The organism is Pseudomonas sp. E6002 (genome assembly GCF_013385565.1).
In the GTDB taxonomy this organism is placed as follows: Bacteria; Pseudomonadota; Gammaproteobacteria; order Pseudomonadales; family Pseudomonadaceae; genus Aquipseudomonas.
In genome coordinates this window covers 87576-202918 of sequence record NZ_JACAPT010000036.1, presented here as the reverse complement: position 1 = coordinate 202918, position 115343 = coordinate 87576, and the positions used below count along the sequence as shown (strand labels likewise).

103 protein-coding genes (1 of these 103 only partly in view) are annotated in these 115343 nt (G+C 62.2%); 61 read left to right on the top strand and 42 right to left on the bottom strand.

Translation table 11 applies throughout. From position 1 onward, the window contains the following. Both HX815_RS27165 and HX815_RS27160 read right to left on the bottom strand, forming a co-directional pair. Positions 1-541 carry the 5' end (the start) of a glutamate decarboxylase gene (locus tag HX815_RS27165; protein ID WP_008436222.1) on the bottom strand. The gene continues 890 nt to the left of window position 1, outside the view, so only the first 541 of its 1431 coding nucleotides appear in the window; its start codon is at positions 539-541; the stop codon falls past the left edge of the window. A 189-nt stretch (positions 542-730) separates the two neighbouring features. After that, positions 731-1753, bottom strand: a complete 1023-nt coding sequence (locus tag HX815_RS27160) for an AraC family transcriptional regulator (RefSeq protein ID WP_177029192.1) — start codon at positions 1751-1753, stop codon at positions 731-733. A 168-nt stretch (positions 1754-1921) separates the two neighbouring features. On the opposite strand from HX815_RS27160, the gene efeU reads away from it, so the two are divergent. The 4 genes from efeU to efeO (HX815_RS27140) are packed head-to-tail and all read left to right on the top strand — an operon-like array spanning position 1922 to position 6151. Beyond that, positions 1922-2770, top strand: coding sequence for an iron uptake transporter permease EfeU (gene efeU, locus HX815_RS27155; protein ID WP_003218412.1), 849 nt, complete (start codon positions 1922-1924; stop codon positions 2768-2770). Between the two features lie 10 nt (positions 2771-2780). Continuing rightward, positions 2781-3983 (top strand): iron uptake system protein EfeO, encoded by a 1203-nt coding sequence (gene efeO, locus HX815_RS27150; RefSeq protein WP_003218413.1) that lies wholly within the window; start codon positions 2781-2783, stop codon positions 3981-3983. 14 nt (positions 3984-3997) lie between these two features. Next, positions 3998-5305, top strand: coding sequence for an iron uptake transporter deferrochelatase/peroxidase subunit (efeB, locus tag HX815_RS27145; protein WP_008436218.1), 1308 nt, complete (start codon positions 3998-4000; stop codon positions 5303-5305). Positions 5306-5332: 27 nt separating this feature from the next. Continuing rightward, positions 5333-6151, top strand: coding sequence for an iron uptake system protein EfeO (gene efeO, locus HX815_RS27140; RefSeq protein WP_003218415.1), 819 nt, complete (start codon positions 5333-5335; stop codon positions 6149-6151). 47 nt (positions 6152-6198) lie between these two features. Here the strand turns inward: efeO (HX815_RS27140) and HX815_RS27135 are convergent, their stop codons facing one another. Genes HX815_RS27135 through HX815_RS27095 form a run of 9 tightly spaced genes read right to left on the bottom strand, consistent with a single transcriptional unit; the run spans position 6199 to position 23753 of the window. Continuing rightward, complete coding sequence (locus HX815_RS27135; protein WP_003218416.1) at positions 6199-7608, bottom strand: isochorismate synthase; 1410 nt, start codon at positions 7606-7608, stop codon at positions 6199-6201. After that, positions 7601-7915 carry an isochorismate lyase gene (locus tag HX815_RS27130; protein WP_003218417.1) on the bottom strand — a complete coding sequence of 105 codons (315 nt, stop codon included), beginning with the start codon at positions 7913-7915 and terminating at the stop codon, positions 7601-7603. The genes HX815_RS27135 and HX815_RS27130 overlap by 8 nt, the downstream gene beginning before the upstream one ends. A gap of 12 nt (positions 7916-7927) precedes the next feature. Next, on the bottom strand, positions 7928-8707 hold the full coding sequence (locus tag HX815_RS27125; protein WP_177029191.1) for a thioesterase II family protein: 780 nt from the start codon (positions 8705-8707) through the stop codon (positions 7928-7930). Continuing rightward, positions 8704-9792, bottom strand: coding sequence for a saccharopine dehydrogenase NADP-binding domain-containing protein (locus HX815_RS27120; RefSeq protein WP_023658858.1), 1089 nt, complete (start codon positions 9790-9792; stop codon positions 8704-8706). The genes HX815_RS27125 and HX815_RS27120 overlap by 4 nt, the downstream gene beginning before the upstream one ends. After that, positions 9789-15212 carry a non-ribosomal peptide synthetase gene (locus HX815_RS27115; protein ID WP_177029190.1) on the bottom strand — a complete coding sequence of 1808 codons (5424 nt, stop codon included), beginning with the start codon at positions 15210-15212 and terminating at the stop codon, positions 9789-9791. The genes HX815_RS27120 and HX815_RS27115 overlap by 4 nt, the downstream gene beginning before the upstream one ends. Next, entirely contained in the window at positions 15209-18616 is a 3408-nt protein-coding gene (locus HX815_RS27110) for a non-ribosomal peptide synthetase (protein ID WP_008436209.1), read from the bottom strand. The genes HX815_RS27115 and HX815_RS27110 overlap by 4 nt, the downstream gene beginning before the upstream one ends. Beyond that, complete coding sequence (locus HX815_RS27105; RefSeq protein WP_003218423.1) at positions 18606-20363, bottom strand: ABC transporter ATP-binding protein; 1758 nt, start codon at positions 20361-20363, stop codon at positions 18606-18608. The genes HX815_RS27110 and HX815_RS27105 overlap by 11 nt, the downstream gene beginning before the upstream one ends. Next, a complete protein-coding gene (locus tag HX815_RS27100) occupies positions 20360-22108 on the bottom strand; it encodes an ABC transporter ATP-binding protein (protein WP_003218426.1) in 1749 nt (582 codons plus the stop codon). The genes HX815_RS27105 and HX815_RS27100 overlap by 4 nt, the downstream gene beginning before the upstream one ends. Continuing rightward, positions 22101-23753: a (2,3-dihydroxybenzoyl)adenylate synthase gene (locus HX815_RS27095; protein WP_177029189.1), complete on the bottom strand. Its 1653-nt coding sequence runs from the start codon at positions 23751-23753 to the stop codon at positions 22101-22103. The genes HX815_RS27100 and HX815_RS27095 overlap by 8 nt, the downstream gene beginning before the upstream one ends. Positions 23754-24105: 352 nt before the next feature. On the opposite strand from HX815_RS27095, the gene HX815_RS27090 reads away from it, so the two are divergent. The 8 genes from HX815_RS27090 (at position 24106) to HX815_RS27055 (ending at position 32984) form a co-directional block, all read left to right on the top strand. Then, a complete protein-coding gene (locus tag HX815_RS27090; protein WP_177029188.1) occupies positions 24106-25008 on the top strand; it encodes an AraC family transcriptional regulator in 903 nt (300 codons plus the stop codon). Positions 25009-25141: 133 nt separating this feature from the next. Continuing rightward, entirely contained in the window at positions 25142-27370 is a 2229-nt protein-coding gene (locus HX815_RS27085; RefSeq protein ID WP_003218431.1) for a TonB-dependent siderophore receptor, read from the top strand. Positions 27371-27375: 5 nt separating this feature from the next. Next, positions 27376-28227 carry a PepSY domain-containing protein gene (locus HX815_RS27080; protein ID WP_003218433.1) on the top strand — a complete coding sequence of 284 codons (852 nt, stop codon included), beginning with the start codon at positions 27376-27378 and terminating at the stop codon, positions 28225-28227. Beyond that, complete coding sequence (locus HX815_RS27075) at positions 28224-29339, top strand: ABC transporter substrate-binding protein (protein WP_003218435.1); 1116 nt, start codon at positions 28224-28226, stop codon at positions 29337-29339. The genes HX815_RS27080 and HX815_RS27075 overlap by 4 nt, the downstream gene beginning before the upstream one ends. Next, positions 29336-30403: an iron ABC transporter permease gene (locus HX815_RS27070; RefSeq protein ID WP_023658859.1), complete on the top strand. Its 1068-nt coding sequence runs from the start codon at positions 29336-29338 to the stop codon at positions 30401-30403. The genes HX815_RS27075 and HX815_RS27070 overlap by 4 nt, the downstream gene beginning before the upstream one ends. A 26-nt stretch (positions 30404-30429) precedes the next feature. Next, complete coding sequence (locus HX815_RS27065; protein ID WP_003218440.1) at positions 30430-31209, top strand: ABC transporter ATP-binding protein; 780 nt, start codon at positions 30430-30432, stop codon at positions 31207-31209. A 3-nt stretch (positions 31210-31212) separates the two neighbouring features. Then, the gene (locus HX815_RS27060) at positions 31213-32433 is read left to right on the top strand and encodes an MFS transporter (RefSeq protein WP_003218442.1); all 1221 of its coding nucleotides are present in this window, start codon (positions 31213-31215) and stop codon (positions 32431-32433) included. Between the two features lie 107 nt (positions 32434-32540). Next, positions 32541-32984 carry a hypothetical protein gene (locus HX815_RS27055; RefSeq protein WP_008436193.1) on the top strand — a complete coding sequence of 148 codons (444 nt, stop codon included), beginning with the start codon at positions 32541-32543 and terminating at the stop codon, positions 32982-32984. An 18-nt stretch (positions 32985-33002) separates the two neighbouring features. Here the strand turns inward: HX815_RS27055 and pssA are convergent, their stop codons facing one another. Next, positions 33003-34346, bottom strand: coding sequence for a CDP-diacylglycerol--serine O-phosphatidyltransferase (pssA, locus tag HX815_RS27050; RefSeq protein WP_177029187.1), 1344 nt, complete (start codon positions 34344-34346; stop codon positions 33003-33005). Between the two features lie 125 nt (positions 34347-34471). Between pssA and HX815_RS27045 the strand changes: the two genes are divergently transcribed. Both HX815_RS27045 and HX815_RS27040 read left to right on the top strand, forming a co-directional pair. Then, positions 34472-35023: a TetR/AcrR family transcriptional regulator gene (locus tag HX815_RS27045; RefSeq protein ID WP_177029186.1), complete on the top strand. Its 552-nt coding sequence runs from the start codon at positions 34472-34474 to the stop codon at positions 35021-35023. Between the two features lie 32 nt (positions 35024-35055). Then, on the top strand, positions 35056-35535 hold the full coding sequence (locus HX815_RS27040) for a nuclear transport factor 2 family protein (protein ID WP_008436190.1): 480 nt from the start codon (positions 35056-35058) through the stop codon (positions 35533-35535). 126 nt (positions 35536-35661) lie between these two features. On the opposite strand, the gene HX815_RS27035 is transcribed toward HX815_RS27040, so the two are convergent. Next, positions 35662-36822: a PQQ-dependent sugar dehydrogenase gene (locus HX815_RS27035; RefSeq protein ID WP_177029185.1), complete on the bottom strand. Its 1161-nt coding sequence runs from the start codon at positions 36820-36822 to the stop codon at positions 35662-35664. Between the two features lie 30 nt (positions 36823-36852). Further along, a complete protein-coding gene (locus HX815_RS27030) occupies positions 36853-37173 on the bottom strand; it encodes a hypothetical protein (protein ID WP_177009410.1) in 321 nt (106 codons plus the stop codon). A 196-nt stretch (positions 37174-37369) separates the two neighbouring features. Here HX815_RS27030 and HX815_RS27025 point away from each other — a divergent pair, with 196 nt between their 5' ends. Beyond that, positions 37370-38218 (top strand): Ku protein, encoded by an 849-nt coding sequence (locus HX815_RS27025; RefSeq protein WP_003218456.1) that lies wholly within the window; start codon positions 37370-37372, stop codon positions 38216-38218. 11 nt (positions 38219-38229) lie between these two features. Next, positions 38230-40728: a DNA ligase D gene (gene ligD / locus HX815_RS27020; RefSeq protein ID WP_177029184.1), complete on the top strand. Its 2499-nt coding sequence runs from the start codon at positions 38230-38232 to the stop codon at positions 40726-40728. 18 nt (positions 40729-40746) lie between these two features. Here ligD and lpxO read toward each other — a convergent pair whose 3' ends face one another. Together lpxO and HX815_RS27010 are read right to left on the bottom strand one after the other, a co-directional pair. Continuing rightward, a complete protein-coding gene (gene lpxO, locus HX815_RS27015; protein WP_008436177.1) occupies positions 40747-41646 on the bottom strand; it encodes a lipid A hydroxylase LpxO in 900 nt (299 codons plus the stop codon). A 262-nt stretch (positions 41647-41908) separates the two neighbouring features. Continuing rightward, positions 41909-43249 (bottom strand): LPS O-antigen chain length determinant protein WzzB, encoded by a 1341-nt coding sequence (locus HX815_RS27010; protein ID WP_008436176.1) that lies wholly within the window; start codon positions 43247-43249, stop codon positions 41909-41911. Between the two features lie 400 nt (positions 43250-43649). On the opposite strand from HX815_RS27010, the gene HX815_RS27005 reads away from it, so the two are divergent. The 4 genes from HX815_RS27005 to HX815_RS26990 all read left to right on the top strand — a co-directional run bounded on the left by HX815_RS27005 (position 43650) and on the right by HX815_RS26990 (position 49100). Beyond that, on the top strand, positions 43650-44036 hold the full coding sequence (locus HX815_RS27005; RefSeq protein WP_008436175.1) for a TIGR03067 domain-containing protein: 387 nt from the start codon (positions 43650-43652) through the stop codon (positions 44034-44036). Between the two features lie 541 nt (positions 44037-44577). Beyond that, a complete protein-coding gene (locus HX815_RS27000; RefSeq protein WP_177029183.1) occupies positions 44578-45816 on the top strand; it encodes an MFS transporter in 1239 nt (412 codons plus the stop codon). A gap of 162 nt (positions 45817-45978) precedes the next feature. Then, a complete protein-coding gene (locus HX815_RS26995) occupies positions 45979-47568 on the top strand; it encodes an ABC-F family ATPase (protein WP_008436174.1) in 1590 nt (529 codons plus the stop codon). A gap of 347 nt (positions 47569-47915) precedes the next feature. Next, on the top strand, positions 47916-49100 hold the full coding sequence (locus tag HX815_RS26990) for an MFS transporter (RefSeq protein WP_008436173.1): 1185 nt from the start codon (positions 47916-47918) through the stop codon (positions 49098-49100). Here the strand turns inward: HX815_RS26990 and HX815_RS26985 are convergent. Both HX815_RS26985 and HX815_RS26980 read right to left on the bottom strand, forming a co-directional pair. Then, the gene (locus tag HX815_RS26985) at positions 49094-50131 is read right to left on the bottom strand and encodes a dienelactone hydrolase (RefSeq protein WP_008436172.1); all 1038 of its coding nucleotides are present in this window, start codon (positions 50129-50131) and stop codon (positions 49094-49096) included. The genes HX815_RS26990 and HX815_RS26985 overlap by 7 nt on opposite strands. A 227-nt stretch (positions 50132-50358) precedes the next feature. Next, positions 50359-50970 (bottom strand): FMN-dependent NADH-azoreductase, encoded by a 612-nt coding sequence (locus HX815_RS26980; RefSeq protein ID WP_003215366.1) that lies wholly within the window; start codon positions 50968-50970, stop codon positions 50359-50361. 125 nt (positions 50971-51095) lie between these two features. Here HX815_RS26980 and HX815_RS26975 point away from each other — a divergent pair, with 125 nt between their 5' ends. Beyond that, a complete protein-coding gene (locus HX815_RS26975; protein WP_177029182.1) occupies positions 51096-52004 on the top strand; it encodes a LysR substrate-binding domain-containing protein in 909 nt (302 codons plus the stop codon). Then, positions 52001-52363, top strand: coding sequence for an MmcQ/YjbR family DNA-binding protein (locus HX815_RS26970; RefSeq protein WP_032899493.1), 363 nt, complete (start codon positions 52001-52003; stop codon positions 52361-52363). Before HX815_RS26975 ends, HX815_RS26970 begins: the two co-directional genes overlap by 4 nt. Here HX815_RS26970 and HX815_RS26965 read toward each other — a convergent pair. Together HX815_RS26965 and HX815_RS26960 are read right to left on the bottom strand one after the other, a co-directional pair. Then, entirely contained in the window at positions 52346-52729 is a 384-nt protein-coding gene (locus tag HX815_RS26965) for a DUF1294 domain-containing protein (protein WP_003215359.1), read from the bottom strand. The genes HX815_RS26970 and HX815_RS26965 overlap by 18 nt on opposite strands. After that, the gene (locus HX815_RS26960; protein ID WP_003215357.1) at positions 52726-53556 is read right to left on the bottom strand and encodes an undecaprenyl-diphosphate phosphatase; all 831 of its coding nucleotides are present in this window, start codon (positions 53554-53556) and stop codon (positions 52726-52728) included. The genes HX815_RS26965 and HX815_RS26960 overlap by 4 nt, the downstream gene beginning before the upstream one ends. A gap of 229 nt (positions 53557-53785) precedes the next feature. Here HX815_RS26960 and HX815_RS26955 point away from each other — a divergent pair, with 229 nt between their 5' ends. From HX815_RS26955 to HX815_RS26940, 4 genes are all read left to right on the top strand, one after another. Then, on the top strand, positions 53786-55420 hold the full coding sequence (locus tag HX815_RS26955; protein WP_177009413.1) for a methyl-accepting chemotaxis protein: 1635 nt from the start codon (positions 53786-53788) through the stop codon (positions 55418-55420). Between the two features lie 144 nt (positions 55421-55564). Beyond that, a complete protein-coding gene (gene pnuC / locus HX815_RS26950; RefSeq protein ID WP_003215352.1) occupies positions 55565-56128 on the top strand; it encodes a nicotinamide riboside transporter PnuC in 564 nt (187 codons plus the stop codon). After that, the gene (locus HX815_RS26945; protein WP_177009475.1) at positions 56125-56646 is read left to right on the top strand and encodes an AAA family ATPase; all 522 of its coding nucleotides are present in this window, start codon (positions 56125-56127) and stop codon (positions 56644-56646) included. The genes pnuC and HX815_RS26945 overlap by 4 nt, the downstream gene beginning before the upstream one ends. Before the next feature lie 141 nt (positions 56647-56787). Beyond that, positions 56788-58305 (top strand): FAD-dependent oxidoreductase, encoded by a 1518-nt coding sequence (locus HX815_RS26940; protein WP_177029181.1) that lies wholly within the window; start codon positions 56788-56790, stop codon positions 58303-58305. On the opposite strand, the gene ggt is transcribed toward HX815_RS26940, so the two are convergent. Continuing rightward, on the bottom strand, positions 58302-60026 hold the full coding sequence (gene ggt / locus HX815_RS26935) for a gamma-glutamyltransferase (protein ID WP_177029180.1): 1725 nt from the start codon (positions 60024-60026) through the stop codon (positions 58302-58304). The genes HX815_RS26940 and ggt overlap by 4 nt on opposite strands. Positions 60027-60179: 153 nt before the next feature. Between ggt and HX815_RS26930 the strand changes: the two genes are divergently transcribed. Continuing rightward, positions 60180-60836: a TetR/AcrR family transcriptional regulator gene (locus HX815_RS26930; RefSeq protein WP_003215344.1), complete on the top strand. Its 657-nt coding sequence runs from the start codon at positions 60180-60182 to the stop codon at positions 60834-60836. Between the two features lie 121 nt (positions 60837-60957). Here the strand turns inward: HX815_RS26930 and HX815_RS26925 are convergent, their stop codons facing one another. The 4 genes from HX815_RS26925 to HX815_RS26910 all read right to left on the bottom strand — a co-directional run bounded on the left by HX815_RS26925 (position 60958) and on the right by HX815_RS26910 (position 66920). After that, positions 60958-64494 carry a molybdopterin cofactor-binding domain-containing protein gene (locus HX815_RS26925; RefSeq protein WP_177029179.1) on the bottom strand — a complete coding sequence of 1179 codons (3537 nt, stop codon included), beginning with the start codon at positions 64492-64494 and terminating at the stop codon, positions 60958-60960. Positions 64495-64510: 16 nt separating this feature from the next. Further along, the gene (locus HX815_RS26920; RefSeq protein ID WP_087692683.1) at positions 64511-64987 is read right to left on the bottom strand and encodes a (2Fe-2S)-binding protein; all 477 of its coding nucleotides are present in this window, start codon (positions 64985-64987) and stop codon (positions 64511-64513) included. Positions 64988-65243: 256 nt separating this feature from the next. Continuing rightward, positions 65244-65678, bottom strand: a complete 435-nt coding sequence (locus HX815_RS26915; protein ID WP_003215338.1) for a MarR family winged helix-turn-helix transcriptional regulator — start codon at positions 65676-65678, stop codon at positions 65244-65246. A 189-nt stretch (positions 65679-65867) separates the two neighbouring features. Beyond that, positions 65868-66920, bottom strand: a complete 1053-nt coding sequence (locus tag HX815_RS26910; RefSeq protein ID WP_003215335.1) for a 2,5-dihydroxypyridine 5,6-dioxygenase — start codon at positions 66918-66920, stop codon at positions 65868-65870. Positions 66921-67228: 308 nt separating this feature from the next. On the opposite strand from HX815_RS26910, the gene HX815_RS26905 reads away from it, so the two are divergent. From HX815_RS26905 to HX815_RS26835, 15 genes are all read left to right on the top strand, one after another. Next, positions 67229-68362 carry an FAD-dependent monooxygenase gene (locus HX815_RS26905; protein ID WP_003215332.1) on the top strand — a complete coding sequence of 378 codons (1134 nt, stop codon included), beginning with the start codon at positions 67229-67231 and terminating at the stop codon, positions 68360-68362. Beyond that, the gene (locus HX815_RS26900; protein ID WP_177022551.1) at positions 68359-69168 is read left to right on the top strand and encodes an alpha/beta fold hydrolase; all 810 of its coding nucleotides are present in this window, start codon (positions 68359-68361) and stop codon (positions 69166-69168) included. The genes HX815_RS26905 and HX815_RS26900 overlap by 4 nt, the downstream gene beginning before the upstream one ends. A gap of 11 nt (positions 69169-69179) precedes the next feature. Next, positions 69180-69932, top strand: coding sequence for an Asp/Glu racemase (locus tag HX815_RS26895; RefSeq protein WP_177029178.1), 753 nt, complete (start codon positions 69180-69182; stop codon positions 69930-69932). Positions 69933-70071: 139 nt separating this feature from the next. Continuing rightward, complete coding sequence (locus tag HX815_RS26890; protein ID WP_003215327.1) at positions 70072-70704, top strand: N-carbamoylsarcosine amidohydrolase; 633 nt, start codon at positions 70072-70074, stop codon at positions 70702-70704. A gap of 223 nt (positions 70705-70927) precedes the next feature. Then, a complete protein-coding gene (locus tag HX815_RS26885) occupies positions 70928-72238 on the top strand; it encodes an MFS transporter (protein ID WP_010169608.1) in 1311 nt (436 codons plus the stop codon). A gap of 27 nt (positions 72239-72265) precedes the next feature. After that, on the top strand, positions 72266-73348 hold the full coding sequence (locus tag HX815_RS26880; RefSeq protein WP_008436139.1) for a nucleoside hydrolase: 1083 nt from the start codon (positions 72266-72268) through the stop codon (positions 73346-73348). A 71-nt stretch (positions 73349-73419) separates the two neighbouring features. Further along, a complete protein-coding gene (locus tag HX815_RS26875) occupies positions 73420-74703 on the top strand; it encodes a glycosyltransferase (RefSeq protein ID WP_177029177.1) in 1284 nt (427 codons plus the stop codon). A 71-nt stretch (positions 74704-74774) separates the two neighbouring features. After that, complete coding sequence (locus HX815_RS26870) at positions 74775-75680, top strand: AraC family transcriptional regulator (RefSeq protein WP_003215319.1); 906 nt, start codon at positions 74775-74777, stop codon at positions 75678-75680. A gap of 336 nt (positions 75681-76016) precedes the next feature. Then, positions 76017-77327 (top strand): sugar ABC transporter substrate-binding protein, encoded by a 1311-nt coding sequence (locus tag HX815_RS26865; RefSeq protein ID WP_003215317.1) that lies wholly within the window; start codon positions 76017-76019, stop codon positions 77325-77327. Between the two features lie 178 nt (positions 77328-77505). Beyond that, positions 77506-78432, top strand: a complete 927-nt coding sequence (locus HX815_RS26860; protein WP_003215314.1) for a carbohydrate ABC transporter permease — start codon at positions 77506-77508, stop codon at positions 78430-78432. 10 nt (positions 78433-78442) lie between these two features. Next, positions 78443-79273 carry a carbohydrate ABC transporter permease gene (locus HX815_RS26855; protein WP_003215312.1) on the top strand — a complete coding sequence of 277 codons (831 nt, stop codon included), beginning with the start codon at positions 78443-78445 and terminating at the stop codon, positions 79271-79273. A 147-nt stretch (positions 79274-79420) separates the two neighbouring features. Beyond that, complete coding sequence (locus tag HX815_RS26850) at positions 79421-80524, top strand: ABC transporter ATP-binding protein (RefSeq protein WP_003215310.1); 1104 nt, start codon at positions 79421-79423, stop codon at positions 80522-80524. Positions 80525-80542: 18 nt separating this feature from the next. Next, positions 80543-82024, top strand: a complete 1482-nt coding sequence (locus HX815_RS26845) for a mannitol dehydrogenase family protein (protein WP_177029176.1) — start codon at positions 80543-80545, stop codon at positions 82022-82024. 146 nt (positions 82025-82170) lie between these two features. Further along, positions 82171-83652: a xylulokinase gene (gene xylB / locus HX815_RS26840; protein WP_177029175.1), complete on the top strand. Its 1482-nt coding sequence runs from the start codon at positions 82171-82173 to the stop codon at positions 83650-83652. A gap of 12 nt (positions 83653-83664) precedes the next feature. Then, positions 83665-84603, top strand: coding sequence for a carbohydrate kinase (locus tag HX815_RS26835; RefSeq protein ID WP_177029174.1), 939 nt, complete (start codon positions 83665-83667; stop codon positions 84601-84603). 643 nt (positions 84604-85246) lie between these two features. Here HX815_RS26835 and aqpZ read toward each other — a convergent pair. Together aqpZ and HX815_RS26825 are read right to left on the bottom strand one after the other, a co-directional pair. Continuing rightward, complete coding sequence (gene aqpZ / locus HX815_RS26830) at positions 85247-85939, bottom strand: aquaporin Z (RefSeq protein ID WP_008436121.1); 693 nt, start codon at positions 85937-85939, stop codon at positions 85247-85249. Between the two features lie 112 nt (positions 85940-86051). Next, positions 86052-87293, bottom strand: coding sequence for a hypothetical protein (locus tag HX815_RS26825; protein WP_008436119.1), 1242 nt, complete (start codon positions 87291-87293; stop codon positions 86052-86054). Positions 87294-87623: 330 nt separating this feature from the next. On the opposite strand from HX815_RS26825, the gene HX815_RS26820 reads away from it, so the two are divergent. Next, a complete protein-coding gene (locus HX815_RS26820) occupies positions 87624-87884 on the top strand; it encodes a DUF2790 domain-containing protein (RefSeq protein ID WP_008436118.1) in 261 nt (86 codons plus the stop codon). A gap of 153 nt (positions 87885-88037) precedes the next feature. After that, on the top strand, positions 88038-88436 hold the full coding sequence (locus tag HX815_RS26815) for a hypothetical protein (RefSeq protein ID WP_102369172.1): 399 nt from the start codon (positions 88038-88040) through the stop codon (positions 88434-88436). Positions 88437-88447: 11 nt separating this feature from the next. On the opposite strand, the gene HX815_RS26810 is transcribed toward HX815_RS26815, so the two are convergent. Together HX815_RS26810 and ilvA are read right to left on the bottom strand one after the other, a co-directional pair. Continuing rightward, positions 88448-88723 carry a DUF1652 domain-containing protein gene (locus HX815_RS26810; protein WP_063029815.1) on the bottom strand — a complete coding sequence of 92 codons (276 nt, stop codon included), beginning with the start codon at positions 88721-88723 and terminating at the stop codon, positions 88448-88450. A 512-nt stretch (positions 88724-89235) separates the two neighbouring features. Further along, positions 89236-90255, bottom strand: coding sequence for a threonine ammonia-lyase, biosynthetic (gene ilvA, locus HX815_RS26805; protein ID WP_102606112.1), 1020 nt, complete (start codon positions 90253-90255; stop codon positions 89236-89238). A gap of 258 nt (positions 90256-90513) precedes the next feature. Here ilvA and HX815_RS26800 point away from each other — a divergent pair, with 258 nt between their 5' ends. Beyond that, the gene (locus HX815_RS26800) at positions 90514-90717 is read left to right on the top strand and encodes a ParD-like family protein (RefSeq protein ID WP_017475587.1); all 204 of its coding nucleotides are present in this window, start codon (positions 90514-90516) and stop codon (positions 90715-90717) included. Next, positions 90714-91469, top strand: a complete 756-nt coding sequence (gene map, locus HX815_RS26795; protein WP_102369174.1) for a type I methionyl aminopeptidase — start codon at positions 90714-90716, stop codon at positions 91467-91469. The genes HX815_RS26800 and map overlap by 4 nt, the downstream gene beginning before the upstream one ends. 135 nt (positions 91470-91604) lie before the next feature. On the opposite strand, the gene HX815_RS26790 is transcribed toward map, so the two are convergent. Then, entirely contained in the window at positions 91605-92546 is a 942-nt protein-coding gene (locus HX815_RS26790; RefSeq protein ID WP_008430799.1) for a magnesium transporter CorA family protein, read from the bottom strand. A 6-nt stretch (positions 92547-92552) separates the two neighbouring features. Beyond that, positions 92553-94139 carry a RimK family protein gene (locus HX815_RS26785; protein WP_218169021.1) on the bottom strand — a complete coding sequence of 529 codons (1587 nt, stop codon included), beginning with the start codon at positions 94137-94139 and terminating at the stop codon, positions 92553-92555. 94 nt (positions 94140-94233) lie between these two features. On the opposite strand from HX815_RS26785, the gene HX815_RS26780 reads away from it, so the two are divergent. Then, entirely contained in the window at positions 94234-95334 is a 1101-nt protein-coding gene (locus HX815_RS26780; protein WP_177029173.1) for a GNAT family N-acetyltransferase/peptidase C39 family protein, read from the top strand. Here HX815_RS26780 and sfnG read toward each other — a convergent pair. Beyond that, complete coding sequence (sfnG, locus tag HX815_RS26775; protein WP_087692696.1) at positions 95318-96409, bottom strand: dimethylsulfone monooxygenase SfnG; 1092 nt, start codon at positions 96407-96409, stop codon at positions 95318-95320. The genes HX815_RS26780 and sfnG overlap by 17 nt on opposite strands. A 263-nt stretch (positions 96410-96672) precedes the next feature. Here sfnG and HX815_RS26770 point away from each other — a divergent pair, with 263 nt between their 5' ends. Further along, positions 96673-97908 (top strand): acyl-CoA dehydrogenase family protein, encoded by a 1236-nt coding sequence (locus HX815_RS26770; RefSeq protein WP_177029172.1) that lies wholly within the window; start codon positions 96673-96675, stop codon positions 97906-97908. On the opposite strand, the gene HX815_RS26765 is transcribed toward HX815_RS26770, so the two are convergent. Further along, positions 97905-98690 carry a sulfite exporter TauE/SafE family protein gene (locus HX815_RS26765; protein ID WP_008430805.1) on the bottom strand — a complete coding sequence of 262 codons (786 nt, stop codon included), beginning with the start codon at positions 98688-98690 and terminating at the stop codon, positions 97905-97907. The genes HX815_RS26770 and HX815_RS26765 overlap by 4 nt on opposite strands. Before the next feature lie 82 nt (positions 98691-98772). Beyond that, positions 98773-99552, bottom strand: coding sequence for a class I SAM-dependent methyltransferase (locus HX815_RS26760; RefSeq protein ID WP_003215268.1), 780 nt, complete (start codon positions 99550-99552; stop codon positions 98773-98775). 137 nt (positions 99553-99689) lie between these two features. On the opposite strand from HX815_RS26760, the gene HX815_RS26755 reads away from it, so the two are divergent. The 5 genes from HX815_RS26755 (at position 99690) to HX815_RS26735 (ending at position 103499) form a co-directional block, all read left to right on the top strand. Next, the gene (locus HX815_RS26755) at positions 99690-100211 is read left to right on the top strand and encodes a DUF3455 domain-containing protein (RefSeq protein ID WP_177029171.1); all 522 of its coding nucleotides are present in this window, start codon (positions 99690-99692) and stop codon (positions 100209-100211) included. 70 nt (positions 100212-100281) lie between these two features. Beyond that, positions 100282-100809, top strand: a complete 528-nt coding sequence (locus HX815_RS26750; protein ID WP_008430807.1) for a sigma-70 family RNA polymerase sigma factor — start codon at positions 100282-100284, stop codon at positions 100807-100809. Further along, positions 100806-101489, top strand: coding sequence for an anti-sigma factor domain-containing protein (locus HX815_RS26745; RefSeq protein ID WP_008430808.1), 684 nt, complete (start codon positions 100806-100808; stop codon positions 101487-101489). Before HX815_RS26750 ends, HX815_RS26745 begins: the two co-directional genes overlap by 4 nt. A 114-nt stretch (positions 101490-101603) precedes the next feature. After that, a complete protein-coding gene (locus HX815_RS26740) occupies positions 101604-102857 on the top strand; it encodes a chloride channel protein (protein WP_177029170.1) in 1254 nt (417 codons plus the stop codon). 87 nt (positions 102858-102944) lie between these two features. Next, on the top strand, positions 102945-103499 hold the full coding sequence (locus tag HX815_RS26735; protein WP_134326713.1) for a UPF0149 family protein: 555 nt from the start codon (positions 102945-102947) through the stop codon (positions 103497-103499). 135 nt (positions 103500-103634) lie between these two features. On the opposite strand, the gene HX815_RS26730 is transcribed toward HX815_RS26735, so the two are convergent. Further along, positions 103635-104264, bottom strand: coding sequence for a lytic polysaccharide monooxygenase auxiliary activity family 9 protein (locus HX815_RS26730; protein WP_177029169.1), 630 nt, complete (start codon positions 104262-104264; stop codon positions 103635-103637). A gap of 212 nt (positions 104265-104476) precedes the next feature. Then, positions 104477-104830: a DUF1428 domain-containing protein gene (locus tag HX815_RS26725; RefSeq protein WP_177029168.1), complete on the bottom strand. Its 354-nt coding sequence runs from the start codon at positions 104828-104830 to the stop codon at positions 104477-104479. 174 nt (positions 104831-105004) lie between these two features. Between HX815_RS26725 and HX815_RS26720 the strand changes: the two genes are divergently transcribed. Beyond that, on the top strand, positions 105005-105805 hold the full coding sequence (locus HX815_RS26720; protein WP_177029167.1) for an isocitrate lyase/phosphoenolpyruvate mutase family protein: 801 nt from the start codon (positions 105005-105007) through the stop codon (positions 105803-105805). On the opposite strand, the gene HX815_RS26715 is transcribed toward HX815_RS26720, so the two are convergent. After that, entirely contained in the window at positions 105802-106701 is a 900-nt protein-coding gene (locus HX815_RS26715; protein WP_177029195.1) for a LysR family transcriptional regulator, read from the bottom strand. The two genes, HX815_RS26720 and HX815_RS26715, sit on opposite strands and share 4 nt — an antisense overlap. Before the next feature lie 114 nt (positions 106702-106815). On the opposite strand from HX815_RS26715, the gene HX815_RS26710 reads away from it, so the two are divergent. The 5 genes from HX815_RS26710 to HX815_RS26690 all read left to right on the top strand — a co-directional run bounded on the left by HX815_RS26710 (position 106816) and on the right by HX815_RS26690 (position 110780). Beyond that, complete coding sequence (locus HX815_RS26710; RefSeq protein WP_177029166.1) at positions 106816-107715, top strand: NAD-dependent epimerase/dehydratase family protein; 900 nt, start codon at positions 106816-106818, stop codon at positions 107713-107715. Next, positions 107712-108542 carry an SDR family NAD(P)-dependent oxidoreductase gene (locus HX815_RS26705; protein ID WP_177029165.1) on the top strand — a complete coding sequence of 277 codons (831 nt, stop codon included), beginning with the start codon at positions 107712-107714 and terminating at the stop codon, positions 108540-108542. The genes HX815_RS26710 and HX815_RS26705 overlap by 4 nt, the downstream gene beginning before the upstream one ends. Positions 108543-108558: 16 nt before the next feature. Continuing rightward, positions 108559-109017 (top strand): nuclear transport factor 2 family protein, encoded by a 459-nt coding sequence (locus HX815_RS26700; RefSeq protein ID WP_177029164.1) that lies wholly within the window; start codon positions 108559-108561, stop codon positions 109015-109017. 84 nt (positions 109018-109101) lie between these two features. Continuing rightward, positions 109102-110358 (top strand): 3-phosphoshikimate 1-carboxyvinyltransferase, encoded by a 1257-nt coding sequence (gene aroA / locus HX815_RS26695; RefSeq protein ID WP_177029163.1) that lies wholly within the window; start codon positions 109102-109104, stop codon positions 110356-110358. Positions 110359-110390: 32 nt separating this feature from the next. Then, on the top strand, positions 110391-110780 hold the full coding sequence (locus HX815_RS26690) for a hypothetical protein (RefSeq protein WP_177029162.1): 390 nt from the start codon (positions 110391-110393) through the stop codon (positions 110778-110780). A 528-nt stretch (positions 110781-111308) separates the two neighbouring features. On the opposite strand, the gene HX815_RS26685 is transcribed toward HX815_RS26690, so the two are convergent. The 3 genes from HX815_RS26685 to HX815_RS26675 form a co-directional block, all read right to left on the bottom strand. Then, the gene (locus tag HX815_RS26685; protein ID WP_177029161.1) at positions 111309-111527 is read right to left on the bottom strand and encodes a hypothetical protein; all 219 of its coding nucleotides are present in this window, start codon (positions 111525-111527) and stop codon (positions 111309-111311) included. Between the two features lie 153 nt (positions 111528-111680). After that, positions 111681-112055 carry a tautomerase family protein gene (locus tag HX815_RS26680; RefSeq protein ID WP_008436392.1) on the bottom strand — a complete coding sequence of 125 codons (375 nt, stop codon included), beginning with the start codon at positions 112053-112055 and terminating at the stop codon, positions 111681-111683. Positions 112056-112059: 4 nt separating this feature from the next. Further along, positions 112060-112338: a carboxymuconolactone decarboxylase family protein gene (locus tag HX815_RS26675; protein WP_008436391.1), complete on the bottom strand. Its 279-nt coding sequence runs from the start codon at positions 112336-112338 to the stop codon at positions 112060-112062. Between the two features lie 107 nt (positions 112339-112445). Here HX815_RS26675 and HX815_RS26670 point away from each other — a divergent pair, with 107 nt between their 5' ends. Next, complete coding sequence (locus tag HX815_RS26670; protein WP_177029160.1) at positions 112446-113303, top strand: LysR substrate-binding domain-containing protein; 858 nt, start codon at positions 112446-112448, stop codon at positions 113301-113303. Here the strand turns inward: HX815_RS26670 and HX815_RS26665 are convergent. Beyond that, a complete protein-coding gene (locus HX815_RS26665; protein ID WP_177022574.1) occupies positions 113300-113905 on the bottom strand; it encodes an NAD(P)H-dependent oxidoreductase in 606 nt (201 codons plus the stop codon). The genes HX815_RS26670 and HX815_RS26665 overlap by 4 nt on opposite strands. A gap of 92 nt (positions 113906-113997) precedes the next feature. On the opposite strand from HX815_RS26665, the gene HX815_RS26660 reads away from it, so the two are divergent. Further along, the gene (locus HX815_RS26660; protein ID WP_177029159.1) at positions 113998-114600 is read left to right on the top strand and encodes a TetR/AcrR family transcriptional regulator; all 603 of its coding nucleotides are present in this window, start codon (positions 113998-114000) and stop codon (positions 114598-114600) included. On the opposite strand, the gene HX815_RS26655 is transcribed toward HX815_RS26660, so the two are convergent. After that, complete coding sequence (locus HX815_RS26655) at positions 114597-115271, bottom strand: GNAT family N-acetyltransferase (RefSeq protein WP_177029158.1); 675 nt, start codon at positions 115269-115271, stop codon at positions 114597-114599. The two genes, HX815_RS26660 and HX815_RS26655, sit on opposite strands and share 4 nt — an antisense overlap. Positions 115272-115343 lie beyond the last annotated feature (72 nt).

Sequence of the window (115343 nt, the reverse complement as noted above, 5' to 3'; positions counted from 1 at the left end):
GCAACGGCACTTCGCGAATTTCCACATCGAAATAACGGGCGAATTTCTTCCAGCAGATCTGCACCGGGCCGCACACGAAATTCGGTTTGTCGGTGGGCAGCCCCGCCGCTTCCCGGCGTTTCTTCCAGCTCCACTTCAGTGCCAGGCCGCCAAGCATCGCCGCTTCGCTGGAACCGGTGGTGGAGCAACCCACGGTTTGCCACGATTTCGGCGCGTGCCACAGGTCGGCAATGATGTGCACGCAACGGTTTTCGATCTCGGCCGTCTGCGGGTACTCATCCTTGTCGATCATGTTTTTGTCGAGGGCATCGGCCATCAACTGCTGCACTTCGGGCTCGACCCAGGTGGTGCAGAAAGTCGCCAGGTTTTGCCGGGAATTGCCGTCCAGCAGCAGTTCGTCGCGCACCAGGTTGTAGGCGGCCGACGGCGTGGTCGAGTGGTCCGGGAGGCGGTATTTGGGCAGTTTGTGCTGGGCGGAGCCACTCGAATAGACGTCTTCGATGGCTTGGTCCTGGGTCTCTACGGTTCTGTGAAGTGCCATGAAATCCTGCTCTTGAATGAGGGAAATGGCGTAGACGTTGATCGCGACAAATGCCGATCAGGCTGCGTCAGGAAACGAACGATGGAGCGGTGGCGCCGAATATCACACGCACGGCGGCGCAGGAAAGTGACCCAGATCATTAAAGGCGTGGATAAGCAGGCAGACGTGCCGGGGGTGCCTGGCAGTGACCTACTGGCTCAGTGCTTCGTTCAATATCAGGCTGCGATAGTGCCCGGGGTTGGAGCCCGACCACTTGCGAAACGCCTTGTAGAACGAGCTGGCATCGGCAAACCCCAGGCGGGTGGCGATCTCGGCAAAGCTGATGTCGGAATCGGCCAGCCAGACGATCGCCAACTCCTTGCGCACGCTGTCCTTGAGGCCCTGGTAGGTCTGCCCTTCTTCCGCCAGGCGCCGGCGCAGGGTCGAGGCCGAGATGCACAGGGATGCGGCCAGGCCTTCGGTTTCCGGCCAGGTGTCGGCAGGCATGTGCCGCAGGTCGGTCTTGATGCGGGTGGCAAGGCTGTCCGGGTCGCGGTATTTGACCAGGATGTTGGCGGGCGCATGGGCCAGGAAGCGCTTGAGCTCCTCCGGGCTGCGCTTGATCGGCAGGTCGAGGCAGTCGGCGGAAAAGATCATCCGGGTACGCGGCCGGTCAAAGCGCAAGTTGTCGGAAAACATCACCTGGTAGTCGTCGCAGAAGTCCGGCTGCGGGCAACGCAGTTCAATCGCCAGGATCGGGATCCGGCGCCCAGCCAGCCAGCAGGCGACGCCGTGGACGATCATCCAGTAGGCGAAATAGGTGAAGGCGCGCCTGGGTGCGGGCTCCGGCTCCAACAGGACGATTTCCGCCAGGCTCTGCTGGCGCACCAGTTGCGCCGGCATGCGCTCGAGCATCAGTGACAGGAACCCCAGGCCGGTTTCCAACGCAGTGGCCAGGCTCGGTTGTGCCATGGAGGCCCGGCAGAGGAACTCCAGGCTGCCGGACTTGAGCTTGCGCGGGTCCATGCCAAAGAATTCATCGTCCATTCGCCGTGCCAGCAAGCGCCATAAGCGTGCGTAAGCGGTTGCCGGGACGCGTGCGGTTGGCTGGCCCAGCAGTGCTGGATCAATCCCGACCTTGGTCAACACTTCATCGCTCGCCGCACCCGGCGCACAGCTCTGCAACAGGGCTTCGCGGACCAGTTGGATGGAAATCGTGTCTTTTTCCGACATGGGGAATGGCGCAATCCGGTGGCTGGGACGATGCCGCGCATTCTAGTGTCGGATGCGGTTTGCCACCACCGTTCAGTCAAGGTTCAGTAAAGGTCAATATTCCCTGTTTAGTAATGAGTATCATTATGTTACAACTTAGCATCCTATCTAGTGACGATTCGGTGCCGAATGCTTGTTCCCTTTTTAATCATGCTGCGCGAAGGCATAGAAGCCGCCTTGATCGTTGGCATTATTGCCAGCTATCTCAAGCAAACTGGCCGTGGCCAGTACATGCCCGCAGTGTGGATCGGCGTATTTCTGGCAGCGGCCCTCGCGCTGCTGGTCGGCGGTGGCCTGGAACTGGTGAGTGCCGAATTCCCGCAGAAACAACAGGAACTGTTCGAAGGCATCGTCGGCCTGGTGGCCGTGGGCATTCTCAGCTCCATGGTGTTCTGGATGCGCAAGGTCGCGCGCTCCATCAAGCATTCCCTGCATGAATCCCTCGATCATGCCCTGGCCGGCTCCAAACACCAGGTCACCGCACTGATTGCCATGGTGTTTTTCGCCGTGGCCCGTGAAGGCCTGGAAACCGTGTTCTTCCTGCTGGCCGTGTTCCAGCAAAGCGAAGGTCCGGGCGCGCCGATTGGCGCCCTGCTCGGCCTGATCCTGGCGATCATCGTCGGCTTCCTGATCTACACCGGCAGCATGCGCCTGAACCTCGGTGCGTTCTTCCGCTGGACCGGCCTGTTCATCCTGGTGGTGGCCGCCGGCATCCTCGCCAACTCGGTACAAGCCCTGCACGAAGCCGGGGTATGGAACCACCTGCAAACCGTACTGTTCGATTTCAGCGCGACGCTGCCGATGGATGGCCCGCTGGGCTCGGTGCTGGCCGGCATGTTCGGCTATCAGGACGCCCCGACCATCAGCACCCTCGGTGCCTACCTGATTTACCTGGTGGTGGCCCTGGTGATGTTCTTCCTGCCGGCGCCGCCGAGCAAGCCGGCTACCCGCACAACCTCTTCCGTTTCCAGCCAGTAAGGACCGCCTCTTGTCCAACCAAACCCCTCAACCGGCTCCGCCCTCCCGCGCCTTGCGCTGGGCGGTGGGCGGCTCGGTGGTCGTGATGATCGCCGCCGGTGGCCTGTTCTACTACGCCTCGCAACTGGCCGCCTCCAAACGCCAGGCCAACCACGATGAAATCGCCGTCACCATCCACGCCCACAGCTGCGAACCGAATGCGCTGACGGTACCGGCGGGACGCGCCAGCTTCCGCATCATCAACCGCTCGGACCGTGCCGTGGAGTGGGAAATCCTCGACGGCGTGCTGGTGGTCGAAGAGCGCGAAAACATCGCCCCCGGCCTGAGCCAGGTGATCAACGCCAACCTGCTGCCCGGCGACTACCAGATCACCTGCGGCCTGCTGAGCAACCCGCGTGGCACCTTGAAGGTGACACCGACTGCCGAGTCTGACGCCCAAGCCAAGGCCAAGCCGTCGATGGTCGCGTTTATCGGCCCGCTGTCGGAATTCCGCGTGTACCTGAGCAGCCAGGGTAGCGCCCTGGTCAAGGCCGTTACCGCGCTGGACCAAGCCATCGAAGCCGGCGACCTCGCCCAGGCCCAGGCGCTTTACGTACCGGCCCGCGAGGCTTACCAGCGCCTGGCCCCGGCTTCGCAACGCCTGGCGGAACTGGACAACGCGATCAACGCCCGCGCCGACTACTTTGAAAAGCGCGAGCAGGACCCGGCCTTCAGCGGCTTCCACCGTCTCGAATACGGCCTGTTCCAGCAACGCAATCTCGACGGCCTGGCGCCGATTGCCCAGCGCCTGGTCACCGACGTCACCAGCCTCAAGCAACAGCTGCTGGCCCAGTCGCTGCCGCCGGAGCAACTGGTGAGCATCGTGGTGCGCAACCTCAACAGCCTGGCCGACGTACGTGCCGCCAGCGGTGAGGAAGAACGCTACAGCCATACCGACCTCAACGGCTTCGCCGCCAACCTGGACGCCGCCCGCAAAGTGGTCGACCTGATGCGCCCGCTGCTGACCAAATCTGCCGCGCAATTGCTGCCGGGGATCGACAGCGCGATCAACGCCCTCGATGCCGAACTCAACGGTTTGAAAGTCGATGGCCGCTACGCCTCGTATGACAGCGTTACCGCCGATCAGCGCAAGCAGATCGCCGACAAGGCCAAGGCTCTGGCCGTTGCACTCGATGGAATCGACCCCGCCCTTGGCCTTTCCGGCCTGAAGTGAAGACGACCGTAGACATGAGTGATTCAGAACAATTTTCCGCCCAGCGTCGTCGTGTATTGCTGGGTATGGCCGCCACTGGCGCGGCCATTGCCGGCAGCAGCCTGAGCTGCCCGGCAATGGCTGCCAACGCGGCGGCACAAGTGACCACCGCGCCAAGCAGTGAAAAGACCCAGGACCACCACGATTTCCATGGCAAGCACCAGACCGGCATCGTCACTCCGCGCCCGGCCTGCGGCATGCTGGTGGCATTCGACGTATTGGCCAGCGACCGCGAGGACCTGGAGCGGCTGTTCCGCACCTTGAACGAGCGTATCGCGTTCCTGATGACCGGCGGCACCGTGGTGCAAGTCGACCCGAAACTGCCCCCCACCGACTCCGGCATCCTCGGCCCGGTGGTGACACCGGACAACCTGACCATCACCGTATCGGTGGGCGAGTCGCTGTTCGACGAACGCTTCGGCCTGGCCGCAGCCAAGCCCAAGCGCCTGATCCGCATGGTCGGTTTCCCCAACGATGCACTGGAACCGGCGCAGTGCCACGGCGACCTGAGCCTGCAGTTCAGCTCCAACACCCCGGACACCAACATCCACGCCCTGCGCGACATCGTGAAAAACCTGCCGGACCTGCTGCTGGTGCGCTGGAAGCAGGAAGGCAGCGTGCCGCCCCAGGCCCCTGCCCGCCCCGGCGAGCCAGCACAAAGCGCGCGCAACTTTCTCGGTTTTCGCGACGGTTCGGCCAACCCGAACTCCAACGACAACAAGGCGATGGATCAGATTGTGTGGGTCCAGCCAGGCAGCGACGAACCGGCCTGGGCCGCCAATGGCAGCTACCAGGCGGTGCGGATCATCCGCAACTTCGTCGAACGCTGGGACCGCACCCCGCTGCAAGAGCAAGAAAGCATCATTGGCCGGATCAAGACCAGTGGCGCGCCCATGGATGGCCAGAAAGAAACCCAGGTCCCGGACTACAGCAAGGACCCGGAAGGCAAGTTGACCAAGCTCGATGCCCACATCCGCCTGGCCAACCCGCGTACTGCACAGACCCAGGCCAACCTGATCCTGCGCCGGCCGTTCAACTACTCCAACGGCGTCAACAAAAACGGTCAGCTGGACATGGGGCTGTTGTTCATCTGCTACCAGGCTGACCTGGAGAAAGGCTTTATCAGCGTGCAAACCCGGCTCAACGGCGAGCCTCTGGAGGAATACCTGAAGCCGGTTGGCGGCGGTTACTTCTTCACCTTGCCAGGCGTCACCGGGGCCCAGGATTTCATCGGGCGCACGCTGCTTGATGCGACACATCCACAAACCACTGCCAAAACCTAAAACAAACCCCAGAGCGGAAATCGTCCCATGAAGAAGTCGTCTCTCGCATTGTCGTTGTTAATGAGCCTTTCGCCGCTGGCCGCCTTCGCCGCCACCGCGCCGCTGGACCTGGTAGGGCCGGTGTCGGACTACAAGATCTACGTCACCGAAGAAATCGGCGAGCTGGTCACCCAGACCCAGGCGTTCACCGACGCCGTGAAAAAAGGCGACCTGGCCACCGCCAAGAAGCTGTACGCGCCAACCCGCGTGCACTATGAGTCGATCGAGCCGATCGCCGAACTGTTCAGCGACCTCGACGCCTCCATCGACTCCCGCGTGGACGACCACGAGAAAGGCGTGAAAGCCGAAGACTTCACCGGCTTCCACCGCATCGAGTACAGCCTGTTCTCCGAGAACACCACCAAAGGCCTCGACGCCCTGGCGGACAAGCTCAACAGCGACGTACTGGACCTGAAAACCCGCGTGGACGGCCTGACCTTCCCGCCGGAAAAAGTCGTGGGTGGTGCTGCTGCCCTGCTGGAAGAAGTCGCCGCGACCAAGATCTCCGGTGAAGAAGACCGCTACAGCCACACCGACCTGTATGACTTCCAGGGCAACATCGACGGCGCGAAGAAAATCGTCGACCTGTTCCGTCCGCAGATCGAGAAGCAAGACAAGGCCTTCGTTGCCAAAGTCGACAAGAACTTCGCCACCGTGGACAAGATCCTGGCCAAGTACAAAACCAAAGATGGCGGTTTCGAGACCTACGACAAGGTCAAGGAAGCCGACCGCAAAGCCCTGGTTGGCCCGGTCAATACCCTGGCGGAAGACCTGTCCACACTGCGTGGCAAGCTTGGCTTGAACTGATCCAGACGCTGCATGCTCTCGCCCGGCCTGCCGGGCGAGAGCCTTCCTCAGGCTGACGCCACCTGCACTCCGTCCGAAGGCCGCAAGGCATCGCGGATAGTCCGCAGCTTCAAGCACGTTTCCTCGTACTCACTCCCGGGATCCGACTCGGCGACAATGCCGCAGCCGGCGAACAGGTGCGCCTCACAGCCTCTGATCAACGCCGAGCGCAACGCCACGGCAAATTCACCATCACCCTGCGCATTCATCCAGCCCACTGGCGCTGCGTACCAGCCACGGTCGAGCTGCTCGTGCTCTCGGATATAGGCCATCGCCTCACGTCGCGGCAAGCCACCCACCGCCGGCGTCGGGTGCAGGGCCTGCACCAGTTGCAGCAATTGCACCTGGGGATGCAAGCGGCCCATCACCGGCGTCAACAGGTGCTGCACGTTGGCCAGCCGGTGCAACTGCGGCTGGCTGGCAATGTCGAGCATCGCGCAATAGGGCTGCAATGCTTCGCGCAGGGTTTGAACCACCAGGGTGTGTTCGTGGCGGTCCTTGGGGCTGTCCATCAAGGCCTGGCCAAGTTCGGCATCGTGCTGCTCGTGACGACCACGCGGGCAAGTACCGGCCAACGCCACCGTGTTCAGCGTGCCACGAGTCACCCGCACCAGCCGCTCCGGCGTTGCGCCGAGAAAGCAGCTGTCACCACGGCTGAACGCAAACAGGTACGCCTGGGGATAGGCCGCCTTGAGGTTTTCCAGCAGCGGGCCACAGGGGATCGTCCGTGAGGTGGTCAACCGCACTTCGCGGGCCAGCACCACCTTGCGCAGGTCGCCGGCGTTGATGCGCTGCACGGCCGTCGCCACGGTGTCTTGCCATTGCTGCGCGCTGATGGTGTTTTCGTCGCTCGGTGTGCCGAGGGGAATCTCCTGGCGTGGCGCACTGGCGTAGCGGGACAGAAGCAACGTCCACTGGGTTTCCAGGCTCTGGGCGCAACGCACCGCGTCCGCCCCGGGCTCCAGCCACTGGCTGAAGATCACATGATGTTGCTCGGCTTCCCGCAGCAGCAGGATGCGCGGCAGCACCAGGGAGGTGGCGGCGAATGACTGCCATTTGAGCGAGCGTGGGCCCTTCGGGTCAAACGCAAAGCCGCCACACAGCAACGGCTGGCGCGGCCCCACCTGATGGGCCTGGCTGAGCAACGCCTGCCACGCCAGGGCACTGGCGTTGAAGCGGTCATCGGCCCCGGGGCTGATTTCCTCGGTACAACCAAAGCCGGCCATGGCCAGTGCGCCCCGGTCACTTGACCAGAACAGGCTTTGCCCGAGTACCTGGCGGTTGGCGGCAAATAACCGCAGCGGGTCCAGGCGCTCCGAGGCCAGGCTGAACACCACCAGCACTGCGCCGCCCTTCTCGCGCGCCAGGCGTTCGCCCTCGGTCAGCGCCTGAAGCAATCCCGGCAGACGTTCACTCATGCTCCGCTCCTTGATGCTGCTGGCGCCAGTGGCGCACTTGCTGGTCGATATTCCATTGGATGATCTGCGCAAACAGCGGGACCACGAACATCGGGTCCAACCCTTCGCGCTCGGCCCAGCGGCGGCGATGGGGCAGCATGGCGGCCACCCGCTCGGGGGCGGCGATGCTGGCTTCGTCAGGCTTGAACTGCGCCGCAGCTTTCACATAGGCCAACCGCTGGCCGAGAGCGCGGATGATCTGTTCGTCCAACGTGTCGATACCCAGGCGGACGTCTTCCAGCCCGCTGCACTGCTCAGGTGTTTTCATAGGATTCTCCGGTCATGGGGTCGACGGCCAGCACTGCCACGCCGGTTCGGCGGGGCTGCCCAGCAACAGTTCCAGGTGCTCGATCAGGTCGGCCTGGCTGTCGCGCAGGTAAAAATGCCCGCCGTTGAAGGTTCGAAAGTCGGTGACCTGGCGCGTCACTTCCGACCAGGCATGGGCTTCCTCCCGATCGACTTCGCGGTCGGTGCTGCCCAGGCATACGCTCACGGGCACGTCCAGCAGCTCGCTGATATCGCCGCAGTAGTTTTCGATCAGGCGGTAATCATTGCGCAATGCGGGCAGGTAAAGTGCCTGCATCTCGGGTTCGTCCAGGGGTGATGGCGCACCACCCGACAGGCGCCGCACATCCGCCAGCAGACCGGCATCCGGGCCCTGGTGCAATTGGCTGTGACGTTGCCGGTGAGGGGCCGGATGGGCGGAGACGATCAGCCGTTGCAGGTCCTTGCCCTGGCGGTTCAGGCGCCGCGTCACCTCATAGGCCAGCGCCGCACCCATGCTGTGGCCGAACAGCACCAGCGGCCGGTCGGACAGGTCCCACAGCGCCCGGGTAATAGTGCCCGCCATCCATTCCAGGCTGCCGGGCCAGATTTCACTCAGGCGCTCTTCGCGGCCGGGGTATTGCACGCTGACCAGTTCGATGTCAGCCGGCAACAGTGCCTGCCAACCGCTGAAAAATCCCGCGCTGCCGCCGGCGTGGGGCAGGCAGACCAATCGGCAACGCGGCGTTTGATGCTGCGGGTAACGTCGCAGCCATGGGCTGGGGATTTTCTTCATAACACGCCCTCCTCCAGTTCAGTGGTGACGTGGATCCGGGTCTGCGGCAACCAGCGCAGCACCTGGCGCAAGCAGTCATCGGCGTCCATCACCTGGGCAGCGTAGTGCGTGCCTTCGGGCAGTTTGGCCAGTTGCAGGGCGCAGATTGCCGCCACTGTGCCGGTCAACGCCGAGCCGTCGGCGGCACGCAACCAGGCGGTGGCCTGCTGCGGTTCGCCGTGTTGCAGGCCTGCCATTTCGACTGCGAGCAACTGGTAAGGCGTGCGCCCTGCCAGGTCCAGCGCACTGGCCTGTACCAGGGCGGCAATGTTCTCTGCCGTGTGTCGCAGAGCCGGTGGCGAGCCCTGAATGCGCCCGAGTGCGGCCCGCAGGTGGCCGCCGTCGAACAGGTTGTAGGCCTGGGCTTCGCGCACCCGCAAGTCAGTAAACAAGCGCTGTTGCTCAGTGGTTAGATACGGGTGGGCCGTTACGGGACCGCCCACCAGCCAGGGCCGCTCGAAGTGTTCATCGACGAGTACGGCGGACTTGATTGCACGGCCATCGCACCAGCCCATCGAGGCCTGGCCATAGCCGTTGCCGAGGCTCAATAGAAAGTCCTCGGCCGCCGTTGTCGACAACCGCCCAAGTCCGACGGCATAGCAATGCACGGCATCGACGCGCTCGAACGACGCCGCAAGCACCTTGGGAAACAACCCCGACAGCCCGGGCAACATGCCGGCTGATAACACCACACGACGACCCGGCGGCAACTGAGCGGGCAGCAGCTGATGCAGCGGATCATCGCCGCCGACATCGATGTAATCGGCGCCACTGGCCAAAGCGGCCAGCGCCACCCGGTCGAGCACCTGGTAGCTGGGGCCCGCGCAATTGATCAGCAGGTCGCAGCCGCTGCAAAACGCCGCCAGGCTTTGGGCGTCCCACAGGTCCACTTCACGGATCTCGGCCTGCCCGTTCAACTCGCCGTCGTTAAAACGCTGCCCTTGCCCAGGGTCGCGACCGCCCAGGCGCAAGCGGCAATGACCGACCAGCACCCGCGCAACCTGCCGACCGACATGCCCATAGCCGCCTACAATCCCGACTCTCACGCCGCCACCTGCGCCAGCCGTTCGAACGCGCGGGCCACGGCTTCGACCTGGGGGCTCTGCATGCAGCTGAAGTGGTCGCCCGGCACGTCCACCACCTGCAATTCGCCAAGGCACAGGGCCTGCCAGTATTGGCTCATGTCGCGGTGCATGCCGGGCAGTACCTGGACTTCACCGCATTGGCGGATAAACACCATGTCACCGTCGTAAGGCGTGGCCTGATGCAAGGCGACGGCGGCCAGGCTGTGGCGCAGCACCTGCAGTTGCTCGCGCAGCCAGTCCAGGTCGCTCAGTTGCGAGCCGGCGTGGCGCATCGCGTCTGCAATTGCCTGCAAGCGCTCATCTGCCGACTTGGATGCCAGGGCCCGCAGGCAGGCCAGGGCCGTGGCACAGTCGGGCTCATCCTGCAGCGCCAGCAACGCACCTTGGGGCACGCGGCCCGGAGTTTGGCGCAGCACCTTGGCAATCGCCCGCTCCATCGCCTGTTCATCCACCGGGTAACCCAGGGTGTGCGGGTCGGCCTGCATCACGCGGGCGAACACGTACTCCGCCAGCAGGTCATCCTCGATCATGAACGGCACGCGGTAGCTGCTGATCACTGTCAGTTGCAGCACCTCGATGTCCCTCGCCGCGAGGCATGACGCCAGCTCCGTCGCCAGCAACCCGCCGAGGCAATAACCGACGATGCTCACCTGGCGCCGGCCTTCGGCGTGCAAGGTGTCGGCATAACGCTCGGCCAGTTCACGAATCGCCGTAGCCGGTGCCAGAGCCAGGTAACCCGGTACATCATTGAGCACCAGCCCCTCCAGTGGCGCTTCTTCCCCGAGTGCATCAAACAGCGCGCGATACGGTGCCAGGGTGCCGCTGCCATCATGGACAAAGATCCGCGCCGGGCCTTGCGCCTCCTCACGAATCCGCACCAGCGGCGACAGGCTCTCGCTGCCCTGCCCCCGCAGGTAATCCGCCAGGGCCGCAACGGTGGGCTGGTTGATCAACTGGCGCAGCAAATCCCCCCAGGGCACGTTACGGGCCTGGGGCAGGCTTTCCCGCAGGCGACCAACCACCTGCGCCACCAGCAATGAATCACCGCCCAACTCAAAGAAGCCCTGTTCACGGCCCACACTGGGCACCCGCAACAGGGTTTGCCAGACCTCTGCGATACTGCGCTCCAGCGCATCCAGCGGTGCAGCCCCGCTGTTGGCCTGTTGCGTGGCCTGGGCCATGCCGAGGTTGGCCAACGCCTGGCGGTCGACTTTGCCGTTGACCGTCAGCGGCATTTCATCCAGTACCCGCCACTCGGTGGGTACCATGTAATCCGGCAGGCGCTGGCCCAGATGCGCGCGCAACGCCTCCGGCTCAAGGGTCTGGCGCTCGGTCTTGAAGCGCGTGATGAACAGGTGCTGGCCGATCTGTGACATCGCATCGTCAGCTGCCGGCATGCACAGCGGCGTCTGCGCGCCGGCTTCCTGCAACAGTTGCTGCCACTGCTCGCGGCGGATGAACGTGGTGTCCTGCTCGGCGCGGAAATCCTCGAACGCGGTCAGGCCCTCCTTGAACTCCATGGACGCCATGATCTGGTAGGTGTCGCGGGTGGCTTCGATAAAGATCAGCCAGCCGCCGGGGGCGAGCATTTCCCGCAGCCGGGCGAGTACCTGGCTGGCATGCCGCGAGTTGTGCAGCACGTTGGCACACAGAATCACATCCAGGGAGTTGGCGGCGATGCCTTGGGCCCAGTGGTCGAGGTTCAGGTCAAACAGCCCGTAGCTGACCCACGGAAACTCGACGAAATGCTCCCGCGCTTCGTTGAGGAAAAACTGCGACAGGTCGGTGAACTGGTAGTCCACCGCCAAGCCGTCCAGGGCCGGAATCAGGTCGGCACTGGTGCCGCCCACGCCTGCGCCGATTTCCAGCAACTGCAGACGCCAGCCCGCCGGTTGCAGTGCGGCGATTTCCTGCACCGCCGCACACACCGCCTGGTTCAGGTACTGGCTGATCAGGTTCTTGCGATAGGCGCCTTCGGCGGTGTCGGTACGGCCTTCGGGAAACAGCAAGTGCAACGGGTCGAGCCGGTCGCTCATCAGGGCAGGCAATTGCTCCTGGCTTTCCCGCAGGTAGCGCAGCACTTCACCGCCCCAGCCCACACTCGGTTCCAGCGCCTCGATGCGCTGCCACAGCTGACGGTATTCAGCACCCGAGACCCGCAGTGACGAATAGGCGCCGGTGCCTGGGTTGCGGTCTACCAGTTGTTCGCGATGCAGCGCTTGCAGCCAGCGGCGGATCAGCCGTTCGTTGCGTGGCGCCACTTCGCACAGGCTCATGATCTGGGCCAGGTCGTGCTCGACGCCCGGTTGATCAAACAGCCCCGGGCGTTGCAGGGCCAGGCCCATGGAGAGCAACGCGGCACGCTCGACGCAATCGGACATCTGCGTAATCAGCGCTTCCGTCAGTTGGCCTTTCACGCCGTTGGCCGCCGCCAAGGCGTTGGGTGCCAACCGGGTCGGCCAAGGCAATGGAGTATCACGCAAAGTCCCGCGCACGCAGGCCTGCAAACGCCGCTCGAACGCGCCCTCGCCCGCAGCGACCACCACGGCCGATTCGACATGAGGATGACTGAGCAAGGCACTTTCGACTTCCGCCAACTCGATGCGATGCCCGCGAACCTTGACCTGGAAATCCTCACGGCCAAGGAACTCAATCAACCCGCTTTCAAGGTAGCGCCCCAGGTCGCCGGTGCGGTACAGCCGCTCGCCGCTGTGGGCATGCTCGATAAAACGCTCGGCGGTTTTCTCCGCGTCCCCCAGGTACCCCATCGCCAACCCCGTGCCGGCGATGAACAGCTCACCGGCAACGCCTTGCGGGCGATCGCGGCCTTGTTCGTCGAGCACCATGAAGCGTTGATTGGCCAGCGGCGCGCCGTAGGGAATGCTGCGCCATTGTGCGTCCACCTCGGTGATTGGATAGGCAATCGACCAGATCGCCGCTTCTGTGGCGCCGCCCAGGCTGATCAGTTGGAGCTCAGGCAACAACGCAGCGATTTCGGCGGGCAGGTTCAGCGGGATCCAGTCGCCGGACAGCAAGGCCAGGCGCAGGCTCTGAGGTGCCGCGGCCGGCACGGCTTGCAGGTAATGGGCAAGCATCTGCAACTGCGCGGGCACCGAGTTCCACAGGGTCACACCGTGCTCGCGGGCGCATTCGGCCCAGTGGGACGGGTCGGCGCGGCGTCCGGCGTCGGGCAACACCAGGGCGCCACCTACGGCCAGCAGGCCGAAGATGTCGTACACCGAGAGGTCGAAGCCCAGGCTGGCCAAGGCGAGTACCCGGTCTTCGGCGCCGATGGCGAAGCGCTGATTGATATCCACCACCGTGTTGAGGGCCGCCTGGTGACTGATCATCACACCCTTCGGAATCCCGGTGGAGCCGGAGGTGTAGATCACGTAGGCAAGTTGTTGCGGTGTCACCTGCGGCGCCGGCAGTTCACGTCCGGCACTGGCTGCGGCCTGATCAACGGGTATGCACTGGGTCACCTGGGCGGGCCAGGCCACGTCCTCGCTCAACCACGACTGGCTGAGCACCCGGCTGACCTCGGCGTTCTCAAGAATCAACGCGCGCCGCGCCATCGGCTGATTAGTGTCCAGCGGCAGGTACGCCGCGCCGGCCCGCAAGATCCCGAGTACACCGACCACCTGGTCGATGCCTTTTTCCATGCATACCGCGACCCGCTCGCCGGGCTGGCAACCGCCATCCAGTAACTGCTCGGCAATCGCCTCGGCACGGGCGGCGAGTTGCGCGTAAGTGAGCTGTCGCGCGCCCTGGATCAGGGCGACACGTTGGGGTTGCGCCCGGGCCTGGCGAAAGAACGGTTCATGCAGCAAGCCTGGGGGAATCGGCTGCGCCGTCTGGTTGATCAACTCCCGCACCAGTCGCTGGGGTGCCGGCAGTTCAAGGCAATCGTCCAGGGTCCAGGCCGAAGGCTCCCGCGCCAAGCGCTTGAGCAGACGTTCGAAGGTGTCGAACATCGCTTCCAGCATGGCCTCATTGAACACGCCCTGGCGAATGTCCCAATTGATGAACAGGCCGTTGTCGCGCTCGCTGACCTGGCAATCAATCAACACTTGCGGGGTCTGGCTGATGCCGTGCACCAGTTCTGCGCCGGGCATAAATGCCCCGCCGCCACTTTCGCCACCGGCGCCCAGGGTGCTGGTGAAGGCATAGGGCATCAAGGCCGCATCACGGCCTTTGCGCCGCGCCAGTTCGCGCAGTACTTCAATGCCGGAACACAGGCGGTGGTCCATGTCTTGCCACAGTCGCTCCTGCAACTGCTGGCTGCGTTCACCAAAGCTGCCGCCTTGCAGGGTCTGGACTTCCAGCAATTCCACCGAGCTGAAATCCCCCACCAGCCGATCGACCTGCGGGTGCAGCGACAGGCGATTGAGCAAGGTCAGGCTCAAGCAGAAATGCCCCTTGCGGCTCCAGCGCCCCAGGGTTTCGGCATAGCAGGAAAGAATCGCCGCCGACGCACCCACGCCGGCCGCCGCTGCATTCAGGCGCAGGGCGTTGAAATCCCGGGCCTCCAGGTTCAGGGCGCGGCGCTCGAAACGCGGTCCGCTGGGAGCGCCCTGCATGGGCAATTCCGGAGCACCGGGCAGGCTGTCGACCCGCGCCCACCAGTACTGGCGGTCACGCTGGTAACGCGGCTGTTCCCGCAACCGGCGCTCGCCCAGTACGTAGTCGCGAAAACTGATGGGCGCCGCCGGCGGCAAGGCTTCGCCACGATAGACCTGCTGCAACTCGGCCAACAGCATGCGCACGCTCTGGTAGTCGCACACCAGCAGATCCACTGAGAGATGCAGGCGCGCATGTTCACGGCCCTGGCTGACGCACAACTCGATCAGCGGCCACTGCTGGGGCGACGCCAGGCGAATTTCCATGCGTTCGCGCAGAGCGGCCAGTGCACGGCCGTCGTCTTCGCGCAGGTCATGCCGGGCGATCAGGTAATGCGGCACCTGGGGCAGGATTTGTTGGTAGCCGTCTTCCAGCACCACCGCCCGCAGCATGTCGTGACGCGCAATCAGATGGTTCCATGCCTGCTCCAGGCGCGCCGGGTCCAGTTCCCTGAGTTCAAATTCCAGGTAACCGTGGCACGCCACCCCGCCGTAGCTGAATGCCTGGGTGCGGCCCATCAGGTAAGCGGCCTGCACGTCGGTCAGCGGAAACGGTTCGCTGCGGGCAGCCAGGTCGGCCGAGACGGTGGGCATCACCGGTTCCATCAATTGCTGCAACAACGCGTCCTTGTGTTCGCGCAATTGTTGCAGGCGGCCTTCATCCATCACCCCGGCGGGCGCCCGGTAGCGCAGGCGGCCCTGCTCTTCCCAGAGTTCCACACCCAGTGCTTCGAGGTCCTGTTGCAGTTGCTGCAGTGTCATAGCGCACCCTCCACCATTGCGTTCCGGTTGACGTGGTCCTGTTCTCGTCGGGCGACAAGCCATTGGGCCTGGCGGGCGACGGTGGCCGCGTTGAAAAAGTCCTTCAGCGACAGTTCGACGTCGAACTGTCGGGCGATACGTTCGATCAGACGAGCGGCCAACAGACTGTTGCCGCCGAGGGCGAAAAAGCCCTGATTGCGTCCCACCAGGGGAATGTCGAGCAATTCGCGCCAGAGCCCGGCCAACAGTTGTTCGGCTTCGCCTTGAGGCGCGTCTTCATGCTCGGGTCTGGCGCCCTGGCGTTGCTCCTGCACCAGCCACAGCAGTGCGGCGCGGTCGACCTTGCCGTTGGCGCTCAGGGGCAGTTCGGTGAGGTTCAGCCAGTGGTCCGGCAACATGTGTTCCGGCAACCATTGGCAGAGCCACTGGCGCATGGCTTCGGCATCCGGCAGCGCGTCGCCCATCAGGGTTGCTGCCAACTGCGGGTTGGCCCCGGGCAACACCAGGGTGACGGCACGACTGACGGCCGGATGGCGTTCCAGGGCCACGTCGATCTCACTGAGTTCGATGCGGAAGCCACGGACCTTGACCTGCTGGTCCATACGCCCGAGAAATTCGAGGCTGCCGTCGGGCCAATAACGGCCCTGATCGCCGGTGCGGTACCAGCGTTGCCCGGCGTGCTCGACGAAGCGTTGGGCGCTGAGATGCGGCAGGCCACGATAGCCCTGGGCAACCCCGGCGCCGCCGATCCACAACTCCCCCGCCACCCAGTCCGGGCAATCGCGGCCCTGGCTGTCGACGACTCGAAAGCTTTGGTTATCCAGGGGTTTGCCGTAGGGAATCGAGAGCCAGTGAGCCGGCACTTCGTCGACGTCCTGGACGTTGGACCAGATGGCCGCTTCAGTGGCGCCGCCGAGAGCGGCGAACCGGGCGCTTTCGCCGGCTGCCAATCGCAGGCGGCGTGGCAGGTCCAGCCCGACCCAGTCACCCGAGACCATCGCCAGGCGTAATCCGCTCAGGGCATTCGGCTCGCGGGCCTTGAGGGTCAGCATGTCGAGCAACGCCGGTACCGAGTTCCACAGGGTCACGCGCTGCTGGCGGATCAGCCGCAACCATTCGGACGGCTCCTTGCGCCGCGCATCCGCTGGCAGCACCACGGCGCCACCGACACTCAGCAGGCCAAACAGGTCGTACACCGACAGGTCGAAATCGAGGGCGGAAACCCCGAGCACACGGTCATCCGCGCCCACCTGATAACGCCGGTTGATCGCGGCGACGGTGTTCAGCGCCGCCTGGTGGGAAACCTCGACGCCCTTGGGTTCGCCGGTAGTGCCAGAGGTAAAAATCACATAGGCCAGTGCGTCCGGCGCCACCTCGATCGGTTGTTTCAGGGCCCTGGCCGAACGCGCCTGGGCCAGGTCCACCACTTGCAAGTCCGCCAGCCATACACCGCGATCACGGTGGGCCGTATCGGTGATCACCACCTTGGCTCCGGCGCGTTGATAGATCATGTCGCGACGGGCTGCCGGCTGTTCGATACCCACCGGCACATACACCGCGCCCGCCGCCAATATGCCGAGCACCGCAACGATTTGCGCCTGGCCTTTGGGCAAGGTGATCGCCACCGTATCACCCGGTTCAATCCCCCACTGGCGCAGGGCACCTGCCACTTGCAGGGCCTGGGCCGCCAGCTCGGCGTAACTCAACTCAGCGTCCTCGGTGATCAATGCCACCCGCTGCGGGTGCACCTGCGCCTGTTGGAAAAAGCCATCGTGCAGCAAGCCTTTGTCATAGGCCCAGGGCGTGTGGTTGACCGCTGCACGGACCTCTTGCTGGCCTTGGGGCAACGGCAGCGGCGCGGGTTGGCGCCAGTCACCGGTACACAGCCACGCCAGCAGGTCGCCATAGGCGGTGAACATTTCGTCCAGCAGGCCTTCGGGGAACAGCGCATCTACCCCGTCCCAGTTGAGCAACAGGCCATCGGGCAGCGGATAGCTCTGGTGGTCAAGCCACACTTGGGGCGTTTGCGACAAGGCCCAGCCCGGTTCGCCCAGGTGCTGCCGGCAAGTGGCGTCGACAAACGCTTCGCCAAGGTTGCAGGCAAACACTACGGGGGCGCCGCCTTGCCGGGTGCGGGACAACTCACGCAGCACTTCCACACCAGGCCAGGCGCTGTGGGCGATGTCGCGGTGCAGTTGGCGTTGCAGGGCTTGCGCCTGCTGCGCGAAAGAACCCGCCTGGCGCTGGTCGATCTCCAGCAGCACCAGGTTGGAAAAATCCGCCAGCAGATGCGGGACGCAGGGGTGCAGCTCCTGGCGGTTGAACAGCGGCACGTTCAACAGGAAATGCTGGCTGGCGCTCCAGCGGCCCAGCACTTGGGTATAGGCGCAGCACAGCACGCTGGCCAGGGTCAGGCCGTGTTGGCGGGCCTGGTCTTCCAGGGCTCGCAACTGCGCGCGGCCGAGGCGCATCGCCAGGCGACGAAAACGCGGCGGGCCGAGGGATTGCGGCTCGTGTGCCAAGGGGAGTTGCGGGCCGTCGGGCAGGTCATCCAGACGTTGCAGCCAGTAGTCCCGCGCGCCGGCATCGCTGGTTCGGGTGGCGCCCAGGTAGTGGGCAAAATCCCATTCCAGACGTGGCAGCTGCGCCTCTTGCCCGCTGTAGATCAGCGCCAGATCCCGCAGCAGTACGCTGATACTCAGGACGTCCGCCACCAGCAAATCGATGTTCAGGTGCACCCGGCTGCGGCCGTCGGGCAAGCGGCTGAGTTGCACATCAAACACCTCGCCCTGGCGCACATCCAGGCAGCGGTGGGCCAGGCGCTCACGCAAGGCCAACTCATCCGGCCGTTCATGCACGGTCAACCCAGGCCACGGGCTGGTCGGCAGCACGCGCTGGCAAGTGGCGTTCGGGAAACAGGCGCGCAGCATGGGATGGCGGTGAGTCAGGCGCATCACCGCGCTTTCCAGGCGTTGAGCGTCGACCTGATACCCGTCCAGCTCCTGATACAGGTGACAGCCAACGCCCCCCAGCGGCATGGCCGGGTCGCGACCAAACCAATAAGCCTGCTGCAACGGTGTGAGGGCGAAATCGTTGTCGGCGGCGACGGGCTTGAGGTGCGTCGCCTGCCCGCGACGGCGGTCGATCAGCAACCACCAGGCCTCAAGGGTCGGCTGCTCAATCAGTTCGGCAAAGCTCACCTGCACACCTTCGCGGGCGAGCAAGGCCGGCAGGCGCATCATGCTCACCGAGTCCAGGCCCTGCTCGATCAGCGAGGCATCGGGCTCCAGGTCCTGGGGGGCATAGTCGAGCAACTGCGCGACACCGGCACACAGCGCCTCGGGGCTGTGTGCGAGGCCGCCGGGTGCAGGATGAACGCATGCCAGTGATGGGTTATCGGTCATGGGGGACGGTCCTTTGGGGAACGGTAGGGTCTGGGCGCAAGCGCCAGCGATTGATCGCTTCGCGCTCGTGGAACAACTCGCGGTAACGGCCGGGCGTGGCCATCAACGCGTCATGGCGGCCGACCTGGGCCAACTGGCCGTGGTCGAGCAGCAGAATCTGGTCGGCATGGGGCGCCAAGGTCGGTTTGTGGGTGACCAGCACCACCGTGTGCCGGCGGGCCAGTTGCAACAGGGTCCGATTGACCCGCGCCTCGCTGATGGCATCGAGGGCGGCGGTCGGCTCGTCCAGCAGGATCAGCGACGCGTCCTTGAGCAACACCCGCGACAACGCCAGGCATTGGCGCTCGCCGCCGGACAGGCTGACGCCCTGCTCGCCCAGCACGGTGTGCCAGCCCTGGGGCAGGCGCTCGGCGAGGCGGTCGAGGCCGGTGGCGCGGGCGGCGTGCTGCCATTGCTCTTCGCTGGCGTCGGGGCGGCCCAGCAGCAGGTTGTCCAGCAGGCTGCCCGGCAACAGCGGGCTGTCCTGGAACATCAAGGCGACCTGGGTATCTCGGGCCAGGGCCGACAGTTGCCGCAGGTCGACACCGCCGAGGTGAATCGCGCCACTGCTTACATCGCTGAAGCGCGCCAGCAGGCGCAACAGGCTGGACTTGCCGGAGCCGGACGCCCCCACCACCAGGTTCAGCGAACGCTCCTGCAACGTGAAGTCGATGCCTTGCAAGATCGCCTGGCCCTGGCGGACCAGTCCTACGTCCCGCACTTGCACGTCGTAACCCAGGGCAGGTTGGGGTTCGAGAGGCTCAGGCAACCCCGGCATCTGCAGCAGGTGGCGCAGGCGATTCAAGCCGTGGCGGGTCTGGCGCAACGTGGTACCGAGGTTGACCAGCGCGCCCATTGGCTCCACCAGGCAGGTGGCGAGAATCGCCAGCGCCAGGAACTTCGCCGCATCGAGGGTGCCACCCAACACGGCATACAGGCCGCATAACAGGATGGCGCTGTAGCCGGCCTGCAACACCACCGCCAAACCCAGCGCGGCGGGAAAAGTGCGCCAGTGGGCGTGACGCTGTGCCTGTTGCTGCTGGGCCAGGGCCTCGGTGAGCAGGTCGAAACCTTGCTCGGTGCGCCCGCTGGAGCGCAGCAACGGTTGCTGGCGCAGAAACTCCATCACCCGGGCCGCCGCTTCATTGGCTGCGGCTTCGCTCAGTGCTTCAGCTTGCCCGCCCCAGCGCACGCCCCAGTGGTACACCAGCACCAGCAACGGCAACGCGGCCAGTGCCGCCAACGCCATGGAGCGGTCGTAGAAAAACAGCGCCAGCAGGAGTGCCAAAGGCGTCAACAGCGCATTGGCCATTGGCTGCAAAAGGTGCGCCGGGGTGCTCATGATTTGCAGCACGGTGTGAGTCACCAGGCGATTCAGTTCAGCGCTGCGCCGCTCCACAAACCATTCCAGCGGCAGTTGCACCAGCTTGTCACCAATGCGTCGGTTCAACGCCTGGGCTGCTTCGGCACCGGCGCGATAGCCCGCCAGCTGGGCATACCGGCGCAGCCAGAGGCACAACAAGGCCATGCCGGTGAAACCGATGGCCCAGGCCCAAGGCGTGGTGTTGCCGAACCACTGGGCAAAGGCCATCGGCAACAACGCCAACGCTGCGCCCTGGGCCAACGCACTCAACGCCATCGCCATCAGCGCACGCCGCAACAAGCCGGCTTCACGGGGTTGCAGGCTGCGTAACAGCGCGCGAATCATGCCCGTGCCCTCTTCAGTGCGGCCGCCGAAAACTGCTCAGCGGCCCACAGCCCGGCGTAAGTGCCCTGCTGGTCCAGCAAGCCGTGATGCGTACCGCGCTCGACAATCCGCCCGCCTTGCAGCACGACGATCTGGTCGGCGTCCTGGATGCTGCTCAAGCGGTGGGCGATTACCAGCACCGTGCGGGCACGGGCCAGGCGAGACAGCGCCTGCTGGATCGCGGCTTCGGATTCAGGATCACTGGCGGCGGTGGCTTCATCGAGAATCAGGATCGGCGCTTCACTGAGCATCGCCCGGGCAATGCCCAGGCGTTGCACTTCACCGCCGGACAGTTGCACGCCGGCTCCGAGGACGGTGTGATACCCCTGGGGCAGCGCGAGGATGCGCTGGTGAATCTGCGCGGCCCGGGCGGCGGCTTCCACCTCGATTTGCGTGGCGTCGGGGCGCGCCAGGCGCAGGTTGTCGAGGACGCTGGTGCGCAGCAGGCGCACATCCTGGAACACAAAGGCGACCTGGCGATACAAGGTGGCGCTGTGCATGTCCCGCAGGTCGACGTCGCCGATGCGGATCGCCCCGGCACTCACATCGGCAAAGCGCGCAAGCAAAGTGGCCAGGGTGGATTTGCCGGCGCCCGAGTCGCCCACCAATGCGGTCAGCGTGCCGGGCGGTAGATCCAGGTCAATGTCATGCAGCACCTGCGTGCCGTCGGGGTAGCGAAAGTCCACGCCTTCAAAGCTCACCTGGCGGCCCTTGGGCTCGCGGGATTCGCGAGGTTGCGTCAACGTCGCGCTGTTGAGCACGGTGGCGATACGGCTGGCGGCCATGCGGCCCTGCACCAGTGCATCCGCACCATGCCCGACGGCCGCGACCGGCGCTGCCAGGGCCGGCCCCAGCAGCAGGAACGGCAGCAGTTGCACCGGCATCAGCCAACCGCCAGCCACCAGCGACGCACCGCCCAACAGCACCAGGGCCAGCACCAGCAACGGCGAAAGCAGCACCTCGACACTCGCCCCAAGCCCGGCCCAGCGTTGGGCCCAGCAGGAAAAGAAACTGGCGAAACGTTCCACCGCACCGAAGAACTTTGACTGCACCCGATCGGCCCGGCCGAATGACTTGACCATGGCGATGCTCTGCACAAACTGCTGGGTGGCCAGGGACAGGTTGCCCAGCGCGGCGCCCAGTGCCTTCTGGTCATCCCGATAAGCCTGGGAGCGCAAGGCTCGCAGTCGCCACAGCGCCAGCGCTGGAGGCAGCAGCACCACAACGGTCATCGGCACACTTACCGTCAGCAGGTACAACAGGCACGCCAGGGGCGCCACCAATGCGGCGGCGAGGTTGTTTGGCAAGTGCGCCACCAGTTGATGCAGCGCACCTACGTCGTCGAGCAAAACACGGTCGACTTTTTGCCCACCACGGGCGCTGAACCAAGCCAGCGGAACCCGCGCCAAATGCGCGGCCAGCCGTTGGCGAACCTGGCGTTGCAGGTCGCTGTCGGCCAGGTGGGTCATCTGCAAGGCGGCAGCCAGCCCGAGCATGCGCAACAGCAAAGCGCCCGCACCGGCCAACAACCACCAGAACCCATCGTGCAGATCGAGTTTTCCGTCCAGCAACGACGGCGCCAACTCCGCCACCGCGATCAACGGCAGCAGGCCGATCAGGGTCGCCAGGGCTTGCAGCAGCATGGCGCAGATCAACCGGCCACGTACAGGCGCGAGCAGTTCACGCAGCGAGTCTTGATCAGCCACGGGCGGCGCTTCCCTCAGGTTGTTTTGCCCCGAAATACAGCTGCTGGATAGCCTCCCGCAGGTGCTTGCGGCTGACCTTGCCCACGCCGGTTTGCGGGAAACCGGGGATAAATTCGAAGCGGTCCGGCAGCTTGAAGGCCGCCAACCCTTGCTCACGCAGATGGCGCAGCAGTTCCGGCGGGCGCGGTGCCGTGCCACGGGGAATCACGAAGGCGCAGGTGCGTTCGCCGAGGTAGGCGTCCGGCATCGCCACCAAGGCCACATCGGCGACGGCAGGATGGCTGAGCAGGAGGTTTTCGACTTCTTCGGCGGCGATCTTTTCGCCGCCACGGTTGATCACGTCCTTGTCGCGACCTTCGACCATCAGGTAGCCGTCGTCGGTGAGCATTACCCGGTCGCCGGTGCAGTAGAAACCGTCAGTGGTAAACGCCTGGGCGTTGTGCGCAGGGTGGCGGTAGTAACCGCGAATCGTGTACGGACCACGGGTCAGCAATTGGCCGACCTGGCCCTGTATCACGTCCTGTTCGTTGTCGTCCACCACCCGGATTTCGTCGCCCGGGGACATGGGTTTGCCCTGGGTGTGCAGGACTCGTTGCGGTGGGTCGTTGGGGTCGGTATAGCAAATCAGCCCCTCGGCCATGCCGAACACTTGCTGCAAGCGGCAGCCGAGGGTGGGTTCCACGCGGCGGGCAGCCTCGAAGCTCAGTTTGGCGCCGCCGACTTGCAGCAGTTGCAATCCTGGCAGGCCCTGCCCGCGCGCCTGGGCGGCATCCAGCCAGACCAGCACCAGTGGCGGCACCAGCGCGGTATGGGTCACGCGTTCATGCTCGATCAGGGCGAAGCAGGTTTCGGCGCTTGGCGAGCCGCTCAGCACCACACGGCCGCCCATCAGCAAGGTGCCCATGAACCCCGGGCAGCACATGGGAAAGTTATGGGCCATGGGCAGCGCGGCGAGGTACACCGTGGCGTCGGTCAGGCCGCAACGTTCGGCGCTGGTCCGCACGTTGTAGAGGTATTCATTGTGGCGACGCGGGATCAGTTTCGGCACGCCGGTGGAGCCACCGGACAACTGGAAACACGCGACGGCATCCGCGGGCGGCGCAGAAAAGGTTGGCTGCGGGTCGTCCAGATAAAGGTCTTCGAGCGCGATGAATTCTTCAGCCTCACCGGCCACGATCACCCACGCAAGGTCGCCATGGGCCGCCTTCAAGCCACGGGCCATGCCCCGATAATCAAAACCTGCCGTGACGTCAGCGCAGAGGTATGCCCTGGCCTGGGCAAACTCGCAGAAGCGGCCGATTTCCAGATGACGATGGGCCGGTAACGCAAAGATTGGCCGTACGCCGAGGCGATACAGGGCGAAGCACACTTCGACAAAACCCACGCAGTTCGGCAGTTGCACCACCACGTTGTCCCCTGCCACCAACCCCAGCCGGGAGAACCCGCCGGCCAGTTGATCGACCCGTTGATCCAGTTGGCGATAGCTCACCCGCAGCGTTCCATCGGTGATCGCTTCACGCTCGCCAAAGGTGCGGGCGGCGTTGCGCAGCAGGTCGCCAAAGGTCTCGTCGCGCCAATAGCCTGCGTCGCGATAGCGTTGGGCAAACGCTTCGGGCCAATCGGGGCAGTCGTCAATGATAGTCATGGGGTCTCCAGAGTTTTTTTCGGCAATAAGGGGCCGATGCCGTGAACAAAAGGCCTGCGGGGCAAGGGTGAAAAGGGCTAGGGAGAATGGGTCATTGAGCGGTTCATCCATGAGTCGCCAAGGGCTGCGGAAATGAGAGTGATTATTAATAGGCAAAAGCCGCAGCACGGCAACCGGCAGGACATTCGTTTGCGCGGCTTTTTCTTTTGATTGCGCTACAGCGTGAGTTTCTGCGGCCTGCAGCGATGAGGCGTGGTCCGGGCTTTCGGCTAAAGGATAATCATTCTTAATTACAGGTAAGAAATTTCCTGCTAGCGTATGCCCCTCTTTTCCGGTTCACAGGGAGTCCGCCATGCTCAGCCCACACGCTGCGCCGCTACCGACCCAAAGGGATTTCACCCTCAATTTTCCCAACACTTTGAACACGGGTGCCGCCACCGTCGTGCCGGAAATCACCCTGTCCGCCGGGACTGTGTTGATGGACAGCCAGATGTGGATGCAAGAGCCGCTGTGGCAAGGTTTGAAGATCATCCTGGTGCTCAGCGGCCAGCTCAATTGCCGGGTCGAAGGCCAGCAGGAAGTGGAGATTCGCGGGCCGACCCTGTGCGCCGTGGCCAACCAGGGTGAACATTGTGGCGATCACCTGTTCGCCAGTGGTGTGCCGGTGCGCTACACCACCGTGCAGCTGGATTTCCCGTCGATCCGCAGCGTCGGCCTTGAGCCTGAGCGCCTGCTGGATAAACGCGGCGGCGGGCCGATGATGTTCTGCCAGCCCGCGAGCAAACCGTTGCTCGCCCTTGCCCAACAGATTTTCACCTGCCCGTTGCAGGGCCCTGCCCGCTCCTTCTATCTGGGCGGCAAGGCCCTGGAGCTGACAGCGCTGGGGGTGGAGGGAATTCTCGCGCAAACCGAGTCGCGCCCGGTGCAGGACGCCCATTGCAACTCAGCGGACATCGAACGCATTCATGCCGCCCGCGACCTGTTGCTCGGTTCGTTGCAGGCTTCGCCGTCATTGGCCGAGCTGTCTAGCGCAGTCGGCCTCAACCCGCGCAAATTGACCGCGGGCTTTCGTCAGGTATTCGGCACCAGTGTCTATGTGTACTTGCAGGAACAGCGCCTGGCCGAAGCCTATCGCCTGCTCGCCAGCGGTGAGACCAATGTGTCCAGCGCCGCGTACCGCGTGGGTTACAGCCCGGCGCATTTCTCCACGGCGTTTCGCAAGCGTTTCGGGGTTTCGCCCAAGGCGTTGCGCTGACGGGTTGTGAAAGTTCCGCCCTGCCCCGCAAACGAAAGAAATGATCGCTCGACCCAAAGCAATAGCCCTGCGTCACAACGCCTGGATGAGATAAGTTTGCATTCGCATTGAACACCTCATCATGGAGTGAAGCATGGGCACCCGCGTTCTGTACCGAGACACCCCAGGTTTGCCAATCGATACCGCAGTCCCGCACTTGAAAACCAGTCGCAAGCCCTTGGCAACCCTGATCCATGGCGTTGCCCTGGGCCTGTCGCTGACCCAGATGAACCTTGTGCAGGCCGCCGAGGCGGACACCGATCACGCCCTGGTGCTCGACAGCAGCGTGGTCACCGGGACCCAAGCCGACAGCCCCACCGGACAACAGGCCGGCTACGTGGCCAAGCGTAGCCTCAGCGGGACCAAGACCGACACCGCGCTCAATGAAATCCCCCAGTCGATCTCCGTAGTGACCCGCGACCAGATGGACGCGCAGCAAGTGCAATCGGTGAGCGAAGCGTTGCGCTACACGGCCGGCGTGCAGGCCAACACTACCGCCGCCAGCCAGCGCTTCGACAACCTCTCGATTCGCGGCTTCGACGTGACCAGCACCGGCATGTTGCGCGACGGCTTACGTGGCACCACCACCCAGGCCTGGCCAAAAGCCGAAGCCTATGGCCTAGAACGCATCGACGTGCTCAAGGGCCCGGCCTCGGTGTTGTTCGGCCAGAACGCACCGGGCGGTGTGGTCAACCAGATCAGCAAGCGGCCACTGGACCAGTCGTTCCATGAAGTGCAGCTCCAGGGCGGCAGTTTCGACCGCGCCCAGGGCCAGTTCGACTTCAGCGGGCCACTGGATGACCAGAGGCAATTCCTCTATCGGCTGGTGGGCCTGGAGCGCAGCAGCGGCACCCAGTTCGATCACATCAAGGACGACAAAACCTTCATCGCGCCGTCGTTTACCTGGCGGCCGAACGACGACACCAGCCTGACCGTACTGGCCGATTACTCGGAGGATGAATTCGGCGCGCCCCGGGTGTTCCTGCCGACGGTGGGCACGCTCAAGCCGAACCCGAATGGCAAGGTCAAACACAACGTCTTTCTCGACGAACCCGGCCTGGACAACGGCCGCACGCAATACTCGCTGGGCTACCTGTTGGAGCACCGGATCAACGATGTGTGGAGCCTGAATTCCAGCGCACGTTATGGCCACGTCAACCTGCTGACCAACACCGCCAGCGGCATGTCCCTGGCGCCGGACCTGCGCACCTTGAACCGGTCGGCCTACCGCTTCCGCATCGTCGGCGACGTGTACTCCCTGGACAACAATGCCCAGGCCCGCTGGAACCTTGGCGAGGTGCAGATGGTGTCGCTGCTGGGGGTCGATTACCGGCGCACCCGTGAAGACTATTACCTCAACGGCGGCGCGGCATCGTCGATCGACATCTACAACCCGGTGCACGGGGGTGTGTTCGCGCCGAACACCCCGTTCGCCAGCACCTTGCAGCGCGCCGACCAGACCGGGCTCTACGCCCAGCAGCAGATGACGTTCAACGACCGTTGGGTACTGACCGTCGGCGGTCGCCAGGATCATTCGAGTGCGCGCACCGACAACCGCCTGACCGACACCGGGCAGAAGCAGGACGACAACAAGTTCACCTACCGTGCAGGCCTCGTTTACCTGGCCGACAACGGCCTGTCGCCGTACATCAGCTACGCCACCTCGTTCGACCCGGTGCTCGGCACTGATTTCTACGGCACCAGCTTCAAACCGAGCACCGCCAAGCAGTCGGAAGTCGGCATCAAGTACCAGCCGCCCGGGATCGACAGCTACATCACCCTGTCGCTGTTCGACCTGACCCAGCAGAACGTCAAGACCACCGACCCGAGCAACCCGCTGAACAGCGTGCAGACCGGTGAGGTCAACGTGCGCGGCGTGGAGCTGGAAGGCAAGGCCAGCCTCGCCAAGGGCCTGGACCTGCTGGCAACCCTGACCTACAACGACGCCGAAGTCAGCAAGAGCAACAACCCGCTGGAAAAAGGCAACCGCCCCACCGACACCCCGGAAAAAATGGCGTCGTTGTGGGCTGACTACACCCTGCCCTTTGGCCCGCTCACCGGGCTCGGATTTGGCGTCGGCGTACGCTATATCGGTTCCACCGAGGCCGATGCTGCCAACACTGTGAGCGTGCCCTCCTACACCTTGCTCGACGCGGCGGTGCACTACGATTTCGACAAGCTGATCCCGGCGGCCAAGGGCCTGCGCCTGGCGGTGAATGCCACCAACCTGACCGACAAGCACTATTACGAAGGCTGCTCCCTCTCCAGCTGCAGTGCCGGGTATGACCGCAGTGTCATCGCCAGCCTGCGCTATCGCTGGTAACTGCCATGCGTGGGTGGTGGCTTCGTGTGCATCGATGGCTGGCGCTGAGCGTCGGCCTGCTGCTGGCGCTGATTGGCTTGAGCGGTGCGCTGCTGGAACTCAAGGGGCCGATCCTGCGCTGGGAGGTCGGCAGCCAGGCCTTGGACCTGGCTCCGGTTGAACACGGCGCACTGCTGGATGACGCGCAGTGGATCAGCGCGGCACTGGGTGCCTACCCGCAATTTCAGAAAGTCTTTGGCGCCGCAAAACCGCGCCAGGGTTTCCTGGAATCGGACAACGCGATCGTCTTCGGAGCCCTGGAGGATCGGCCCGGCATCGGCATTGCGATGATCGATCCCTACAGTGCCGAGCCACGGGCATTTTTTGTGTTCGATGACCTGTGGCTGGCGAAGCTGGTGGCGCTGCACCGGGCACTGCTGTTGCCGCCGCCCATTGGCGCCGTCGCCCTGTTTGCCTGTGGCCTGGTGCTGCTGGGCTCGGTGGGCAGCGGCCTGTACCTGTGGTGGCCGGGGCGGCGCAGCTGGTGGAAAGCCGCCAGCTTGCGCCCGGGCAGCCAGGGCCTGCGCCGCCTGCGGGAATGGCACAACGTCGCAGCCGCCTGGCTGTGCCTGCCGTTGGCGGTGATTGCCGGCAGCGGCGCCTGGCTGGCCCGGCCCGACTGGTTCTTCGCCAACCCCGCCGCGATCAAACCGCTGTTCTCCGCCGCCCACGGCCACCTGTTGCTCGGGTTGCCCGGCGCGGCCCTGGCCTTTCTTTGCGGCCTGGCATTGCCGCTGCTCTATCTCACCGGGCTGTTGTTGTGGTGGCGCAAACGCGTCCGCCACGTGCGCCCAACTGTTCAAGGAAATTGTTCATGAAACACCCTCTGTTGTTGCAACGCGGCCTGCTGCTCGGTCTTGGCCTGTTAATGAGCGGCCTGGCCTGCGCCCACACCGTCACCGACCTGGCGGGGCGCAAGGTCGACGTACCGGACAAGGTCTCGCATATCCTGCTGGGTGAAGGCCGGATGATCTACTCGCTGTCGCTCCTTGAAGGCAAGAACCCGTTTACCCGCATCGCCGGCTGGCAAGGGGATTTTCGCGGCCTGGACGTGCAGGGTTACGCCGCGTTCCAGAAGCACTTTCCCGAAGCCGACAACGTACCGTTGGTAGGCGGCACCTCCGCCGAAACCTTCAGTGTGGAAAAGGCCCTGGCGGTACACCCGGACCTGGCGATCATGGCCTTGAGCGGCGGCCATGGCCCGAGCCCCGACAGCGAGGCGGTCAAGCAGCTGGAAGCGGCCGGCGTGGCGGTGATTTTCGTCGACTTCAGCGACCATCCGCTGAGCAACACGGTGCCGAGCATGCGCCTGCTGGGCAAGGCTCTGGACCGTAATCAACAAGCCGAGGACTACATCGCGTTTTACCAGGCCTCGCTGGCCAAGGTCACCGATACCCTGGCCAAGGCCGGGACGGTAAAACGGCCGAAGATCTTCATCGACATGCTCGCCGGCCTGCAGGATTGCTGTGGTTCGCCGGGCACCGGCAACTTCGGGGAAATGATCAAGCTCGCGGGTGGCCGGAACATCGCCGACGGGCGCATTCCCGGCCCGATCGGCACATTGAACGTCGAATACATTCTGTCCAGCGATCCGGATGTGTACGTCGCCACCGGCGTATTCGGCCACGGCCAGGGCGGTGTGACCCTCGGCTATTCGGCCACGCCGCAGCAGGCCAACGACAGCCTCAAGCAAGTGTCCCAGCGCGCGCCGCTGAATGAACTGCGGGCGGTACGTGAAGGCAACGTGCATGGCCTCTGGCATATTTTCTATGACTCGCCGGAACACTTGATCGCAGTGCAGGCCCTGGCCAAGTGGCTGCATCCTGAGTTGTTCGCCGACCTGGATCCGGAACAGACCCGAGCCGAATTGTACCGGCGCTTTATGCCAATTCCGGCCAGCGGCGTATTCACCACGAGCCTTGTGCCGTGACGCAGGTGCAAGCCTGTGCGAGCGCCGATGGCGCAGGTGAGCGCTATCGCCACCGCCATGGACGACGGGTATTGCTGTTGTCGGCGCTGGCGTTGGCATTGGTGGTTTCCCTGGCGGTGGACATCACCACCGGGCCTTCCGGCATGAGCCTGACGCGCCTGTTGCAAGTGCTGTGGGACCCGGCTTCGATGCCGCGGGTGGAGGCGGTGATCGTATGGAATGTGCGCCTGCCTTACGCGTTGATGGCGGTACTGGTGGGCGCGGCACTGGCCCTGGCCGGCGCCGAAATGCAGACGGTGCTGGATAACCCGCTGGCCAGCCCGTTCACCCTCGGCGTTTCCGCCGCCGCCGCCTTCGGTGCAGCCCTGGCCATTGTGCTCGGGATGGGCATTCCTGGCGTGCCGGCGCAGTACCTGATTTCGGCCAACGCCTTTCTGTTCGCACTGGCATCGGTGGCATTGCTGTATCTGTTGGCACGCTGGCGTGGGTTTGGTGTGGAGAGCCTGGTGCTGTTCGGGATTGCCCTGGTGTTTGCGTTCAATGCGCTGGTGGCACTGCTGCAGTTTGTGGCGAGCCAGGACAGCCTTCAGCAACTGGTGTTCTGGACCCTGGGCAGCCTGGCCCGGGCGTCCTGGGAAAAGCTCGCGATCCTCGCTGCGGCGTTGCTGCTGTGCCTGCCGTTTTCCCTGCGTCAGAGTTGGGCGTTGACTGCCCTGACCCTGGGCGAGGAACGCGCCCGCAGTTTCGGGATTGATGTCGGCCGCCTGCGGGTGCTGTCGTTGCTGCGCATCAGCCTGCTGTCGGCGCTGGCGGTTTCGTTTGTCGGCACTATCGGTTTTATCGGGCTGATTGCTCCGCATATCGCGCGGCTGTTGGTGGGTGAAGATCACCGCTTGTTCCTGCCAGCGAGCGTGCTCAGCGGTGGCTTGATCCTGTCGATGGCGTCGATTGCCAGCAAGGCATTGATGCCCGGCGTGTTGATTCCGGTGGGGATTGTCACCGCACTGGTGGGAATTCCGTTTTTCATGGCGATTGTGATGCGTAACCGCCGAGGTGCTCTGTGACCGGATTAAGCACACAAGCATTGAGCATGCACTACGGCAGTCGCAGCGTGCTGCAGGACATTCATCTGCCGGCGTTGCTGCCCGGCACCATCACCGCGCTGATCGGCCCCAACGCTGCCGGCAAGTCGACCTTGTTGCGTGGCATCGCCGGACTGCACAAGGCGCACGGCCAGATCTGGCTGGAGGGTGTCGATCTCAATCGCCTGCCGCAAGTCGAGCGCGCGCAACAAGTGGTGTACCTGCCTCAGAGCCTGCCGGAGCGTACGCGCCTGTGCGCCTTCGAAGCGGTACTGAGTGCGGCCATGGCCGGCCATCGCGGCGCGGGTTTTGCGCCTGGGCGGCCGAGCCCGACGGTGCTCAAGGGCGTGGAAAAAATCCTCGCCGACCTCGACCTGACCGCCCTCGCCGACCGCCCGATCGATGCACTTTCCGGTGGCCAGCGCCAACTGGTGGGCCTGGCCCAGGCCCTGGTGCGCCAGCCTCGGGTGTTGCTGCTGGACGAACCCACCAGCGCCCTGGACCTGTATCACCAGTGCCAGGTGGTGGAAGCCATCACCCAGGCCACCCGCGAACGCAACCTGATCACCCTGGTGGTGGTGCACGACATCAACCTCGCCCTGGGCTTCAGTGATCAGGTGGTGGTGTTGCACAACGGTCAGTTGGCCGCTGCCGGGCCACCGCAAGTGGTGATCAATCAGGCGTTGCTGAAAAACGTCTATGGTGTGAGTGGCCGCCTGGAACAGGTGCATGGCCGCCCGCTGGTGATGGTGGATGCACGACTGCCCTTTTCTCCTGCCCTTGGATAACCGATGAACAGCTCCCAAGACGCTGCACTCGCGACTTTGCACACTGACCGCCCATTCAACCTGAGGCCGCTGCTGTTGGCCAACATGGCCTGCACCATGGCGATGATGGCATTTGTCTCGCTGATTGGCCCGATCGCTCGGGTGCTTGGCCTGGCCACCTGGCAGGCAGGTGCGGCGGTCACCGTGTCCGGGGTGATCTGGATGCTTCTGGCTCGTCCATGGGGCCAGGCCAGTGACCGACTGGGCCGGCGCCGTGTGCTGCTGCTGGGCACCGGTGGTTTCACCCTGGCCTACTGGGCGCTGTGCGTGTTTATCGATGCGTCCCTGCAACTGCTGCCATCGGCCATGTTGGCGTTTATCGGGCTGATTCTGGGTCGTGGCCTGATCGGCGTGTTCTACGCTGCGATACCGGTGGGCGGCTATGCGCTGGTGGCCGACAACATTGAGCCTGAGCACCGCGCCAAGGCCATGGCTTCCCTGGGCGCCGCCAACGCCTGCGGCCTGGTGCTGGGCCCGGCGATTGCTGCGCTGTTGGCGCGTCACAGCCTGAGCCTGCCGTTTTATGCGATGGCGGTGTTACCGCTGTTGGGATTCTTGTTGCTGCTGGCCAAATTGCCGCGCCAGGAGCTGCACCTCAAGCAGCCGCCCAAGCCGGTCAACCTCTCGGACCCACGCCTGCGTCGACCGTTGGTGGTGGCGTTTGTCGCGATGCTGTGTGTGTCGATCGCGCAGATAACCGTGGGTTTTTTCGCGTTGGATCGCTTGAAGATGAACCCGGCCGATGCGGCACAAACTGCCGGTATCGCCCTGACCATGGTCGGGCTGGCGTTGATCTGTTCGCAACTGGTAGTGCGCAAACTGGAGTGGCCGCCGCTGCGGATGATTCGCATCGGTGCGGTGGTGTCAGCCCTGGGATTTGCCGGCAGCATGTTCGCTGATACGGCCTGGATCCTGTGGCTGTGCTTTTTTGTGTCCGCGGCCGGCATGGGCTGGATCTTCCCGTCTTTCGCGGCGCTGGCGGCGAATGCGGTGGATGCGTCGGAGCAAGGCGCCACGGCAGGTTCGGTGGGTGCGGCCCAAGGCCTGGGCGTGGTGGTCGGGCCGTTGGCCGGGACCTTGATCTACGCGATCGAACCTCGCCTGCCCTACTTGGTGGCGGCGGCGCTGCTGCTATTGATCGCGTGCTGGCCGGCGGCACGGCAACCAGGTAACACCCCAGGTTGAGCTACCTGTTATTTCTGACAGTAGACGTCCATCCCTGAAAAGCCTCTGATAAAGCGCGTGGCCACAGCATTAGCTGAGGCCACCTACCTTTTCTGGAGACAAGCACCATGAGCGACGACCTGAATGACTTGACGACATTTACTGACAGAAATTGGAATGGCTGGCACCCTGACCGCCCAGACACCGCAAAGCTTGAGCCACGGACGCCTGGGAACGATCACGAGTTCTACCTCACCAATGCATCCGATGCGGTTCATGAGATGGGTATCTCCAAGTCCTACTCATTCATAAAGGGCACTGAATACACAGTGATCTTTGAATACCGGACCCTATCGGAAACGGACATCATCGTGTTGGCGGGAGGCTTGGAGCAAGCATACGGGCCACATCCACCGTCTCCCGGCTGGACGCGCCTGACTGTCCCTCTTCCGTACGTGAAAGAGGACGGAGGCACTCACCCAATCTCAATCAGACTCTGGTCAAGAAGTGCAGGCAGCGAACCCCATCGCTACGACTTGGACAACATTCTTGTCAGGTCGATTCCGGATTAACCTGCAAGGTCACGGGCCCTACAAAATCCGATACAGCAAACGCTCGATCCGCACCCGGCTGACCCGGCGCAAGAACTTGCCGACGGCCGCCGGGTACTCCACGAGGGTTTCCAGCTGCTGGTAGCGCTCAATACGCGAGGTGTGCTGGAAAATCTCGGCAAGCTCGGTGCGCCGTGGCCCTACCCACTCCCCCTTCGGATCATCGATCAGCAAGGCGTTTTCCAGGTCGAGGCGAAACGCCCGCGGGTTGATGTTATTGCCGGTCAGCAAGGTGTAGCGCTGGTCGACCCACATGCCCTTGAGGTGGTAGGTGTTGTCGCCGTCGCGCCACAGGTGCAGGTTCAGCTGGCCGCTGTCGATCATGCGCTGGTGACGCTTGGCGAAGCGACGCAGGCTGATTTCGTAGAGATACGGTAGCGCGGCGATGACCTTGAACGGTTCGCTCGGCGGGATGTAGAAATCGTTGGCGGTCTTGTCGCCGACAATGATGTCGATCTTCACCCCGCGCGCCAGGGCGCGGTTGATTTCCCGGGTCACTGGCAGCGGCAGGTTGAAGTACGGCGTGCAGATGGTCAGCTGATGCTGGGCGCTGGCAATCAGCTCGCAGATCACCCGGCTCAGGGGGTTGTTCTTGCACACGCCCAACAACGGACTGACCGTCAGGTTGCCGTTGGGCAACTGCCCCGCCGTGGTGTCATACACCGCGTGTTTCAGGCGGCTGCGCAGGTCGCCGATGTCGTTGCGCAGGCTGCGAGTGGTCGGCGGGTTGGGCAGGTCCAGGCGATGCACCGCCTTGGCGGCCACCAGGCCGTGCTCCACCAGGTGCTGCATCGAGTCGGCCAGCGCCTTGTTGTGGATCAGGTGATAACGGTCATAGCGGTACTTATCGAACTTGTGCAGGTACACGTTATTCAGGCTGGCGCCGCTGTACAGCACGCTGTCATCGATCACAAAGCCCTTGAGGTGCAGCACGCCGAACAGTTCGCGGGTTTGCACCGGCACGCCGTACACCGGCACTTCGGTGCTGTGGGACTGGGTCATGGCCTGGTACCAGGCGCTGTTGCCCGGTTGCTTGCCGGCACCGATCAAACCGCGCTGGGCCCGTAGCGAGTCGACCACCACCACGATATCCAGCCCGGGCCGGGCGGCCTTGGCAGCGTGCAACGCGTCGTAGATCTCTTGCCCCGCCTCATCCTGCTGCAGGTACAACGCTACGATGTAGATGCGCTGGGTGGCCTGGGAAATTTTCTCCAGCAGGCAACGGCGGTACTCGGCGGCGCCGGACAGCACCTCGATCGCGTCGGGCGTGAGGGGAAAACCGCGCAGCTTGGGCAACAGGGAGCGTTTGAATAACGACGGCATAGGGCTCGCAATGGGTCGAATCCGAAGGACTCCAGAGCTTACACCATGGGCTGGCTCAGGTCTTCCCGCCCAGGGTTAAAAATAATTAATTGACCAAGGAGAACGATCGTTCTACTGTAATCTCCATGAACGATATCACTCGCGACATTATCCTCGACGTTACCGAAAAGTTGATCTACCGAAATGGCATCGCTGCCACCGGCATGGATCTTCTGGTGAAAACCGCCGGCGTCTCCAGAAAGAGCGTCTACCGCTACTTCGCCAACAAGGACGAACTGGTGATTGCCGCCCTGCAACGCCGCGACGAGCGCTGGATGCAGTGGCTGCGCAGCGAAGTTGAACGCCATGCCACCACGGGCGAGCGCCTGCTGGGTGTGTTCAGTGCGCTGAAAACCTGGTTCGGCTCCGACGACTTTCGCGGCTGCGCCTTCATCAACACCAGCGGCGAGACCGGCGACCCGCAAGACCCGGTCCGCCTGCTGGCCAAGGCCCATAAACAGAAACTGTTCGAGTACGCCCTTGAACTGTGTCAAGCACATGGCACCCCCGACCCGGAACGCCAGGCCGCGCACCTGCTGATCCTGATTGATGGCGCCATTACCGTTGCCCTGGTGATGGGCGACACCACCGCTGCCGATAATGCGCAATCCATGGCGCGAACCCTATTGCAACTTTGACCTGACTTTTAAACCTGTTAAGGAGCCGTCCCATGTCATCCAACGCAGAAATACGCCCGCCGTTGCCGCCGTTTACCCGTGAGTCGGCGATTGAGAAAGTTCGCCTGGCCGAAGACGGCTGGAACTCCCGGGACCCGCAACGGGTATCCCTGGCCTATACCCTGGATACCCAATGGCGCAACCGCGCCGAGTTCGCCCACAACCGCGAAGAGGCCAAGGCCTTCCTGACCCGTAAATGGGCCAAAGAGCTGGATTATCGGTTGATCAAGGAGTTGTGGGCGTTTACCGGCAACCGCATTGCGGTGCGCTATGCCTATGAATGGCATGACGACTCCGGCAACTGGTTCCGCTCCTACGGCAACGAGAACTGGGAGTTTGACGAGAACGGCTTGATGGCGAACCGGTTTGCCTGCATCAACGACATGCCGATCAAGGAAAGCGAGCGCAAGTTCCACTGGCCGCTGGGGCGGCGTCCGGATGAGCATCCGGGGTTGTCGGAGCTTGGGTTGTAGGCTCGACGCTACACAACTGTGGGAGCGGGCTTGCTCGCGAAGGCAATGGCTCAGCCAACATCTCCAGCGACTGACCCATCGCTTTCGCGAGCAAGCCCGCTCCCACATTGGTATTTGCCGTATCCGTCAGTCCTGGTTCAAACCCACCCGATACAACACGCCGTTATCTTCATCCGTGAGCACATACAGGTAACCATCCGGGCCCTGGCGCACATCGCGGATCCGCGCTTTCAGGCCACCCAGCAGTCGCTCTTCGTGGATGACCTTGTCCCCATCGAACTGCAAGCGAATCAACTCCTGGCTGACCAATGCCCCGATAAACACGTTGTGCTGCCAGGCCTTGAACCGGTCAGCGTCGTAGAACGCCATGCCGCTCACACCCGGGGATTTTTCCCAGACGTGGTGCGGTGCAACGGTGCCTTCGACTGTCTTGCCCTTGGCCTCGGGAATCGGCGTCAGGGAATAGTTGATGCCATGGGTTGCCAGGGGCCAGCCGTAGTTTTTGCCCCGCTCGATGATGTTGATTTCATCCCCGCCGCGCGGGCCATGTTCGTTTTCCCAGAGTGTGCCGCTCCACGGGTTGAGTGCCGCACCCTGGGGGTTACGCTGGCCGTAGGACCAGATTTCCGGCCTCACGCCTTCCTGGCCGACGAAGGGGTTGTCTTCAGGTATACGACCGTCCGGGAAGATCCGCACCACTTTGCCTTGCAGCTTGTCGAGGTCCTGGGCGGTGGGGCGGTCGTTGTTTTCCCCGAGGGTCACGAACAGGTAACCATCGCGGTCAAACACCAGCCGCGAGCCGAAGTGGTTGCCCGTGGACAGCTTGGGCTCCTGACGCAGGATCACCTTGAAGTCTTGCAGGCCGCTCAGGTCATCGCTCAAGCGCCCACGCCCGACTGCGGTGCCTGCAGTGCCATTCGTGCCGCCGCCCTCGGCGTAGGACAGGTACACCAGGCGGTCCTCCTTGAAGTCCGGCGACAGCACCACGTCCAGCAGGCCGCCCTGCCCTTTGGCAAACACCTTCGGCACGCCACTCAGGGGCGCGGACAGTTTGCCTTCCGGGCTGACAAACCGCAGGTTGCCGGGACGTTCGGTGACCAGGAAGCCTTGCTTGTCCGGCAGGAACGCCACCGCCCACGGGTGATCGAGGCCCTTGGCAATCGGGGTGACGGTGATACTCCCTTGCTCGCTGGGAAACTGTTGGGTGGCGGCCGCCGAGACAGGCAGCGCCAGGGGCAGCAAGGCAGCGGCGCAGAAGGTCGCTAGAAGGGTTTTGCGTAACAGCATACGGTGGGTTTCCTTGTCGTCTTTACACACTCAATCGCCGCGATTGCCATTGGCGTCACGGGTGGGAGTCTTGGGCTGGATAGCCGGCGGGGTCTGCGCGCCGTCACGGCGCTGGACGCTGTTGCCGATACCGCCGTTTTGCAGGGTCGGCGGCCGCTGTGCCGGCGGAATATAGGTGCCTCGCGCTGCCGGCGCGTTGGGCTGGGTGCCCTGCATGCTGTTGGGATTGGCCTGGTGGATGGGGCCGTTGTAGGGGTTGTTGCTGCTGCCGGGCAGGTTTTGCGCCTGTGCCAAAGAACTCAAGGCCAGGCCCAACGCCAATACGGCAAGGTTGCGCAAACGGGTGTTCATGACAAAGCCTCTCTGGGCGCAAGTAATACGTGCTTTCGATAACACGCTACGCCTTGGGTTCGGCTTTGGTAACTAAATAGTTTCTCATCAGGTGTAACACGATCTGTCTGAAACCCTGGTGCCAGCCGGCTGGCCAGGGAAACTTTTGCCGAATCCGCCCTGTCACCTGAAGACCACACACTTCAGGAATAACGACATGCCACGGGCTATCTGGAAAGGCGCAATCAGTTTTGGCTTGGTGCACATCCCCGTGTCACTGGTCTCGGCCACGTCCTCCCAGGGCGTCGACTTCGACTGGCTGGACAAACGCAGCATGGACCCGGTGGGTTACAAGCGCATCAACAAGACCACCGGCAAGGAAGTCACCAAGGAAAATATCGTCAAGGGCGTGGCCTACGAGAAAGGTCGCTACGTGATCCTCAGCGAAGACGAAATCCGCTCGGCCCACCCCAAGTCCACCCAGACCATCGAAATCATCGCGTTTGTGGCCAGCGACCAGATCCCGTTGCAGAACATCGACACGCCCTACTTCCTGGCCCCCGACAAGCGCGGTGGCAAGGTGTATGCCCTGCTGCGCGAAACCCTGAAGAAAACCCGCAAGGTCGCCCTGGCCAACGTGGTGCTGCACACCAAGCAGCACCTGGCGGCACTGATGCCGCTGGAGTCGGCGCTGGTGCTGGTGATGCTGCGCTGGCCTGCCGAAGTGCGTGGCCTGGACGAGTTGGAATTGGGCAGCGACGTGACCAAACCGACATTGGCCAAGGGCGAACTCGACATGGCCAAGCGCCTGGTGGAAGACATGAGTGCCGACTGGCAGCCGGACGAATACCGCGACAGCTTCCAGGAAAAGATCATGGCGCTGGTGGCGAAGAAGGCCAAGGCCGGCAAGATCGAAGACGTGGAATCCAGCGAAGGTGTCGACGAGCGCAAATCTGCGGACGTGATCGACCTGACGGAGTTGCTCAAGCGCAGCCTGGCCGGCAAGCCCGCGACCAAGGCTGCAGCCAAGAAACCTGCCGCGAAAAAGACCAGCAAGGCTTCATGAGGTAGACCGCCATGGCCAAGCCCCTGAGTGAATACAACGCCAAGCGCGACTTCGATGTGACCGCCGAACCCGCCGGCAGTGCGCCTCGCGCCAGGAACCGGGCGCATGCCCTGTCGTTCGTGATTCAAAAGCACGATGCGCGCAACCTGCATTATGACTTTCGCCTGGAGCTCGACGGCGTCCTCAAAAGCTGGGCGGTGCCCAAGGGCCCAAGCCTCGACCCGAGCCAGAAGCGCCTCGCGGTGCATGTGGAAGATCATCCATTGGGCTACGGCAGTTTCGAGGGCAGCATTCCGGCAGGCCAATACGGCGCTGGCGATGTGATCGTGTGGGATCGCGGCGTGTGGCAGCCCCACGATGACCCGCACAAGGCCTACGCGGCCGGCAAGCTGAAGTTCAGCCTGATCGGCGAAAAACTGGCAGGCGACTGGACGCTGGTGCGCACCCGACTCAAGGGCAGCGGCGACAAGGAGCAGTGGTTGTTGATCAAGGAGAACGATCAGCAGGCACGCCCGGTGGCTGACTACGATGTGGTCCAGGCTGAACCGAAAAGCGTGCTGAGCGACGCAACGGTGGGGGCTGCGAAAAAGCCCGCAGCGCCGAAGAAAGCCAGGCGCAAGCCCTCAACCGACCTGCCCGATCAACTCGCGCCACAGCTGGCGACACTGGTGGACCGTGCACCGGAAGGCGATTGGGTGTACGAGATCAAATTCGACGGCTATCGCATCCTCGCACGGATTCGCGATGGCGAAGTTCGGCTGTTCACCCGCAATGGCCATGACTGGACCGATCGCCTGCCACGCCAGGCCAAGGCCCTGGAAGCCCTGAAGCTCAAGGACAGTTGGCTCGACGGTGAGGTGGTCAGCCTGAACGCCGACGGGCTGCCGGATTTCCAGGCGCTGCAAAACGCCTTTGATATCGGCCGCAGCCTGGACATTGTCTATTACCTGTTCGATGCGCCGTTCCTGGACGGCCGCGACCAGCGCGAAGCCGCTGTCGAAGAGCGCCGCACCGCACTGAAGGACGCGGTTAGCCGCAGCAAGAGCAAGCTGCTGCGCTTCTCCGAGTCCTTTGCTGCCAACCAGCGGGATATCTTCGAAAGTGCCTGCGACCTGGCGCTGGAGGGCGTGATCGGCAAACGTGCCGGCAGCCCCTACGTTTCCAGGCGCAGCCCGGACTGGATCAAGCTCAAGTGCCGGCTGCGCCAGGAATTCGTGATCGTAGGGTTCACCCGCCCGCAAGGTTCGCGCAGCGGGTTTGGCGCGCTGTTGCTGGCGGTCAATGATGACAGCGACCTGGTGTATGCCGGGCGCGTAGGTACCGGATTCGATCAGGCCGCGCTGAAAAAGATCAGTGCACAGTTGAAGGCGCTGGAACGCCAGACTTCACCGCTGGCCAAGCCCCTGACCAGTGCCCAGGCACGCGGCGTGCACTGGGTCGAGCCGCAGCTGGTGGGCGAAGTGCAATTTGCCGAATGGACCCGCGAAGGTGTGGTGCGCCAGGCGGCGTTTGTCGGGCTGCGCACCGACAAGCCGGCGGAGCAGATTGTGCATGAGCAGCCGCGGACGGCCAAATCGCTGAAGGAAAAACCCCGCAAAAAGACGGCGGGCACCGGCGCCGTGGCTGGGGTCAGGATTACCCATCCGGACCGAGTCATCGATGCCCAGAGCGCTACACAGAAACTGCAACTGGCACAGTTCTATGAGGGCATCAGCGAATGGCTCCTGCCCTTTCTGCGCAACCGGCCGGTGTCCTTGCTCAGGGCACCGGAAGGCATTGCCGGCGAACAGTTTTTCCAGAAGCACTCCGAGCGCCTGGCGATCCCGAATATCAAGCAACTCGACCAGGCCCTGGATCCGGGCCATGCGCGGCTGATGGAAATCGACAGCCCGGCCGCGCTCATCGGTGCCGTGCAGATGGGTACCGTCGAGTTGCATACCTGGGGCGCTACCGCTGACAAGATTGAAACCCCGGACCTGTTTGTGCTCGACCTCGACCCGGACCCGGCACTGCCGTGGAAAAGCATGCTTGAAGCGGCGCAACTGACCTTGTCGGTACTCGATGAACTGGGGCTTGAAGCGTTCGTCAAGACCAGCGGCGGCAAAGGCCTGCACCTGGTGGTGCCGCTGGCGCGCCGCGACGGCTGGGACTCGGTAAAAGCCTTCGCCAAGGCCATCGCCCAGTTCATGACGCTGCAGTTGCCTGAACGCTTTACCGCGACTTCGGGCCCGAAGAATCGCGTGGGCAAGATCTTCATCGACTACCTGCGCAACGCCCGGGGCGCCAGCACGGTAGCCGCCTACTCGGTGCGGGCGCGGCCCGGCCTGCCGGTATCGATACCGGTGAGTCGTGATGAGTTGAAGAGTTTGCACAGCGCCCAACAATGGACGGTGGCTAACCTGCACGAGCGTTTGCAGGGTTTGAAGAAGGACCCGTGGGCGGGTTATGCCAATCGGCAGAAGATCAGCAAGAAGATGTGGGAGAAGCTGGGGGCGCATCCGCCAGGCTGATGCGCTCCGCTGCCCGGTTCAGATGAGGATGAAGATCGCGGCCAGGCCGGCAAAGATCGCCCACTTTTCCAGGTAGTAACGGGTGCGGTTGCGTTTCTTCAACTCCTTGCCCCGCAGGCGAATCTTGTACAGGCGGGTAAACGCACGGTTCAGGCCGCCGGTCTTGTCACCGGCATCGTTGGGCGAACCGGCCGCAGCCATCACATTGCGGCTGAACCAACGGTTGAACGCGGCCGCCCAGCGGTACTTCATCGGCCGTTCGATATCGCAGAATAGAATGATCCGGTTCTGCTCGGTGGTGTTTTCGGCGTAGTGGATGAAGGTCTCGTCAAACATCACCGGTTCACCGTCGCGCCAGTAGTAGTTTTCACCGTCCACGTTGATGTAGCAGCCCGGGGAGTTGGGCGTGTCCAGGCCTAGGTGGTAACGGTAGGAACCGGCATACGGGTCACGATGGCGTACCAGCTTTGAGCCCGGTGGCAGCTCGGCAAACATCGCGGCCTTGATCGAGCCGATGCTTTGCACCAGCTCGGTGGTGCGCGGGCACAGCTTCATCGCCGAAGGATGGCTGTCGCCGTACCACTTCAAATAGAAACGCTTCCAGCCCGACTTGAAGAACGAATTGAAACCCACGTCATTGTACTGGTCGGAGCGCTTGATCTCGCCTGCGCGCAGCAGGTTCTGGCCTTCCTCGCGGATCTCTTGCCAATGCTCCTGAAGCGGGCTCAGGTCGGGAAAGTCGCTGGGGGACAGGTACGGTCGGCTGGGCAGTTTGGAAAAGAGGTAGAGAAAGCAGTTCACCGGAGCCAGGAAGGTCGAGTGATCGCTGAGCTGGCGCCCCAGCTTGTGGCGCACCCGGCCACGCAGGTGGACATACGCAATAGAGGCAACGTAGAGAGCAACAATGATGAGTTTCAAGGTATTCGTCACAAGTCAGAAGAGAACAGGCTGCTCCCGCGTGCCCACAACGGCCGAGGATTGAAGATGCAGCACCTGAAATCACAATTCACAAAACCGGCAACACGAACGGCTGGGTGACAATCCGGTCGTGGCCATTGGCAGCTATTTTAGCCACACTTTGTAACCAAAGGTTAATCAAGATTTGTGAAAAGGTGTCCAGTGAGTGTGCCAGGAACAGCAGCAGCGGGCTTGCCGGGCGGCCTGCCCGCTGCTGAAGGCGTCAGCTTTTCGGTTCGTCATCCTTGCGTGTACGCAGAGAAAGCCGATATTCATCCAACTCCGAGTAGGGTACGGCTTCGCGTCGTGCCAGCAGATGGCGGCCCAGCGCAATCAGCACACCCACGGTCAACCCTGCCAGCAGGCTCAGTATCATAACCAGGGCTTTCTTGGGCTTGATCGGGCTCAGCGGCTCTTGGGCACGACGGTCAATGGTTACCAGCTTGAGGCCACTCATGTCGATATTCAGGCCTCGCAAACGCGCGACTTCCGCTCGTAACGGTTCAACATCCTGCAAGAAAATGTCTTCATTCCCGCGATTTCTCAGCACCTCCACTTCACGGTTGACCTCCAGCATCTGCAACTCTTTGCCAATCTGTGCAATGCGGCTGTTGGTAAAGTCGTCGCTGGTACGCGCCTGCAACGCGGCACGTTCCGCCTCAAGCGCCTCTGTACCGAGGAAGTACAGCGGGATTTTCTGGTTGTTGACCTCGGTGCGCATTACTTGATTCGAGCCGCTACGCGAGGCATCTGCCATGGAAGAAGGAGTGGTCGGGGTCTTGATGCCCATCGACTTGGCGATGGAAATGGCCTCCGCCAGCTCTGCCAGCCGGTCCGTGCGCTCCATTTTCATCTGTAAGCGCAGGGCACCCAGTTCGTCCTCCAGCTTGGCCCGTTTGAGCCTGTCGGCTTCAAGCAGCTTGGCAATCTTCGATTCCTTGTCGGTTTCGTAATTGGAGCGCGCCGCGTCGATTTTGCCCTTGAGTTCGTTCAAGCGGTTATTGACGATCACTTTAAGGTCAGCACCGACCTGGGCACGTTCCGAATCAATTGCGTAGTCTACAAAGCCGTTGAGAATCGCTACCCCGTCGATGTCTGCCGGGTATTCCAGCTCAAGCTTGATATAGCTGCTCAGGGAGTCGGACTTCTTGGGATCGGGCAGGCTCAGGTTGATGGAGTTTCGATTGAATTCTTCAAAACTCTGCTCGAGGCTTTGCCCGGTTTTCTGGAACGCCTTGAACAGGTCCTCATGGGACTTGAAAAACCCCAGGCGCGCTTCGTATGAGTCCAGTTGCGCCCCCACTTTGTTCAGGGCGTCGGCCGGCGGCAACTTATAGACTTCGGAGCGGTTCAGAGCATCCAGCTCATTGATGGCAGCCGGGCGCAGCACACTGCTGACCTGATACTCCCGCGGGGCCAGAAAAGCGTAGCCCGCCCCCAGCACCCCCGCCAGAATCGTACACCCCAGCACCAACTTCTTTTGCCGCCAGATACCATGACACAGTTCAAACAGATCAATTTCGTCCGATGCCGCATGAGCGTGGAGCCGAGGAGTTTTATTCAAAACTGATGCACCTTAAAAAGTCGACAGTCAGCGGTCACACATATTCATCAAATACTGAATGGCCGCTTGAAAATCAGGGACAACGCCCTGTACACAAGACACGAACGGTCTACCGATGGTCATCGGACCACCTCGATCATGGAAAAATCCCACATCACCGTAGATTGTTTTCGTTCAGATTACGCAGGAGCCCCTACCCTGGTGCTGAGCGTAGACGAACTTGTAAAGAACCGTTTCCGAATCAACGCACAAAATGGCGCTAAATACCCGTGAATACTGGGAAAATTCGTACGCAACAAAGAGAAACCAGACAATTCTCACAAAATCGATTCAGCTTATCCGTCAGGCATCTACGCACCAAGGTATTGACTGCTCGTTTTTTAACCAAAAAGGAATTTGTATGACACGTGCTTCAAATGCGGATTTCCAGGCGCTCCAGGGGGCATGGGAACAAACGGCGCTGGAAGACAATGGTGTGCTCAATCCCACGGATGAACACAGCGCGCCAGGCGCGATCACGACAATCTCGGGCGATCAATTCCAGGTGGTGACGGTCGACGGCGAGGTTTTACTGGCAGGCAGCTTCACGCTCGATGCCAGCACGGCACCCAAAAGCATTACCTGGGTTGACTCGATGGGAGAGGATGCCGGCAAACAGTTACCCGCGAGTTACCGGCTGGAAGGTGATCACTTCGTGTTTATTGCGGCAGATGAAGGCATGCCCCGCCCTACCCGCTTCAGTACCGGCCCAGGGCAAACCATGCGCACGTTCGTGCGCAAACCCTGACACGGAGATACATCCGTTCCTGCGACATGGTTTTCACATGGCCTTCACGTGTTGACCTATAGGGTGAAGGCTACCTACTCCAGTGAACACCTTGGCCCGTCTACCCCACGGGCCTTTTTTTGCCTGCACGGCAGCCATTCAGCACGGGCGCTTGATGGCGGTGAGGGTGTAGCACGGGGCAGTTGAGCGGGCTGGTTTTGATACCTGGGCTGACAGCATGTCCATTGCGTCTCCAATATGTTCCGGTCATTGCGACAAAAGAAGTCCGCCCTACACCGAAAGCCTCGCCATCCTTGAACCGGTAAAGAGCCTTCACTGTAGGGCGAACGGACGGAAAATAAGCCAGGCTTATTGGATGTTCAACTGTTAACAATAAAAAGCCCTGAAAAAGCCTCGATCAGCGCTATTTTTCGATGCAAATGGCTCCACTTTGTAAATGTTTTTGCTTGTATTGCCATACGAGTGCAACGCCGCCTTCAGAAACTATACCTTCACGCCATGGGTCACTACTGCTACCGACCTCTTGCCTGAAGACCGTGCCATGGCCACTCGCTCTGACCTGCGCAACCCCCTGTCCCTGGACAGCCTGAACTTCTTCCTGGCGGACGTGCGTGACGGACTGGGGCCGTACCTGGCGATTTATCTGCTGGCCGTGCACCACTGGGACCCCGCCAGCATCGGCGTCGTCATGACCCTGGCCGGCATCGCGGCCCTGCTCACCCAGACCCCGGCCGGCGCATTGATTGACCGAACCCGCAGCAAACGGGCAGTGATCGTGATCGCCGCGCTGCTGGTGACTGGCAGTTGCCTGCTCCTGCCCTTCGTCAGCTCCTTCAGCCTGGTGGCGCTGACCCAGGCGGCCAGTGCAGCGGCGGCCTCGGTGTTTGCGCCGGCCATCTCGGCGATTTCCCTCGGGATCACCGGGCCGCGCGCTTTTACCCGGCGCACCGGCCGCAATGAAACCTTCAACCACGCCGGCAACGCGGTGGCGGCCCTGCTCGCTGGTGGGTTCGCCTACCTGTTCGGCCCGGTGGCGGTGTTCTATCTGATGGCAGTCATGGCTGCGGCGAGTGTCATCGCGGTCAGCTGCGTGTCAGCCCAGGCAATCGACCACGAAGTCGCACGGGGTTTCGACCCTGCGCATGGCACCGGCCATGAACAACCGTCGGGGCTGGCCGTGCTTCTGGCGAACAGGCCCTTGATGCTGTTTGCCATCTGCTGCGCGCTGTTTCACCTGGCCAATGCGGCCATGCTGCCGCTGGTCAGCCAGAAGCTGTCGCAGATCAACCTGCAGATGGCCACGCCGCTGACCTCGGCCTGCATCGTCGCGGCCCAGTTGGTGATGGTGCCGGTGGCCTGGCTGGTGGGCGTGAAGGCCGACGTGTGGGGGCGCAAGCCGTTGCTGCTCGCCGGTTTCATGATCCTGCCGCTGCGGGGCGTGTTGTATACGCTGTCCAGTGATCCTTATTGGCTGGTGGCAGTGCAGATGCTTGACGGGGTCGGCGCCGGGGTGTTCGGCGCGCTGTTTCCGGTGATAGTCAAAGACCTCACCCAGGGCACCGGACGCTTCAATGTCAGCCTGGGCGCGCTGTCCACGGCATTCGGCCTCGGCGCGGCCTTGAGCAGCAGCCTGGCAGGTTTTGTCGTGCAGTGGGCGGGTTACAACGCCGCGTTCCTGACCCTGGCCGGCGTGGCGGCCGTCGCATTGGGGCTGGTGTGGGTGGCAATGCCGGAGACTCGGGCGAATCCATCCGTGCAGCGCCATACAACTCCCGCCTGACATATGCGACAATGCGCGCCAAATTCCAACATGCACCCATTTTTCTGCTCAGCGACTGGGCCCCAAGCCTTGATGTCGCTGCCGACGTATGCCCGTTGGCCTGGGCCACAAAATGGGCCCGGCTCAAATTAGCGCACTCCAAGCTATTGATAGGTAAAGTAATTGATCTCCACAGCTAACATCACCATGCAGTTCGGCGCCAAGCCGCTATTTGAGAACGTTTCGGTCAAGTTCGGCGCAGGCAACCGTTATGGCCTGATCGGTGCCAACGGTTGCGGCAAGTCGACTTTCATGAAAATCCTCGGTGGCGACCTCGACCCGTCGGGCGGCCAGGTCATGCTGGAGCCGAACGTGCGCCTGGGTAAACTGCGCCAGGACCAGTTCGCCTACGAAGAATTCACCGTACTCGACACCGTGATCATGGGTCACGAAGAGCTGTGGAAGGTCAAGGCCGAGCGCGACCGCATCTACTCGCTGCCGGAAATGACCGAAGACGACGGCATGGCCGTGGCCGAGCTGGAAACCGACTTCGCCGAGATGGACGGCTACACCGCCGAATCCCGCGCCGGTGAGTTGCTGCTGGGCCTGGGTATCGGCATCGAGCAGCACAACGGCCCGATGAGCGAAGTGTCACCAGGCTGGAAGCTGCGTGTATTGCTGGCCCAGGCGCTGTTTTCCGATCCGGAAGTGTTGCTGCTCGACGAGCCAACCAACCACCTGGACATCAACACCATCCGCTGGCTGGAAAACATCCTGACCCAGCGTAACAGCCTGATGATCATCATCTCTCACGACCGTCACTTCCTGAACAGCGTCTGCACCCACATGGCCGACCTGGACTACGGCGAGCTGCGCCTGTTCCCGGGCAACTACGACGAATACATGACCGTGGCGACCCAGTCCCGCGAGCAGTTGCTGTCGGACAACGCCAAGAAGAAAGCGCAGATCTCCGAGCTGCAATCCTTCGTCAGCCGCTTCTCGGCCAACGCCTCGAAAGCCAAGCAGGCCACTTCCCGTGCCAAGGCGATCGACAAGATCCAGCTGGCCGAAGTCAAGCCATCGAGCCGCGTCAGCCCGTTCATCCGCTTCGACCAGACCAAGAAGCTCCACCGCCAGGCGGTCATCGTCGATCGCATGGCCAAGGGCTTTGACGGCAAGACGCTGTTCAAGGACTTCAGCTTCCAGGTTGAAGCCGGCGAGCGCGTGGCGATCATTGGCCCGAACGGTATCGGCAAGACCACCCTGCTGCGTACCCTGGTCAACGAACTGACCCCGGATGCCGGTACGGTCAAGTGGACCGACGCGGCTGAACTGGGCTATTACGCCCAGGACCATGCTTCGGACTTCGAAGACGAGTCCAACCTGTTCGACTGGATGGGCCGCTGGACCAAGGAAGGCGAGCAAGTGGTTCGCGGCACCCTGGGCCGCATGCTGTTCTCCAACGACGAGATCCTGAAGTCGGTGAAGGTGATTTCCGGTGGCGAGCAAGGTCGCATGCTGTTCGGCAAGCTGATCCTGCAAAAGCCGAACGTGCTGATCATGGATGAGCCGACCAACCACTTGGACATGGAGTCCATCGAGGCGCTGAACCTGGCGTTGGAGAACTACCCGGGTACGCTGATCTTTGTCAGCCATGACCGGGAGTTTGTGTCGTCCCTGGCCACCCGCATCATCGAGCTGAGCCCGAGTGGGGTGATCGACTTCAGCGGGACTTATGACGATTACCTGCGTAGTCAGGGTGTGGTTTTCTAAGAGCCGCCGGTAGTTTGAAATGCGAAAGCCCCGTCCAGTGTGATGGGGCTTTTTTTTGGGATATGGCTCTGCTTTTCTGTGGGAGCCGTCGAGCTTTAGCGAGGCCGCGATAGCGGTGTGCCAGGCAACATCTTTATTGACCATGCCGCCGCCTTCGCAGCCTTGCTACAGCTCGACAGCTCCCACACTTTACCGCGTCCGCTTTAGTCGTCCCGGGCCAGGGAGGCCCCATGGATCCAAAGCCGGATAGGCACGGGCCGCAATATCATCAAATATAGTTAGCCTGCTTCCTTTTACCCCAAGCCCTTGCCATGATGCCCTCACCGCCCGCCCGCGAACGAGTCCCCATGCCTGCCACACAGCCCGCCACCCCCAGTTCCTTGTCGATCACCCTGCAGATCGTCTCCATCGTTTTCTACACGTTTATCGCGTTTATCTGTATCGGCCTGCCGATTGCCGTCATCCCCGGCTATGTCCACGGTGAGCTGGGTTTCAGCGCGGTGGTCGCCGGGATAACCATCGGCTCGCAATACCTGGCCACGCTGCTCAGCCGCCCCATGGCGGGGCGCATGTCGGACAACGTGGGCACCAAGCGCGCTATCGTGCTGGGCCTGAGCGGGATTCTGCTGAGCGGGGTGCTGACGTTCATCGCCACGCTGGTGCAAAGCCTGCCGTTGCTGAGCCTCGGCATATTGATTGTCGGCCGGCTGTTACTCGGCGTCGCGCAGGGCCTGATCGGCGTCGGCACCATCAGTTGGTGCATGGGCGCGGTCGGTGCCGAACATACGGCACGATCGATCTCGTGGAACGGCATCGCCTCCTACGGTGCGATTGCCATTGGTGCACCGCTTGGGGTGGTGATGGTTGCCGACTACGGCTACACCAGCCTCGGAATCGCCCTTACGGCACTTTCCGCCCTGGGCCTGCTGCTGATTCGCAACAAACCTTCGGTGCCCGTGGTGCGCGGCGAGCGGCTGCCCTTCTGGGCGGTATTCGGGCGTATCGCGCCGTTCGGCGCCAGCCTGTGTCTGGCATCGATTGGCTACGGCACCCTCACCACGTTTATCACCCTCTACTACTTGAGCCGTGGCTGGACGGGCGCCGCCTGGTGCCTGACGGTATTTGGCGTGTGTTTCATCCTGTCACGGCTGGTGTTTATCTCTGCCATCAACCGCTTCGGCGGCTTCACCGCGGCGATTGCCTGCATGACCATCGAAACCCTGGGCCTGACGCTGCTGTGGCTGGCACCGTCCACCGGCGTGGCCTTGATCGGCGCCGGGCTGACCGGCTTTGGTTTGTCGCTGGTGTACCCGGCGCTGGGCGTGGAGGCGATCAAGCAGGTGCCCAACAGCAGCCGGGGCGCCGGGTTGAGTGCATATGCGGTGTTTTTTGACCTGGCGCTGGCCATTGCCGGGCCGGTGATGGGTGCGGTGGCGCTGAACCTGGGCTACTCGTGGATCTTCTTCTGCGCCGCCCTGCTCTCGGTCACCGGCCTGGGCCTGACGTTGCTGCTCAAGCGCCGCGCTTACTGATCAGCCGTCTGCAAGCCCGCCCGGGTGGATTGCCCGAGGGTGTGATTAAAGAACCGCCCGGCCTCGGAAATCAGGTCGCGGTGTATGCTTTCACGGTCAACCCCGTCGGCATCGGTGCACATGGCGGGCATCGCGGCCAGTTGGCTCTCGTCGCAAGGCGCCATGAACACAAAGTGCCCTGCCCCGGCCAGCAGCTTGAAGTCCGGCGGCTCCGGCAGTTTGCGCGCCAGGGCCTCGGCGTTCTTGTCCACGGCCACCAGCTTGTCGCCGTCGCCGCTGTAGAGCAGCACCGGTACATGCACGTCCGCCAGGGTGTGGCGGCCAAACATCAGGCTCAACGGCGCCATCAACATCAAGGCATGGATACGCGGGTCGGCCTGCGGTTGCAGGTCGTCGCGGTCGACGATCAACTCGCCCTTGGTGGTGCAGGCGTCGCGATCTTCCGGGCGTTGCTGGCAGTAGCGGCGCAGGCGGTCGAGGTCCGGCTTGGCGCCGGCGAGGATCAGCGCGGTTTCGCCACCGGCCGAATAACCGATGACGCCTACCTGGTCGACGTTGACGAATGGCGACAGCATCGGGTCGCCGAGGGTGGCGGTGATCGCTTCGGAAATCTGGATCGGGCGCCCGTACAGGTTGCTCAAGGTGCCCAGCCGGCTGTGATCCTTATAGTTGTCGCCAGGGTGCAGCACCGCCACCACCACAAACCCCTTGCGCGCCAGGGAGGTGGCGAGGTCGTGCAGGGCCAGGGGCGTGCCGGTATTGCCGTGGGACAGCATCAGCATCGGAAAGCGACCGATGGCGATTTTCGAGTCTTCAGTGGCGGCGATGTGATAAGCGCCCACCTGAGTGGTGTGTTCCAGGCCGGTGGACGGGTAGAACGCGACGGCTTTCATCGGCTGCAGATCCAGCGGGTCGAGAAAGGTCATGCGGTGGAAGCCCACACTCCAATGGGGGTGCGGCGCGGGCGCGGCTTGCACTGAAATCAGGCCGCCGAGCAGGGAGAGAACCAAGACTGCACAAAGACGCATCATGGGGATGTCCACCTTTGTTGCGTAAGCCCGCGTAGCTGTTGAAGTATCCATGGTTCAGGCGCTCGGACTGGCAGGGTTTACCCATGCGTGCATAACCTGGGCCAAAGTAGTGACAGCGGGTAAACGAAAAAACTCCGTACTCCGATCGCTTTTCAGGCGAGCAGAATACAGAGTTTAGGCGCCTCGAATCAGATTGATATCGAGGAACAGCAAAATTTACACAAGTCTTACGCTGCGGCGAACAATTGTTCGTTGATCACTGCGTTGGCGTCGCTGATCGCCTTGCTGCGCACTTCATCGCCATAGCCCAGGCCGTGGGCGCGGACGATTTCGATGTCGGTAATGCCGAGGAAGCCCAGCAGTACTTTCAGGTAGTCTTCGTGAGCCACACCGGTAGGCTGGCCAACGTGCAGGCCGCCGGAGGTCGACACGATGATGACTTTCTTGCCACCGGCCAGGCCTTCAGGACCGTTTTCGGTGTAGCGGAATGTCTGGCCGGCGACGGCGATACGGTCGATCCAGGCCTTGAGTTGGGTCGGGATGGTGAAGTTGTACATCGGCGCAGCCAGGACGATGGCGTCGGCCGCGAGGAATTCGGCGAGGGTGTTGGCGCTCAGCTCGGCTTCATGTTTCTGTACGGCATCACGCAGCTCGGCAGCGGTGCCCAGTGCACCCAGGGTCACGCCGGAAAAGTGGTTGATGCCTTCGCTGGCCAGGTCACGGTAGGTCACTTCAACGCCTGGCTCGGCCGCCTGCCAGGTCTTGACGACACCTGCGCTCAACTGACGGGAGACCGAGTTGTCGCCGAGGATGCTGGAATCGATATGCAACAGTTTCATGGTTAATCTCCAAGTAAGCATCGCCAAGGGCGACGGAATGGAAATAAGCCTACAGATGAAACCAATCAGCGATTAGTCAGGCAATATGCGATTATTCGTCCCACTGACAGGACAATAGGCCGACCATGCAAGATCTGAATGACCTCTACTACTTCGCCAAGGTGGTGGAAGCCGGCGGTTTCGCCGCTGCCGGGCGACTGCTGGGGATTCCCAAGTCGCGGCTGTCGCGGCGCATTGCCGAGCTGGAAGAACGCCTCGGCGCCCGCTTGCTGCAACGTACCACCCGCCAACTGACCCTCACCGCCGTGGGTGAACGCTACCTGCGCCACTGCCAGGCAATGCTGCTGGAGGCGGAAATGGCCGACGAGGCAGTGGCCAGCATGTCCAGCGAACCCCGCGGTCGGCTGCGGGTCAGCAGCCCCGTGGGCCTGGCTCACCAATTCCTGCAGACCGTGGTGGCGGAGTTTCTCACCGCCAACCCGCTGGTGCAGTTGGAGATGAACCTGGTCAACCGCCGCGTCGACCTGGTGGCCGAAGGCATTGATGTGGCCTTGCGCGTGCGCGAGCTTGGGGATGAAGACCCGCTGCTGGTGACCAAGCGCCTGCGCCAGGCCCAGACCGCGATTGTCGCCAGCCCCGACTTTGTGCGTGAGCGGCAGATCGACACCCTGGAAGACCTCAAGCAACTGCCGGTGCTGGGCGCCCTGGAAGCAGACCGCATGGTGCACTTCCGCATGCTCAGCCCGGAGGGCAGCAGCCACGACCTGGTGATGGAAGCGCGGCTGGGGATCGATGATTTCCTGGTACGCAAGGCCTGCGCCCTCGTCGGCCTGGGGTTTACCGTGCTGCCGATGATGTATTGCGAGGAGGAATTGGCCAACGGCCAGTTGGTGCAGCTCTTGCCGCAATGGTCATTGCCGGGCGGCTGGTTGCAGGCGGTGTACCCACATCGGCGCGGCGTGTTGCCAGCCGTGCGGGCCTGGATCGACCACCTGGATAACGCCTTCAAAGGTTGCGGAGACCGTTTGCTATGAGAATGACCGAAGAACAAGTCGCCACGTTTTGCCTGGGCTTGCCCGGCGCGCGGGAAGATTACAAATGGGGTGGCGTGCGGGTGTTTTCGATTGCCGGCAACAAGATGTTTGCCTTGCAGAACCTGCGGGGCGACTCGCTGGCCTTCAAGGTCGACAAGGAGCTGTTCCTGGGCCATGTGGATCGCCCCGGCATCCACCCGGCGCCGTACCTGGCGCGGGCGCAGTGGATCATCATGGAAACGCCCTACCCGCTGGGCGCCGAGGAACTGCGTGGCCTGTTGCAGCGCTCCCACCAGTTGGTGGTGAGCAAGCTGCCCAAGCGCACGCAGGTCGGCTTGTTGCTAGAAGATCGAGAGTAGCGTGCCACCCAGGAACAGCTGATCAATCCAGAACACCTGGTGCAGCAACACGATCAGCCAGAACACCACCTGATAAGACACCTTGCGCGTCTTGTGGCGGAACACCTGCTGGGCAATCAACGCCCCCGGCCAACCGCCTGCCAGCTCCACCGCGTGCAGGACGTTTTCCGGGGTGCGCCAGCTGTCTTCGCGAGCCTTGCGCTTGTCGCTCCAGTACAGCAGGAACGCCACCACGCTGACCACGCCATAGGCCACCAGCGGGATCAGCGAAACCCCGCGGTACCCCAGCAGCGCCGCACCAAACAGCGGCGCGGCGCACAACAGTGCAAACACCAACGCCTTGAAGCGCGGATGCTGGATGATCATGGCTTGACGGCCGACCAGTCGATCCAGCCGAACTGCCAGGTGGCCAGGATCACCAGGCCGAAGGCGATCCGGTACCAGGCGAACGCCGCGTAGCTGTGGCTGGCGATGAACTTGAGCAGCGCCTTGACCGCGATCATCGCGAAGATGAACGAGGTGACAAAGCCGATGGCAAACACCGGCAGGTCATCCGGCTGGAACAGGTGACGGTACTTGTAGCCCGAATACACCGCTGCGCCGACCATGGTCGGCATCGCCAGGAAGAACGAGAACTCGGTGGCGGTCTTGCGTGACAGGCCGAACAACAGGCCGCCAATGATGGTAGCGCCCGAGCGCGAGGTGCCCGGGATCATGGCCAGGCACTGGGCGAAGCCGACTTTGATCGCGTCCTTCCAGGTGATGTCGTCGACGGTTTCGGCGTGCACTTCATGCTGGCGGCGCTCGGCCCACAACATGATGACGCCGCCCACCACCAACGCCGCCGCAACGGTGATCGGGTTGAACAGGTAGTGTTTGATCAGGTCGGCGAAAATCACCCCCAGCACCACCGCCGGCAATACGGCAATGATCAGGTTGACGGTGAAACGCTGGGCATTGCGCTGGGTCGGCAAGCCAATGACCACGTCGAGGATCTTGCGTCGAAACTCCCACACCACCGCCAGGATCGCGCCCAGCTGGATGATGATATTGAACGCTTCAAAGCGTTCGCCACCGAAGTTGATCAAGTCGGCCACGATAATCTGGTGCCCGGTACTGGAGATCGGCAAAAACTCCGTCAGCCCCTCTACAACGCCGAGTATCAGTGCCTGTACGGCGGTCCAAAGATCCATCGATTCCCCCAAAGGTCATGCCCACGGCATGCCTCGTTGATATTTTTTAGACGTTCACTAACGAAGAGTGCGCTGCAAGCACAGCGCAAATAATCAAGGCCGAACTGCGAAAATTCCGTGAAAAATCAGGCAGGACTCAGGTTTTTTGATTCTGGGCCGAAAGCCTATCAGACAAGCCGGAAATGTCGATGCAGCACCCAAAATTATAAGAACACGGAGTGACAGGACCATGAACAGTTTGCGCAATATGTCTATCAGCCGGCGCCTCTGGCTGATCCTGATCGTCGCCGTGCTGATGCTGCTAACCCTCGGCCTGCTTATGCTCAAGCAGATTCATGGCGACCTGTACCAGGCCAAGAGTGAGCAGACCCAGCGCGTGGTGCAAACCGCCAGCGGGATCCTGACTTATTATCACAGCCTCGAAACCAGTGGCGTCCTGAGCCGTGAAGCGGCGCAGAAGCAAGCCTTGAGCGCGGTACGTGGCTTGCGCTACGGAAAGGACGACTACTTCTGGATCAACGATCTCACGCCCGTGATGATCATGCACGCGGCCAACCCCAAGCTCGACGGCCAGAACCTTTCGGCCATCCGTGACCCGGACGGCTTTGCGGTGTTCAACGAGTTCGTGATCCTGGCCAAGGCCAAGGGCGCCGGGATGGTGAATTACCGCTGGCCCAAGCCCGGCGCCGATGCGCCGGTGGCCAAGACCTCCTATATACAGCTGTTCGAACCCTGGGGCTGGATCATCGGTTCCGGCGTGTATGTCGATGACGTGCAAGGCGAGTTCCGCGGCCAGGTGTGGAAAGCCTCGGTGGTTGGCCTGGTGATCGCGCTGATCATGGCCCTGCTGGTGGTGCTGATCGCCCGCAGCATCGTGCGCCCGTTGCAGCAGGCAGTGAATGCGATGGCCAATATCGCCAGTGGCGAAAGCGACCTGACCCGCACCCTCGACACCCATGGCCAGGATGAAGTCACTCAATTGTCGCGGCACTTCAACAGCTTTACCGCCAAGCTGCGGCAGGTGGTAGGCCAGTTGCAGACCTGCGCCAACGCCTTGGGCCAGTCGTCCACCGAGCTGGGCAGCAACGCCAGCGATGCCCATGACCGCAGCCAACAGCAATCGCAGCAGATGGAACTGGTGGCGACGGCGATCAATGAAGTCACCTATGGCGTACAGGACGTGGCCAAAAATGCCGAGCATGCCGCCAGCGAAATGCGCGATGCCCAGGTGCAGGCCGAACAGGGCCAGCTCAATATCGATGGCAGCCTGCAACGGATCGACCAGCTCTCCGGCACCATCAGCCAGGCCGTGGAGGTGATCCGGACGCTGTCGACTGAAAGCACGCAGATTGGCGGCGTGCTGGAAGTGATCCGCTCGATTGCCGACCAGACCAACTTGCTGGCCCTCAACGCCGCCATCGAAGCGGCCCGCGCCGGGGAGCAAGGCCGTGGTTTTGCGGTGGTGGCCGACGAAGTACGGCTGCTGGCCCAGCGCACGCAAAAATCCACGGCAGAGATCCAGGCGATGATCGAGCGCCTGCAAGGCCATTCGGAGGCAGCGGTCAAGGTCATCAGCGACAGCCACCAGGCCTCGCAACTGACCATCGAACAAGCAGGCCAGGCGGGAGCGAGCCTGACTGCCATCGGCCAGGCGCTGCGTAATCTCAACGGGCTGAACGCCTCGATTGCCAGTGCCACGTTGCAGCAGGCGCATGTGGTGGAAGACATCAACCAGAACGTCACCCAGGCAGCCGGCTTGTCCCACAGCACCGCGCTGGCGGCGCAGCAGTCCAGCGTCGCGAGTGCGCACTTGAAAGGCCTGAGCGAACAACTCGACAGCCTTCTGCGCCAATTCAAGGTCTGACGCCGCTCAAATGTGGGAGCGGGCTTGCTCGCGAATGCGGTGTATCTGTGCCAAATTTGTTGGCTGACTCACCGCATTCGCGAGCAAGCCCGCTCCCACATTGGTTACAATCAGCGCCCTCTTCGACTCCCCCAAGGAACCGCCATGTCCGGGCTTGAACTGTTTGCCGCCGCCCTGGGGGTGATCGCTGTCTGGTTGACGGTTAAACAGAACCCGTGGTGCTGGCCCATCGGCCTGGTGATGGTGCTGCTGTACACCTGGATCTTCTTCGATGTGAAGCTCTACTCCGACATGCTCCTGCAAGTGATCTACGCCGCCCTGCAACTCTACGGCTGGTGGCAGTGGACCCGCGCCGGTGAGGTCAAGCAGGGCCGGCAAGTCACCAGCCTGGGCCTGCAACCGATCCTGCAAGGCCTGGCTGTGGGTGCTGTGGGCAGCCTGTTGCTGGGCGCAGCCATGGCCCACTGGACCGACGCCGCCCAACCCTGGCTGGACGCGGCCCTGACCGGCTTCAGCCTGGTGGCGCAGATGTGGATGGCGCAAAAACGCGTGCAGTGCTGGCCGTTGTGGATCACCGTGGATGTGATCTTCGTCGGGCTGTTTCTCTACAAAGGCCTGTACCTCACCGCCGCGCTCTACGCCTTGTTCACCGTGATCGCGGTGCAGGGCTGGCGTGAATGGCGCGCCGACCCGGCGTTGCACGCATGAAGGTGGTGGTACTGGCCGGTCCGGAATCCAGCGGTAAAAGCTGGCTGGCCGCCCAGTTGCAGGCACATTTTGGCGGGGTGATGGTGGGCGAATACGTGCGTTATTTCATCGACCACCACCAGCGCGATACCACCCTGGCGGATATCCCGGAGATCGCCCGGGGCCAGTTGGCCTGGGAAGATGCCGCCCGCGCCGCGCAGCCGGCGTTGCTGATCCTCGACACCAACCTGCTGACCAACAAGCTGTGGAGCCAGACCCTGTTTGGCGACTACCCGGCGTGGCTCGACAGCGAACTGCTCGCCCGCCACTACGACCTGCACCTGCTGCTGTCGCCGGAAGACGTGGAGTGGACCGCCGATGGCCAGCGCTGCCAGCCGGAGTTTGCCGATCGCCTGGCGTTTTTCCAGGCCAGTCGTGACTGGCTGGAGCAACATCATCTACCGCTACGGGTCATCCGTGGGGATTGGCAAGCACGCCAGGACCAGGCCTTTTCAGCTGTGGAACAACTGCTGGATTGACCGGCGGGGACGATTTTCATGCACCGCTCGTTAGGCATGGCCCACTTTCAACGCTCTGGCACGCAGGGCTGAAGACCGGTTATCGGGTCAACGCAGTCCTCTACCTGGGGCACAGGTCAATCCTTAAAAGGAGATTGGCCTATGAACATGCGCATCGTTGCCCGCTTGATCAACTTGCCCGAAGACCGTGGCGTTCGTGTTGAAACCGCCGCCCATCACATCCTGCTGGTGCGTTCGGGTAGCGAGGTTCGTGCCTATCAGGCGGATTGCCCCCACGCCGGGGCGCCCCTGGAGCAAGGCGTGGTCTGTGACGGGAGGATCATTTGCCCGTGGCACAAGGCGGCCTTCCGGGTGGATGACGGCCAGGTCTGCGAGCCGCCCGCGCTGGTGCAGCTCAAGCAGTACCCGGTGGAGATTCACGACGGCGTGGTCAGTGTGGGCGACGAGGCACTGCCCTCGCCCGTTGCCCCGCACACCAACGATTCGCGCTGCTTTATCGTGATTGGCGCCGGTGCAGCCGGTTCGGCAGCCGTGGCCACGCTGCGCCGCAAGGGTTTCAGCGGCCGGTTGTTGTGGATCGACCAGGAACAGGACCCCGCCTACGACCGCACCGCCCTGAGCAAATTCGTCATCTGCGGCGAGATGCCGCCGCAGGAAACACCGCCCTTGCTGGACGAGGCCACCTGCCACGCGTCGCGAATCCACGGCGAAGTGCGCCATCTCGACCCTCAAGCCAAGCGCCTCGAGCTTGCGGACGGTCGCCATTTCGACTACGACGCCGCACTGCTGGCCACCGGCGGCAAAGCCAGGCCGCTGGATATTCCGGGCACCGTACTCAACAACGTGTTCGTGTTGCGCTCCCGGGACGATGCGGCGCGTATCGTCAAGGCGGCTCAACCGGGCTCGTGCGCAGTGATCATCGGCGACAGTTTTATCGGCCTGGAAGCCGCGTCCGCCTTACGCAAGCGCGGGTTGACGGTGCAGGTGGTGGGCCGTCACGAGATTCCGCTGGCGGCCCAACTGGGCAAGCGCATCGGTGCCTCACTGCGCCAATTGCATGAAGCCAACGGCGTGATATTCCACACCGCCAGCGAGCCTGCACGCCTGGAAGGCCACATGGACGTGACGACGGTGGTGCTGAAAAACGGCCACAGATTGGCCGCAGACCTGGTACTGATAGGCGTCGGCGTCACGCCTGCCACGGGGTTTGTCGAGGGGCTGGAAAAAGCCGAGGACCAGTCGCTGAAAGCCGATGCCGGTTTGTCTGTCGCGCCCGGACTATGGGCGGCGGGCGATATGGTGACCTTTCCATGGAACGGCCAACCCGTGCGCATCGAACACTGGCGTGTGGCGCAGCAACTCGGGGTGCTGGCGGCGCGCAATATGCTGGGCGCACAACAGGTGTTTGCCGATGTGCCGTTCTTCTGGACGTATCACTTCGGCAAGACCTTTGAACTGCTGGGCCACCCCCGCCACTGGAATCAGCTCCACGTGGAAGGCGACCTGCAGCGCCACGACTTCATCGCCCTGCTCTGCCAGGGCGACGAAGTGGAAGCGGTAGTTGCCTGTGAACATCAGCGGGCCATGGCGCTGCTCTCGCAACGCCTGAAGCACCCGCTGAAGAAGGCCGAGGTGCTGGAGCTGATCCGCGGGCTTTAGTAGCCCAGCGACAACCCGGTATTGCGCCGAGGGTCGTTGGCCCCATAGAAACGGTTATTGCCCACCGGCTTGCCGTCCAGGGACGGCGCGCCTACCAGGATCGCCGCCAGGTGGTTGGCGTCCTGCGGGCCGGCAAACTTGTGGCCCCAGCCTTCGAGGATTTTCTGGGTGTCGGGGCTCAGGGCAAAGCGTTCGATATTGGTCGCCTCAGGCAGCCATTGCTGGTGGAAGCGCGGGGCGTCCACGGCTTCCTGGATGTTCATCTTGTAGTCGATCACGTTGAGGATGGTCAGCAACGTGGCCGTGATGATACGGCTGCCACCCGGCGTACCCACCACCATCACCGCCTTGCCATCCTTGGTGACGATGGTCGGGCTCATGGACGACAGCGGCGTCTTGCCCGGAGCAATGGCGTTGGCTTCGCCCTGCACCAGGCCGTACATGTTCGGCACGCCGATCTTGGAGGTGAAGTCGTCCATTTCGTCGTTGAGGATCACCCCGGTCTTGCTCGCCATCACGCCCGCGCCGAACCAGTCGTTGAGGGTGTAGGTCACCGAGACCGCGTTGCCCCACTTGTCGACGATGGAGTAGTGGGTGGTGTTATTGCCTTCGTGGGGCGAAACGCCCGGCTTGATGTCCTGGGAGATCCCGGCCTTCTGCGGGTCGATGGCAGCGCGCAGTTTGGCGGCGTAATCCTTGTCCAGCAGGTGCTCGACCGGGTTCTGCACGAAGTCCGGGTCGCCGAGGTAGCTGTTGCGGTCGACGTACGCGTGGCGCATGGCTTCGATCTGGTAGTGCAGGCCCTGGGCCGAGTGATAGCCGAGGTCGGCCATCGGGTAGCCTTCGAGGATGTTCATGATTTCGCAAATGACCACCCCGCCCGAGCTCGGTGGTGGTGCGGACACCACGTGGTAGCCACGGTAGTCACACTCGATGGGCGCCAGTTCGCGGGTCTTGTATTTGTCCAGGTCGGCCTGGGTGATGATGCCTTTGCCTGATTGGCTGGAATCCACAATCGCCTTGGCTACCCAGCCTTTGTAGAAGCCATCGGTGCCCTTGGCGGAGATTTCCCGCAGGGTTTTCGCCAGGTCTTTCTGCACCAGCTTCTGGCCCACCAGCATCGGCTCGCCTCCGTGCAGGAAGATGCCGCGCAGGTCTTTGTCTTTCTTGAATTCGTCAGTAGCGGTGTGCAGCAGGTCGACATCGCCCTGCTCCAGGGCAAAACCGTCTTCGGCCAGCTTGATCGCCGGGGCGATGACCTGGGCGCGCTTGAGGGTGCCGTATTTGCTCAGCGCCAGTTCCATGCCCGACACAGTGCCGGGAACGCCGACCGCCAGGTGGCCCTTGGAGCTGAGGTCCGGGACCACGTTGCCGTCCTTGTCCAGGTACATGTCGGCGGTCGCGGCCAGCGGGGCTTTTTCGCGGAAATCGAGGAAGGTCTTGCGGCCGTCGGCCAGTTGCACGGTCATGAACCCACCGCCGCCCAGGTTGCCGGCCGCCGGGTACACCACGGCCAGGGCGTAGCCCACCGCCACCGCCGCATCCACGGCATTGCCACCGGCCTTGAGCACATCCACGCCCACATGGGTCGCCAGATGCTGGGCGGTGACCACCATGCCATTTTCGCCAGCCACCGGGGCCTGGGAAGCCGCCTGCACGCCGCTGACAGTCAGCACCAGCGCGGAGACAATCAAAGTTCGGGTAAACGGTTGGTATTTCATCCCTGGCTACTCTGTTTATTAGAAGAACTCGAAAGTAATACGTTTCCGATCCAAGCCCCAGCGTTATGCCGCGTTTGTGACAGAGCCTGTCGGTAACGGAATAATACCCATGCTATATTCCGGGCCTTTACGCCGCGCAGCAGAGGCTTTTCGATGGTGATCAAGAAGACCGGTATCCGCGCCCAGCAAGCCGACCAGACCCGCGCGCGGATTCTCCAGGCGGCGGTCAAGGTCTTCACCCGCGACGGCTATTCCGGCGGGCGTGTGGAAAGCATTTCCCGCGAGGCCGACTCCAACGACCGCATGTTGTATTACTACTTCGGCAGCAAGGAGCACCTGTTTGTGTGTGTGCTGGAGCACACCTATGAACAGTTCAACAAGGCCGAAAGCAAGCTCAAGCTCGACCTGACTGCACCGGTGCAAGCGTTGCAGGCGCTGGTGGGGTTTATCTGGAATTACTACGTCAAGCATCCCGAGTTTGTGGCGATCCTGAGCATCGAGAACCTGCACCAGGGCAAGCATGCGAAGCAGTCGGGTGAACTGCGGCGGTTGTCCGGGGAGGCGGTTGGGGTGTTGCGGCCGATCATTGAGGCGGGCCAGGCCCAAGGGCTGTTTCGTGAAGATGTGGACATCAAGCATGTGTACTTGATGATTGCTTCGTTGTGCTACTTCTATAACTCCAACCAGCACACGCTGAGTTCGTTTTTGGGGGAGGATTTGGCGGATAAGACCCAGCAGCGGGATTGGCTGGGGTTTATCAGTGATCTGGTGTTGCGCGGGGTATGCGTGACACCGCCCATCCAACGGTAGAACCTGGATCTAAATGTGGGAGCGGGCTTGCTCGCGAATGCGGTGTATCAGTCAATATATTTGGCGACTGACGAACCGCTTTCGCGAGCAAGCCCGCTCCCACATTTTTTGACCGTGTGAATCAATGGGTACCGGGATTGGCTCGCAGGTGTGCCACGGTTTGCTCCAGGCCTTCCCACTGCGGTGCATGGGGTGCGAAGCGCCCGCGCAGGTAGGCGGCCAACTCCGCCACTTGGGTGTTCGACAAACTGTCCTTGAACGCCGGCATGTAACCCAGATCCTTGGTCGCCGGAGTGCTGATCCCTTGCAAAATCACCTTGATCAGGTTGTCCGGTTGATCGCTGTGCACATTGGTATTGGTCGCCAGTGACGGGCTGACGCCGAACAGCTTCGGGCCCTGTCCGTCGGCATGGCAGGCCTTGCATGAACCTTCGAATACCCGTCGCCCATTGGCATTGGGCACCGTCGCAGCTGCCACCACCTGCGCTTCGGCGGCGCCGCTGTCGTTCAGCGAAGCCAGGTATACCGCCATCGCGCGGATGTCGGTCTTGGGCAGTTTCGCCAGTTCAGTCACGACCGGTCCCATCGGCCCCGTTGCCACGCCATGGGCATCGGAATAACCAGTGCTCAGGTAGCTGAACAATTGGTCTTCGGTCCACGGCGTCGGCGCCTTGGACAAGCCATTCAAGGCCGGCGCTTCCCAACCGTCCACCCTGCCGCCCGCGAGGAACGCATTGCCGCCCTTCTCCGCCCCCATCAGGTTGCGCGGCGAATGGCACGCCGCGCAGTGCCCCAAACCGTTGACCAGGTAAGCGCCACGATTCCATTGCTCGCTGCGCCGGGGCTGCACGCTGATTTCCCCACGGCGCAGGAACAGCGCATTCCAGCCGGCCATCAACGGCCGGATATTGAACGGAAACTTCATCGCGTTCGGCACCGGTGCCTGGCTCACCGGCGCCTGGGACATCAGGTAGGCATACAGCGCCTGCATGTCGGCATCGTTGATATTGCGAAACGCCGTATAGGGAAACGCCGGGTACAGGTTGCGCCCGTCGCGGCCAATGCCGTCGCGCATCGCCCGCTCGAACGCCGGGTAGGACCAGTTGCCAATCCCGGTTTTCTCATCCGGGGTGATGTTGCTGCTGTAAAGGGTGCCGAACGGCGTATGCATCGCCAGCCCGCCGGCATTGGTGGCACCGCCCGGTGCCGTGTGGCACACCGCGCAATCCCCCACGGCGGCCAGCAAGCGCCCACGCTCCAGGGTGGCCTTGGACCAGGTGCCTGCACTGGGCGGTGCAATCGGGGCAATTTCGCTGTGAAACGGCCACGCGGTAGCAGCCATGCCCAGCACCGCGCCAAAGGCGGCGAACAATGAGCCGAACAACCATTTGCGGCGCTTTTCCGGGGACTTCGCCGGCTCGCCCAGGGTGCCTGCATTCAGCGCCGCCAATACCCGCTCGGGAGTAATCGGCAGCTCGCGAAAACGGATGCCGGTGGCGTCATAGATCGCATTGGCAATCGCCGCCGCGCTGGGCACCGAGGCCGACTCACCGGCGCCCATCGGGGGCTGGTCCTGGCGCGGCATCATCAGTACGTCGATCTGCGGCACTTCCGGGAAGGTCAGGATCGGATAACCGCCCCACTCCTTGCTCGCCACGGTCGACTCTTCAAAGGTCACGCGTTCCTTGAGCACACGGCTGGTGGACTGGATCACATTGCCGTGGATCTGATGCTGCACCCCTGCGGGGTTGATCATCATCCCCGAGTCATGCCCGATCACCACCCGCGTCACCGAGACATCGCCGGTCTGCTTGTCGATGGCCACGTCCGCGACCCACGCCGCCCACGCCGCGCCGAAGCCGGGAAACTTGCTGTGGATGTAGCGCGCGTAGGCAAAGCCCCGACCACGCAGCAGGTGGTCCTCATTCGCGGTTTGCATCGGCGCGGTGCGCGGTGCCCAGTTGGCGCGTTCGGCGGTGGATTTCACCAGGTCGATGGCGCGCTCGTCCTTCAGGTAACGCAGGCGGTACTCCACCGGATCAACCCCGGCGGCAAACGCCAGTTCGTCGATATAGGATTCATGGGCGAAGGTGTTGGGCAACGCCGACACACCGCGCATCCACGAGGCGCGAACGATCGGCGCCATGTCGTTGATGGTGACGCGCATGTTCGCGATGTCGTAGGGCGGGATCGAGGTGCGGTCGCCCATCTCGAACATCGCCGCCACCGGCTCGACCCGGCCGGTCAACAGCAGCGCCAGGGTGGGCGCGCCGTTGGACGGGTAGCTGGTTTCAAAGTCATAGGCGGCGATGCTGCCGTCGGCGTTCAGGCCGCCGTCGACATCCATCAATTGCGCGGTGCCCTTGGGCTCCCACAGGTGCTCCTGTTCGCGGGTCAGTTGCACCCGCACCGGCTTGCCCACCGCACGCGACAGCAGCAAGGCGTCGGCGCATACATCATCGGCGCAGTTGCGGCCGTAGCAGCCGGCGGCCTCCATGCGAATCACGTCGATGGACTCTTCCGGGCATTCCAGCAACCAGGCCAGGTCGGCCCGCAGCAGGTGCGGGTTCTGGCTGCCCGACCAGATGCGGCTGCCACCGGGCTGATAATCCGCCACGCCACAGGACGGGCCGATGGAGCCGTGCATCTGGTATGGCCACAGGTAGGTGCGCGGCATGCGCTGGCTGGCGGCGGCCAGGGCTGCGTCGACGTTGCCCTGGTCGAGCACGGTGCGGCGTACCCGCGGGTTGTCGCGGATTGCCTGCTCCACATCGCTCATGTCCGGCAGTGGGTGGTTCCAGGGTTTCCAGTGCACCTGCAGTTCCTGGGCGGCCTTGATTGCCTGCTCTTCGCGCAAGGCCACCACGCCGACAAAATCACGGATCACCACCACCGCAACAATGCCCGGGATATGGGCGATGGAAGACTCGTCGACCTTCAGCAGGCTGTTGCCGACAAAGTCACCGCAATCCAGGCCCGCATACGGTGGGCGGATCACCCGACCGTGGAGCATGTCCGGCACGCGCATGTCGTGCACGTACGTCAGTTCGCCGGTGGCCTTGCCCGGGATATCCACCCGGGCTGCGCCCTTGCCCACCAGGCGGTAATCAGCGGTGGCCTTGAGCGGTGCATCGCCGCTGATGCGCAGTTGGTCATGCTCGCCCGTCACCAGTTCGCCATAAGTGATGGTGCGCCCGTCTTCGCCGCGGATAACGCCTGCGTCGACCTTGAGACTTTGAGCATTTACGGACCAGCGTTGCGCCGCCCGCGCCAGCAGGAAACGCCGGGCTTCGGCGGCGGCATTGCGCAGCGGAATCGCGGAGATCTGCAAGGTTGCGCTGGCAATGGTCGCGCCCTGGTTCGGCGCACGCTCGGTGTCGCCCAGCACCATGCGCACCTGGTCCATGGTCAGGTCCAGTTCTTCAGCGACGATCTGCGCCAGGGAGGTGCGAATGCCGGTGCCCAGGTCCACATGCCCGTTGAAGGCGTACACCAGCCCGTCATCGTTCACTGCGATAAACAGCCCCAGTTCCTTGGGCTTGACCGTCGGTGTGCCGCCTTTGGCTACCGGCCCCGAAGGTGGCAGCACATCGTCGACGATCAGCAGGACGCCGGCCTTGGCCAGCCATTGGTCACGGGAAGGGATTGCGTCAGTCATGGTCATCGATCCACGTTCAAGGCATTTGGCGGGCGGCACGCAGCACCGCGCGGAGGATTTCGATATGGGTGCCACAGCGGCAGAGGTTGCCAGACAGTTCGCTGCGCACCTCGGCTTCGCTGGGGTTGGGATTGCGGTCGAGCAAGGCCTTGGCGGTCATGATCATGCCGTTGAGGCAGTAGCCGCACTGGGCGGCCTGTTCATCGATGAAGGCCTGCTGCACCGGGTGCGGGGTCTGGCGGGTGCCGAGGCCTTCGAGGGTGACGATGTTGCGGCCCACGGCACCCGACAGGGGGAAGACGCAGGAGCGTGCAGCCACGCCGTCGATGATCACCGTGCAGGCGCCGCACTCCCCCAGGCCGCAGCCGTATTTGGGGCCGTTGAGTTGCAGGTCATTGCGCAGGATCAGCAACAGCGGGGTGTCGGCCATTGCGCTGACTTCGCTGGTGTGGCCGTTGACCTCAAGCGTTACCGTGATGTTCTGGCTGGTCATTCGCTTCGCCCGTTGGATTTGGTGAAGTGTCCACTACATCAAACAGTCAAAAAAAAGCGTCGCGTACCTGGGGTCTCGCGACACACTTGACGGGTGAAGTGGTTACTACATCAACGTAGAGCAAAAACGGTGCCAGAAGATGGATGAATAGCTGTGGCGAGGGAGCTTGCTCCCGCTGGGTTGCGAAGCGACCCCAAAAGATGGGCCTGCTGCGCAGTCCAGCGGGAGCAAGCTCCCTCACCACAGGGGATCGGGGTCAGGTTTGGGGGTCTTCGATCATTTTACGTAGCAGGAAGAGTACGGCGACGCGTTCGGCGGGGTTTAGGTTGCTCAGGGTCAGTTCGGTGATGGTGGCGGCGCAGGGCACGGTTTGCTGCACCAGGGCGGCGCCGGAGTCGGATAGGTTGACCACGACTTTGCGTTTGTCCTGCGGGTCGGGTTCGAGGGTGATCAGTTCGCGGGCCTTGAGGCGTTCGACGATGCCACGGATGGTCGCCTGGTCGACGGCGGTGGCCTTGACCAGTTCGGTGAGCGAACTTGCACCGTGATCGCGCAGGGCGCACAGAGTGACGAACTGCACGGCGGTGAGCTGGGAGTCGCCGACGTTCTGCTGGAAGATCGCCAGGTGACGCTGGTAGGCCTTGCGCAGCAGGTGGCCGACTTGTTCGGAGAAAACGTAGGAATCAGGCACGGCGGGCTCGGGAAGGCGGTGGTCGATGGGGTGGCATGATGGCGGGGTTGTGGAAATGACTCAAGGATCTCATTGCCGGAACGCGGTTGAAATGTGGGAGCGGGCTTGCTCGCGAATGCGGTGTGTCAGGTGGCGCATGTGTGACTGACGTACCGCATTCGCGAGCAAGCCCGCTCCCACATTGGATGTTTAGTGGGCCAGGGAGGCCTTGGGGGCTACGACGTCGCCGGCGATGACTACGGCCTCATCATCGAGGTAGACGTCGCAATTGCGCAGCGGGATGTCCATGTGGCACGGCGTCTTGCGGGTGCCGCCGACTTCGGTGTTCGGGCCGGTGGAGAACAGGAAGTTGCCGTAGAACGCGCGGGCGTCCATGCACATGCCGTCGTTCTTGTCGTGCAGGCCCATGGCCGTCCATTGCGCCCGTGGCTGCAGGCCCCAGCCGATGTGGGAGATGCCATATACCTCGGGGTCGTTGAAGTATTTCATGTAGTCGCGCAGGTATTCGGCCTCGAAACCACCGTGGATTCTGGTGATGAAGCCCTTCTCGATCTCCAGGGTGATTTTCTCCCGGGTGTAGGTCTTGAACGGCAGCAGGATGTCGCCGATATCCAGCACCAGCACGCCCTCTGCAGTTTCCTCATTGGGCCAGGAGAACAGGAAGCCGCTCGGCCAGTGGTCCCAGCGTCCCGGTTCGTCGGCAAAGCCGTATTCGGTGACGGACGGGTATTGCCCCAGCGCCGCCCGGAAATCACTGCCGGCGCGGGATTTGACGTGGATCGAGCGGGCTTTTTTCAGCAGTTCTTCAGCGGCCAGCACGCGCACTTTGTCCTCTTCGGTCGGCAGCATGCGCGCCAGCACTTCCGGGGGTTCAACCGCCAGCAGGATGCGCGTGCCGGTCTTGAGGATCTGTTCCTGCTCCGGCGAGTGCAACAGCATCATGGTGTCGACGATCAGGTCTGCCGCTTCCAGCGCCCGCTGCGCCGCGATATTGCCGGTCAGGGCAGTGTCGCCACAGTAGGCGGTCATGTCATTGCCCATCGCCCGGGGATGGTTGAACGACGGCAACTCCACCGCATACACCTTGGCCCCCAGGCGCTGCGCAGCGTCCATCGCGGCGCGCACGGTGCGCGGGTCGGAGTAATGGCTCTTGAGCACGGCGACGCTCTGGGTCGGGTCGACCTTCGAGAGCTTCAACACATGCTCAAACATCTGGGTCAGTTCGCAATCACTTACCGGCATTTCCTGTCTCCTCAGCTGCTGCACCAAGATCTTGCAGGGCGCTTCACTCTAGTGCGTTTTTATAGCGTATACGCCAATTAATCACGATAAGAACTGATTTCATCATGGACTGCAAGCGCCACGCCAAAACGTTACGAATCCACACAAGCCCAGTTATATATGGAGACAACCGGTTACAGGGGATCGATATGGCCAAAAAAACAATTTTTCAGGCGTGGGCTTTTCATTTGAAAAATTGAGCGTATACACTTTAAAAACCTTGCGGACAGACGCCGCCGGCCATTATTCGAAAAAGAGGACCACGCCCCATGGGAAGCACACAAAAAATCGCAATCGTCGGCGCCGGCCTTGGCGGTGCCGCCGCTGCCACCCTGCTGCAACAGGCAGGGTTCGACGTGGACATCTACGAGCAGGCGCCGGAGTTTTCCCGCCTGGGTGCCGGGATCCACATGGGCCCCAACATCATGAAAATCTTCCGCCGCATGGGCATCGAAAAACAGCTGGACCTGATGGGTTCGCACCCCGAGCACTGGTTCAGCCGCGATGGTGAAACCGGCGACTACCTGTCACGCATTCCCCTGACTGGCTACGGCGCGTCCTACATCACCGTGCATCGCGGCGATCTGCACGCGCTGCAGATGTCCACCCTCAAGCCCGGCACCCTGCACTTCAACAAGCGCCTGGAAACCCTTGAAGAAACCGATACCCAGGTGCGCCTGACTTTCGCCGACGGCGAGGTAACCTACGCCGACATCGTGATCGGTGCCGACGGCATCAACTCGCGCATTCGTGAAGAGCTGCTGGGTGCCGAAAAACCGCTGTACAGCGGCTGGGTCGCGCACCGTGCGCTGATCCGTGGCGACCAGTTGGCCAAGTACGACCTGAAGTTCGAAGACTGCATCAAGTGGTGGACCGAGGACCGGCACATGATGGTCTACTACACCACCGGCAAGCGCGACGAGTACTACTACGTCACCGGCGTGCCGCACCCGGAATGGGACTTCCAGGGCGCCTTCGTCGACAGCAGCCGGGAGGAGATGTTCGACGCCTTCAAGGGCTACCACCCGACCGTCCAGGCCCTGATCGAATCCACCGAAAGCGTGACCAAATGGCCGTTGCGCAACCGCAACCCGCTGCCGTTGTGGAGCCGTGGTCGCCTGGTATTGCTGGGCGATGCCTGCCACCCGATGAAACCCCATATGGCTCAGGGCGCCGGCATGGCCATCGAAGACGCCGCGATGCTGACGCGCTGCCTGCAGGAAACAGGGATCGGCGACTACCGCACCGCGTTCGAGCTGTATGAAGCCAACCGCAAGGAACGCGCGTCCCGGGTGCAGGCCGTGTCCAACGCCAACACCTGGCTGCGCACCCAGGAAGATCCGGACTGGGTCTACGGCTATGACCTCTACGCCCAGCAACTGAAATCGGGGGTGGCGGCGTGAGCAGCTTTCTCTATGGCGGCAACGTCCAGGCCAATGGTATCCGCCAGCATTACCTACGTTACGGCGGCAAGGGCCCGGCACTGATCCTGATTCCCGGTATCACCAGCCCGGCGATTACCTGGGGTTTTGTCGCCGAACGCCTGGGTTTGCACTTCGACACCTACGTGCTGGACGTGCGCGGTCGCGGCCTGTCGTCCACCGGACCGGAACTGGACTACAGCGCCGACACCTGCGCCGATGACATTGGCGCGTTTGCCGACGCCCTGAAGCTCGACAGCTATCACCTGGTCGGCCACTCCATGGGCGCGCGGTTTGCCGTACGCAGTGCGGTGCGCCATCCACAAGGTGTCAACCGCATGGTGTTGATCGACCCGCCGATGTCCGGCCCGGGTCGCCGCGAATACCCAAGCAAACTGCCGTGGTACGTCGATTCGATTCGTCAATCCCAGGTCGGCATGGATGCGGAGGCGATGCGCGCCTTCTGCGCCACCTGGACCGACGAACAACTGCAACTGCGCGCCGAATGGCTGCACACCTGCTACGAGCCGGCGATCGTGCGTGCGTTCAATGACTTCCATACCGTCGATTTCCATCAGGACCTGCCTCACCTGGAGGCTCCTGCCCTGCTGATTGTTGCCGGACGCGGCGGTGTAATTCAGGCCGAAGATGTCGCGGAAGTCCGACAGTTACAGCCGACCCTACAGGTCGCCCATGTGCCAAATGCAGGACACATGATCCCCTGGGACGACCTTGAAGGCTTTTTCGCTGCCTTCGGCGACTTCCTCGGCCAGCCCCTGACTGCATAACGGAGACCACCATGCTCAAGCCTTACCGCATCGGCCAGATCGTGCCGAGCTCCAACACCACCATGGAAACCGAGATCCCGGCGATGCTTAACGCGCGCCAGGCGATCCGCCCGGAACGTTTCACCTTTCACTCCAGCCGCATGCGCATGAAGCAAGTGCGCAAGGAAGAACTGGCGGCCATGGACGGTGAGTCCGACCGTTGCGCCATCGAACTGTCCGACGCCAAGGTCGACGTGCTGGGCTACGCCTGCCTGGTAGCGATCATGGCCATGGGGCTGGGTTACCACCGCAAGTCCGAGCAACGCCTGCGCACGGCCACCGCCGACAACGACGCCAACGCCCCGGTGATCACCAGCGCCGGCGCCCTGATCGAAGGCCTTAAAGTCATGGGCGCCAAACGCATCGCCATTGTTGCGCCGTACATGAAACCGCTGACCGAACTGGTGGTGAACTACATCCGCGAAGAAGGCTTTGAAGTGGTGGACTGGCGCGCCCTGGAAATCCCCGACAACCTCGAAGTGGCCCGCCACGACCCGGCCAACCTGCCGGCGATTGTTGCCGGGATGAACCTGGAAGGTGTCGACGTAATCGTACTGTCGGCCTGCGTACAAATGCAGTCGCTGCCCGTGGTCGCGAAGGTCGAAGCCCAGACCGGCCTGCCGGTACTCACCGCCGCCATCGCCACCACCTACGCCATGCTCAAGGCCCTGGAGCTGGAACCCATCGTCCCCGGCGCCGGCGCCCTGCTCTCCGGCGCCTACTAAAAACGCTTTTGTGGCGAGGGAGCTTGCTCCCGCTGGGGTGCGAAGCGCCCCCAAAAAAACAGGCCTGCTACGCAGCCCAACGGGAGCAAGCTCCCTCGCCACAAGGTTATGTGCACTGTCCATTACCGAGGACTGAAAGATGAGCGAACAATCCGCCGACGCCAACTACCAGGGCGTCTGGGGTAACCGAATCGGCTTCGGCAAAAAATCCGCCCTGCTGATGATCGACTTCATGCAAGGCTATACCACCGAAGGCGCGCCACTGTTTGCCCCCGAAGTGCGCATCGCCGTGGCCGAAAGCGTCGAGCTGCTGGCCTGCGCCAGGCGTCACGGAATCAGCGTGGTGCACACCAATATCCGCTACCATCCGGGCCATTTCGCCGACGGCGGTATCTGGGTAAAAAAGGCCCCGGTGATGAAAGACATGGTCGAGGGTAACCCCCTCGCCGCCTTCTGCACCGAAGTGCTGCCCCTGGCCAATGAAGTGGTCATCACCAAACAATACGCCAGCGCGTTTTTCGGCAGCAGCCTGGCCCCGATGCTGCACGCCCAGGGCATCGACACCGTGGTGCTCGCCGGCTGTTCCACCAGCGGCTGCATCCGGGCCACCGCAGTGGATGCGGTGCAACACGGGTTTCGTACCATCGTCGTGCGCGAATGCGTCGGCGACCGCCACCCGGCGCCCCATGAAGCCAACTTGTTCGATATCGACAGCAAGTACGGCGACGTGGTGAGCAAGCAGGAGGCGATGAGCAAGTTCAAGGAGCAGTAACGCGTCAACAGGAACCACGACAAAGAGCGTGGTCCGGAAAAAACTGAGCGCCCACGCTGGAATGCAGTCGAATGTGGGAGCAAGCCCGCTCCCACACTTGATCACCTCCAACAGGGCCACCTCAGTCTTCTGTCACTGCCTTTGGAAGTCGCTTTCACAGCACTCCGAAGTGCTGAAAAAGCGGCCGTATAAAAACCATAAGTCACCGCCAGGAGACACCCCAATGCCCATTGCGAATGCAGCGCCCGCGACTACGGTCGCCGATCCGGTCCACACGCTCTACCACAAGATCACCTGGAAGCTGATTCCGTTCCTGTGTTTCTGCTACCTCGCGGCCTACCTGGACCGCATCAATATCGGCTTCGCCAAACTGCAGATGCTCGACCAGCTGCACTTCAGCGAAACCGCGTTCGGCCTCGGTGCCGGGCTGTTCTTTGTCGGCTATATCATCTTCGAAGTCCCCAGTAACCTGATCCTGGAAAAGGTCGGGGCGAAGATCTGGATCGCCCGCATCATGATCACCTGGGGCCTGCTGTCGGCCTGCACCATGCTGGTCACCTCCACCACCCAGTTCTACATCCTGCGGTTCCTGCTGGGTGCGGCCGAAGCCGGGTTTCTGCCGGGCGTGCTGTATTACCTGACCACCTGGTTTCCCACCCATCGCCGGGGGCGGATCATCGCCCTGTTCATGATCGGCCTGCCGCTGTCCAGCGTGATCGGCGGCCCGTTGTCGGGCTGGATCATGGGCCACTTCGACAACATGGCCGGCCTGCGCGGCTGGCAGTGGCTGTTCCTGATCGAAGCGGTGCCCAGCGTGCTGCTCGGTGTGTGGACCTTCTGGGCGCTGCCCAATACCTATCAGCAAGCCAAGTGGCTGTCGCCCGAAGAAAAAACCCTGCTGGAAAGCGAACTGCGCAAGGACGACGCCGACGGTGCCGGCAGCAAACACAGCTTCCGCGACGGCTTCTTCAACCTCAAGGTGTGGATGCTCGGCGGTATCGACTTCTCGATCCTGCTCAGTGCCTATGCCATGGGGTTCTGGATGCCCACATTCATCCGCAACGCCGGGATTACCGACACCTTCCACATCGGCATCCTCACGGCCCTGCCCAGCGTAGCGGCACTCTTGGGCATGCTGCTGATCGGCGCCAGCTCCGACAAACATCGCGAACGCCGCTGGCACATCATCGTGCCGTTCTTCATCGGCGCGGCGGCGATGGCTACCAGTACGTTCTTCACCCATAACGTGGTCGCCACCGTGGCGCTGTTTGCGATTGCCTCGGCGGCGATCATCGGTGCGGTGCCGGTGTTTTTCAGCCTGCCGGCGACCTTCCTGAAAGGCACCGCAGCGGCCACCGGCTTTGCCCTGGCCTGCTCGCTGGCGAACATCGCAGGCCTGGTGAGCAACTCGTTGATGGGCGTGGCGATTGACGTCACCGGCAGCAGCGCAGGGGCCTTGTGGTTTTTTGCCGGCTGCCTGATTCTCAGCAGCTTCCTGGTGATCGCCTTGCCGGCGAAGCTGGTAAACCGCTAACAACAACAATTTTTCGGGTGAGTCTCCATGCAAGGTTTCATCAAGCGCTGTGCCCTGCTTGTCGCTGTGGGCCTGTGTGCCGGTACGGCGCAGGCCGCAGAAAAGGTCATCTTCGACACCGACTTCAACGTGCTCAACGATGACGGCCAGGCCTTTATCATGCTCGCCCAGCTGCACGGGCAAAAACGCATCGACCTGCTGGGCATGACCCTGGTCAGCGGCAACGCCTGGGTCGACCAGGAACAGGTCGACGCCCTCAAGGCGGTGGAACGCATGGGTGTGGAGAAGGAAGTCGGCGTGTATTCCGGCGCCGCCTACCCGCTGCTGCATGACTACGCCACCTATGAGGCGGAAAAAGCCCTGTTCGGTTCCGGCTGGCCGGGTGCGTTCAAGAACCCGCGGCCAACCAGTGCCTCACAACTGGTCGCGCCACCGGACGGCCTGGCGACCCACACCAGGCTGCGCAAGGAAACCGCCGCCCAGTTCATCGTCGACAGCGTACGGGCCAACCCTCACGAGGTAACGATCCTGGCGGTCGGCCCACTGACCAACATTGCCCTGGCGATTCGCTCGGCCCCGGACATCGTGCCGCTGATCAAGCGCATCGTGTACATGGGCGGCGCGCTGGAGATTCCGGGCAACACCACGCCGGCGGCGGAGTTCAACTGGTGGTTCGACCCGGAGGCGGCGAAGATCGTGTTGCGCTCGCCCATCGAACACGTGATTTTTCCCAACGATGTCTGTGAGAAAGTCACCTTCGACAAGTCGGTGTATGAGCGGGTGATCGCACACAAAGGCCCGATTGCCGACCTGTACAAGCACGAGTTCGGGCCACTGTTCGCCAAGGACCCGGCTTACCACAGCTTCACCTGGGACAGCCTGCCGGCACTGTTTCTCGTGAACCCCGGGATCGTCACCGAATCCCGCGAGCTGTGGGTGGACGTGGATGCCACCTTCGGCGCCGACTACGGCCGGGCACTGGGCTACAAGAAAGGCGCGCCGGTCGGCACGCAAAAGGCCAAGGTGGTCTTCGCGGTGGACCAGAAGCAGTTCTGGGACGGTTATGTAGGGTTGGTGACGCTGCCGACGCCGGTCAACATCTTCCGCTGAGTGCGCCGGAACTTGAGGGGCTGTGGTTTAATTGCGCGCCTTTGCCCAGCCCTTCAAGGAATCCGTTGTCGATGAATCAGCCCGCCACCAAAGTCCTGGTCATTGGCTACGTCTGGCCAGAGCCTCGCTCCTCGGCGGCCAGCGGGCACATGATGCAGATTCTGGAGAGTTTCCTGGCCCAAGGCTGGGACATCACCTTCAGCAGCCCGGCGGTCACCGGCGAACACAAGGCCGACCTGCCCGCCCTGGGCATTCGCGAATGCGCGATCGAGTTGAATAACAGCAGTTTCGACGCGTTCATCCAGCAATTGGCTCCGGATATCGTGCTGTTCGACCGTTTCATGATGGAAGAACAGTTCGGCTGGCGCGTGGAAAAATCCTGCCCGAATGCTCTTCGGGTGCTGGAAGCATCCGACCTGCAAAGCCTGCGGGACGCCCGCCACCAGCGCCTCAAGGATTTCCTGAAGGCGCACCCCGAAGCTGATGACTTCGACGCGCTATTCAGCCGGGACCTGGCCGCCGAATTCGATGACATGGCCGACACCGACCTGGCCAAGCGCGAGATCGCCGCGATCTACCGCTGCGACATCAGCCTGATGATCTCCGATGTGGAAATCCAGTTGCTGACCGAACACTTCAAGGTGCCCGCTGCCCTGCTCCATTGGTGCCCGCTGATGCTGGTGCCGCCCACCGAAGCCTTTGCCCCCTTTGAGGACCGTGCCCACTTCCTGAGCATCGGCAATTTCCGCCATGCGCCGAACTGGGATGCGGTGTTGTGGATGAAGAACAGTGTGTGGCCGCTGATCCGCCAGCAACTGCCCGGCGCTCAACTCCACGTGTACGGCGCCTATACGCCACCCAAGGCCACCGCGCTGCACAACCCGGCCCAGGGCTTCCACGTGATGAATTGGGCCGAGGATGCATTGCAGGTCATGAGCGCTGCGCGTATCTGCCTGGCGCCACTGCGCTTTGGTGCCGGGATCAAGGGCAAGCTGGCCGACGCGATGCTCTGCGGCACACCCAGCGTTACCACACCGATTGGCGCCGAAGCCATGGGCGAACCGTGGCCCGGCGTGGTCGAACACAGCGCCAATGCACTGGCGGCTGCGGCGGTTGCGTTGTATCAAGACCAGCCACGCTGGACCCAGGCCCAGGAAGATGGCCGGCAGTTACTGGCCCGCCGTTACGCCCACGACCTCCACGGCCCGGCCCTGGTGGAGCGCCTGGAGCAGTGCCGCCGCCAGTTGGCCGAGCACCGTCGGAACAATTTCACCGGCAGCATGCTGCGCCACCACCTGCACAAAAGTACCCAGTACATGGCGCAGTGGATCGAGGCGAAAAACCGTACGCTGTAGACACAGACGCTGGCGAGGTGGCGCGCAAGGGGGCATTATCCTTTTCGCAACCACAATAAAGCGACTGCAGCATGACCCGAGCAGCGAGAATCACCGATCCTTCCTACGAGCTGATGGACGATCACAACGGTCTGTCCATCATCTATCGCCAACACGGCTTCCCGTGCCCGTTGGTGCGCTGGCATTTCCACAAGGAATACGAGCTGCACCTGATCGTTGCCAGCTCCGGCAAGGTGTTTATCGGCGACTACATCGGCAACTTCTACCCGGAAAGCCTGTTCCTCACCGGCCCCAACCTGCCCCACAACTGGATCAGCCAGGTGGCCGAGGACGAAGTGGTGCCCAAGCGCGACATGCTGGTGAACTTCACCGACGAGCTGTTCGACGGCGGCAGCCATGTCTTTGCCGAGCTCAAGACCCTGGCGCCACTGCTGGAACGGGCGCAATACGGCATCGAATTTCGCTGCAAGAAAACCATCGCCCAGGCCATGACCCTGATGCAGCGCATCGAGGACGCCCAGGGCATGGCGCGCCTGGGGCACTTCTTTATCCTGATGGAAGTGCTGAGTGCCTGCGAGGACTACCAACTGCTCTCCGGCGTGACCACGCCGCAACTGGCGGATGAACACAGCATCGACCGCACCAACCGCGCGGTGGACTACATTTTTGCCCACTACGCGCGGGAGCTGTCCCTGGAAGAGGTGGCCGAATACCTCGGCATGAAACCCACCTATTTCTCCCGCGTATTCAAACAAGCCACCGGCCGCACCTTCATCGAATTCGTCAACCGCCTGCGTATCAGCAAGTCCTGCGAGCTGCTGGCCGATGGTGACAAGGCCGTGACCGATGTGTGCTTCGAGTCAGGCTTCAACAACATCTCCAACTTCAACCGCCGCTTCCAGCAGCTCAAGGGCATGACCCCCTCGCACTACCGGCGCCTGGCGGTGCAGCGGTTAACCGAGCAGAACCTCGCCTGAAAACGCGCGTTCCTGTGGGAACCCGCTTGTGTGGGAGCGGGCTTGCTCGCGAATGCAGTGTGTCAGGCAGCGCAAATGTCGGCTGATTCACCGCCTTCGCGAGCAAGCCCGCTCCCACATTTGCATCGCGCTCACGCAGGAAGCCGATCGCTCCCAGCGAATCGTTTCAGCAATTTTCCGCTGCAGTGCAAAAAAGTATCAGTAAAAGTGCTCCCAAGGATTTGTCAGCACGTCAATTGAAGGCTGTAATCAACGCACACTCTTCCAGCTGTCCTGGAAGACACAACAACAATAACTGTCCTTCTGCAGCCCCTGGGCGCAGAAATGGAGTGCGCGATGAAGTTCACAGCCAAAGCTCTGCTTGCCTGCACCTGCATGACCCTCAGCGCCGTCAGTCTTGGCGCGCAAACCCTGACCATTGCCACCGTCAACAACAGCGACATGATCCGCATGCAAAAGCTCTCGAAAACCTTCGAGACCGAGCATCCGGAGATCAAGCTGAACTGGGTGGTACTCGAAGAAAACGTCCTGCGCCAACGCCTCACCACCGACATCGCCACCCAGGGCGGACAGTTCGACGTGTTGACCATCGGCATGTACGAAGCTGCACTCTGGGGCGCCAAAGGCTGGCTGGAACCGATGAAGGACCTGCCTGCTTCCTACGACCTGGACGACGTTTTCCCTTCCGTGCGTGACGGCCTTTCCGTCAAGGGCTCGCTGTACGCCCTGCCGTTCTACGCCGAAAGCTCCATCACCTACTATCGCACCGACCTGTTCAAGGACGCCGGGCTGACCATGCCCGAGCACCCGACCTGGACCCAGATTGGCGAATTCGCCGCCAAACTCACCAACAAGGACAAGGAACAGTACGGCCTGTGCCTGCGCGGCAAAGCCGGTTGGGGCGAGAACATGGCGCTGATCACCACCCTGGCCAACGGCTACGGTGCACGCTGGTTCGATGAGAAGTGGCAGCCGGAATTCAACGGGCCAGAGTGGAAAGACGCACTGAACTTCTACGTCGACAACATGAAGAAATCCGGCCCGCCGGGCGCTTCCAGCAACGGTTTCAACGAAAACCTGGCGCTGTTCAACAGCGGCAAGTGTGCGATCTGGGTCGACGCCAGCGTCGCCGGCTCGTTCGTCACCGACAAGACCCAAAGCAAGGTGGCTGACCACGTCGGCTTTACCTTTGCCCCCCACGAGAAGACCGACAAAGGTACTTCGTGGCTGTACTCCTGGTCCCTGGGGATTCCAACCAGTTCCAAAGCCAAGGACGCTGCCAAGGTGTTCACCACCTGGGCCACTTCCAAGGAATACAGCCAGTTGGTCGCCAAGACCGACGGGATTGCCAACGTACCGCCAGGTACCCGCAAATCGACCTACAGCGACGAATACATGAAGGCCGCGCCGTTTGCCAAGGTGACGCTGGAATCGCTGAAAGTCGCCGACCCGAAAGACCCGTCGGCCAAGCCGGTGCCGTATGTGGGCATCCAGCTGGTGACCATTCCTGAATTCCAGGCGATTGGTACCCAGGTCGGCAAGTTCTTCTCCAGCGCACTGACTGGTGGCTCCACTGCCGAAAAAGCCCTGGCGGATGCACAGACCTTCACCGAACGCGAAATGAAGCGGGCCGGTTATCCCAAGTAAAGCGGTCTCACCACACTGAATGTGGGAACCCGCTTTATGTAGGAGCCGGGCTTGCCCGCGATGCAGACAACTCGGTCTGTCAGTTTCACCGAGGCGCTCTCATCGCAGGCAAGCCAGCTCCCACATTTGACCGCACTCCGACCCGCATTCCGCATGTACCTGACTGGTCCTGATCACCATGAATACCACCACCGCCCAAGTGCAAACCGCTACGCCGGACAAGCCGCGTAAAAGCCGCCTGATCAACCCCGGCTGGTTCCTCGTCAGCCCCTCGGTGGCCTTGTTGCTGCTGTGGATGATCGTGCCGCTGGGCATGACCCTGTACTTCTCGCTGATTCGCTACAACCTGCTCTACCCCGGCGAAAACCAATTCGTGGGCCTGGAGAACTTCACCTACTTCATCACCGACTCGGGCTTCCTGCCCGGCGCCACCAACACCCTGTTGCTGGTGGGCAGCGTGTTGCTGATCAGCGTGGTGTTTGGCGTATTGATCAGCGCCCTGCTGGAAGCCAGCGAGTTCTTTGGTCGCGGCCTGGTGCGGGTGTTGCTGATTTCACCGTTCTTCATCATGCCCACCGTCGGTGCGCTGATCTGGAAGAACCTGATTTTCCATCCGGTGTCGGGGATCCTCGCCTACGTGTGGAAGCTGTTCGGCGCCCAGCCGGTGGACTGGCTGGCCCATTACCCGTTGCTGTCGATCATTATCATCGTGTCCTGGCAGTGGCTGCCCTTCGCGATCCTGCTGCTGATGACCGCCATGCAGTCCCTCGACCAGGAACAGAAGGAAGCCGCCCGCCTCGACGGTGCCGGCGCCATCGCGATCTTCTGGCACCTGACCCTGCCGCACCTGGCACGTCCGATTGCCGTGGTGGTGATGATCGAAACGATCTTCCTGCTCTCGGTGTTCGCCGAAATCTTCACCACCACCAACGGTGGCCCCGGCTACGCCTCGACCAACCTCGCCTACCTGATCTACAACCAGGCGCTGGTGCAGTTCGACGTGGGCATGGCCTCGGCCGGCGGCTTGATTGCCGTGGTCATCGCCAATATCGCGGCGATCATCCTGGTGCGGATGATCGGCAAAAACCTGACTGACAAGCCTTGAGGGCCGCGCCATGACGCTTCAACAATCCCGCCGCCTGCAAAGCGTGCTCCTCGGCACCCTGGCCTGGGCCATCGCGATCCTGATTTTCTTCCCGATCTTCTGGATGGTGCTGACCAGCTTCAAGACCGAAATCGACGCGTTCGCCACGCCGCCGCAGTTCATCTTCACGCCGACGCTGGAGAACTACCTGCACATCAACGAGCGCAGCAACTACTTCAGCTACGCCTGGAACTCGGTACTGATTTCCTTCAGCGCCACCGCCCTGTGCCTGCTGATCTCGGTACCGGCCGCCTACTCCATGGCGTTCTACGAGACCAAGCGCACCAAGGGCACACTGCTGTGGATGCTCTCCACCAAGATGCTGCCGCCGGTGGGCGTACTGATGCCGATCTACCTGCTGGCCAAGAGCTTCGGCCTGCTGGATACACGCATTGCGCTGATCATCATCTACACCCTGATCAACCTGCCGATCGTGGTCTGGATGGTTTACACCTACTTCAAGGACATCCCCAAGGACATCCTCGAGGCCGCCCGCCTGGACGGCGCCACCCTGTGGCAGGAAATGGTCCGGGTGCTGCTGCCGATCGCCAAGGGCGGCCTGGCCTCCACGGTGCTGCTGTCGCTGATCCTGTGCTGGAACGAGGCGTTCTGGTCGCTGAACCTGACCTCGTCCAACGCCGCGCCGCTCACTGCATTGATCGCCTCCTACTCCAGCCCCGAAGGCTTGTTCTGGGCCAAATTGTCTGCCGTGTCGACCCTGGCCTGTGCGCCGATCCTGATCTTTGGCTGGATCAGCCAGAAACAGCTGGTCCGCGGTCTGTCCTTCGGCGCCGTGAAATAACGGCCAAACCACACCTCTGTAGGAGCCGGCTTGCCGGCGATGGCGATCTCAAGGTCGCCGCAAGGCTCAAGGGCCTCATCGCCGGCAAGCCGGCTCCTACAGCTGACGTGTTTGGCTCTAGCGAATAACAACAAGCGGAGGTCCATCATGGCCAACCTGAAAATCAAGAATCTGCAAAAAGGCTTCGAAGGCTTCTCCATCATCAAGGGCATCGACCTTGAGGTGAACGACAAGGAATTCGTGGTGTTCGTCGGCCCGTCGGGCTGCGGCAAATCCACCCTGCTGCGCTTGATTGCGGGCCTTGAAGAAGTCACCGAAGGCACCATCGAGCTGGATGGCCGCGACATCACCGAGGTCACCCCGGCCAAGCGCGACCTGGCAATGGTGTTCCAGACCTACGCCCTGTACCCACACATGAGCGTGCGCAAGAACATGTCGTTTGCCCTGGACCTGGCCGGCGTCGACAAGAAGATTGTTGAGAGCAAAGTCAACGAAGCAGCACGTATCCTGGAGCTGGGCCCTTTGCTTGAGCGCAAGCCAAAGCAGTTGTCCGGCGGCCAGCGCCAGCGTGTCGCCATTGGCCGTGCGATTGTGCGTAACCCGAAGATCTTCCTGTTCGACGAACCCCTGTCCAACCTCGATGCCGCCCTGCGGGTGCAGATGCGCCTGGAGCTGTCGCGCCTGCATAAAGAGCTGCAAGCCACGATGATCTACGTGACCCACGACCAGGTTGAAGCCATGACCCTGGCCGACAAGGTTGTCGTACTCAACAGCGGCCGCGTGGAACAGGTGGGCTCGCCGCTGGAGCTGTATCACCAGCCGGCCAACCTGTTTGTGGCAGGCTTTTTGGGCACGCCGAAAATGGGTTTCCTCAAGGGCAAGGTCACTCGCGTTGACCCACAGAGCTGCGAAGTCGAACTGGACGCCGGCGGCCGCATCAGCCTGCCCCTGAGCAGCGCGACCTTGAGCGTCGGCAGCGCCGTGACCCTGGGCATTCGCCCGGAGCACCTGGAAATCGCCGCGCCGGGGCAAGCCACCCTGACCGTCACCGCCGACGTCGGCGAGCGCCTCGGCAGCGACACCTTCTGCCATGTGATTACCGCCAGCAAGGAGCCGTTGACCCTGCGGATCCGTGGCGACATGGCCAGCCAGTATGGCGAGACCCTGCAGCTGTACCTGGACCCGACCCAATGCCATCTGTTCGACGCTGAGGGTGTTGCCGTGGCCCGCCCACTGCGCGCCGCCGCCTGATTTCGCGAGAATTTCCCGATGAAACTGAACAAGCAAAACCTCACGCAACTGGCGCCCGAAGTGCAACTGCCGGCCTATGCGATTGCCAATACCAGCCAGGGCATCGCGCACATCGGCGTTGGCGGGTTTCACCGCGCCCACCAGGCGTATTACACCGATGCCTTGATGAATACCGGCGTGGGCCTGGACTGGAGCATTTGCGGCGTGGGCCTGCGGGCTGAAGACCGCAAGGCCCGGGACGACCTGGCCGGCCAGGACTACCTGTTCACCCTGTATGAACTGGGCGACACCGACGATACCGAAGTGCGCGTGATCGGCTCCATCAGCGACATGCTGCTGGCCGAAGACGGCGCCCAGGCGTTGATCGACAAACTGGCCAGCCCGCAGATTCGCATCGTCTCGCTGACCATCACCGAAGGCGGCTACTGCATCGACGACAGCAACGGCGAGTTCATGGCCCACCTGCCGCAGATCCAGCATGACCTGGCCAACCCGGGCTCGCCGAAAACCGTGTTCGGGTTTATCTGCGCGGCGTTGACCCAGCGCCGGGCCGCCGGGGTGCCGGCATTTACCGTGATGTCCTGCGATAACCTGCCCCACAACGGCGCCGTGACTCGCAAGGCGTTGCTGGCCTTCGCCGCGCTGCATGACGCTGGCCTGCACGAGTGGATCAAGGCCAACGTGAGCTTCCCGAATGCGATGGTCGACCGCATCACGCCAATGACCAGTACCGCGCACCGCCTGCAATTGCATGACGATCACGGCATCGACGACGCCTGGCCGGTGGTCTGCGAGCCGTTTGTGCAATGGGTGCTGGAAGACAAGTTCGTCAACGGCCGCCCCGCGTGGGAGACGGTGGGCGTGCAGTTCACCGATGACGTGACACCGTATGAAGAGATGAAGATCGGCCTGCTCAACGGCAGCCACCTGGCATTGACGTACCTGGGCTTCCTGAAGGGCTATCGCTTCGTCCACGAGACCATGAACGACCCGTTGTTCGTGGCCTACATGCGCGCCTACATGGACCTGGACGTCACGCCCAACCTGGCGCCGGTACCGGGTATCGACCTGACCGAATACAAGCAGACCCTGGTGGACCGCTTTTCCAACCAGGCGATTGCCGACCAGCTGGAGCGCGTGTGTTCCGATGGTTCGTCGAAGTTTCCCAAGTTCACCGTACCCACCATCAACCGCCTGATTGCCGATGGTCGCGAGACCGAGCGTGCTGCGCTGGTGGTGGCGGCCTGGGCGTTGTACTTGAAAGGCGTGGATGAGAATGGGGTGATCTACCGCATTCCAGACCCTCGCGCCGAGTTTTGCCAGGGGCTGGTGACGGAAGATGCGTTGATCAGCAAGCGGCTGCTGGGGGTGGAAGAGATTTTTGGTACGGCTATTCCCAACTCGCCCGAGTTTGTGGCAGCGTTTGAGCGGTGTTTCGAGAGCCTGCAGGATGTGGGTGTGAGCAAAACGCTGGAGCGGCTGCTCGGCAATCTCAACTGACGGAACCGAATCAAAGTGTGGGAGCGGGCTTGCTCGCGAAAGCGGTGGATCAGTCAGTATTTGCATTAACTGACACACCCTATTCGCGAGCAAGCCCGCTCCCACATTGACCGAGTTCTCCATAACAATGTGCTGAGCGACCTACCATGACCCAGCAAAACCTCTACCTCGGCATCGACTGCGGCACCCAGGGCACCAAGGCCATCGTGCTGGACGCCAGCAGCGGCAAAGTCCTGGGCCTGGGCGCCGCCAGCCACACGCTGATCAGCGGTGCCAACGGCCGCCGCGAACAGCACACCCAGGAGTGGCTGGACGCGTTTACCGAAGCCACTCACCGCGCCTTGCAACAGGCCGGGGTGGACGGCCAGGACATCCTCGCCATCGGCGTTTCCGGCCAGCAACACGGCCTGGTGTTGCTGGATGACCAAGGCCAGGTGCTGCGCCCCGCCAAGCTGTGGTGTGACACCGAAACCGCGCCCGAAAATGATCGCCTGCTGCAACACCTGGGCGGTGAAAGCGGCTCCCTGGAACGCCTCGGCGTGGCCATCGCGCCGGGCTACACCGTGTCCAAGCTGCTGTGGACCCGCGAACAGCACCCGGAGGTGTTCGCACGGATCGCGCATATCCTGCTGCCCCACGACTACCTCAACTACTGGCTCACCGGCCGCGCCTGCGCCGAATACGGCGATGCCTCCGGCACCGGTTATTTCAACGTGCGCACCCGTGAATGGGACCTGGCACTGTTGCGCCACATCGATCCCGACGGGCGCCTGGAAGCTGCGCTGCCCGAGTTGATCAAGGCCAACCAGCCAGTGGGCACCATCCTGCCAGCCATCGCCGAGCGCCTGGGCATCAACCCGAATGCGCGGGTGTCCAGCGGCGGCGGCGACAACATGATGGGCGCCATCGGCACCGGCAATATCGCCCCCGGCGTGATCACCATGAGCCTGGGTTCATCCGGTACCGTGTATGCCTTTGCCGATCAGGCCAACGTCAGCCCGCAGGCGTCGGTGGCGACTTTCTGTTCATCCAGCGGCGGCTGGCTGCCGTTGATCTGCACCATGAACCTGACCAACGCCACCGGGGTCATCCGCGAGCTGTTCGACCTGGATCTGGCGGCGTTCAACGGGTTGGTGGCCCAGGCACCGATCGGCGCCGACGGCGTGAGCATGCTGCCGTTCCTCAATGGCGAGCGGGTGCCCGCCCTGCCCCACGCCACCGGCAGCCTGCACGGCCTGACCATGACCAATCTGACCCGCGCCAACCTGTGCCGCGCCGTGGTCGAAGGCACCACCTTCGGCTTGCGCTATGGCCTGGACCTGCTGCGCCAGACCGGCCTGCAGAGCCAGAGCATCCGCCTGATCGGCGGCGGCTCGAAAAGCCCGGTGTGGCGGCAGATGGTCGCGGATATCATGAACACCGAAGTGGTCTGCACCGAACAAAGCGAAGCCGCAGCCCTGGGTGCGGCAATCCAGGCCGCGTGGTGCCAGTCCGGTGAAAGCCTGGCGCAGTTGTGCCAGCGCTGCGTGAGCGTCGTCGCAGCCAGCCGCACACTGCCGGATGCCGGCAGCGTCAGCGCCTACCAGCAGGCTTATGAGCGTTATCAACAGCACGTGGCATCCCTTTAAGAGCGAACGAATATGTATTTGGTATGTGGCGAAGCGCTGTTTGATTTTTTCAGCGAGGACGATGCCAGCGGCAAGGCATCCAGGGTCAATTACAAGGCGATTGCCGGCGGCTCGCCGTTCAACGTCGCGGTAGGCTTGCGTCGACTGGGAATCGACGCGGGCTTTTTCGCCGGGATCTCCGACGACTACCTGGGCCGACGCCTGTTGCAGGTGCTCAAGGACGAAGGCGTGGGCGAGGATTACCTCGTGGAATTCTCAGCGCCCACCACCCTGGCAATGGTCGCAGTGGGTGCCAATGGCTCACCGCAATACAGCTTTCGCGGTGAAGGTTGCGCCGACCGCCAGTTGCAACTTGAGCATCTACCGGCGTTGGGCGACGAAGTGCGTGGCGTACACATCGGCTCGTTCTCACTGGTGGTGCAGCCGATTGCCGACACCCTGCTGGCCCTGGTACGCCGGGAAAGCGGCAAACGCCTGATCAGCCTCGACCCCAACGTACGCCTGAACCCCGAGCCGAACATCGAGCTATGGCGCGCCCGCGTGGCCGAGTTGGTCAAGCATGCCGACCTGATCAAGGTCAGCGACGAAGACCTGCACCTGCTCTACCCCGGCCAGGCTCCGGAAAGCATTCTGCAAGGCTGGTTGCAACACCGTTGCCAACTGGTGTTCCTGACCCGTGGCGGCGACGGCGCGACGGTGTTCAGCCGCCAGCACGGCAGTTGGTCGGCGCCGGCGGCCAAGGTCGTCATGGCGGACACGGTAGGGGCTGGCGATACGTTCCAAGCCGCGTTGATTGCCTGGCTGACCGAGCAGCAACTGGACTCGGTAGAGGGCCTGCAACGGCTGACCCGCGAGCAGATCAGCAGCATGCTCACCTTCGCCATCCGCGCTGCCGCACTCACCTGCAGCAAGACCGGGCCGGACCTGCCCTACCGCCAGCAATTGAACTAGCCCAGCCTGCCCCCGCGCGCTGCGGGGGCAACTCATTTACTCCTTTCTCCTTTCCTCCACAACCTGTCAACTTTGACAGTTGTCAGTCGTGGTTTTCGGGTCAAGACTCCGGTTACGCCTCAATCTCAAGGAAGTGGCGCCAACATCATTGTGTTGCCGGGATGTTTTATGAAAAACATCAAGATTGGCTTGTTCGTAGGGATAGTGTTGGCCACGTCGGTTGCTCGCGCAACGCCACTGGATACCACGACAGACCTGAAGTCTATTGCATGGGAATATGTGTCCATTGAGTCTGTAGCACCCTATGCCCCATTGAAAACTTTGAGCCCAGAAAAGAGCGCCACTCAACCCGGATTCCCTGCGGGTTTCTGTAACGGCACCTCTGCAAATGGAATCAGTTGCCGCACGGGAGCGAGAAAAGCTGTCGGACATACACGCATAGGGGTGAATTTGCACTATTGAAGTGGCCAGCATGAGCCGGATACTTGGTTTGCGCAGCACGGGATCGTGTTGGCCACGTTGGTTCCAGGCGCAACGCCCGTCGATACAAAGGCAATTCTGGAAGATGTGAGGAGACCCAGTTGGACAGCTATACGCTGGAGGGTTTCAGCGGTAATGCGCAGGTACGCATGAGCTGGTAGGCTCACGCTTCCCTAGCGCGGGTAACCGCCCGGGCAACGATGGCGCCCACCACCGCCCCCACTATCGGTGCCGCCCAGAATAGCCACAACTGCATCAGGTATTCCCCGCCGGCAAACAATGCTGGCCCGGTGCTGCGCGCCGGGTTGACCGAGGTGTTGGTGACGGGGATGGCCACCAGGTGAATCAGCGTCAGGGTCAGGCCAATGGCAATCGGCGCAAACCCGACAGCCGAACCCGGGCCGGTGACACGCATGATGATGAACACAAAAAAAAACGTCCCCACCGCCTCGACCACCAACGCGGCCAGCAGGCTGTAATGCCCGGGGCTCAATTGGCCATAGCCGTTGGCGGCGAAAGCGCCCACTTCAAACCCCGGACGACCACTGGCGATCAGCGCCAACACGGCGGCGGCGACAATCGCACCGGCGACTTGGGCAATGATGTACGGCACCACGTCAACGCCCGGCATCCGGCGCCCCACCCATAGGCCGATGGTCACCGCCGGGTTGAAGTGTGCACCAGAAATACTGCCCACCGCGTAGGCCATCGTCAGCACCGTCAAGCCAAAGGCCAGGGCGACACCGGCGAAGCCGATCCCGAGTTCCGGAAACGCCGCGGCCAGTATCGCGCTGCCGCACCCGCAGAAGGTCAACCAGAACGTCCCAAGAAACTCTGCTGCGATTTTCTTTTGCAAACCAACTCCACCCAATGCCAACGCCATCCGATTGATGGGCCTGGCGGCGACGGTAGCAAAAGCGATTAACTTGGCTGTATCAGACTTGTCCGGTAAACCGGTGAGCCTTTTTCTATGGCAGCGTTGCAACGACTGCATCGTCGGTGCCCGTGCTGTCTTCAGCACCGCCTGCCACATAAGTGCCGTTTGGGGATATCGCCGTCAGACCGCTTTCCTGACCGCCGCCGAACTGTGGAATGGCCACGGTTCCCGTCGCAGAAGTCCAGGTGGCGGCCTGGTGATGCTCGCCGGCATTTTCGCTGGTCAGTGCCACGACGTCGTTATCACTCAAATCCACGAAGCCTATATGTGTGCCGCCTGCCAACGGCGGAATCAACTGAGTGCTGCCCGACGAAGGCGTCCAGAAGGCCAACAGATGATGGCCATTGCTGTCCTGGTACGACACAACGGCATGCCCGTTATTGTTCAACCGCAAACCGGTGATTCGAGATGCCCCCGATACACCGCTGATGCTGCTCAACTGAACCGGCGTGGCGCTTGGATTGGGCCAGTAGACGGCTTGGGGCACATCCGGCGCCGAGAAGTGGCAAGTGCCCAGCAACTGCACTGCATTGTTTACGCTGCTTACGCTGCAGCCCGTGCTACCGGCAGGTGTGGTCAAGGGCGTCGTGACCAAGGTGCCCAGTAGCCCGGTTTTCTGCACGACTTTGGCGACGGTGTTGCCAGACGCAGGATTCGGGCAGTCGAGCGCAACGGTGGGCACACCGTTTATAGGCGTGTTGTTGATGTCGGCGGGAAAGCAGTTGTCGTGCAGGGCGGACACTTGAAGCGGGGCTGTACTCCCGGAAAACCACAACACTGCCGTTGCGTCACCGGTACCGCTTAAGCTCGCCCCGGCCAATACATCGCTCTGGTTGAAGGCACTAATGACAGTGCGCGCCTCAGGCAGTAATCCAGTGCCCAATACCGAGACGGCTTGCAACGCCACCGGCGCAGCGCCCGGCGTAGCGCTGTTCCAGATGACGGCGGTGGCTCGATTGTCTGCCATTTTGCATGAGCCCGCTATTTGTCCGTTATTGTCTATAGCCACGGCGGTGCAGCCTTGGCCACTCACCAATGGCGGTAGCGGAACTTCAGTGCCTGCCGTGGACGCGACCCACGCCACGGATGGCCCCGAAGTAGTGCCCGGGGTACAGGTACCCACCACAACGCCCGAGTTGTTGACCGCCAAGGAAACACATTGCTTCCCGGCAGCCGTGCCTTCACCGACGAATGTTGCTGCGCTGACAGCGCCTGTATAGGCAGTTGCACCCGCCATCGCGAGAACCAGCGTGCGGTTGATCAAATTGTTCATGGCTATTCTTTCCTTGGAGGCCAGTTTGATGGCCGGCGGGTGAGACGTTTCAAGCGCCGGGGCAACCTAGTTATGGCACAGTTCCCAGGACAGACAACTGTCAGAGTTGACAGGTTGTGAGGTGATAAAAAAAGGCGTAATAGATGCTTCCCTCACGCAGCCCACGCCCCCATGAAGATGAAGCTTTTGTCAGTAAAGCCTCACTTAATCGATGGTTAATCCCCCGGGAAGACAGTTGATTCGACCGCACTCGCACGGCTCCAACCGTTGCCCAGGGCGGCCGCGGCTCATCACGTTGTTGAGCCTGCGAACGACTTGCGGAGAAACACCATGAAACTGCGTACGTTAATGCTCGGTGCTGCACTGGCCCTGACGGCTGTAACGGGGATGGCGCAGGCTGACACCGCACCCGTCGTCACGCCTTATCACTACGGCGAGAAGATGGATGTGCAGAAGGTGCTTGCCATGCATGAAACCGATACCAATGAATGCAAGGTGATCAAGGCCGATATCAAGTTCGTGGACAGTCAAGGGAAAGTCCAGGACGTGGGCTATCGCAAACTGTCGGAAGCCTGTGATTTCCAGAATTGAACCGATCGGCTTTTTTGTAGGAGCGAGCTTGCTCGCGAAAGACTCCAGCGAAACGCGGGCATCCTGAATGTACGCGGGCCTTGCGTTCTTCGCGAGCAAGCTCGCTCCTACAGGGGTATCCCTGAGCGCTCGTTACGGCTGAAAGGATTCGCCATGCAAGTGCACTTCCGTCCCCTCGCTACCTTCACTGCCCTGCTGTGCTTTGCCCTCGCGCTGATCTGGGGTTTGCGCCCGGACCTGCTCCTGTGGGTGTGGAGTGTTGAATACTCCAGTGCCACCGGCCTGGTCGCCCGACGCAACGCCGCGCTGTTCCTGGCCATTGGCATCATGTTTTACCGCGCCCGCCATTCCCCACCTGATGCGACACGGCATGCCATGACCTCCGGCTTTGCGATCGGCTGTTTTGTGCTGGCGATGTTGGGGATCAGCGAATGGATCAGCGGCCATGCGGGCCCGGGGATTTTGCTGGCGGTGATCACGGAAACGGCGTTGGGCCTGGCGTTTCTCCAGGCCCGCAAGTCTTCACTGATTGAAGCTCAACCGTCCGTTTAATAGACGTCCGTTTAATAGAAAGGACGCGCACCGGCTCGTTTGAGGGCCGGGGCATGGGTGTGGGTGTGCTTGAGGTCTTCACGCAACTCGGTAATCAAATTGCAGATCGCCCGACTGCTGTCGAGCTTGTTCGCGCAAATGCCGGTGACCACCAAGTCGACCCGGTCATGGTCGATCTCGTGATAAACCTTCACCGTCAGCGAGGCGTCTGGCGCCTTGGTGACTTCACAGCGCTTAGGCAGAAAACTTCCTTCAATAATGCCGCGTAATTCCAGATCCGAAAGCATGGCCGACCTCTCCTTTTATGAGATTGCCAATCGATTGTTATCAATATTATTTATTCGTACGGCTGGCGAACGCGGTGACACGCTCGCCGTTTGCGCCTGACCAGCCCTGGCAGACGGCTTTGCTTACCCAGCGTACTAGGCTCGCTCGAAATGCGTTGGATCCTTTCCTCATAAGCGACGACATTACTTATATAAGTTACGTGGCAGACCGCCATCAACCCTCCCGTTTGAGGTATGAACCGTCGTGCTTGTAGCTCATTCAGAGTTGTAACAGGATCTTATAAAGCATTAAACGTGCCGCCATACGCACTGCCCTGCGCCCCAGACAAATCGGGGCTTTCGGACAAAATTACGTGCCGTCGATTCATGCGTCTTGCAATGAGCCTCCCTTGGCATCATGCAAATTGAAAGACCGCTCGCTATAAGTGCCCGCAACAAACTTTTTGACGCCTTCATAACCACTATCCAAACGGATGAATGTAACTAAATTAAACAGTCTTTAGGTTAAACGTTTAACCTGTCTGAGCAGCCACTCGTTCAGCAACATGCCGCAAACTATCGAAGTTGATATTGGCCCCGGAGTTGATCGCCACCCATGTTTGCCCCTGGAGGCCAGTCTTCCCGACATACTTGCGGATACCGGCGACAGCCAGGGCACCTGAAGGCTCAGTGATCGAGCGCGTATCGTCGTAGATCAGCTTGATGGCACTGCACAGTTCGTCATTGCTGACGGTGATCACTTCATCCACATGGTGCCGGCAGATTTCAAAACCATAGGCGCCGATCTGGGCCACGGCCGTGCCATCGGCAAAGCTGTCGACACTCGGCAACACCACCCGGCTCCCAGCGCGCAAGGCTGCCAGCAGGCAACTGGAGCCTTCGGGCTCGACGCCGATGATGCGCACTTCGGGCCGCAGGTATTTCACGTAGGCCGCGATACCGGCGATCAACCCGCCGCCGCCCACCGGGACGAAGATCGCGTCCAGCGGGCCCTGCTGCTGACGCAGCACTTCCATCCCCACTGTGCCCTGCCCGGCAATCACGTCCGGGTCGTCGAACGGCGAAACAAACGTACTGCCGGTGGCCTCGGCCAATTGCAACGCATGGGCCAAGGCGAACGGAAAGCTGGCCCCATGCAACACCGCCTCGCCGCCTCGGGAGCGTACGCCCAACACTTTCAGCTCCGGGGTGCTGCACGGCATGACAATCGTCGCCTTGATCCCCAACTCCCGCGCCGCCAATGCCACGCCCTGGGCATGGTTGCCCGCCGACGCGGTGATGACGCCCCGGGCCTTTTGCTCGGCGCTGAGTTGCACCAACTTGTTGTAGGCGCCACGGATCTTGAAGGAAAAGGTCGGTTGCAAGTCTTCGCGCTTGAGCAGGATCTGATTACCCAGCAGCGCCGAAAGCGCCGGCGCTGCCTGCAATGGCGTGCGCACCGCCAGGTCGTAGACCGGGGCGGCCAGGATCTTCTTCACGTAGTGCTCAAGCAATCCCGAATCTTGGGGCTGGCTCGCCGGGCGGGTACTCATGGATGTCTCCTGGGTGTTTACAAGGCCCTGGAGACGGAAAAACAAAACCCGCCTCTAGGGCGGGTTTGGGTGCAGCCGTGTGCTATCCCGCCAAATGAGGAATGGCGGTAATAATGCTTGGCTGGCAACGAAAGGTTTGAAATGTCATGAATCAAAATTAACCGGCGCCATCCGGCAAGTCAATGGCGAAACGCCAGGCTTTACGCGAAGCATACGAAACGTATACGCTTTGTATATCAACCCTGCACAGTGAAGCTTATGGGCATCGTCAAGATCACCGACCAATTGCACGAACAACTCCGTCTGGCCAGCGCCACCATGGACCGTTCCATCAACGCCCAGGCCGAGTTCTGGATCAAGATCGGCCTGCTCGCCGAGCTCAATCCGCACCTGGCCTATAACGACCTGATCAACAAGCTGTTGCTGGACAAACCCGACCTGATCCGGGGGCGCGCGCAATGATCAAGACGGCGGAACAACTCGCGGTGATGCGCGAATCCGGTCGCCTGTTGGCCCAGGTGTTTACCATGCTTGACGGCTTTGTCGCCGCCGGCCAGTCGACCCTGGAGATCGACAGCGCCGTCGAAGCTTTCATCCGCAACGACCTGCAATCGCGGCCGGCGAGCCTGGGCCAGTACGACTACCCCTTCTGCATCAACACCTCGATCAACGAGGTGGTGTGCCATGGCATGCCGAGCGCCAAAGCCGTGCTCAAGGATGGCGACATCGTCAATATCGACATCACCCTGGAAAAAGGCGGTTTCATTGCCGACTCCAGCAAGATGTACATGATCGGCAACGTCGCGCCCAAGGCCCGGCGCCTGGTGGAAATGACGTTTGAGGCCATGTGGGCCGGGATCCGCCAGGTCAAACCCGGCGCGCGCCTGGGGGATATCGGCTACGCCATCCAGAGCCATGCCCAGAACAACGGCTACAGCGTGGTGCGTGAATATTGCGGGCATGGCATTGGCCGCGAGATGCACGAGGACCCGCAGGTCCTGCACTTCGGCCGCCCCGGTACCGGGCTCGAACTGCGTGAAGGCATGGTGTTTACCATTGAGCCGATGCTCAACCAGGGCAGCGCCAAGGTGCGCAGCTTGAAGGATGGCTGGACGGTGGTGACGCGGGACAACAGCTTGTCGGCGCAGTGGGAACATACGGTGGCGGTGACGCGGGATGGGTTTGAGGTGCTGACGTTGCAGCCGGACGTCTGAATGGCGCACATCCCCTGTGGGAGCGGGCTTGCTCGCGAAAGCGGTGTGACAGTCGCCATCTACAGTGACTGATCCACCGCTTTCGCGAGCAAGCCCGCTCCCACATTTAGACCTCAGTGATATTCAGGATTTTAGTCATACTGCCTTGTCACCACTCCCCGCAATCCGCTTCAACCCCAGCACCATCAACCCCGCCCCGAGTCCCATCGCGGCCATGAACAACGGGTACGAAATCCACCACGGCGTGCCCGCCGTCATCATGCTGAATTCCGACATCCCGCCCACGCTGGCGATCAGGTTCAACGGCAGGAACACCACGTTGATCAGCGTCAGCTTGCGCAGCAGGTTGTTCATGCTGTTGTTCATCAGGTTGCCCCGGGCGTCGATCAGCCCGGAGAACACGTTGGAGTAAATCTCCGCCTGCTTGTAGCACTGGTTGTTCTCGATAATCAGGTCATCGATCAGGCCCAGTGTTTCAGCGCTGAAATGTTCCTTTTCCCCATGGTTGCGCAGGCGCGTCAGCACCGCGCCGTTGCTGTGCAGGGCGTTGATGTAATAGATCAGGCTTTCGCTGAGGTTGAACATCTGCATCAGGTGGCGATTGCTCATCGATGCATTGAACTGCTGCTGCAGTTCCCGGGCGACCATCTTGATCACCTTGAGGTGGCCCAGGTAGTGATGGATGTTGTTGAGCAGCAAGTCCAGCAACACATCCAGCGGCGTGCGCAATGGCCGGCGCGCACCCAGCCCGGAGAGCTGGCTGTCGTCGGTGGCGATCACCAGGAGTTGGTCCCCGGAAAACAACAGGCCGCAGGACGACACTTCAAACACCAGGTTGCCGCCGCCGGAATAGTTCTCCGGGCGCTTCCAGATCAGGAACAGGTTATCGGGGTGGAACTCGATGCGCGACACTTCGTCCGGGTCCAGCGCCGAAGCCAGGGCGTGTTCATCGAGCTTGTAGCAGTCGCGCAGGTACTTGCGCTCGTGGGGGTCAGGATTGCTGAACAGCAAGACATCCCCGCCGTCCCCCAGGCTGTTGTACAACTTGCCATCGGTTAATTCAAAGCGCTGGATCATCGCGCGTCACCACACCTGGCCTTGACGCTTCAACTCCAGGCGTCGCACGAACTCTTCCAGTACCAGGGAATACAAGTCGTCTTGCAGGTAGGCATCTTCGATGCCGGCGTCCATGTTGGGGTTATCGTTGACCTCGATCACCACCACCTTGTCGCCGGACTGCTTGAGGTCGACGCCGTACAGGCCGTCGCCGATCAGGTTGGCGGTTTTTACCGCCAGTTCCACCACCGCCTTGGGGGCTTCGTGAACCGCCAGGGTGCGGCACTCGCCGTTGATGTCCTGGCCGATGGCCTTGTGGTTGTAGATCTGCCAATGCCCCTTGGACATGAAGTACTGGCAGGCAAAGATCGGTTTGCGGTTGAGGACGCCGATGCGCCAGTCGTACTCGGTGTAGAAAAATTCCTGGGCCAGCAGCAACACGGAATGCTCGAACAGTTCGGCGGTGGCGGTCAGCAGCGCTTGCTGGCTTTCGACCTTGATCACGCCGCGGGAGAAACACCCGTCGGGGATCTTCAGCACCAGCGGGAAGCCGAGGCGCTCACCCACCCTTTCGAAATCTTCGGGTCGCTCCTTGTAGAGAATTTCGGTGGCGGGCATGCCCAGTTGATGGCTTTTCAGCAGGTCCGTGAGGTAGACCTTGTTGGTACAGCGCAGGATCGAGGCCGGGTCGTCCATCACCACCAACCCTTCGCTTTCGGCCTTTTTCGCGAAGCGGTAGGTGTGGTTGTCGACGCTGGTGGTCTCGCGGATCAGCAGGGCGTCGTATTCGGCCAGGCGGGCGTAGTCCTTGCGTTCGATCAGTTCCACGTCGATGCCGAGCCCCTTGCCGACCCGGACGAAATTTTCCAGGGCGCGGGCGTTGGACGGCGGCAGTTGTTCCTGCGGGTCGTGCAGGATCGCCAGGTCATAGCGGGCCAGACGGCGGGAGCGCGGTTGACGCCAGATCTTGCGGCTGAAGTTGTCCAGGGCATTCGCGAATTGGTCTTCCTGGTCATCACGCAACTTGTGCAATACGCCAGACTTGATGCCTTCGATGTGCCAGCCGTTATTCTTGCGAAACTCAACTAACAGGATCGGACAGGGAAACGCTTCAAACAATTGGCGGGCCAGATCCTGCAAGGGTTCAATATTGGTCCGGCCAAAGTAAAGTGTCAGGGTAAAGCCTTCGGTGTTGCTGTAGAGATGATGACTCAAGGCTTTATCGAGGGTTTTATCGAGGTCATCCAGGGCCAGGCCGTACAGGGACTTTTTCGTCAGTTCGCTGATGGTGCGCACCGACGGAATCACCTTGTGCCCCCGCGCCTCGGCCAGCAGCGAGCAGTAATAGCCGTGCCCCAGGTACTTGTAGCTGCGGCACAGGTTGATCACCTGCACGCGCTTGCCCGTCTCGTTTTCCCGGGTTTGCTCAAGGTATTCCTGGGCGGTGACGATGTCTTCGCTGGGGAAGTACGACGCCCAGTCTTCCTTGCGCTCGACAATGATCACGACTTGACTTGCACTCTTGGGAGGCCTGGAAAAATAACCGTTGGAAGTTATTGTCGCCGCCACTGTTTGCTCGGATACTTCACGCCAATGACCTTGTACCGCTGACATATTGATTGATCCGCTTTAGAGAACTAGACCTTTTCTATTAAGCACGATCTTTTAGAGAAGTCCCGTTTCGTTACGCAACTTTTACGGCGGTCACATGGCTCTTTCCTTTCGCGTTGCAACACCCGATGACGTGCCTGCATTGGTGGCATTGGAACAGCACTGTTTCACCACGGACCGGCTCTCCACCCGCAGTTTCCAGTGGATGGTCAGTCGCGCCCACGGGCAACTGCTGGTGGCAGAAAAACACGGCGAATTGCTGGGCTACGCCCTGGTGTTGTTCCACCGTGGCACCTCGCTGGCGCGCCTGTACTCCATCGCCATCGCCGAGTCTTCCCGGGGCATGGGCCTGGGCAAACAACTGCTGACGCGCATCGAAGCCTGTGCGGTGGAGCATGACTGCGCCTACCTGCGCCTGGAAGTGCGTACCGACAACCCCGGCGCCATCGCCCTGTATGAGCGCAACGGCTACCGGCGCTTTGCCCTGGTCAACGACTACTACGAAGACCACGCCCCGGCCCTGCGCCTGGAGAAACGCATCCTCCAGCACCAGGACGCGCGCGCCTTGAGCGTGCCCTATTACCAGCAAACCACCGACTTCACCTGCGGCGCCGCCAGCCTGCTGATGGCCATGGGTGCCCTGGAACCTGCGCGGGTGGCCCAGCGCCGGGAAGAACTGCAAATCTGGCGCGAGGCAACCACCGTGTTCATGACCGCCGGCCATGGCGGCTGCAGCCCCCAGGGTTTGGCGCTGGCCGCCTGGCGCCGGGGCTTTCGGGTGCGCATGCAGGTCAATGTCAGCGGGCCGTTGTTTCTCGACGGGGTGCGTGATCAGCATAAAAAAGACGTCATGCGTTTGGTGCATGACGCCTTCGAGGAAGAGTTGGCCTTGAGCGACGTTGAGCAAGTGCTCGGCGGCCCGCTGGATTTACCCCAGGTGCTGCGCGACGGCGGCCAGCCGCTGGTGTTGATCAGCAGCTACCGCCTGACCCGCTCCAAGTCGCCCCACTGGGTAATCGTCACCGACTGCGACGAAGACTTCGTGTACCTGCACGACCCGGACGTGGATCACAGCCAGCACCGCCAGCCCATGGACTGCCAGCATCTGCCGGTCAGCCATGGGGAGTTCGAGCGAATGTGCCGGTTCGGCAATAACAAATTGCGGGCAGCGGTGGTGGTGTTCAGGCGACTTGCTTGATCCCGGCCTTGGCTTCCAGTTCGCGCACCAGCGGTAATACACGCTTGCCGAAGTATTCCACTTCTTCCTGAAAGTGCAGGAAGCCGGCCAGTACCAGGTCCACGCCGACCGCCTTCAAGGCGACGATGCGCTCGGCAATCTGCTGCGGGGTGCCGATCAGGTTGGTCTTGAAGCCGTCGTTGTATTGCACCAGATCCTCGAAGGTCGACTTGGCCCAGTTGCCCTCACCTTCCGGTGACGCCTTGCCCGCCTGTTTCGCCGCATCGCCAAACGCGTTGACGGCTTCCGGGTCGGCCTGCTCGATGATTTGCGCGAGCACGGCGCGGGCTTCTTCCTCGGTGTCGCGAGCGATCACAAACGCATTCACACCGACTTTCACCGAATGGTTATTGGCCGCCGCCTTGGCGCGAATGTCATCGACCTGGGCCTTGATGCCTTCCGGGGTATTGCCGTTGGTGAAGTACCAGTCCGACACCCGTGCCGCCATGTCCCGCGCGGCCCGCGAACTGCCACCCTGGAAGATTTCCGGGTGGGGCTCGCCCAGTGGCTTGGGCTTGAGGCTGTAGTTGTCGAAGCGGTAGAAATCACCCCGGAAGGTGAAGTTGTCCTGGGTCCAGATGCCTTTCAGGGCGCGGATGAATTCCTCGGAGCGGCGATAACGCTCGTCGTGCTCCAGCCAGTGTTCGCCGATGGCCTGGAATTCACCCTTGAACCAGCCGCTGACGATATTGACGGCAACGCGGCCGTTGGTGAGTTGGTCGATGGTTGCCAGTTGCTTGGCCGCCAGCGCAGGTTGCCAGGGGCCCGGCAGGATTGCCGCGATCACCTTGAGCTTGGTGGTGGCCGCCAGCAACGCGTGGCTGAACGCGACCGACTCATGCTGGTATTCGGCGCCATAACCGGCGGTGAAACGAATCTGTGTCAGGGCGTATTCAAAGCCGGCTTCTTCAGCCAACTGCGCCAGCTTGCGGTTGTAGTCGATGCCCCAGTGGGTGCGCTGTTCGATCTTGCTGACCACCAGCCCCCCGCTGACGTTGGGCACCCAGTAGGCAAATTTGACGGCTTGCTGACTCATTGGACTGTACCTCGCGGATTGGCATGTACGAGGTGTGGAGCAGCAACTGTGCCAGTGGGCGTGAGAGGCCCGCACTACCGGCCTTCGAGCGCGGAAACAGGCGAAAAGCAGCCTGTTCCGAGCTGTCGTGGATTGCAGCGGTTTGTCGTTTTGCTGTTGCAGGAACAACAGTTGAATCGGCACCCGTCCCGTAAATACGTGCCTTTGCGCCCGGCATGGACCGTGCAATAGCTCACCTATCTCACTGCCCAGGAACCGTCCCCATGACCGAACATCACGTGATCAATCCACTGTCCACCGGCGTCGATTATCACGCCCTGGCCGAACGCTTCCGGCCGATTTTCCAGCGCATCGCCGAGGGTGCCGTAGAGCGCGAACAAACCCGCGCCCTGCCCTACGAGCCGATCCAATGGCTCAAGCAAGCCGGCTTTGGCGCCGTGCGCGTCCCGGTGGAATACGGCGGTGGCGGCGCCTCCCTGCCCCAGCTATTCGAACTGCTGATCGAACTGGCCGAAGCCGACTCCAACGTGCCCCAGGCCCTGCGCGGGCACTTCGCGTTTGCCGAAGACCGCCTGAATGCCGCCCCCGGCGCGGCGCGAGACCTCTGGTTCAAACGCTTTGTCGACGGTGACATCGTGGGCTGCGCCTGGACCGAAATCGGCAGCGTGGCCATCGGCAATGTCGTCACTAAAGTCAGCCCCGACGGCGACAAATGGAAACTCAACGGTGAAAAGTTCTACAGCACCGGCAGCCTGTTTTCCGACTGGATCGACGTCTACGCCCAACGCAGCGACACCGGCGGCGATGTGATTGCCGCCACCCGCACCCGCCAGCCCGGCGTGGTGCAAAGCGATGACTGGGACGGCTTTGGCCAGCGCACCACCGGCAGCGGCACCTCGCGTTTTACCGATGCGGTGGTGGAGGCGGAAAACGTCATCGACTTTGCCACGCGCTTCAAATATCAGACTGCGTTCTATCAGTTGGTGCTGCTCGCCACCCTCGCCGGCATCGGCCGCGCGGCCCTCAAGGATGTGGCGCATCAGGTGCGCAGCCGCAAACGGATCTACAGCCATGGCAATGCCGCCCATGTGAGCCAGGACTCGCAGATTCAGCAGGTGGTGGGTGAAGTTGCAGCGCTGGTATACGCCGCCGAAGCCAGCGCATTGAAAGCCGCAGTTCCAGCGCAGCGGGCTTATGTGGCGCGGTTCAGTGGGGACGATGCCGTGGAGCACGAAGCCAATGTGGCCGCCGAAATCGAATCAGCCACGGCGCAGGTGGTGGTCTCGGAACTGATCCAGCGCGCCACCACTGAACTGTTCAACGCACTGGGGGCTTCGGATGTGCGCCAGGGCAAAGCCCTCGACCGGCACTGGCGCAACGCCCGCACCGTGTCGTCCCACAACCCGGTGATCTACAAGGCGCGGATTGTCGGCGACTGGGTGATCAACCGCACCGAGCCGCCGTTTGTGTGGCAGATCGGCAATGGGCCGGCGCGTTAAAACGCCAGCTTGAAGCCGATCATCACCAGCATGAACGCCAGGCAAGGACGCAATATCCCGTCCGGGACCTTGCCGGCCATGTGGCTGCCGACATAAATCCCCGGCAGCGAGCCCAGCAACAGGAAGCCCAGCAGGGTCCAGTCCATGTTGCCCATGCTGGCGTGGCCGAGGCCGGCGACCAGGGTCAGCGGCACGGCGTGGGCGATTTCGGTACCCACCAGGCGCTTGGTGGCCAGGAACGGGTACAGGATAAACAGCGCCACCGTGCCCAGGGCACCGGCGCCGATGGAGGTCAGGGCCACCATGGTACCGAGGACAGCGCCGGTGATGATGGTCAGCGCATTAAGGTTGCGCGGCGCCATCTTGTAGTCGTCGCCGGCATGCCGCTGGGCAAAGGCCAACAGCTTGTTCTTGAACAGGATCGCCGTGGCCGTCAGCAGCAAGACCACGCCCAGGGACTGCTTGATCACCGCGTTCAAGGCGGCGGGGTCGGTGTCCAGGCTCTTGAGAAACCACAAGGTCAGCAACACGGCGGGCACGCTGCCCAGGGTCAGCCAGCCGGTGATGGTCCAGTCGATGTTGCGATTCTTGCTGTGAACCAGCACCCCGCCGGACTTGGTGATGGCGGCGTACAACAGGTCGGTGCCCACGGCGGTGGCCGGGTTGATGCCGAACCAGAGCAGGATCGGCGTCATCAACGAGCCCCCGCCTACACCGGTCATTCCCACGATAAATCCAACAATCAGGCCAGCAATCGAGAAACCAAAATTACCTACATCCATTACCACTACCTGCGGCCTTATAAAATTCTGGCCGCAGCATAGCGATTTTTCTTATAACTACTTATATCAAAACGATCTGACTTTATGCCTTTCTGATCAGCCGCTGGCTGCGATAAGCCTGGGTCTGGTACGGAAACGCAACCGTCTCACGGCCGCGCAAGGCCGGATGCGTGTTGATCAGCGACTGCAACTGCTCAGTCACCTGCGCCTTTTCTGCCGGTGGCAATGCGGCGATAAAGCTCACGGAAAGGAAGCGGTCCATGATCACTTCCTGGGGGCTGCCGACATGGCTGTAGGGGAAGCAAGTCATTTCGGGGGCGGAAAAATACTCGCCGGTAAAGGCCTCGCGCCAACGTCCGGTATGAAAGCGCGGTGTGTCGCCCTCGTAGGGCGTGATGATTTCGGTGATGGCCGCGACCCAGTCCACCGACTCATCCCGCACATTCCAGATCAACCCAAGGCGACCGTCCGGCTTGAGCACCCGGTGAATTTCCGCCAGGGCCGCTTCCGTGGAAAACCAATGGAACGCCTGGGCACACACCAGGGCATCAGCGGTGGCCGCCTCCAGGGGGATGGCTTCAGCGGTGCCCGACAGCAGGCGCACCTGGGGCAGCAGTTTGTGCAACTGCGCGCCCATTGCCTCCACCGGCTCCACTGCGATCAACGTCGGCGCCACGGTGCTGAGCAAGCGGGTGAACTTGCCGGTGCCGGCGCCCAGGTCGATGACCGTGGAGTGGGGATTGATCTGCAGGGCGTCGGTGAGCCAACCCGTGAGTTGCCGTGGATAGTCCGGCCGGCCTTGGGCGTACGTGACGGCCTGAGTAGAGAAACCCTGTTGAGCAGACTTGTGAACACCGGTCATCGTCAATCTCTCCTCTGGTAGTGCGGGGGCCCACAGTGTGCGCCCTTGAAGATTTATTTTCTAATCGCTGCATCCGTTTGCGCGTGCCGTGGGTAGTACAGGTAGCAGCGCCTTGCTGCCCTTATGGAGAGACACCGATGAACGCCAAAGCCCTGTTCTGCGTGACCTGCCTGTTCGCCGCTGCACCGACTGCCTTTGCCCAGACCGGTTTACCCGACAGCATCAAGGTGCCGGACGGCCACAAGGTGACCATGGAAACCACCGGAGTCGGCGAAATCACCTACGAATGCCGGGACAAGGCCAATGCTGCCGGCCAGACCGAATGGTTTTTCGTCGGTCCCAAGGCGGTGCTCAATGACCGCAGCGGCCAGCAGGTCGGTAGCTACTTCGGCCCGCCGGCCACCTGGCAGGCCAAGGATGGTTCGAAAGTCACCGGCACCCAGTTGGCCGTGGCGCCGTCCAGCCCTGGCAACCTGCCTTATCAACTGGTCAAGGCCAACCCCGTCGAAGGCAAGGGCGCGATGAGTGGCGTCGCGTATATCCAGCGGGTGGCCCTCAAGGGCGGCGTGGCGCCAGGCACGGAATGCACGGCGGCCAACAAGGGCAAGCAGGAAGTGGTCAAGTACCAGGCCGACTACATCTTCTGGGCGGCCAACTGACCAGATTCGTCTACGCTGCTGCGAAAGCGCCCCGGGCTCACCGCCGGGGCCTCCACCTGGAAACCTGTCTTTGCCTGAAGCCGATTTTGACTATCAAGCCTGCCTGCTGGCCTGCGCCCGTGGCGAACAACCGGCCTTGCGCCGGCTGTATCAACAGGAAAGCAGCCGGCTGCTGGGGGTCGCGTTGCGCATCGTGCGTGACAAGGCGGTGGCCGAAGATATCGTGCATGACGCCTTCATCAAGATCTGGAACGGCGCGGCCAGTTTTGACCCGCACAGAGGCTCGGCCCGCGGCTGGGTATACAGCGTGACCCGGCACCTGGCGCTAAATGCCGTGCGCAGCAATGGACGCGAGGTGCCCCTCAGCGAAGAGCATGAAAGCGCAGAGCGCGCTGACACCTTCGACTATCAGGCGCACTCGGGGCGGATCTACAGCTGCCTCGAACAACTCGACCCGGCCCGCCGCAACTGCATCCTGCATGCGTATGTAGACGGTTATTCCCACAGCGAAATCGCGCACAAACTCGGCACCCCGCTGGGTACCGTGAAAGCGTGGATCAAACGCAGCCTCGCGGCATTGCGTGAGTGCATGGCATGAACAGCATCGACGAACTGGCCAGCGAATATGTGCTGGGCACCTTGCCCACCGAGCAACGCACCGAGGTGGAACAGCGCCTGGCCACCGATGCCGACTTGCGTGCGGCAGTGGACGCCTGGGAACAGCGCCTGCTGCCACTGACTGGACAGGCAGCCCCGGCAACGCCTTCGGTGTATTTATGGCGACGCATCGAGCGCAGCCTGGGGCATTCAGCCACCCGGGACTCGCCGGTCTCATGGTGGAACAGGCTGGCGTTGTGGCGCGGACTGGCCGGCGCCGGCATCGCGGCGAGCCTGGTATTGGCGACACTGCTGTTGACCCGTACGGCCGCCATCAACCCGACCGCTTATGTAGTGGTGCTGGTAGCCCCGCAAAACCAGGCGCCGGGCTGGGTAATCCAGGCGAGCAATACCCAGGAAATCCAGCTGATTCCCCTGGGCATCATGGAAGTACCGGCAGACAAGACGCTGCAGTTCTGGACCAAGGGCGAAGACTGGCAAGGCCCGGTGTCGCTGGGCTTGGTCAAGCCTGGGCAGACGTTATCTGTGCCCCTGGACAAACTCCCGCCACTGGCGCCGAACCAGCTGTTTGAGCTGACCCTGGAAAATCCCGGCGGGTCGAAAACCGGCAAGCCGACAGGTCCGATTCAGGCAATTGGCCGGGCCGTTAAAGTAATCTGAACGTAATGCAATGTTGTGGAAGGCCAGTTCGCGCATGTGCATTACATCTCGGGGCTATGGCGTCACCATTGCGCTATAGAATCGGGCTCGGAAACCCGGCTCCCTGGACCCTTCATGCCCTCAAAAACCCGTTCGCTGCTGATTCTCGCACTCGTCGTCATCTTCACCGGCATCGGCGCCGGCCTGGGCGGCATGCTCCTCGCCTTGCTGCTGCACGGCATCCAGCATCTGGCCTACGGCTACAGCCTCGACAGCCTGATCAGCCATGAAACCTTTTTGCTCGGCGTCACCGCCGCCGCGCCCGAACGCCGGGTGCTGGTGCTGATCACCTGTGGCCTGGTGGCCGGTGTGGGTTGGTGGTTCATCTACCGCTATGGCCGGCCACTGGTGAGCATCAAGCAAGCGGTCTCCGCCCATGCACCGATCATGCCGCCCAAGACCACCCTCGCCCACGCCGTGCTGCAAATCATCACTGTGGCCCTCGGCTCGCCATTGGGCCGTGAAGTGGCGCCACGGGAAGTCGGCGCGCTGGCCGCCACCTGGTTGTCACAACGGGCGCGACTGGCGCCGGACATGCACCGGCTGATCGTCGCCTGCGGTGCAGGCGCCGGGCTGGCGGCGGTGTACAACGTGCCGTTGGGCGGCGCGGTGTTTGTGCTCGAAGTGTTGGTGGGTGTGTTCAGTTGGCCGGCGGCAGTGATTGCGTTGGCCACCTCGGCCATCGGCGCGTCGGTGGCCTGGATTGGCTTGGGCGCAGAGGCGCAATACGTGGTGCCGCACTTTGTGCTCAGCCCTGGCTTGATCGCCTGGGCGCTGGCCTGCGGGCCGGTGTTTGGCCTGGCCGCCTACGGATTCAACCGGCTGACCGGCGCGGCCCGCAGCAACGCCGCCCGTGGCTGGCGGTTGCCGGTACTGTCGTTGATCAACTTCACGATCATCGGGGGCCTGGCGATTTTCCTGCCGCAGATCCTCGGCAACGGCAAGGGCCCGGCGCAACTGGGCTTTGACAATGAGCTGACCATCGGCCTTGCCGCGGTGCTGCTGGTGGTCAAGGTACTGATCACTGCGAGCAGCCTGCGCGCCGGTGCCGAAGGCGGTTTGCTGACCCCGGCGCTGGCCAACGGCGCCCTGCTCGCCATCATCCTCGGCGGCGCCTGGAGCCTGCTGTGGCCCGGCGTGCCGCTGGGGGCGTTCGCGATCATCGGTGCGGCGGCGTTCCTGGCATCGAGCATGAGCATGCCGTTGACGGCAATCGTGCTGGTGGCGGAATTCACCCGCATCGACCATGACTTCCTGGTGCCGATCATTCTCGCGGTGGCAGGTTCGATGTGCATGAGCAAGCTGTGCGTCCTGTGGGAAAAGCGTTGAAGAAGCTGGATTAAAACCCCGACACGCGCCATCCTCCGCGCTTTAAGCCGCCCCATCAGCGGCGTTCCACGCACAAAGGATATGCCCATGCACGACCACCCCCTCGCCCCCGCCGATTTCGAGTTCATCGACGACACCCTGCTCAAGTACGGCGACGACCACTCGGTGCTGAACCTGGCCGAGCTCGACGGTTACTTCACCGCCCTGGTTTCAAGCCCCGCGCAGGTGGAGGTTGCCGAATGGTTTCCCGGTATCTTTGGTGGGCAGAACCCGGATTGGGAAAGCCCGGAAGAAGCTGGCCAGTTCCTTGAATTGTGCGTGCGCCATATGAACGCCATTGCCACGCAACTGGCGACCGACGCCCAGGGTTTCAAGGCACGTTTCGAGGAAACCGAGCATCAGGACCAGCCACTGACCCTGGCGGAAGAATGGTGCTTTGGTTATATCCGTGGCGCCGCTATCGGCAACTGGCCAGAGCTGCCTGCCGAACAGGCCGGGCAACTGGAGAAGATTTCCTGGTGCGCCGAGCAGGACAACTTTGAACTGCCGGCAGACCTGGATGTAAATGCCCATCAGCAACGGGTAGCCGCTATCGAACCGGCCGCCCGTGCGTTGCACGACTACTGGTTGGCCCAGCGCTGAACGCAACACCTGTGGCGAGGGAGCTTGCTCCCGCTGGGGTGCGAAGCGCCCCCGATTTTTAGGGCTGCTCCGCAGCCCAGCGGGAGCAAGCTCCCTCGCCACATTTTTTTGTTTTGCCTCCGGGTTCAGTTGCCGCTAGTTGAAATCGACGTCAAACGCCTGATAGAACGCATTGCCGGTGTTGGCCACGATCCACATCAACACCAGCACATGCCGGCCCTTCTTGCCCTTGGGCAACGTCACCTGATGTTCAACCTTGGCCTTCAGTTCGGCCGAGTGCTGGTAATACGGCACCTGGGTATAGAAGTCCTCGAAGAAAGGCTTGGCCTCCAGTTGCGCGCGACTGATGCGCTGCCTGGGATCCCAACCGTCCCGGGTGATCAACCAGCGATAGCCACGGGTCACGTGCGCGGCGGTGTAAGCCCACTGCACCTTGAATACCTGGCCGGCTTCAACATTCAACAACGGCCAGCTAAACGGGGTGTTGAGCTTCTTACCCATTTCTTCGTCGGTGAAGTTCACGCAGTCACGGGCATCGGTCTTGCCGCCGCTGAGGATGTGCCCGTCGGCGGGCGGCGTGACGCTTTGATCGTCGGTTTCGTAAGGCGCCGGAAACGGCCCGGCGTTGAGGGCGGGGAAGTTCTTGCCGCCTTCCATTTCGTTGACTTGCCAGTTTTCCAGCAGGCCACGCTCTACCGCCACCGAGCCACGGCTGGCGGGTGTCACGACGCGACCATGCCTGAGTTGAGTCTGGGGTTTGTTCATTTCAGTCACTCCTTGATTGAAGACTTCCCCTCATGGGAAGCGCCTTGAACTTATCCCACCTCGCCGGGTTGTCTACCCGACGGTTCTGTCAGACAAATCGCGTCATGTCCTTGTTTTGCAGAGTTTTCGCACTGGTCTTGCACCAGAGTTATCGTCGGACCTACCCTGCGACAGGCGATCGGACTACAGCCGCCGTCCATGAACGTCTGGCCTCAGGTGTTGAGGATCATCTCAAATCCGCCATAGATCATCCGTTGCCCATCAAACGGCATCGGATTGACGTCTGCCTTCAGGCGCGGGTCTTCCATCACCTTGCTCATCCCGGCGTCACGCACCTGCCGCGACGGCCAGACGATCCAGGAAAACACCACGGTTTCATCCTCCTTGAGCTTGACCGCCATGGGAAACGAGGTCACCTGCCCCTGGGGCACGTCATCGCCCCAGCACTCGATGATATTCAGCGCACCCTGTTCCTTGAACACCACGGCGGCGGCCTTGGCGTGCTGGATGAATTGTTCGCGTTTTGCGGTGGGCACCGCGATCACACAGCCATCTACGTAAGACATGATCACTCTCCTGATTCGACGGGTTGTTCTGCCTGTAGTCGATCCATCAGGCGCTCAATCGACATCAACGTGGGAAATGTCGACCAGTGGTGTGTTATCGATTGCGATGCCGGACCGATTCTTGATATGACAGGCGCCTTCAACAACAAAGCCCACTCAAAGGACTGACCCGCCATGACCGCCCACGCCACCGCCTTCCACGCCCTGCACCATGCTCAACTGTTGATCCTGCCCAACGTCGCCGATGCCGGCGGCGCGCGCCTGGTGGCGCAACTGGGCAGCCAGGCCGTCGCCACCAGCAGCGCGGCCGTTGCCTGGACCCACGGCTACAAGGACGGCAATCAGCTGCCGCTGCCGCTGCTGGTCAGCACCGTGCAATCCATCGCCCGGGTGATTGACGTGCCGCTGAGCGTGGACATCGAGGCCGGTTATTCCGACGACCCGGAGCACGTGGGCCGGGTGATCAAGGAGGTAATCGACGCCGGTGCCGTCGGGATTAACATCGAGGACGGTGCCGACACGCCTGATCTGCTGGCCCGCAAGATCGAAGTCGCCCGTCGTGTGGCGGACAACTGTGGCGTGAAGCTGTTTATCAATGCCCGCAGCGACGTGTATTTGAAAGGATTGGCCCCGGAGCCACAGCGCCTTGAAGAACTCCTCAAGCGCGCCGCGTTGTACCAGGGCGCAGGCGCCGACGGGCTGTTTGCCGCCGGCATCCACCTGGAGCACGAAATCCAGCAGCTCTGCCAGGCGACCAACTTGCCAGTCAACGTGCTGGCCTGGGCCGGCCTGCCCGCGCCCGAGACGCTGCAAGCCTTGGGCGTACGCCGCCTCACGGCCGGCTCGAGCATCGCCGAATTTCTGTATGGCGCCATGCACAGCCTGGCCGAAGGTTTCCTGCGAACCGGGAAGCTCGATACCCATGAGCTGAAGTCGTTCACCTACGGCGACTTGAATGGCCGCATGCCGGGTTAAGACGTCCCACGTACCAACGGCATATTGGCGACAATAAATTCGATAAACACCCGCAGCTTGGGCGGCACCTGCCGCCCCGACGGCCACAGCAGGTTGAACTGGCCACCCTCCCAGGTGTAATCCCCAAGCACCTCCACCAGATGCCCGGCCGCCAGCGCCTCGCGCACCACGAAGTCGGCCGCATAAGTCAGGCCTTGGCCTTGCACCGCCAGCTCCATGCGCCCTTCCACCGAATTGCAGGTCATCGAGCGCGGCAGCTCAAGCTCCAGCGCTCGCTCGTCGCGGCGCATCTGCCAGGCCTGGAGTTTGCCGGAGGCGGGAAAGCGGAAATGGATGCAGCGATGTGCGTGCAGGTCTTCCGGGCAACGCGGCGTTCCGTTCCGCGCCAGATAATTCGGGGAGCCAACGACCAACATTCGATAAGTGCCCAGCGGACGCGCCGACAGCCCGGAATCCTTCGGCGCACCGCTGCGGATCACTGCATCGAAACCTTCGGCGATCACGTCAGCCAGACGGTCGTTGAAATCCAGGTCCAGCTGGATCTGCGGGTACAACGCCTGGAACTCGCCGAGCATCGCCAGGAACGGCCGGGCAATCATCGGCAGGCCAACCCGCAGCGGTCCCTGTGGCGCGGCAAGGGTTTGCGACAGCTCTTCACCCGCCACTTCCAGCTCCGCCAACACCCGCCGGCAGCGCTCGACAAACTGCGTGCCCTGGGCCGTGAGGGTGATGCTGCGGGTGCTGCGATGGAACAGCCGCACACCAAACTTTGCCTCCAGCCGGGCAATGCTTTTGCTCACCGCCGACGCCGAAATGCCCAGCGCCCTGCCCGCGCCGACAAAGCTGCGGGCTTCAGCCGCCGCAACAAATACGCCGATGGCATTCAGGCTTTCCATACGCTCACCCATTAAGGACTCTGGAGTCCATTCTAAACAGAACTAAGGCCTGTTTTTCCGCTAATTGTTCACGCCTATGGTGGTGGCTCGTTCCCCAGCCACAGGCTTTTTCCCATGAAGATTTTCCTTACCGGTGCCAATGGTTTCGTCGGCGGCAGCGTTGCCCATCACTTGATCGCCCAAGGGCACAGCGTGCGCGGCCTGCTGCGCGACCCGCAGAAAGCCGGACGCTTGCAGGCCCAGGGCATCACCCCGGTGATCGGCAGCCTGGATGACCGCCAATTACTGATCGACGAAGCACGCCAGGCCGACGCTGTGATTGATGCCGCCAACAGCGACCACGCCGGTGCCGTCGACGCGTTCATCGAGGCGCTGCGTGGCTCGGGCAAACTGCTGATCCACACCAGCGGCTCCAGCATCATCGGCGATGACGCGTTGGGCAATACCTTGTCCGAACACATCTTTGACGAAGACACCCCCTTCATCATCGAGGCCCCCAAGCAAGCCCGCTACGACATTGACCTGCGCATGATGGCTGCCGCCGACCAAGGTATTCGCAGCGTGGTGATCTGCCCGAGCAACATCTATGGCGTGGGCCATGGATTGACCGATCACAGCTTCCAACTGCCGTTCCTGATGGCCCGTGCCCGGGAAACCGGGGTGATGCGTATCGTCGGGGCTGGGGTCAATCGCTGGTCCAACGTGCACATTGATGACGTCGCGCAACTGTTCCTGCTGGCCGTGGAAAAAGCCCCGGCCGGCGCGTTTTACTTTCTGGAAAACGGTGAGGCGTCGTTTATCGATATGGCCGCCGCACTGGCCAAGCGCATGAACCTGGGCGCGGTGCAGTCATGGCCGGCCGACGAAGCCGAACGACACTGGGACCCGATGCATGTGCACTACACCTTCGGCACCAATAGCCGGGTCAAGGCCAAGCGTGCTCGCGCCGAGCTGGGTTGGGCGCCGCGGCACGCTTCGATCCTCGACTGGATCGGCAGCGAGATGCCGCTATGAGCCGAGTCTGGATGATTACCGGCAGCGCCGGCGGCCTGGGTGCCGGCATCGCCCGCGCGGCGCTGGTTAACGGCGACCAGGTGGTAGCCACCGACCTTGACCTGGCCCGTCTGGACCAGACCTACAGCAGCGACCAGGTGATGACCGCCGCGCTGGACATCCGCGATGAGCAACAGGCCGAAACGGTGGTGGCCGCCGCCATCGCACGATTCGGACGCATCGATGTGCTGGTCAATAACGCCGGCTACGGACAGTTCGGGCCATTCGAGGAAGTCGAGCCCGAGGCCATCGAGCGCCAGTTCGCCACCAACGTGTTCGGCACCTTCAACGTCACCCGCGCGGTGCTGCCGGTGATGCGCCGCCAGCGCAGCGGGCACCTGATGATGATGTCGTCCAATGGCGGCTTCAAGGGCGTGCGTGGGGCCTCGATGTATTCGGCGTCGAAGTTTGCGATTGAAGGGTTTTCCGAAGCCCTGGCCGAGGAAGTCGCCGAGTTCGGCATCCGCCTGACGCTGTTGGAGCCCGGGGCGTTTCGTACTGACTTTCTCGACAGCCGCATGCTCAAGCTCGGCACCCGGGCACTTGAGGATTACGCCGAATTTCGCGCCCGCACGCTGGCGGTCTTCGAGGCTCGTAATCACCGGCAAATCGGCGACCCGTACCGACTCGGCCTGGCGGTTGTGCAATTGGCGGTTCTGGCAGCACCGCCCTTGCGCTTCGTCGCTGGCAGCGATGCGGTCAGCGCCGTCGAGTTAAAGCTGTGCCAGGTCCACGCCGATCTCGAACGCTGGAGCTCGCTGTCCCTCTCCACCGATTTCCCTCAATAAAGGAAAGGCACCGATCATGACCGACCTAATTACCCGCGTGGAACACCTGGAAACCCGCTTCGCCCTCGAGCGCCTGATCAGTGAGTACGCCCACGCCTTCGACTCCCGGGACGAAACGCTGCTGCGCAGCATCTGGCACGACGACGCACGGCTGGACCTCGGTGCCGCGTTCGGCTGCCATGACGGCGTCGCCGCGATCATTGCTTCCGCCCACCTCAACTGGGCAGCCATGCCGCATATGCATCACTGGATGGCCAACCCGCTGATCGACATCAGCGGAGATACCGCCAGCGCGAGGGTTGCGGTGGATTGCCTGTGCACCCATAACGAACTGGGGCAGGTGCAGATCAGCGGTCTTTATCACGATCGGTTCGAACGCCGGCAAGGGCAATGGGCGTTCAGCGAGCGGCGCTTTGAGCTGCATTTCCTGACACCACTGGCCGCCTGGAAGCCGGTGGCAGGGCTGGAGGCGTAGATCCATGCTCGACAAGGGTGGCGTGTTTGGCCGATTATTCGTGTCCGCCAAACGCCACCCGCCTTGAAGCAGGAGCCTTGTACCTTGAGTTCGCAGAAAACCGTGACCGTTACACCGCCCAACTTTCCTCTGAACGGCAAGGTAGCGCCCCCCGGCTCCAAATCCATTACCAACCGTGCCTTGCTGCTGGCGGCCCTGGCCAAGGGCACCAGTCGCTTGAGCGGCGCGCTGAAAAGCGATGACACTCGCCACATGTCGGTGGCCCTGCGGCAGATGGGCGTGGTGATCGATGAACCGGACGACACCACGTTCGTCGTCACCAGCCTGGGCAAGCTGCAATTGCCGGCGCAGCCGTTGTTTCTCGGCAACGCCGGCACCGCGATGCGCTTTCTCACCGCCGCCGTGGCCACCGTACAAGGCACCGTGGTGCTGGATGGCGACGCCTACATGCAAAAACGCCCGATCGGCCCGCTGCTGGCGACCCTCGGCCAGAATGGCATCCAGGTCGACAGCCCTACCGGTTGCCCCCCCGTGACCGTCCATGGCACTGGCCGCGTGCAAGCCAAGCGTTTCGAGATCGACGGCGGCCTGTCGAGCCAGTACGTGTCGGCGCTGTTGATGCTGGCGGCGTGCGGCGAAGCGCCGATTGAAGTAGCGCTGACCGGCAAGGACATCGGCGCCCGTGGCTATGTCGACCTGACCCTGGACTGCATGCGCGCCTTCGGTGCCCAGGTGGACATCGTCGATGAAAGCACCTGGCGCGTGGCCCCGACCGGCTACACCGCCCACGACTACCTGATCGAGCCTGATGCTTCCGCCGCCACCTATTTGTGGGCTGCCGAAGTGTTGACCGGCGGCCGCATCGACCTCGGTGTCGCCCCGCAGGATTTCACCCAGCCCGATGCCAAGGCCCAGGAAGTGATCGCGCAGTTCCCGCACATGCAACCGGTGGTTGTCGGTTCGCAGATGCAGGACGCAATCCCCACCCTCGCCGTGCTCGCCGCGTTCAACAACACGCCGGTACGTTTCACGGAACTGGCCAACCTGCGGGTCAAGGAATGTGACCGGGTGCAGGCCCTGCATGACGGCCTGAATGAAATCCGTCCGGGCCTGGCGACCATTGAAGGTGATGATTTGCTGGTGGCCAGCGATCCGGCCCTGGCGGGCACCACGTGCAACGCGCTGATCGACACCCACGCCGACCACCGCATCGCGATGTGCTTTGCCTTGGCGGGCTTGAAGGTCTCGGGGATCAGGATTCAGGACCCGGACTGCGTCGGCAAGACCTATCCCGAGTACTGGAAAGAGCTGGAAAGCCTTGGGGTTCATCTGACCTGGTAAGCCAACGGCGCCGGTAACGGGAGGGAGACTGCATGACGATTCGCCAACCCTGCCCACCCGGCGCCTGCGACTGCAATCGCGAGCAACTGCTCGACCTTCCCGGCGCCGATGCACGCATCCTGCACCTGACGCGCCAGGAAGAAAAACGCCTGCTCGAACGCCTCGAAAACCTGCAAAGCCTGCCCGATCTTGAGCGCATGCAACAGCTGATGTATCAGCAACTGGGCATTCGCGTGCATATCGCGCCGGGCCATACGGAAGTGAAGACGATGCGCGGGATTCAGATCGTTATCGATGACTTGCCGGGGTTGTGTCGCAAGACCCGGCAGTCGATTCCGGCGGCGATTCGCAAGGGCATGGAGAAGCGGCCGGAGATTGCGTATCGATTGCTGGATGCTCATGACTTGTTTCGCGAGGGTTGAGGGCCGCCTTCCATTTGCGGCGATTTTCTCGCTTGAGTCTGCGGGCCTGTTGGTATTCGAGGCGAGCCTGGGCCATCTCCTGAGTACGCGGGGGCCGAAAACCGGCTTTGTAACGCTTGCGTTCGTGACGAAGTAGAACGAGTTCTGCGCGCATTTGGCGGTGGCGTTTAGTGTTCAGGAGGTAGAGGCCTAGAAGCGAGAACAAAAGCCCTGTCGAGAAAGTAAAAAGATCTGGTGTGTAGCTGATAGTGAACATCACCGCAGAAAAGCTCAGCACACAACAGCCAACCATTATCCAGACTCCCCACGCTCGCCCTCGCACAACAAGAGCATTTCCCACCGACAAGATCACTGACATTACGCCCATATCAAGACCCGAGTAATTGCGGTAACCAGAAATCCGATGTAGATAGGTGCTGCCCAAAAGCGCGCTCGCCATAACAAGCGCAAGAAGCGCGCAAAAAAAAGCACCAATAAAAACCGGGCCATAACGAGCCAGAAAGGCCTGACGTGAATGCCTCAATTCCATCATTCAAACTCTTCGTATAGGCCGATGGCCAATGTCCCGATATTCCCGGAGACGCCGCTGCCTATGACACTCATGGTTGCACTCACTCCTGCCCCCGCAATCGCCGGGTCAGCATCGATCGCGGCAAACAACCGGCCGAGGTCGATACTGCCTTCGATCCGTTCGCGGGTGGTGCGATAGGCAGCTGGAAAACCGTCCTTCAAGACGCTGGAAGTCATTCCTTTACTCCTGGATTCCACGAGAACGCAAAGAGTAAGACTGAGCCGCCTGAAAGGTTGTCAGAAAGGTCCTCCTTTCCAGACTGACATTTCCCGATCACCTCTCCATACCTTGTGGGCAATCATTCCAATTGGAAAAGTACGCCCGTGCTACTAATTCCCTCTTCCCCCCGCAAACGACCACTCATCCGCCGCCGTCGTCGTAATCACTACCATCACATCCTCAGGGCTCAGCCCAATCGCAGCCTCCAGCCGCTCCACCAACACCTGGTAAAACCGCCGTTTGGTCTCGGTATCACGAGGTTTACCGCCCGTGATCGCGATAAGTACATAGTCGTGGCTGCGCGGGCCGCCCAAATAGTTGGGGTCGATGATCATCTCGCCAATTTCGTGCTGGTGGATCACGTGGAAGCGATCCGCGTCAGGAATCTTGAAGCTCTCAACCAGGGCATCATGCAATCCCTGTGAAAGCGCTTGCAGATATTCAGGGGATTTCCCGCGGTGCAGGGAGATTCGAGCGTAAGGCATGGGGTTACTCCGCAGGATGGATGGCTGCCAACAGGTTCAGCGCCGACGCCGCTGTCGGCCAGCCGGAGTAAAACGCCAGGTGAGTGATGACTTCACCCAGTTCCTCGACGCTCAAGCCATTGCCAACCGCCCGCTGCAAGTGAAACGGTAGTTGCTCCAGACGGTACATCGCCACCAGTGCCGCCACGGTGATCAGGCTGCGCTCCCTGGGCGACAGGCCCTCGCGCTCCCAGATATCGGCGAACAGCACGTCGCGGGTCAGCTCGGTAAATTTGTTGCTCATGGACGCTCGCTCCGACAATTCAGTTGACGGGCAAAAACTAGCAAGCCAGGATCATTCCGAATATCAGATTTAATAGCATCCACCATCCCGTTTTAATGGACCATTCAATGCGCCGCCCCACCTTCGACCTTGATGTACTGCGCACCTTCGTCACCGGCGTCGAGCTGAACAGCTTTGCCAAGGCGGCGGATCGCCTGGGCCGTTCGACCTCAGCCGTCAGCGCGCAATTAAAGAAACTCGAAGAACAGGTCGGCGCGCCGGTGCTGAGCAAATCCGGGCGCGGGCTGGTGCTGACACCGGTGGGTGAAGCGCTGCTCGGCCACGCCAGGCGGTTGCTGGACCTCAATGACACTGTCTTCAGCAGCCTTAACGAAACCCAAACCGCAGGCACTTTGCGCCTCGGTTTGCAGGAGGATTTCGGCGAGCATGTGCTCAGTGACATCCTGCGGCGCTTCGCCAGGCTTTATCCGATGATCAGCCTTGAAGTGCGGATAGGCCGCAATGCCGAGCTGTTGACCCTGATCGACAGCGCGAGCCTGGACCTGGCGCTGACCTGGGAAACCGGTCAGACATCGTCCTGCCGCACCCGCCTGGGGCAAACACCCATGCACTGGATCGGGCCCCGGGACAAACCCCAACTACCGCGCGCCGAGGACGCGCCGCTGCCGCTGGTGATGTTCGAGGCACCCTGCGTATTGCGCAGCGCCGCCACCGAAGCCCTGGACCGCGCCGGCATTGCCTGGCGCATTGCCTTGACCAGCCCCAGCGTGGGTGGGATCTGGGCGGCGGTCGATGCCGGGTTGGGTGTGACCTTGCGCACCCGTATCGGTTTGCCTGCGCACCTGCGTGTACTCGACGGTCTGCCGCCGGTGTCGTCCCTTGGCTATGAATTGCATTGCAGCCTTCCAGCGCCAGGCGCTGCGGTCGAACAGCTGGCAGCGCTCATACAGAGCAGCCTGGTTTAGGCGGTTTCGCAGGGTTGCAGAGTGACGAACAGTTGTCGCCCCAACTTCGCCGCCGTCTCCAGATGCTGTTCGGCAGCGCCGCTTTCCGAGTCCAGCAGCAGCTCGGATGTCAGCACTTTCGCACCGCAGTAATCAAAGATCCCATGGTCGATTTGCGTGCGCATGGCGTCGGCATAGCCGTGGCGTTCAAACACCCCTTCGTCCGCCCCGCCAACGCCCAGTAAGTGCACCTGCAAGTGGCCGAGTTTTTTCACCACCTTCGTCTCAAGGCTGTAGTCGATCGCCCAACCGTTGACGAATACCCGGTCGATCCAGCCCTTGAGCAAGGCCGGCATCGACCACCAGAAGATCGGGAACACCAGCACCAAGGCGTCGGCGCGGTCGAGTCGGGCCTGTTCGGCCAGTACGTCGGCCGGCGGCGTGGCGCGGGTGCGATGCACTTTATGGTCGGCGGCGTTGTAACGCGGGTCGAAACCTTCAGCGGCGAGGTCGGCGATCTCGAAGGTGTGCCCTGCGGCAGTGATGCCGGCAGCAGCCTGTTTGGCGAGGCTGTGGGTGAGGGATTGTGGGTCGTGATGGGCAACGACGATCAGCGCGTGCATGGCAATGACTCCTTCGGGGGGTGGCGATGAGCAGGCAAATTGAGTAGGCTTGAGCTAAGTTACCGTTGGTAAGTTACTTTTGGTATATAAGCATGTCAAGCGATCAATCCCCTGCCCCTCGCCGTCGCCTGTCCCGGGATGACCGGCTACGCCAGTTGCTCGACGTGGCCTGGCAACTGGTGCGCGAAGAAGGCACCGACGCGCTGACCCTCGGGCATCTGGCCGAATTGGCCGGCGTTACAAAGCCGGTGGTGTATGACCATTTCGGCGATCGCGCGGGGCTGCTGGCCGCGCTGTATGAAGATTTCGACGCGCGGCAGAACCAGGTGTTTGCCGCTGCAATCGAGGCCAGCGAACCCACCCTGGACGATCGCGCCCGGGTGATTGCCTCATGTTATGTGGACTGTGTGTTGTTGCAGGGGCGGGAAATTCCGGGAGTGGTTGCGGCCCTGGCCGGCAGCCCGGAACTGGAAACCATCAAGCGCGAGTACGACGTGATTTTCCTCGGCAAGTGTCGCGATGCCCTCGCCCCCTTTGCCGTGGACGGTGTGATTGGCCAGCCCGGTTTACGCGCAATGCTGGGCGCAGCGGACGCCTTGTCCCATGCTGCGGCCAGCGGGGAGATCAGCCCGCTGGAGGCGCAAGAGGAGCTGTTTGCGAGCATCAAGTCGATGGTGAGTCGAGGAGCGCGTTAGCCCAGCCTTGCGTGCACGAACATCCGAGCCTTGTGGGTCATCTGGTCGAAGTGACGATCACGCTGTTTTTCGGCATCGACCATCGCCCGCTTGCCGTGCTTTTGCAGGAGGTAGGTGTGGATCTGCCGCACCTCCAGCGAGCTGTAGATCGACGCCACATCCAGCACCCCCATCAAGCCGTCAGTGCTGTAATTGCGGGTGTTCATCAACACCTGGGTACCGCGCACACCGCGCAGTTGAAAGCCCATGGACTCGAACGCCGGGACCTTCTCCACTGCGCAGGTCAGTTCGGCATGGGGGTAGCGAGCGAGCATGTCCTGCATCATCGCCCGCGCCACGCCTTTGCGCCGATGGCTGGCGTGCACCGCCATGTAAGCCACGCCGCACGCCTCGGGATCGTCCTTCACCGGCAGGTACAGCAGGAAGCCGATCACCTGCTCCTGCGCGTCCAGCGCGACGATCAATTCCACCGCAATGCCCTTGGACCCGCCCAGCGCTTCCAGGTACAGGTGCACCTCGTAGCCGATGGCGTACTGGTAGACGTTGTACAGCAGGTTGCTTGGCGGGATGGCGACCATGCTGATGTCCGTCAGGTAGTCGACCACCATCTGCAGGATCTGCGCGTTGATCGGCTCGGGGCATGGGGTTTCGTAATGGGTAAGGCTGAACATTTGAATTCCTGGTGTTTCATTTTAAGGCCCGGCGGATTGTACCTGCTGAAGGGCCGCCGTGGACCCGCAAGC

Excerpts from the sequence above, each read along its gene's own strand:
- HX815_RS26655 (WP_177029158.1), bottom strand. The coding sequence starts at position 115,271 with ATGTTCAGCCTTACCCATTACGAAACCCCATGCCCCGAGCCGATCAAC.
- HX815_RS27095 (WP_177029189.1), bottom strand. The coding sequence starts at position 23,753 with ATGACTATCATTGACGACTGCCCCGATTGGCCCGAAGCGTTTGCCCAA.
- HX815_RS26785 (WP_218169021.1), bottom strand. The coding sequence starts at position 94,139 with ATGTCAGCGGTACAAGGTCATTGGCGTGAAGTATCCGAGCAAACAGTG.
- HX815_RS26710 (WP_177029166.1), top strand. The coding sequence starts at position 106,816 with ATGAAGATTTTCCTTACCGGTGCCAATGGTTTCGTCGGCGGCAGCGTT.
- HX815_RS26720 (WP_177029167.1), top strand. The coding sequence starts at position 105,005 with ATGACCGCCCACGCCACCGCCTTCCACGCCCTGCACCATGCTCAACTG.
- HX815_RS26690 (WP_177029162.1), top strand. The coding sequence starts at position 110,391 with ATGACGATTCGCCAACCCTGCCCACCCGGCGCCTGCGACTGCAATCGC.
- HX815_RS26735 (WP_134326713.1), top strand. The coding sequence starts at position 102,945 with ATGCACGACCACCCCCTCGCCCCCGCCGATTTCGAGTTCATCGACGAC.
- HX815_RS26870 (WP_003215319.1), top strand. The coding sequence starts at position 74,775 with ATGACCCGAGCAGCGAGAATCACCGATCCTTCCTACGAGCTGATGGAC.
- efeU (WP_003218412.1), top strand. The coding sequence starts at position 1,922 with ATGCTTGTTCCCTTTTTAATCATGCTGCGCGAAGGCATAGAAGCCGCC.
- HX815_RS27065 (WP_003218440.1), top strand. The coding sequence starts at position 30,430 with ATGCACTACGGCAGTCGCAGCGTGCTGCAGGACATTCATCTGCCGGCG.
- HX815_RS27035 (WP_177029185.1), bottom strand. The coding sequence starts at position 36,822 with ATGCTGTTACGCAAAACCCTTCTAGCGACCTTCTGCGCCGCTGCCTTG.
- HX815_RS26960 (WP_003215357.1), bottom strand. The coding sequence starts at position 53,556 with ATGGATCTTTGGACCGCCGTACAGGCACTGATACTCGGCGTTGTAGAG.
- HX815_RS27130 (WP_003218417.1), bottom strand. The coding sequence starts at position 7,915 with ATGAAAACACCTGAGCAGTGCAGCGGGCTGGAAGACGTCCGCCTGGGT.
- HX815_RS26665 (WP_177022574.1), bottom strand. The coding sequence starts at position 113,905 with ATGCACGCGCTGATCGTCGTTGCCCATCACGACCCACAATCCCTCACC.
- HX815_RS27075 (WP_003218435.1), top strand. The coding sequence starts at position 28,224 with ATGAAACACCCTCTGTTGTTGCAACGCGGCCTGCTGCTCGGTCTTGGC.
- HX815_RS26895 (WP_177029178.1), top strand. The coding sequence starts at position 69,180 with ATGCTCAAGCCTTACCGCATCGGCCAGATCGTGCCGAGCTCCAACACC.
- efeB (WP_008436218.1), top strand. The coding sequence starts at position 3,998 with ATGAGTGATTCAGAACAATTTTCCGCCCAGCGTCGTCGTGTATTGCTG.
- ilvA (WP_102606112.1), bottom strand. The coding sequence starts at position 90,255 with ATGAGTACCCGCCCGGCGAGCCAGCCCCAAGATTCGGGATTGCTTGAG.
- HX815_RS26725 (WP_177029168.1), bottom strand. The coding sequence starts at position 104,830 with ATGTCTTACGTAGATGGCTGTGTGATCGCGGTGCCCACCGCAAAACGC.
- HX815_RS27030 (WP_177009410.1), bottom strand. The coding sequence starts at position 37,173 with ATGAACACCCGTTTGCGCAACCTTGCCGTATTGGCGTTGGGCCTGGCC.
- HX815_RS26990 (WP_008436173.1), top strand. The coding sequence starts at position 47,916 with ATGCCTGCCACACAGCCCGCCACCCCCAGTTCCTTGTCGATCACCCTG.
- HX815_RS26965 (WP_003215359.1), bottom strand. The coding sequence starts at position 52,729 with ATGATCATCCAGCATCCGCGCTTCAAGGCGTTGGTGTTTGCACTGTTG.
- HX815_RS26890 (WP_003215327.1), top strand. The coding sequence starts at position 70,072 with ATGAGCGAACAATCCGCCGACGCCAACTACCAGGGCGTCTGGGGTAAC.
- HX815_RS26765 (WP_008430805.1), bottom strand. The coding sequence starts at position 98,690 with ATGGATGTAGGTAATTTTGGTTTCTCGATTGCTGGCCTGATTGTTGGA.
- HX815_RS26815 (WP_102369172.1), top strand. The coding sequence starts at position 88,038 with ATGCAAGTGCACTTCCGTCCCCTCGCTACCTTCACTGCCCTGCTGTGC.
- HX815_RS27005 (WP_008436175.1), top strand. The coding sequence starts at position 43,650 with ATGACACGTGCTTCAAATGCGGATTTCCAGGCGCTCCAGGGGGCATGG.
- ligD (WP_177029184.1), top strand. The coding sequence starts at position 38,230 with ATGGCCAAGCCCCTGAGTGAATACAACGCCAAGCGCGACTTCGATGTG.
- HX815_RS26930 (WP_003215344.1), top strand. The coding sequence starts at position 60,180 with ATGGTGATCAAGAAGACCGGTATCCGCGCCCAGCAAGCCGACCAGACC.
- map (WP_102369174.1), top strand. The coding sequence starts at position 90,714 with ATGATCAAGACGGCGGAACAACTCGCGGTGATGCGCGAATCCGGTCGC.
- sfnG (WP_087692696.1), bottom strand. The coding sequence starts at position 96,409 with ATGAGTCAGCAAGCCGTCAAATTTGCCTACTGGGTGCCCAACGTCAGC.
- HX815_RS26955 (WP_177009413.1), top strand. The coding sequence starts at position 53,786 with ATGAACAGTTTGCGCAATATGTCTATCAGCCGGCGCCTCTGGCTGATC.
- HX815_RS26800 (WP_017475587.1), top strand. The coding sequence starts at position 90,514 with ATGGGCATCGTCAAGATCACCGACCAATTGCACGAACAACTCCGTCTG.
- HX815_RS26980 (WP_003215366.1), bottom strand. The coding sequence starts at position 50,970 with ATGAAACTGTTGCATATCGATTCCAGCATCCTCGGCGACAACTCGGTC.
- HX815_RS27110 (WP_008436209.1), bottom strand. The coding sequence starts at position 18,616 with ATGACCGATAACCCATCACTGGCATGCGTTCATCCTGCACCCGGCGGC.
- HX815_RS27025 (WP_003218456.1), top strand. The coding sequence starts at position 37,370 with ATGCCACGGGCTATCTGGAAAGGCGCAATCAGTTTTGGCTTGGTGCAC.
- HX815_RS26745 (WP_008430808.1), top strand. The coding sequence starts at position 100,806 with ATGAACAGCATCGACGAACTGGCCAGCGAATATGTGCTGGGCACCTTG.
- HX815_RS26740 (WP_177029170.1), top strand. The coding sequence starts at position 101,604 with ATGCCCTCAAAAACCCGTTCGCTGCTGATTCTCGCACTCGTCGTCATC.
- HX815_RS26780 (WP_177029173.1), top strand. The coding sequence starts at position 94,234 with ATGGCTCTTTCCTTTCGCGTTGCAACACCCGATGACGTGCCTGCATTG.
- ggt (WP_177029180.1), bottom strand. The coding sequence starts at position 60,026 with ATGAAATACCAACCGTTTACCCGAACTTTGATTGTCTCCGCGCTGGTG.
- HX815_RS26705 (WP_177029165.1), top strand. The coding sequence starts at position 107,712 with ATGAGCCGAGTCTGGATGATTACCGGCAGCGCCGGCGGCCTGGGTGCC.
- HX815_RS26680 (WP_008436392.1), bottom strand. The coding sequence starts at position 112,055 with ATGCCTTACGCTCGAATCTCCCTGCACCGCGGGAAATCCCCTGAATAT.
- HX815_RS26975 (WP_177029182.1), top strand. The coding sequence starts at position 51,096 with ATGCAAGATCTGAATGACCTCTACTACTTCGCCAAGGTGGTGGAAGCC.
- HX815_RS26715 (WP_177029195.1), bottom strand. The coding sequence starts at position 106,701 with ATGGAAAGCCTGAATGCCATCGGCGTATTTGTTGCGGCGGCTGAAGCC.
- HX815_RS26810 (WP_063029815.1), bottom strand. The coding sequence starts at position 88,723 with ATGCTTTCGGATCTGGAATTACGCGGCATTATTGAAGGAAGTTTTCTG.
- HX815_RS26880 (WP_008436139.1), top strand. The coding sequence starts at position 72,266 with ATGCAAGGTTTCATCAAGCGCTGTGCCCTGCTTGTCGCTGTGGGCCTG.
- HX815_RS26860 (WP_003215314.1), top strand. The coding sequence starts at position 77,506 with ATGAATACCACCACCGCCCAAGTGCAAACCGCTACGCCGGACAAGCCG.
- HX815_RS26685 (WP_177029161.1), bottom strand. The coding sequence starts at position 111,527 with ATGACTTCCAGCGTCTTGAAGGACGGTTTTCCAGCTGCCTATCGCACC.
- HX815_RS27090 (WP_177029188.1), top strand. The coding sequence starts at position 24,106 with ATGCTCAGCCCACACGCTGCGCCGCTACCGACCCAAAGGGATTTCACC.
- HX815_RS26790 (WP_008430799.1), bottom strand. The coding sequence starts at position 92,546 with ATGATCCAGCGCTTTGAATTAACCGATGGCAAGTTGTACAACAGCCTG.
- HX815_RS26820 (WP_008436118.1), top strand. The coding sequence starts at position 87,624 with ATGAAACTGCGTACGTTAATGCTCGGTGCTGCACTGGCCCTGACGGCT.
- HX815_RS27045 (WP_177029186.1), top strand. The coding sequence starts at position 34,472 with ATGAACGATATCACTCGCGACATTATCCTCGACGTTACCGAAAAGTTG.
- HX815_RS26940 (WP_177029181.1), top strand. The coding sequence starts at position 56,788 with ATGAACATGCGCATCGTTGCCCGCTTGATCAACTTGCCCGAAGACCGT.
- HX815_RS27000 (WP_177029183.1), top strand. The coding sequence starts at position 44,578 with ATGGCCACTCGCTCTGACCTGCGCAACCCCCTGTCCCTGGACAGCCTG.
- HX815_RS27040 (WP_008436190.1), top strand. The coding sequence starts at position 35,056 with ATGTCATCCAACGCAGAAATACGCCCGCCGTTGCCGCCGTTTACCCGT.
- HX815_RS26660 (WP_177029159.1), top strand. The coding sequence starts at position 113,998 with ATGTCAAGCGATCAATCCCCTGCCCCTCGCCGTCGCCTGTCCCGGGAT.
- HX815_RS26970 (WP_032899493.1), top strand. The coding sequence starts at position 52,001 with ATGAGAATGACCGAAGAACAAGTCGCCACGTTTTGCCTGGGCTTGCCC.
- HX815_RS26885 (WP_010169608.1), top strand. The coding sequence starts at position 70,928 with ATGCCCATTGCGAATGCAGCGCCCGCGACTACGGTCGCCGATCCGGTC.
- HX815_RS26675 (WP_008436391.1), bottom strand. The coding sequence starts at position 112,338 with ATGAGCAACAAATTTACCGAGCTGACCCGCGACGTGCTGTTCGCCGAT.
- HX815_RS26835 (WP_177029174.1), top strand. The coding sequence starts at position 83,665 with ATGTATTTGGTATGTGGCGAAGCGCTGTTTGATTTTTTCAGCGAGGAC.
- HX815_RS26865 (WP_003215317.1), top strand. The coding sequence starts at position 76,017 with ATGAAGTTCACAGCCAAAGCTCTGCTTGCCTGCACCTGCATGACCCTC.
- pnuC (WP_003215352.1), top strand. The coding sequence starts at position 55,565 with ATGTCCGGGCTTGAACTGTTTGCCGCCGCCCTGGGGGTGATCGCTGTC.
- HX815_RS26845 (WP_177029176.1), top strand. The coding sequence starts at position 80,543 with ATGAAACTGAACAAGCAAAACCTCACGCAACTGGCGCCCGAAGTGCAA.
- HX815_RS26700 (WP_177029164.1), top strand. The coding sequence starts at position 108,559 with ATGACCGACCTAATTACCCGCGTGGAACACCTGGAAACCCGCTTCGCC.
- HX815_RS26755 (WP_177029171.1), top strand. The coding sequence starts at position 99,690 with ATGAACGCCAAAGCCCTGTTCTGCGTGACCTGCCTGTTCGCCGCTGCA.
- HX815_RS27060 (WP_003218442.1), top strand. The coding sequence starts at position 31,213 with ATGAACAGCTCCCAAGACGCTGCACTCGCGACTTTGCACACTGACCGC.
- HX815_RS26875 (WP_177029177.1), top strand. The coding sequence starts at position 73,420 with ATGAATCAGCCCGCCACCAAAGTCCTGGTCATTGGCTACGTCTGGCCA.
- HX815_RS27105 (WP_003218423.1), bottom strand. The coding sequence starts at position 20,363 with ATGATTCGCGCGCTGTTACGCAGCCTGCAACCCCGTGAAGCCGGCTTG.
- efeO (WP_003218415.1), top strand. The coding sequence starts at position 5,333 with ATGAAGAAGTCGTCTCTCGCATTGTCGTTGTTAATGAGCCTTTCGCCG.
- HX815_RS26850 (WP_003215310.1), top strand. The coding sequence starts at position 79,421 with ATGGCCAACCTGAAAATCAAGAATCTGCAAAAAGGCTTCGAAGGCTTC.
- HX815_RS27055 (WP_008436193.1), top strand. The coding sequence starts at position 32,541 with ATGAGCGACGACCTGAATGACTTGACGACATTTACTGACAGAAATTGG.
- HX815_RS26825 (WP_008436119.1), bottom strand. The coding sequence starts at position 87,293 with ATGAACAATTTGATCAACCGCACGCTGGTTCTCGCGATGGCGGGTGCA.
- HX815_RS27135 (WP_003218416.1), bottom strand. The coding sequence starts at position 7,608 with ATGAGTGAACGTCTGCCGGGATTGCTTCAGGCGCTGACCGAGGGCGAA.
- HX815_RS26730 (WP_177029169.1), bottom strand. The coding sequence starts at position 104,264 with ATGAACAAACCCCAGACTCAACTCAGGCATGGTCGCGTCGTGACACCC.
- HX815_RS26770 (WP_177029172.1), top strand. The coding sequence starts at position 96,673 with ATGACCGAACATCACGTGATCAATCCACTGTCCACCGGCGTCGATTAT.
- HX815_RS26760 (WP_003215268.1), bottom strand. The coding sequence starts at position 99,552 with ATGACCGGTGTTCACAAGTCTGCTCAACAGGGTTTCTCTACTCAGGCC.
- HX815_RS26945 (WP_177009475.1), top strand. The coding sequence starts at position 56,125 with ATGAAGGTGGTGGTACTGGCCGGTCCGGAATCCAGCGGTAAAAGCTGG.
- HX815_RS26670 (WP_177029160.1), top strand. The coding sequence starts at position 112,446 with ATGCGCCGCCCCACCTTCGACCTTGATGTACTGCGCACCTTCGTCACC.
- HX815_RS26925 (WP_177029179.1), bottom strand. The coding sequence starts at position 64,494 with ATGACTGACGCAATCCCTTCCCGTGACCAATGGCTGGCCAAGGCCGGC.
- pssA (WP_177029187.1), bottom strand. The coding sequence starts at position 34,346 with ATGCCGTCGTTATTCAAACGCTCCCTGTTGCCCAAGCTGCGCGGTTTT.
- HX815_RS27085 (WP_003218431.1), top strand. The coding sequence starts at position 25,142 with ATGGGCACCCGCGTTCTGTACCGAGACACCCCAGGTTTGCCAATCGAT.
- HX815_RS27115 (WP_177029190.1), bottom strand. The coding sequence starts at position 15,212 with ATGACACTGCAGCAACTGCAACAGGACCTCGAAGCACTGGGTGTGGAA.
- HX815_RS26855 (WP_003215312.1), top strand. The coding sequence starts at position 78,443 with ATGACGCTTCAACAATCCCGCCGCCTGCAAAGCGTGCTCCTCGGCACC.
- HX815_RS26985 (WP_008436172.1), bottom strand. The coding sequence starts at position 50,131 with ATGATGCGTCTTTGTGCAGTCTTGGTTCTCTCCCTGCTCGGCGGCCTG.
- HX815_RS26920 (WP_087692683.1), bottom strand. The coding sequence starts at position 64,987 with ATGACCAGCCAGAACATCACGGTAACGCTTGAGGTCAACGGCCACACC.
- xylB (WP_177029175.1), top strand. The coding sequence starts at position 82,171 with ATGACCCAGCAAAACCTCTACCTCGGCATCGACTGCGGCACCCAGGGC.
- HX815_RS27160 (WP_177029192.1), bottom strand. The coding sequence starts at position 1,753 with ATGTCGGAAAAAGACACGATTTCCATCCAACTGGTCCGCGAAGCCCTG.
- HX815_RS26910 (WP_003215335.1), bottom strand. The coding sequence starts at position 66,920 with ATGCCGGTAAGTGATTGCGAACTGACCCAGATGTTTGAGCATGTGTTG.
- HX815_RS27125 (WP_177029191.1), bottom strand. The coding sequence starts at position 8,707 with ATGAAGAAAATCCCCAGCCCATGGCTGCGACGTTACCCGCAGCATCAA.
- HX815_RS26905 (WP_003215332.1), top strand. The coding sequence starts at position 67,229 with ATGGGAAGCACACAAAAAATCGCAATCGTCGGCGCCGGCCTTGGCGGT.
- HX815_RS27080 (WP_003218433.1), top strand. The coding sequence starts at position 27,376 with ATGCGTGGGTGGTGGCTTCGTGTGCATCGATGGCTGGCGCTGAGCGTC.